Source organism: Labilibaculum filiforme, assembly GCF_002843315.1.
Classification (GTDB): domain Bacteria; phylum Bacteroidota; class Bacteroidia; order Bacteroidales; family Marinifilaceae; genus Labilibaculum; species Labilibaculum filiforme.
Map to the genome: position 1 here is coordinate 1 of NZ_MVDD01000015.1, position 100,104 is coordinate 100,104.

60 protein-coding genes are annotated in these 100,104 nt (G+C 36.8%); 37 read left to right on the plus strand and 23 right to left on the minus strand.

Annotated elements, in window-relative coordinates:
* Positions 1-237 precede the first annotated feature (237 nt).
* From BZG02_RS16045 to BZG02_RS16105, 13 genes are all read right to left on the minus strand, one after another.
* The gene (locus BZG02_RS16045; protein ID WP_101262560.1) at positions 238-1,089 is read right to left on the minus strand and encodes a DUF2806 domain-containing protein; all 852 of its coding nucleotides are present in this window, start codon (positions 1,087-1,089) and stop codon (positions 238-240) included.
* A gap of 210 nt (positions 1,090-1,299) precedes the next feature.
* Complete coding sequence (locus BZG02_RS16050) at positions 1,300-2,400, minus strand: hypothetical protein (RefSeq protein ID WP_101262562.1); 1,101 nt, start codon at positions 2,398-2,400, stop codon at positions 1,300-1,302.
* A 398-nt stretch (positions 2,401-2,798) separates the two neighbouring features.
* On the minus strand, positions 2,799-3,458 hold the full coding sequence (locus BZG02_RS16055; protein WP_101262564.1) for a PQLLE family protein: 660 nt from the start codon (positions 3,456-3,458) through the stop codon (positions 2,799-2,801).
* 304 nt (positions 3,459-3,762) lie between these two features.
* Positions 3,763-3,969: a GDCCVxC domain-containing (seleno)protein gene (locus BZG02_RS16060; protein WP_101262566.1), complete on the minus strand. Its 207-nt coding sequence runs from the start codon at positions 3,967-3,969 to the stop codon at positions 3,763-3,765.
* 2 nt (positions 3,970-3,971) lie between these two features.
* Entirely contained in the window at positions 3,972-4,769 is a 798-nt protein-coding gene (locus BZG02_RS16065; RefSeq protein ID WP_101262568.1) for a cation efflux transmembrane domain-containing protein, read from the minus strand.
* The gene (locus tag BZG02_RS16070) at positions 4,763-5,656 is read right to left on the minus strand and encodes a cation diffusion facilitator family transporter (RefSeq protein ID WP_101262570.1); all 894 of its coding nucleotides are present in this window, start codon (positions 5,654-5,656) and stop codon (positions 4,763-4,765) included. Before BZG02_RS16070 ends, BZG02_RS16065 begins: the two co-directional genes overlap by 7 nt.
* A gap of 116 nt (positions 5,657-5,772) precedes the next feature.
* A complete protein-coding gene (locus BZG02_RS16075; protein WP_245868117.1) occupies positions 5,773-6,123 on the minus strand; it encodes a P-II family nitrogen regulator in 351 nt (116 codons plus the stop codon).
* Positions 6,113-7,408, minus strand: a complete 1,296-nt coding sequence (locus BZG02_RS16080; RefSeq protein ID WP_101262572.1) for an efflux RND transporter periplasmic adaptor subunit — start codon at positions 7,406-7,408, stop codon at positions 6,113-6,115. The genes BZG02_RS16075 and BZG02_RS16080 overlap by 11 nt, the downstream gene beginning before the upstream one ends.
* A 17-nt stretch (positions 7,409-7,425) precedes the next feature.
* Entirely contained in the window at positions 7,426-11,766 is a 4,341-nt protein-coding gene (locus BZG02_RS16085; RefSeq protein ID WP_101262574.1) for a CusA/CzcA family heavy metal efflux RND transporter, read from the minus strand.
* A gap of 36 nt (positions 11,767-11,802) precedes the next feature.
* A complete protein-coding gene (locus BZG02_RS16090) occupies positions 11,803-12,273 on the minus strand; it encodes a hypothetical protein (RefSeq protein WP_101262576.1) in 471 nt (156 codons plus the stop codon).
* 69 nt (positions 12,274-12,342) lie between these two features.
* Positions 12,343-12,741, minus strand: coding sequence for a DUF6769 family protein (locus BZG02_RS16095; protein ID WP_101262578.1), 399 nt, complete (start codon positions 12,739-12,741; stop codon positions 12,343-12,345).
* A 77-nt stretch (positions 12,742-12,818) separates the two neighbouring features.
* The gene (locus tag BZG02_RS16100; protein ID WP_101262580.1) at positions 12,819-13,232 is read right to left on the minus strand and encodes a Fur family transcriptional regulator; all 414 of its coding nucleotides are present in this window, start codon (positions 13,230-13,232) and stop codon (positions 12,819-12,821) included.
* Positions 13,233-13,866: 634 nt separating this feature from the next.
* Positions 13,867-14,595, minus strand: coding sequence for a DUF6261 family protein (locus tag BZG02_RS16105; protein WP_101262582.1), 729 nt, complete (start codon positions 14,593-14,595; stop codon positions 13,867-13,869).
* 1,409 nt (positions 14,596-16,004) lie between these two features.
* Between BZG02_RS16105 and BZG02_RS16115 the strand changes: the two genes are divergently transcribed.
* The 5 genes from BZG02_RS16115 (at position 16,005) to BZG02_RS16135 (ending at position 26,532) form a co-directional block, all read left to right on the plus strand.
* Complete coding sequence (locus BZG02_RS16115) at positions 16,005-17,612, plus strand: DUF6377 domain-containing protein (RefSeq protein WP_101262586.1); 1,608 nt, start codon at positions 16,005-16,007, stop codon at positions 17,610-17,612.
* 599 nt (positions 17,613-18,211) lie between these two features.
* Positions 18,212-20,320, plus strand: a complete 2,109-nt coding sequence (locus BZG02_RS16120; RefSeq protein WP_218972269.1) for a glycoside hydrolase family 97 protein — start codon at positions 18,212-18,214, stop codon at positions 20,318-20,320.
* A gap of 660 nt (positions 20,321-20,980) precedes the next feature.
* Positions 20,981-24,256, plus strand: coding sequence for a S41 family peptidase (locus tag BZG02_RS16125; RefSeq protein WP_218972270.1), 3,276 nt, complete (start codon positions 20,981-20,983; stop codon positions 24,254-24,256).
* Between the two features lie 247 nt (positions 24,257-24,503).
* Positions 24,504-25,100 (plus strand): hypothetical protein, encoded by a 597-nt coding sequence (locus tag BZG02_RS16130; RefSeq protein ID WP_218972271.1) that lies wholly within the window; start codon positions 24,504-24,506, stop codon positions 25,098-25,100.
* 13 nt (positions 25,101-25,113) lie between these two features.
* The gene (locus BZG02_RS16135; protein ID WP_101262592.1) at positions 25,114-26,532 is read left to right on the plus strand and encodes a flotillin family protein; all 1,419 of its coding nucleotides are present in this window, start codon (positions 25,114-25,116) and stop codon (positions 26,530-26,532) included.
* 286 nt (positions 26,533-26,818) lie between these two features.
* Here the strand turns inward: BZG02_RS16135 and BZG02_RS16140 are convergent, their stop codons facing one another.
* The 5 genes from BZG02_RS16140 to BZG02_RS16160 form a co-directional block, all read right to left on the minus strand.
* Complete coding sequence (locus BZG02_RS16140) at positions 26,819-28,201, minus strand: aminopeptidase P family protein (protein WP_101262594.1); 1,383 nt, start codon at positions 28,199-28,201, stop codon at positions 26,819-26,821.
* 399 nt (positions 28,202-28,600) lie between these two features.
* Positions 28,601-29,206: a LysO family transporter gene (locus BZG02_RS16145; RefSeq protein WP_101262596.1), complete on the minus strand. Its 606-nt coding sequence runs from the start codon at positions 29,204-29,206 to the stop codon at positions 28,601-28,603.
* A 63-nt stretch (positions 29,207-29,269) separates the two neighbouring features.
* The gene (locus tag BZG02_RS16150; protein ID WP_218972272.1) at positions 29,270-29,557 is read right to left on the minus strand and encodes a LysO family transporter; all 288 of its coding nucleotides are present in this window, start codon (positions 29,555-29,557) and stop codon (positions 29,270-29,272) included.
* 185 nt (positions 29,558-29,742) lie between these two features.
* A complete protein-coding gene (locus BZG02_RS16155; RefSeq protein ID WP_101262597.1) occupies positions 29,743-30,753 on the minus strand; it encodes an aldose epimerase family protein in 1,011 nt (336 codons plus the stop codon).
* Positions 30,754-30,918: 165 nt separating this feature from the next.
* Complete coding sequence (locus tag BZG02_RS16160) at positions 30,919-31,191, minus strand: DUF493 family protein (protein ID WP_101262600.1); 273 nt, start codon at positions 31,189-31,191, stop codon at positions 30,919-30,921.
* Between the two features lie 263 nt (positions 31,192-31,454).
* Here BZG02_RS16160 and BZG02_RS16165 point away from each other — a divergent pair, with 263 nt between their 5' ends.
* From BZG02_RS16165 to BZG02_RS16175, 3 genes are all read left to right on the plus strand, one after another.
* Positions 31,455-32,576: an efflux RND transporter periplasmic adaptor subunit gene (locus BZG02_RS16165; RefSeq protein WP_101262602.1), complete on the plus strand. Its 1,122-nt coding sequence runs from the start codon at positions 31,455-31,457 to the stop codon at positions 32,574-32,576.
* A gap of 6 nt (positions 32,577-32,582) precedes the next feature.
* Positions 32,583-35,747 (plus strand): efflux RND transporter permease subunit, encoded by a 3,165-nt coding sequence (locus BZG02_RS16170; protein WP_218972273.1) that lies wholly within the window; start codon positions 32,583-32,585, stop codon positions 35,745-35,747.
* Positions 35,748-35,822: 75 nt separating this feature from the next.
* A complete protein-coding gene (locus BZG02_RS16175; protein WP_101262606.1) occupies positions 35,823-37,112 on the plus strand; it encodes a TolC family protein in 1,290 nt (429 codons plus the stop codon).
* Positions 37,113-37,190: 78 nt separating this feature from the next.
* Here the strand turns inward: BZG02_RS16175 and BZG02_RS16180 are convergent, their stop codons facing one another.
* Positions 37,191-37,652: a PaaI family thioesterase gene (locus BZG02_RS16180; RefSeq protein WP_101262608.1), complete on the minus strand. Its 462-nt coding sequence runs from the start codon at positions 37,650-37,652 to the stop codon at positions 37,191-37,193.
* 149 nt (positions 37,653-37,801) lie between these two features.
* Between BZG02_RS16180 and BZG02_RS16185 the strand changes: the two genes are divergently transcribed.
* The 24 genes from BZG02_RS16185 to BZG02_RS16300 all read left to right on the plus strand — a co-directional run bounded on the left by BZG02_RS16185 (position 37,802) and on the right by BZG02_RS16300 (position 85,639).
* Positions 37,802-41,926: a hybrid sensor histidine kinase/response regulator transcription factor gene (locus BZG02_RS16185; protein WP_101262611.1), complete on the plus strand. Its 4,125-nt coding sequence runs from the start codon at positions 37,802-37,804 to the stop codon at positions 41,924-41,926.
* 420 nt (positions 41,927-42,346) lie between these two features.
* Positions 42,347-44,170, plus strand: coding sequence for an alpha-1,3-galactosidase-related protein (locus BZG02_RS16190; RefSeq protein ID WP_101262613.1), 1,824 nt, complete (start codon positions 42,347-42,349; stop codon positions 44,168-44,170).
* A gap of 31 nt (positions 44,171-44,201) precedes the next feature.
* The gene (locus tag BZG02_RS16195; RefSeq protein ID WP_101262615.1) at positions 44,202-45,785 is read left to right on the plus strand and encodes a sulfatase family protein; all 1,584 of its coding nucleotides are present in this window, start codon (positions 44,202-44,204) and stop codon (positions 45,783-45,785) included.
* An 85-nt stretch (positions 45,786-45,870) separates the two neighbouring features.
* Positions 45,871-46,938 (plus strand): glycoside hydrolase family protein, encoded by a 1,068-nt coding sequence (locus tag BZG02_RS16200; protein WP_101262619.1) that lies wholly within the window; start codon positions 45,871-45,873, stop codon positions 46,936-46,938.
* A 13-nt stretch (positions 46,939-46,951) separates the two neighbouring features.
* A complete protein-coding gene (locus tag BZG02_RS16205; RefSeq protein WP_101262621.1) occupies positions 46,952-47,845 on the plus strand; it encodes a sialate O-acetylesterase in 894 nt (297 codons plus the stop codon).
* 23 nt (positions 47,846-47,868) lie between these two features.
* Complete coding sequence (locus BZG02_RS16210) at positions 47,869-50,523, plus strand: sugar-binding domain-containing protein (protein WP_101262623.1); 2,655 nt, start codon at positions 47,869-47,871, stop codon at positions 50,521-50,523.
* A gap of 43 nt (positions 50,524-50,566) precedes the next feature.
* Complete coding sequence (locus tag BZG02_RS16215) at positions 50,567-52,024, plus strand: twin-arginine translocation signal domain-containing protein (protein ID WP_101262625.1); 1,458 nt, start codon at positions 50,567-50,569, stop codon at positions 52,022-52,024.
* A 21-nt stretch (positions 52,025-52,045) separates the two neighbouring features.
* On the plus strand, positions 52,046-54,481 hold the full coding sequence (locus BZG02_RS16220; RefSeq protein WP_101262627.1) for a glycoside hydrolase family 2 TIM barrel-domain containing protein: 2,436 nt from the start codon (positions 52,046-52,048) through the stop codon (positions 54,479-54,481).
* A gap of 27 nt (positions 54,482-54,508) precedes the next feature.
* A complete protein-coding gene (locus BZG02_RS16225) occupies positions 54,509-56,062 on the plus strand; it encodes a sulfatase (protein WP_101262630.1) in 1,554 nt (517 codons plus the stop codon).
* Between the two features lie 24 nt (positions 56,063-56,086).
* Positions 56,087-58,579: a glycoside hydrolase family 2 TIM barrel-domain containing protein gene (locus BZG02_RS16230; RefSeq protein WP_101262633.1), complete on the plus strand. Its 2,493-nt coding sequence runs from the start codon at positions 56,087-56,089 to the stop codon at positions 58,577-58,579.
* 172 nt (positions 58,580-58,751) lie between these two features.
* The gene (locus BZG02_RS16235) at positions 58,752-60,272 is read left to right on the plus strand and encodes a sulfatase family protein (RefSeq protein ID WP_101262635.1); all 1,521 of its coding nucleotides are present in this window, start codon (positions 58,752-58,754) and stop codon (positions 60,270-60,272) included.
* Positions 60,273-60,623: 351 nt separating this feature from the next.
* Positions 60,624-63,656 carry a glycoside hydrolase family 2 TIM barrel-domain containing protein gene (locus BZG02_RS16240; RefSeq protein ID WP_101262638.1) on the plus strand — a complete coding sequence of 1,011 codons (3,033 nt, stop codon included), beginning with the start codon at positions 60,624-60,626 and terminating at the stop codon, positions 63,654-63,656.
* A gap of 150 nt (positions 63,657-63,806) precedes the next feature.
* A complete protein-coding gene (locus BZG02_RS16245; protein WP_101262641.1) occupies positions 63,807-65,729 on the plus strand; it encodes an FAD-dependent oxidoreductase in 1,923 nt (640 codons plus the stop codon).
* 59 nt (positions 65,730-65,788) lie between these two features.
* On the plus strand, positions 65,789-66,859 hold the full coding sequence (locus tag BZG02_RS16250; RefSeq protein ID WP_143470498.1) for a hypothetical protein: 1,071 nt from the start codon (positions 65,789-65,791) through the stop codon (positions 66,857-66,859).
* 181 nt (positions 66,860-67,040) lie between these two features.
* The gene (locus BZG02_RS16255; RefSeq protein WP_101262646.1) at positions 67,041-68,387 is read left to right on the plus strand and encodes a sulfatase; all 1,347 of its coding nucleotides are present in this window, start codon (positions 67,041-67,043) and stop codon (positions 68,385-68,387) included.
* Between the two features lie 15 nt (positions 68,388-68,402).
* Positions 68,403-69,878 carry a sulfatase family protein gene (locus BZG02_RS16260; protein WP_101262648.1) on the plus strand — a complete coding sequence of 492 codons (1,476 nt, stop codon included), beginning with the start codon at positions 68,403-68,405 and terminating at the stop codon, positions 69,876-69,878.
* Between the two features lie 23 nt (positions 69,879-69,901).
* Positions 69,902-72,238: a glycoside hydrolase family 2 TIM barrel-domain containing protein gene (locus BZG02_RS16265; protein ID WP_101262651.1), complete on the plus strand. Its 2,337-nt coding sequence runs from the start codon at positions 69,902-69,904 to the stop codon at positions 72,236-72,238.
* A 719-nt stretch (positions 72,239-72,957) separates the two neighbouring features.
* Positions 72,958-74,847, plus strand: coding sequence for a right-handed parallel beta-helix repeat-containing protein (locus BZG02_RS16270; RefSeq protein ID WP_101262654.1), 1,890 nt, complete (start codon positions 72,958-72,960; stop codon positions 74,845-74,847).
* Positions 74,848-75,119: 272 nt separating this feature from the next.
* Entirely contained in the window at positions 75,120-78,209 is a 3,090-nt protein-coding gene (locus BZG02_RS16275) for a SusC/RagA family TonB-linked outer membrane protein (RefSeq protein WP_180335754.1), read from the plus strand.
* A gap of 15 nt (positions 78,210-78,224) precedes the next feature.
* Positions 78,225-80,024 (plus strand): RagB/SusD family nutrient uptake outer membrane protein, encoded by a 1,800-nt coding sequence (locus tag BZG02_RS16280; protein ID WP_101262659.1) that lies wholly within the window; start codon positions 78,225-78,227, stop codon positions 80,022-80,024.
* 17 nt (positions 80,025-80,041) lie between these two features.
* Positions 80,042-80,527, plus strand: coding sequence for a DUF5018-related domain-containing protein (locus tag BZG02_RS16285; RefSeq protein ID WP_218972274.1), 486 nt, complete (start codon positions 80,042-80,044; stop codon positions 80,525-80,527).
* Positions 80,528-81,077: 550 nt separating this feature from the next.
* Positions 81,078-82,628: a sulfatase family protein gene (locus BZG02_RS16290; protein ID WP_101262663.1), complete on the plus strand. Its 1,551-nt coding sequence runs from the start codon at positions 81,078-81,080 to the stop codon at positions 82,626-82,628.
* Positions 82,629-82,660: 32 nt separating this feature from the next.
* The gene (locus BZG02_RS16295; RefSeq protein ID WP_101262700.1) at positions 82,661-84,109 is read left to right on the plus strand and encodes an arylsulfatase; all 1,449 of its coding nucleotides are present in this window, start codon (positions 82,661-82,663) and stop codon (positions 84,107-84,109) included.
* Positions 84,110-84,220: 111 nt separating this feature from the next.
* A complete protein-coding gene (locus BZG02_RS16300; protein ID WP_101262665.1) occupies positions 84,221-85,639 on the plus strand; it encodes an arylsulfatase in 1,419 nt (472 codons plus the stop codon).
* 81 nt (positions 85,640-85,720) lie between these two features.
* Here the strand turns inward: BZG02_RS16300 and BZG02_RS16305 are convergent, their stop codons facing one another.
* Positions 85,721-88,495: an outer membrane beta-barrel protein gene (locus BZG02_RS16305; protein ID WP_101262667.1), complete on the minus strand. Its 2,775-nt coding sequence runs from the start codon at positions 88,493-88,495 to the stop codon at positions 85,721-85,723.
* 261 nt (positions 88,496-88,756) lie between these two features.
* Between BZG02_RS16305 and BZG02_RS21225 the strand changes: the two genes are divergently transcribed.
* Positions 88,757-88,879, plus strand: coding sequence for a hypothetical protein (locus BZG02_RS21225; protein ID WP_281253703.1), 123 nt, complete (start codon positions 88,757-88,759; stop codon positions 88,877-88,879).
* Between the two features lie 108 nt (positions 88,880-88,987).
* Here BZG02_RS21225 and BZG02_RS16315 read toward each other — a convergent pair whose 3' ends face one another.
* Positions 88,988-90,541 carry a helix-turn-helix domain-containing protein gene (locus BZG02_RS16315; RefSeq protein ID WP_101262673.1) on the minus strand — a complete coding sequence of 518 codons (1,554 nt, stop codon included), beginning with the start codon at positions 90,539-90,541 and terminating at the stop codon, positions 88,988-88,990.
* 259 nt (positions 90,542-90,800) lie between these two features.
* Here BZG02_RS16315 and BZG02_RS16320 point away from each other — a divergent pair, with 259 nt between their 5' ends.
* From BZG02_RS16320 to BZG02_RS16330, 3 genes are all read left to right on the plus strand, one after another.
* Positions 90,801-92,810 carry a beta-L-arabinofuranosidase domain-containing protein gene (locus BZG02_RS16320; protein ID WP_180335755.1) on the plus strand — a complete coding sequence of 670 codons (2,010 nt, stop codon included), beginning with the start codon at positions 90,801-90,803 and terminating at the stop codon, positions 92,808-92,810.
* 100 nt (positions 92,811-92,910) lie between these two features.
* Positions 92,911-94,404, plus strand: a complete 1,494-nt coding sequence (locus tag BZG02_RS16325; protein WP_180335756.1) for an alpha-L-fucosidase — start codon at positions 92,911-92,913, stop codon at positions 94,402-94,404.
* 791 nt (positions 94,405-95,195) lie between these two features.
* Positions 95,196-97,196, plus strand: a complete 2,001-nt coding sequence (locus tag BZG02_RS16330; protein ID WP_101262680.1) for a fructose-1,6-bisphosphatase — start codon at positions 95,196-95,198, stop codon at positions 97,194-97,196.
* 126 nt (positions 97,197-97,322) lie between these two features.
* On the opposite strand, the gene BZG02_RS16335 is transcribed toward BZG02_RS16330, so the two are convergent.
* Entirely contained in the window at positions 97,323-97,793 is a 471-nt protein-coding gene (locus BZG02_RS16335; protein ID WP_218972275.1) for a PPC domain-containing DNA-binding protein, read from the minus strand.
* 662 nt (positions 97,794-98,455) lie between these two features.
* Between BZG02_RS16335 and gloA the strand changes: the two genes are divergently transcribed.
* Complete coding sequence (gloA, locus tag BZG02_RS16340) at positions 98,456-98,845, plus strand: lactoylglutathione lyase (RefSeq protein ID WP_101262683.1); 390 nt, start codon at positions 98,456-98,458, stop codon at positions 98,843-98,845.
* A 483-nt stretch (positions 98,846-99,328) separates the two neighbouring features.
* Here gloA and BZG02_RS16345 read toward each other — a convergent pair whose 3' ends face one another.
* The gene (locus BZG02_RS16345; RefSeq protein WP_143470500.1) at positions 99,329-99,703 is read right to left on the minus strand and encodes a hypothetical protein; all 375 of its coding nucleotides are present in this window, start codon (positions 99,701-99,703) and stop codon (positions 99,329-99,331) included.
* Between the last annotated feature and the right edge of the window lie 401 nt (positions 99,704-100,104).

Sequence of the window (100,104 nt, forward strand, 5' to 3'; positions counted from 1 at the left end):
CCATTGTCAACTATTCTAAATCTAAAACACAAAAAAAGCTGTAGACGGATCTACAACTTTCTATTATTCTTTGAAATTACTGCATTTAAAAATCTTTCCATATTAAATTCCCTTTCTAAAAAGGTTTTCACTTACACCATTCCCCATAAGAGTAAGAATTCTGTCACCGGTTACGTCAACCCACCGTTCATGTTGGGCAGTTCCTGCCACACGAACGCTTAGTTGTTAGAGCACGTTTTAGTTTAAGATTTTAAAGACAAATTGTTCTTTTTGTTTAGCTTCTATGAATTTGTTGATATATTCATAATTTTTATCTGTATTAATTGTCTGCATTAATTCCGTACCTGATGGAGTAAACAATACTTGGTCAAATTTATATTCTTTAGTATTTTCTTTGTTGCACAAAATAACCTTACTCCCAAAATTAATTATTACTCCACTTAAATGTTCAATGTATCCATATGTTACATTTAACGTATCGCTATCATAGATAAGGCCTGCCGCTCTTAATTTTAAAAGACTAGTATAGTTTATGCCATAATTGTCAAACGCATTATCCGAACTCATTTTAAGTATTCTACCATCATTAAGGGCAATTTTACACGCTAATTCAAACAAGTGGGCTTCATTTTTTGAGAGATTGCTTATTACTTCTAAAGTTCTAAAGCTTATTTTTCCTGGTTTGGTAACTTCTTCCGCTAAAATCTTACCCCACACTTCTTGCATTTCTTCATTTGTTACATCTTGAGCCTTGCTAAAGAATCGAGTTCTCCAATCCTCATCTACAGGTTCTTCAGAAACCGTTTCTCCAAGGTGTTTTGTTGATTTTTCAACAATACTTTCGAGGTTAATTTGTCTATTAATCTCTCTGTGAGCAAATCTTTCACGAGCTCGCTCAATGATTTCGAATTCAGCATCAGATTTGAGAATTAATCCCTTTGCTTTTGCTTCTTCTAATTTTTCTAATCTATAGGCTTCCGCATCAGCTTTTTTCCGAATTCTTTTTGGTTCATAAAGTATTCCAATTCCCTTACTTACTGTATCAATAAGTTTTTCAATTGGTTTTCCAGAAAATTTAACTACTGCCATAGAATTGATTTTAATGTGCTCTAACGGCTCGCATATGAGTAGTGCGGGATTTAACCCACAACTGCCTCAAATAACTAAGTAGCCAAAACTACGATTTTACAGTTAACTTTCAAATTTTAATTAGCTCGTCAAATCGTAGATTTGGCGGGGCTCAAATACCGCACAAATGCCTATAAATGCTACGCTCCCCGCATTACTTATGATGCATTGTTAGCTTGCGTAATTACTACTTAAAGCTTGTTCAATACTATCTAAATATGTTATCATTTTTCCAATAGGTTCAAGTTGAGAATTTACCCCAGCCCTTAAATTGCTACTTTCAATCAATATCGTTTTATAAAAGTCTCCTGCTTGTTTTGAAAGATTTAACAATTCAATTGAAATATCATTGTCTCTATACTTTGCAAGTAATTCACTTTTTAAAGGTCTAATAATTTTATCTACATCATACTTTAAATCAATCTTATCAGGCAATGTTTCTGGAGAATGATAGTCAATTAAAAGTTGATTGATAAAGGTGTAAATCGCTTCTGTAGTTTTATTCTCTCGACGACTAGATTCAATGAAATTTGAACAAATATTCATAATTTCTCCCTTAAGTTGCAGAAATTTATTCGATAAAGGTGTTATTACCTCGCTATTATTAGTGTGGTAATCATCATCAATATTTTCAAATACTTCAAGAAGAAAGTCAATTGAAGAGTAGAATTTAATATATGACTTCTTTTCTAAGTTTAGTGTTTTAAAAGTTGTGAAAACATAAGTAGTATCAAAGCTTTGAGCTCTTTTCAATAAATTCAAACTTACTCGATTATATTTCCCATGTGTATATGGTTTTTCTGTAATTGAAGTTACTAATGCATTTAACAATTCAACTTGTTTTTTAGAGTTTGCTGTTATATTCTTTAGCAAAGTAAAAACTTCTTCTCCGAAATCGATGTACTTCAATTTTTCTTTGTTCTTTTCATTTTTACGTCCTCTCCAAAATATAAATATCGCAATTCCACCACTAATGATAGCTCCAAGAATAGCTCCAATTATTGAGCATAAATCACATCCTTCTTCTTTAGTTTCAATTTCCTTATAGTGATTATCTAGCTCAAATTTCACAGAATGTTTCAGGGTATCATTGCTTAATAAAATAGAATGCTCAATATCTTCTAAAGAATTGATAATTTCTTTTTGATTGTCAATCTGTTTTTGAAGTTTTGCATTTGTTGCAACACAGCATTCATACTCCGCACTCATCTGAACATCTGCGAATAGTGATATTGATGTTAATAGAAAAATAATTAATGTAAGTTTTCTCATAGTTGTAGAATGTTCATTTTTATGCAAGCTAACGGTTGGTGTATGAAGCGTTGGGCATTTCGAAGCACTTTACTGTCAAACCGCTACAAAGTTTATTAAATGTAACGCCCTTGAAATTAGCACTATCCGCCCAATGATTTATACACTTTGTTAGCAACTGGGCGTTGATTCTTCCAGTCTGTTTTTCAGTCATTTAAGGTTTCTTTAATTGTCTTTTCAATCTGCACAAAACTGTCAACGGAGCGCAAATTTATTTTGTTTTTTTGTGGGAGGGCAACCTTAAAACCGCCCTTAAAGGCGGTTACTTGGGCTGGCTTTGTAAGCTCTTTGGCAAGCTTTGGTCGTGCGGCGGCTCGCGGGGCTTGCCAATGTGCTTACAAATAGGGTGGGCTTTTCCATCAGCTTCTCACTGTTTTACCCAATGCTTCTAATAACTGCGGATTATCCTCTAAACCAATCTTTGCTACTGCATAGAATTCACTCATCCAATCATCTATCTTTGCAAATGCAGCATCTTTTATTTTTGTTGCGTCTTGCGATTCCCCTTTTTCTTTAAGATAAATTGCTCTTGCCACTTCTAATTCAGATATTATGGTGTTTGCTGCTGTCAAGTCGTCAACTGATATTTTTAAACGAGCTAATTTACCTTGAATAGCAGAATCGGCAGATGCAACACTATAAAATTTCTTTGCAGCTTCTAACCATTTGATATAAGTCCGTGGCATTACGCCTGAAATGGCTAATTTGTCTGCGGTTAACGAATCGTTACGGAATACAACTTTTGCTTTCTTTCGGTGGGTGTTGAATGTGTCTTCTAATTGCTCCTTTTTACTTGAAAAATCCGCGTAAGCGGCAGATGTTTCATCGTCTTCGGTTTTGTTTGCATCGTATGCAGTCCTGGTTTTTGTAAGCAATGCTTTACCTTCTGCGATAACTGCCGAATCGTAGCCTAAATCTGCCATAATTGCAGAAATTTCAGGTTGGGTTTCCGCATTTTCCAAAGCTACCCGGTACAATTCCAATGTTGCTGTGTCTGTAAGTTTTGTTCGTGATGCCATAATTTAATTTTTAAAGGTTTATAATTAATTACATTTGGTTTTTTCGCTTTTACAATTTTGTTTTTCAGTATTACAATTGTGTTTTCCCCACTCACATTTTATCTTTTCGGATTTGGAATTAAATTTTTCGAACGTACCGCAATATTTTGCATTCTTAACAGTCTATTTTTCCTCACAACAGTTATATTTTCCAAACTTACATCTGCTATTTTTCAACTTGCTACTGTATTTGTAAAACTAAATGTTAAATATAACGAAAATACTTTTTGTCAGAACCCCGTTGTACGTCCATTTTATTAAAAAATCAGCAACAACTTTCATTCTTTTGTATCGAAGGGCATTTCACCGAACCATAAGAACAATAAATGCAACAATCACCCTGCTTTGGTTTTAAAACTGTATGGCAATTTTCACATTCATAGAAAAACTGACAAGAATCTTCAGGCATGGTTTCTTCAATTTGATGTCCGCATTTAGGACAAGTAATTGTAGATTTTAATTCTACTTTCATAATTATTTCCCCAATTTTAAAATCCTTAATGCTCCCTGAACCACAATTAAAAATACGATTGAACCAACAATTAGGTCAGGGTATTTTGATTGTGTTAGCAACACTAAAATACCTGCTAAAATTACACCTCCATTAATAATAACATCATTGGATGTAAAAATCATGCTGGCTTTCATGTGGGCTTCATTGCTTTTTGATTTTTGAAGTAGAACCAGGCAGATTGCATTTGCAATAAGGGCTAATATTGAAACACCAATCATTATTCGGTAATCCGGCATGGCTTCTGAGCCAAGAAATCGCCTGATAACTTCAATTAACCCTAATAGTGCAAGAGATAATTGGAAGTATCCACTTAAACGAGCAACTTTCTTTTTTCGGGTTACCGTTGAACCAACAGCCCACAGGCTTAATCCATAAACGAATGAATCTGCAAGCATATCTAAAGAGTCTGCAACAAGCCCCATTGATTTAGAAAATAACCCGGTGGTCATTTCTATTACAAAGAAGACAAAGTTGATTATCAGTACTGACCAAAGTAATTTCGATTGAACACCGGAACTTTCTAATACAACTTCACTCTCTTTTATTGTTGAAGTATTTGAAAGTTTTGCGCCTAAGTTAAGTTCCTCTAATTGACTTGTTATCTTTTGATTTTCTGCTGAATGATATATAGTTAAATTTCTGTTTTCAATATCAAAGTCAAGCCTTTTAATTTCTGGAAGTCCATCTAACTTCATTCGTATTAGGTTTTCTTCTGATGGACAATCCATTTTCGATATGTGGTATTCTGATTTTAACATTCCTTGCAATTTAATTGAATATCTTCTTTTTCTATTTGTAAAGTCAAATGGTTTATGTTGTATTTCTTTGACAAAATATCCTGAATATCCTTTAATAGTTGGTCTGGATTAGAGTTGGGTGCAATCAAATGAGCAGATAAGGCATTTTCTGTGGTACTCATTGCCCATATATGTATATCATGCAAGCCTTCAACTCCATTCTGGTTAAGTATCGTACTTTTCACTTCATCTAATTCTATATTCTTGGGTACAGCATCAAGGGCAAGCCTTATCGATTCAATAAATAGTTTCCATGTACTCCACATAATCACGAGTATTATAATAAAACTCATAATCGGGTCAATCCAATTCAGTCCGGTTTTTACAATCAATAGTCCTGAAATTACTACGCCTAATGATACACCGGCATCGGCTGCCATATGAAGAAATGCTCCTTTTATGTTTAAATCATCTTTCTGTCCTTTTAGAAACATAAGGGCGGTAATTGTATTAATCAATACACCAATTCCAGCTACAATCATAACCTGAGCACCTGCAACTGGTTCAGGGTTTTTAAACTGACCTATTGCATCCCAGGCAATTGCAATTACAGCTCCAAAGAGCAAAAAGGCATTTAGCACTGAAATTAATATGGTTGTTTTTTTGAAGCCGTAAGTAAACCTGCCTTTTGGTTTTTTTGTAGCTAACCAAATGGCAAACCATGCAAAAATCAGACTAAGGACATCGCTTGCATTATGTCCGGCATCCGCTAAAAGAGCGGATGAATTAGCGATTAAGCCATAAAATACTTCTACAAGTACAAAGAGTATATTTAAGCTTACACCAATGCTAAAAGCTTTGTTGTAATTGGATTTATGTGAGTGTGTATGACTATGATTATGTGCCATAAATCAGTATTTTAAATTAACCATCTTTTTGTTTTATTCCTATAAATATAAAATTTCATAGCTCAAAGTATTAAAATACAGGTTGCCAAATTACAGGCAACCTGTATTATATAGAATTAATCTTCGACTGTTAATCCAGTTTTTACCCGATAAGCCTGTTCAACGTCGGAAACATATATTATTCCATCACCGTGATGCAATGTCCTCCCGCAATCTGAAATGATGCTGACAATAGAATCTACATCTTCTTCGAATACTACCATCTCAATTTTTGCAACAGGACTGTCCGTAACAGAAAATTTCTGCGAAACAGATGCGTATTCATCCTGAAATTTTCCGATTCCTTCCGCCAACGAAATTGTTGCATTCTCAAAGCCTTTTTCTTTAAGTTGTTGAACAATTTCATTCACTTTGTTTGGTCGTATAAATGCTTTTATTTCTTTCATGATAATAATTTTAATGGTCATGTTCAGTTTCTTCTTTGCCCATGTCCGACAGTAAATAATATGCTGCGTTCATTACAATTTGAGTATTTTCCGGTAATGGGTCAATCAATTTTATTTCGGTATAACCTTCATCTTTAAGACCAGTCATAACCTCTACCATGCGGAAAGTCATTTCATCGTTTTCTTCATTTAATTCGTTCGCATGTTCATCGTGGTTATGACCTTCATCGTTATCATTGTCATGATTTTCCACCTCTTCATGACTTTCATCCCCGTCATCGTGTCCATCATGGTCGTGTTCTGCCATCGATTCATTGTCTAATACAAAAATGAATGACTTGGTTCCTTCAGTAACAATTGCATCGTTGGGCAAAGAACGCGTATAGTTTTCATCTGTATGAATATGCCCGGAAATGTACATTCCTGAGATTAAACCCGTAATTTTTTCATTTATTTTTGCATGTATATGAACCGCCCTTGAATCAGTCTCAAATTCTTTCCCAATTGCAAATATTGTTGCCGTTAATTCTTCTTCATGTCGGTTTGAAACGGTAAAATGTATTTTTTGCCCTTCCTTAATTAAATGGACGTCTTTTTCGTAAATCATAAAATCGGCATGAATTGCACTGTTGTCGGTAATTTCAAGTAATATGTCTTTTGCATCAACGTAAGTTCCAACTTTTATGTTTATGTCATTTATGAAACCATTAATTGGTGACTTAATACTTATTGTATTTGAAATCTCACCTTCTTTAACTTTATCAGGTGAAAGATTCAACAACTGCAATCGTGATTTTAAACCTTCATATTTAGCCTTAATTGTATTGTATTCAGATTTTGTTTGCTGATAATCCCTACCAGCTCCCACATTATTCTCGAAAAGCTCTTTTTGGCGTGCATACTCTTTTTCGATAAATTCGAGTTTGCTGGATATTTCAGCAAAGCCCTCCTGTAAAGAGATATAATCGGGATGTTCGAGCACTGCCAGTAATTGACCTTTTTTTACCCTATCGCCATGAAAAACATTAATTGTTTTTACATTGCCACCAATAATGGCTGTAACTTCGGCACTGCCTGACGGGGGGACTTCCAGTTGACCATTTGACTTTACAAGCGTTGTTAGATTACGCATTTGAAAAGACCCCAATTTTAAATTTAGGGCTTCACGTTGCCTGGCATTTAAAACTACTGCCCCTTCAACACCATGCTCTTCCTGTTCCTCACCTTCATGGCTATCTTTTTTTTCTGAATTACACGATAACATTGTAGCCACCATGATAAATGCTAAAAATATTTTTGTCTTCATTTTATATAATTTTTCGGTTATTTACCTGTTAAATATTTCAATTGGGCAGACAATTGAAAATACTCTGCCTGCTGGTTTAAAAATTCTTGTTTTGTGTTGATTGCTGTAGCCATGTTTTGAATAAATTGAACATAGTCAATACTTCCGAGCCGATATGCCAGGTTGGATGCCTGTATTTGTTCATCTGCCAATGGCAACGCTTCTTTTATGTAGTAGTCGATAACCTGTTGCAAGGTAAGGTAACGGCTAATTTGCTGATTGTACCCGGCTTTTATTTCCAGTTCTTTTTGCTCGTATTGCCGATTGACAATTTGGAAGTCAATTTTTGAAGCTTTGGTTTTTCCCGATTGTGAAAAGAATGCCAACGGGACAGAGATACCTGCTTCCCAACCATAAAACCCGGAATTGCCGTCAACCGACTGCCATTTATAACCCAGGTCTAACTTTGGAAGGAAATTGGCTTTTTCCGCTTTCCATACCGATTCTGCCACATCAATCCCGGTTGAATAATAATTCAGCAGCGGGCTTTCGCTCAATGTATCAATTTCGGAAACGATATTGAAAGCATACTGCCCCAAACCCTGTATGTTAACATCTACTGCAACCGGGTATAATAGGTATTGATTCAGAATTTGCAAGCTTGCCAAATAGTTGCTTTCAGCTTTCTTTAAATTAACCTGCAATTCTTTGTATTTAGCCGAAGCGGAAAGGTATTCGATTTTAGAAGTAGCCTGTGTTTTGTACCTCAATTCCGCAGCTTTCTGAAAGTCGGCGTACAAGGTGTCGAGTTCTTTATAAAGCTGCCATTGCTGTTTGGCATGAACCGCATTGTACCAGGCGATACTAACATCACGGGTTAACGAATATTCGGTAAGGTTCTGCCCCGAAATAGCTTGTTGGGTGCGTGCATTTGCTAACTTGCTTTTTGCCGGAATGCCAAAAACATCGATATCCGACTGACCAATCCCAATTCTGTTTTGAATACCGGGCGTACCGTTTCCCACTTCTTCTTTACCCGTGTAAACAGAGGTTGTACCCAATTGGTAAGCCGTTGCTTTTAAAGCTTCCTGTTTGTCAACTTCCAATTGGGCTGCTTTAATTGAAGGATAATTTTCTTTTGCCCTTTCAATGACTTGTGGCAATGTTAGTGAAGAATCCTGCGCATTGGCATTTCCTGAAATCCCCAGACCTACCATTATAAAAAGGACAGAAAATACACCCATTGCCGGTTTAGGCAACTTTATTTTTTTAGCCCCCGATTCAACAAATTTATAGAGAATGGGCAGCACAATAAGGGTTAGCAAAGTTGATGTAAGCATACCCCCAATTACAACTGTAGCCAAAGGTCGTTGAACTTCGGCACCTGCAGAAGCCGATACAGCCATAGGTAAAAACCCTAAAATATCGGTAGATGCTGTTAGCAGTATAGGACGGATACGCCTGATAGAACCTTTAATAATTATATCATTGATATGGAGTTTCCCTTCTGCCTTGAGTTCATTAAAACCCGATATGAGGACTAACCCGTTTAACACCGCCACACCAAACAATACAATAAATCCCACTCCGGCAGAAATACTGAATGGCATATCTCTCAAAAATAATGAGAATACACCACCTACAGCGGCAAATGGTACAGCTACATAAATCATGAGGGTTTGTTTAAACGATTTAACCGCAAAAAATACCAACATGAAAATTAATGCCAAAGCGAGTGGAACTACCAGAGACAATCTTTTAGAAGCTCTTTCGAGGTTTTCGAATGCTCCCCCATACCGAATATAATAACCCGTAGGTAGTTCCAGTTTTTCATCTAAAGTTGTTTGAATTTCCTCTACGAGCGACTTAATATCCCTGCCTTCAACATTAATCCCCACATAGGTACGCCTGTTGGTATTGTCACGACTAATTTGCATCGGTCCTGGCTGATAACTAATTTCAGCAACTTCTTTTAAGGGTATTTGATTACCATCGGGAAGATTAACAAACAGGTTTCGCAAATCGTCAATACTTGTTCGATGTTCTTCGTCCAAGCGTACCACAAGGTCGAACATCCGCTCACCTTCGTATATACTTCCGGCAACGCCACCACTAAAAGCAGTTTCAACGATGGTATTTAGTTCTTTAATATTCAAGTTGTACCGACCAAGCTTATTCCTATCGTAATTAACCGTAATCTGAGGCAATCCTCTTGTTGCTTCAGCTTTTACACCTGCAATACCATCAATTCCAGAAATTAACCCGGCAATTTCTTCTGCTTTGTCAGCCAGCATTTCCAAATCATCGCCATATAGTTTAACGGCAACATCCTGACGAATACCAGTTAGCAATTCATTGAAGCGCATTTCAACAGGCTGGCTAAATTCATAATTGATTCCGGGCAATACGCTTACTTTTTCTCTCACCTTATCAATTAATTCAGCTTTTGATTCAGCTTTTGTCCACTGGTCTTGTGGGGTTAATATCACAAAAATATCAGCAATATCAATTGGCATCGGGTCCATGGGTAAATCTGCCACCCCAATTCTGCTTTGAATACTTTCTATTTCATCGGGAAAATTCTCCAATATAATTTGTTCCAATCTTGTGGAAGTTTTTGTAACCTCAGTTAACGAAGTACCCGGCTTTAAAAATGCCTGAAAAGCAAAATCGCCTTCATCAAGTTTGGGAATAAATTCAGCCCCCATTCGTGTAAAAAGAAAACCGCCGGAGACTAACAGCACAAAAGCAATTGTGATTACAATCCAACTTCTTTTAAGCGACCATCCGATTACCGGGGTATATATCTTTTCAAGTTTTCCAATTAATTTATCCCCCCATGATTTTTTATCTGTTTTAGGTGGTTGAAGAAATAAGGCTGCCATCATTGGAATATAGGTGAGACACAATACTACCACGCCCAATACTGCAAAACCAAATGTCATTGCCATAGGGATGAACATTTTACCTTCGACACCTTGTAAGGCTAATACGGGAATAAAAACAATCAAAATTATGAGCTGACCAAAAAATGCTGAGTTCATCATTTTGCTTGCCGAATTATAGGCAATTTCGTTTCGTTTCGCCTGGTCGAGTTTTGTTCCGATAAGGTTTTTGCGATGGAGGTAAAATATCATGGCTTCAACAATAATTACTGCTCCATCTACCAATATCCCGAAATCGAGCGCCCCCAAACTCATCAGGTTAGCCCACACCCCAAACAGGTTCATCATTATAAATGCAAAAAGTAATGCCAATGGAATGGTTGATGCCACAATTAAACCGCCCCTTAAATTTCCCAGGAATATTACAAGTACAAATATTACAATTAAAGCACCCAGCGAAAGGTTTTCGGCAACCGTTGAGGTTGTACTTTTAATGAGTTTACTTCGGTCAAGAAAAGGTTTTATTACAACGCCTTCGGGAAGTGATTTTTGGATTAAGCCTATCCTTTCTTTTACATCTTTAATCACATCATTCGAGTTTTCCCCTTTTAACATCATTACAATTCCACCAACTGCTTCTCCTTTTCCATTTTTTGTAAAAGCACCATAACGGACAAAACTACCGTATTTAACTTCTGCCACATCCCTCATAAAAACAGGTTGTCCATCGATGTTTGCAACTAAAGTATTTTTAATATCATCAATCGACCTCATTAATCCTTCGCCCCTGATAAAATTGGCTTGAAAGTTTTTCTCGATATATGCTCCACCGGTATTCTGATTGTTGTCCTCAAGGGTTTCAAAAACATCGGAAATTGTTAATCCCATGCTCCGAAGTTTATCCGGGTTAATAGCAACTTCGTATTGTTTTCCCCTACCACCAAAAGAGTTTACCTCAACAACACCGGGTAGCATTGCCATTTGCCTTTTTACAATCCATTCCTGCATGGTACGGAGTTCCATATCATCGTAAATGGTATCAAAACCCGGTTGTACTTCAAGCGTATATTGATAGATTTCGCCTAATCCTGTGCTGATAGGTGCCATAAAAGGTTGTCCAAAACCTTCAGGGATTTTTTCTTTTACCTCTGCTAAGGCTTCACTTACCAATTGCCGGGGTAAATAAGTTCCGGCACTTTCTTTAAAAACGATAGTTACAACAGAAAGCCCGAACCTCGATACACTTCGTATTTCAGTCACATCAGGGAGGTTTGCCACGGCTAATTCTACCTGATAGGTTACAAACTGTTCAATATCTTCTGTACCCAAATTAGGGGCAGTAGTAATTACCAAAACCTGATTATTTGTTATGTCGGGCATGGCATCAAGTGGCACTTTGGTCATGGAATATATTCCGCCAATAATCAGTCCGATTGTCATCAGCCCGATAAGTGCCTTATTCTTTATTGAAAAGGATATTATACTATTTATCATTGTATAAATATTTTTTTAGTTATTAATTTGCTCTTGTTATTTATTTTTCGTTTCATAATATTTATTGAAATTTTCTTTGTTTTTGAAATAGACCACGTCCTGTTTATTCCTTGTTTTAAGTCCGATAATTGCGTCAGCTTTATTTATTGAATCTCCCGAAAATGCATCAGTTACTATTGCCACTTCTTTAAAATGCTTTACTAAATGATTGAAACATTGCTGGCTACAGAAATAGTAAATTTTGTCATCGAAAACCGCTTTGGTGCTTTCATGGATTTGGAGGTTATCCCCATTCATGCATATCCAATATGCAGGCACTTCTTGTTTAAACCAGGCAATTTTTCGCCAGGCAAATCTTGAGTCGCACCAGTAGGTATAAAAAACAAGAACAGACAATACGCCAATGAAAAGGATGCCGAAACTAATCAGCATAGCCCTGTTAAATTTTTTTTCGTCAAGCTTTTGCTTTTCAAGAAGCTGCTGCTTGCTTAACCTCTTTTTTTTCATATTAAAAAGATTAAGTGATTAATACTGTCGATAAAATGCTTTACCGGAATTAAAAAAATCGAAAGGAAACTAAACAGTAGCGGGAGGTGCCCTTAATGAACGGCTTGTAAGGAATTTTTGCTTTTGCAGCGTCGAGATAAAAAAACAGGTTTTAGATGGGTCTTCAACCCTAACTGTTAATTCAGGATTTGACTCAACACAAAAAAGGTCGAAATGAAAATTTGATTCAGATGGAGTATTAACAACTAAATCGTTTGCTTTTTCGGAAATAATAAGATTAAATGCATGACAATGCGTATCCGGGTTTTCATTGTGTTTATCCGGGTTGGTGTTCTCACATTCTAAGTTTTCCTGATGGGCTTCTATTGAATCGAAATGATGGTGGTGGGGAATAACAGCATGGGCAAAAATAATTATCCCTGCAACGAGGATAAGAAATTTGCTTGTATGTTTTCCTTTTAAAATCAATCTATAAGCTATTTAAAATGTTTTTCAATATTATAACGACAAATGTACGATAAAGTTTTTGCAACTGAGTTGCAAAGTTATTTTTTACAATTTGAACAAATTCCTTTAACTACCATATTTACACTTTCGAGGGAAAATCTATTGGGAAGGTTAATTGTAGGAACAGGAATGTCGTTTAAACAAAACGTTTGATTACATTTTGTGCAAAGGAAATGGACATGCAGGTCTTCCGGGGCGCACTTGCAATTATCCTGACAAAGCGCATATCTTAAAGAACCCGAACCATCTTCAATCGAATGAATCAGTTTATTTTCCTGAAATGTTTTTAGCGTTCGATACAAAGTTGCCTTATCCGCTTTTTCAAATTTTTGTTCTAATTCAGGTAAACTAATAGCCGTTTTTTGTTCTGTCAGAACTTGTAAAACCAACTGTCGCATTGCGGTTGGTTTGATATTTTTCAAGTTGAGTTTGTTGTCTATTTCCTTTTTCATTTTACTAATTTCAATAATCTCGGTTTGTTCAAAGCTCAAATGTAACAATTAAGCACCGGTGCGTAGGCAGAATTGCAGCTCTTTTACAAGCCTTTGGTTTGGGTGTTGGCTTGTGGGGTCTTGGAAATGTGCTGCAATGTGGGTCAGGGTTTCCCTTCTTCTTTTTGCGGGGGGAGAAAAAACAAAATAAATTCCTCCAAGTTTGCACCGAACTTTTATAATTGCATGTCTTTTTTCGCCTTGTTGCTAACGTTTGTGAATGTGTAGGTACATTTATATTTCTTTTATCAATCTTAAAATATACACTTATTCATCTCATAGAGTGGTGTAAGTGTATGTCTCTATAGAGATATCATCAGTAAAAGTTTTACTAAAGTAATAAAGCAAAACGATGATTCAACCTGTCAAACCTGCCAACTTGTAGGGATGTGAGTAATTGCACAAAAAAAGCTTTTCTATTCTGGAAAAGGGCAAAGAGGAGAGCCATTTTATCTATTGCAGTTCGGCTTTAGCCAACTGAAATTAAAATATTCCGAGTGCTTGGCTTTAGCATCATCTTGCTTCTACAATCTCCTGTTAGCGAAGGGATCATAAAAAAAGGGCTTCACATCGTGCGAAACCCTTAGCTGTAGTTTTAAACCAATTCGGTATCTACTTCGTTTGTTTTTCTACGACGCTTAACTAATTGGTTACTCTTGTCGATAAGTTCGGCAATTGTTTTGGCGGTAGCCTCATAAACGGCAGGGTTTACCTTTGCCATGGTGTTCATGTAGCCCATTAAAACATCATTAATTGTTGCGATGCCTTCTTTCTTCAATTGACTTGCCGAAGCCAAATCTTTCTTCACGCTCTCGCCTTCGGCTTGTTGCAAGGCCAAATTTTCAAAATCTTTTTGCGCCATATCCAAATTTGCAATTGTTTCGGGCACACCTTGTAATTTTGCAATAGCAGCAGCAACATCGGGTTTGCTTAAGTCGTTAAGTAAGGAATCTATCGCTGCCGATTCTTCTGCATAGTCCTCTTTTTGTATGCTCAAACCATACTGTTCCAATACATTGTATACTACCAAAGCGGCATTTTGCACTTCAACAATAGGAATATGCACATAGCCTTCTACCAACTTAAACAAGGCTTTAATTTCCGTATCGCGCACATGGTCTTTCTCTGCCATTTGAGAGTAAGCCGTTAGTCGCCTCAAAGCCTCGGTGAGAGCGGTGTTTGTTGATTTTACTTTTGTAATAATAGGAGTTAAATAAATGTCCGAACTCCAATCGTTTTTCGCAAATGCTTTTAGAATAAGGTTTAATAATGCACTAAGGTCGCCATTGCGACTAACGGTAATAATTTTTTTAATTTTTGTCATCACGTTTCATTTAAATTTGAGATTTGTATTAAAATTGTTGTTTTCGGATATTGTTTTTTTTTCAATTAACGTTTTTTGCTTTCACTAAATAGTTACGCGTCAAAAACTCAAGTTTTCGGCCTTTCACTAAATAGTTACGGGTCAAAAACTCAAGTTTTCGGGCTTTCACTAAATAGTTACGGGTCAAAAACTCAAGTTTTCGAGCTTTCACTAAATAGTTACGGAGCAAAAACTCAAGTTTTCGGGCTTTCACTAAATAGTTACGGAACAAAAACTCAAGTTTTCGGGCTTTTGCTATATGTTCATTGATCAAAACTAATACTATTCCCTGTCTGCTGGCGTAATTGCTTATCAAAATATAGATATTACTAGCATATATGTGTCTTACAGATACCGATTTAAGTTCATTTTTATAATAATACCATCAAATATACAATTTTTTTTAACTGAACAAAAAATAGTAAAAAATAGTGTGACTGTGTCTTCTATGATCAATAGTTAATTGTGATTTGCCGATTTCTTTACTGTTACTCATATTCAAGTTTCGGCTACCGTACTATTTTGAATTGTGTGGTTATAAAGTGTATCAAGGAACGCGATACAATTGCGCATCAGCAGGGTCTGAAACACGAGAAATAAACAGCCTGATTTTCTGTTTCCATCGGTAAATTCTTTCTGATTTTTTATCTATTGCAGTTTGGCTTTAGCCAACTAAAATTAGAATATTCCTAAAGTTCTGCTTTAGTATCATTTTCTTTTGGGATATTTTTAGCCGTATATCGAGCGGGTGAGTGCGACAAAATTGGACTCTAAAAACTGGTAAATGTGTCATAAATTCAGTCATAATGGCGTTATTTTGTTAATTAGTTTCTTTTTTATAGTCTGGTGTGTTTTTTGTGGGCTTTTTATCGAGCGGTCCAGCTATAATATATAACCGAACTCGACTCATATATCTATTTAATTAATTAAAATTTGAGAAATTATGGGAGCAGCAGGAAACAAAAAACCGAAAAAGAAACATCACGGTAAAAATGTACCCGCTTATGAGCAGAAAGGTGAAAAAGAGGATACTAATTATTTTAAAAAGAAAAAATAATTATTTGCCTTGATGGACAGGTTTAATGCAAAATGGCGGAATAAATTTTAGCCAATAGTAGTAAACCGAAAAAGCTGTTTTCAATTCGTTGAAGACAGCTTTTTTTATTGCGTTAATTGTAGTAGTACAGTTCCTGCTTTATGGCTTTACCTCCTGGAATTATTTGCTTGCTTTCCAGCAAAAAGATGGAGGGAAACGGTAGGGGTTTTATCAATTAGAAAAAACAAGAAGTGCAACGGACAATTGCTTTTTTGTTGCAGAAAATATTAATCTTACTTTTACTTCTTGTTCTTAAAACCTATATGTTGTAAGCATGCACAGAAGTTTCATTTTAATCATTTTTGTTTTAGTAAGTCTGAATTCTTTTAGTCAGAAAGACTCTTTGGCTTTTCAATTTGCGGCGGCGAATCGGTATTTGGAAGCAAAAGACAGCATTGATCAGGTAAAAAAGAACAGAATAGCTTTGCTCACCGATTCTCTGAAACATTCTAATTTTGAAAATCGCGAAAGCGAGGAGTATAACTTGTTGGTTAAACTCACCAAAGAATACGAGTATTTTGTGTACGATTCGGCTTTTCAGTATGGCAATTTGGCACTGAAAGTGGCTTACGACTTAAAAGATGCATCCAGTATCGCAGCAGCGAAAACAAACCTTTCCCTAATTCTTTTACTTCGTGGTTTGTACAAGGAAACCATAGACAGCATTCAAACGATCGATCCGTTGCTTTTGGAGCCCAAAAAGCGCGTTGAATTTTATTCGGTAGCCTACCGTGCCTATTACGATTTATCCAATTCCCGTTGGGGATATTATGCGCCTAAATACCGTGAGAAGGGAGATTTTTACGTGCAGAAAATTGTGGAGCAGGGCGATGCAAATTCCTTCGAATACCAACTTGCTCTTGCCTTAAAAAGTCAGAATAACAATGCCAATTACGAAGTGCGAAAGTATTGCACAGGCTTGTTGAGTAGAAAAGATTTAAGTGCACACCAAGCTGCCATTACGAATTGCATTTTGGGCATTTCGTATTTAAAATTGCAGGAAAAAGAGAAAGCCAGGTATCATCTATTAAAAGCCACTGTCGACGATATTAAATCAACTACTAAGGAAACCCTTGCTGCTAAGGTGTTGGCCGAACTTCTTTTTTACGATGGCGATTTAGAGAAAGCAAATCGATTTATTTCCGAAGCTCAAAAAGACGCTGTTTTTTATGGGAGTAATGCGCGGCAATTAGAAATTTCCTTTATTCGTCCGAATATCGAAGCGGCAGTTTTAAGCAAAGTGGAGAAGGAGAAGAAAATTATTTCTACTATTTCTATTATTGTATCGCTTTTGGCTTTTCTCTTAATTTTATTTTCATTCATTATTTACCGTCAGGTGAAGGAGGTAAAAAGAGCTCGGAAAGAAATTTTGGAGAGCAACAGAAATTTGCTCCAATTGAACGAGATGCTTCGCGAACTAAGTAAAATTAAGGAGGAGTACGTTGGTTACTACTTTAATTTCAGTTCTCAGTTTATCGAAAAGCTCGATGGCATGAAAAAAGCCATTGCCCGTCAGTTAATCACCAAACAATACGATGCCATCGAGCAGGAATTGAAAAAGTACAACGCGAAAAAAGAACGCGAGAATTTGTTTGAAGATTTCGATCGTATTTTCCTGAAACTATTTCCCGATTTTGTGAATAGCTTCAATTTGTTGTTCGAAGAAAAAGATCGAATTGTATTCAAAGATACGGCATGTTTGAATACCGATTTACGAATATTTGCTCTGATTCGTTTGGGGGTGAACGACAACGAGAAAATTGCCGGCATCCTCAACTTTTCGGTGAACACCATCTACACCTATAAAACCAAAATCCGAAATCGCTCTAGTTATCCAAACGAAGTTTTCGATGAGAAAATCATGGCGATCAAGTCCGTTTGATTTATCATTATTTTATGACAAGACTATAGATCTTAATAATTTTAAGAGGTACTATTAAATTAGGGGATTCAATTTTGTATGCTTAATTACTATTACCTCACCCTAGCCCTCTCCTCAAGGAGAGGGAAATTCTAATCTTCACAACGAATGAACTCCTCTTCTCCTTCAGGAGAAGGGGTTGGGGGATGAGGTTTCTCTTAAAATAAATTCAAGTCAAATAGGATAATCAATTCTCGTTTGCGTCGGAATAGCAAAAGGTAGATCGTCGAAGGTTGAAAGGGGCAGAATGATAATGAAATATAACATTTTAGACATTCTCAATAAAATTCATATGCGGGAGACTCTCCTAATGATAAAGTCGGTTTGTTTCATTAGTTCATCTTTATATCATCTATATTTTCCAAAGAACTTAAACTGCCTAACTATCACTAAATAAAAGAACTGACTGTGTGGAAAGTTAAAAACCGTCTATATTTTCAATTAGTATTTAGTTATTGAAACTATTCTCGGCTTACTTTGATAATTATTCGGAACTTGTAGAAAATAACTATAGTTCGAATTTGATTGGTATTAATCTTAAGCTTCAAACAACTATGAAAATGAAATCAACACTGTGTTTTATTGTTGGTATTGCAATGATATTTGCATCCTGCAGCAATAGTAATATAGTCACCAATGTAGAATCGCCCGACGGAAATATTAGTCTTCAATTTAGTATGGCCGATGAACAAGCTGCCTACCAGGTGCTGTTCCATGGTAAAAATGTAATTGAGCCTTCCACTTTAGGTTTCGATTTCAAAAACATGCCATCTATCGAAAAAGGATGGAAAATTGCAAGTACGCAATTAACATCGAGCAATTCAACTTGGGAAATGCCTTGGGGCGAAAAACGGGTAGTAGTCGATAATTTCAATCAGTTGATGGTGAATTTGGAGGAAGTAAAAGCTCCTAATCGTAAAATGAATCTGGTATTTAAAGTGTATAACGATGGTTTGGGTTTTCGTTATGAGTTTCCAGAGCAGGAAGCAATGCAAGAGGTCATTATTACCGATGAAAATACACAATTCAAATTAACCGGCGATCATAAAGTGTGGTGGATTCCTGGCGATTGGGATATTTACGAACACTTATATCATACAACATCATTTACAGGAATTGATGCAACAGCATTGCGCTCTAACGACAATCTGGCTCAAACTTATATTCCTGAGAATGCGGTGAACACTCCGGTGACCATGAAAACTGCCGAAGGCGTATATATAAGTTTCCACGAGGCAAACCTGACTGATTATTCGGGAATGACCTTGAAGGTGAACAAAGAGAAATTGATGCTGGAAAGTGAATTGGTTGGTTCGGATATTACGGGTTACAAAGTAAAAAGAGCGCTTCCTTTTACTACGCCGTGGAGAACCATTCAAATTTCCGAGACTGCAGGAGGTTTAATTGAATCCGACCTGATCGTAAATTTGAACGAGCCAAATAAAATTGGATCTGTAGATTATTTTAAGCCAATGAAATATGTTGGTATTTGGTGGGATATGCATTTGGGAACCAGAACATGGGATTATGGAGCTTCTCAGGATATGAATACGGCAACAGGTCTGAAGCCACATGGTAAACATGGCGCAACTACCAAATATGCGAAGGAATTGATCGATTTTGCTTCGGAAAACCAGATTGGTGGTATTTTGGTAGAAGGTTGGAATACAGGCTGGGAGCATTGGATTGGTTTTGAAGATCGCGAAGGTGTTTTCGATTTTGTGACTCCTTATAAGGACTATGATTTGAAAGAGGTGGTTCGTTACGGAAAAGAAAAAGGCGTTGAGTTGATTATGCATCACGAAACTTCGGCTGCTCCACGTACTTACAACCAGCAAATGGATACTGCCTACCAGTTAATGCAGTCATTAGGTATTCATTCGGTTAAAACCGGATATGTTGGGAAAATTATCCCGAAAGGGGAATATCATCACGGACAATGGATGGTGAACAATTACCGCAGAGCTGTTGAAACTGGTGCAAAATACCAAGTCGCGGTGAATGCTCACGAACCAATTAAAGCAACTGGCTTGCGACGAACCTATCCGAATATAATTGCTCGTGAAGGCTTACGCGGACAGGAATTTAATGCTTGGGCAAGCGATGGAGGAAATCCTCCCGAGCACCTTCCAATTGTTGCTTTTACAAGAATGCTGGCAGGTCCGATTGATTATACACCTGGTATTTTCAATATTAAACTAAAACCACACAAACCAAACAATCAGGTGAATACTACTTTGGCACAACAGTTGGCTTTGTATGTGGTAATTAATAGTCCCATTCAAATGGTTCCCGATTTAATCGAGAACTACAAAGGGAACGATGCCTTTCAGTTTATTCGCGATGTAGCCGTTACCTGGGAAACCAGCAAGGTGTTGAACGGAGAAATTGGCGATTTTGTGACCATTGCCCGTAAAGACCGTAATTCCGAAAATTGGTTTGTAGGTTCCATTACCGACGAAAATGCTCGGGGCATGGAAATAAAATTAGATTTTCTGACCGAAGGGAAGAAATACAAAGCAACACTCTATTTGGATGGAGAAAACGCACATTGGGATCAAAATCCTACGGCATTTAAGATCCTCGAAATGGAAGTAGATCATACTTCAAGCTTGCAATATCATTTAGCAGAAGGTGGCGGCGCCGCTATTAGTTTAGTAGAATTATAAGACTTAGAATTTTTATTAACTCACCCTTTCTAATTCTTTAGACACAAATATTTTTTGAGTTTAATAGAAAGCTAGAAGGAGAAGAGGCACCGTTTAATTTCGGAATTCTCCCTTTTTAGGGGAGATGGCGACAGCCAGAGGGGTGTTTTTATTAACTCACCCTTTCTGATTAATCATTATCAGGATAATTAAATTTACGATGTCTCGGAATCCGCATCAGAAAAAAGAACGTTAAGGAAATTATGGAAATATAGCGTAAAGAAACCCAGCTTGTTTGAGGAACGTTAGACTTGAAGAATGAAAGGCTAAAAGGACGAGTTCTGGGTTTTAGCGGAATGGAATAATTTGTAGTGTTTTTTCTGCGCGGTGGGCTTTTGCTTACTTTTTGCCAGAAAAAAGTAAGAACCCATCCGGTTTAAGGATGAGAAATAGTACAGGAGTAGTCATTTAAAATAATGACTAGTTACTATTATTCACATAGTTTCAAATTATTATTGTAGTAAAGTGGCATTCCTTTTTTTAGGAATGTCACTTTTTTTGTAGCTTCACAAAAAGTTTTTAAGGAAATTAATGGATATGCTACTTAAAACCAATACTTTCTATGAAAAGGAAGAATTAGTTTTACACCAATACTATTTACACACTAACTTATAAATTGAAATGTTGAAAAGCCATTTTAAAATTATTGCAATTTGTCTTGTCCTGTTTGGGATGATTCAAACTGCTCATGCCGAGAAGGATGTTCGTTTAATGAGATATCCTGACATCAATAAAAATTTAATTGCCTTTGTGTATGCCGGCGATATCTGGACAGTAGCTTCCGATGGTGGCGATGCTAAAAGATTAACCTCTCATAAAGGAATGGAATTGTTTCCAAAAATCTCTCCCGATGGAAACTGGATTGCATTTTCAGCAGAATATTCGGGGAGCCGACAAGTATATGTAATGCCTTCGACAGGAGGAACACCAAAACAGTTAACTTACTACAATTCGGTTGCTATGATGCCACCTCGTGGTGGATTCGATAATGCAATTCTAGACTGGAATCCAGATAGCAAATCGATATTGGTTCGTATGAATCGTACTGCTTTTGGGGAACGAAATGGAACCTATTATCAGGTAAGTATCGATGGCGGATTAGAGCAAGCTTTACAAATTCCTGAGGGCGGATTTGGCGTGTTCTCTCCAGATGCTAAAAAGATGTGTTTTGCTCCAATTAGTCGCGAGTTTCGTACATGGAAGCGTTACAAAGGTGGTCGTGCCGCCGATTTATGGATTTACGATCTGGAAAAGGACCAATCGGAACGAATCACCAAATTTGTGGGCTCCGATCAAATTCCTTCTTGGTATAAAAATGCAATCTATTTTGCGTCCGATCGCGATTTAAAGTTGAATATCTATAAATATGATCTTGAGAGTAAGGAGATTACTCAAATTACGCATCACAAAACTTTTGATGTGATGTGGCCATCAGGCGAAAATGGGCAAATTGCTTATGAGAATGGCGGTCAGCTTTTTAAATTAAATCTGGAAACAGGAAAAGAGGAACGCGTTGTTGTAAATATCAACTTCGATAATCCGAATATTTTACCTTACTATAAAAACGTAAAAGATTTTATTCAGGCAGTAGCCGTTTCTCCATCAGGAAAACGTGCATTGTTTGATGCTCGTGGCGATATTTTTTCAGTTCCTGCCAAGAACGGACCAAGCATCAACCTAACACAAACTCAAGGAGTTCGCGAAACAGCTCCAAGCTGGTCACCTAACGGAAAATATATTTCCTACTACTCCGATGCTACTGGTGAATACGAAATTTATCTTTTAGAGAATAAAAAAGGAGCAAAAGCGAAGCAAATAACTTTTGGTTCTTCGTCTTGGATGTACGATGCCAAGTGGTCGCCAGATAGCAAGTACATGCTATTTTTCGATCGAACTTTGAAACTGAAATGTCTGAACGTAGAAAATGGCGAAATCAAAATTGTTGATGTGGCCAGTAGAAACGAAATTACCGATTTCTCTATTTCACCCGATTCACAATGGGTTAGCTATGTGAAAGATAGCAATAATGATCAGGGAGCGGTTTGGGTTTATAATATCAACACCGAGAAAAATTACCAATTAACCGACAATACATTCGGCGATTCAGCACCTGTATTTTCTAAAGATGGAAACTTCATCTTCTTTTTGTCAAACCGCGATTTTAATCTCGATTTTTCAAGCTTCGAATTCGATTATTTATACAACAATGCCACTCGAATTTTTGCAATGTCTTTAAAGGCCGATGGTCCAAAATTGTTTGCTTTAAAGAACGATGTGGAAGAGGTGAAAGAAGAAAAGCCTGTTGTTGATGAAAAGAAAAAAGGGAAAAAAGAAGAAGTAAAACCAGAAGAGAAACTGAAAGTAGAAATTGATTTCGAAGGAATCACGAATCGAATAGCAGTTTTTCCATTAAACTCTGGTGATTACGATGATTTGGAAGCTGTGGATGGAGGAATTTTGTACACAAGCAACGGAGCGTTACATCATTATACCATCGAAAAAGAGAAGGACGAGGTGATTTTAGATCGAATTTCGGGTTATTCATTAACTGGGAATGGCGATAAATTTATTTATTGGGCTGGTTCTACCTACGGAATTGCTGATTTGTCAGCTGGTCAGTCGGCCGATGCAGGCAAACTCCAATTGGATGATCTGGACATGAAGATTGATCCTAAAAAAGAATGGAATCAGATTTATACCGACGGATGGCGTATTTTTCGAGATTACTATTACGTAGCAAATATGCATGGTGTAGATTGGGCACAGATTAAAGCGAACTACAATTTATTGATGCCATATGTTAGTCATCGTGCCGATTTGGATTACATTTTGGGAGAGATCATCTCGGAAACCAACACCGGACATGCCTATGTAAATTATGGCGATTTCGAAAAAGTGAAAGCCGTTGAAACAGGTTTGTTGGGCGCAAAACTTGCAAGCGATGCAAAAACAGGGAAGTATATCATCTCTAAAATTTATCAGGGAGAAAACTGGACTGCGAATCGTCGCTCGCCTTTAACCGAGCAAGGAGTAAATGTAAAAGAAGGAGATTACCTGTTAAGTATCAATGGTCACGATTTAAGTACTGATGTGAACCCTTATCTTTATCTGGAAAATCAGGTAGGGAAAATGGTAGAAATCACCGTAAATAGTACGCCAGGTTTCGACGGCGCAAAAACCTATACCATAAAGCCAATTGACAGTGAATTGGAATTGATGTATCTGAATTGGGTGAACGAGCGTCGCGAGATGGTTACTAAATTATCCGATGGGAAAATTGGCTACATTCACGTACCAAACACAGCCGTAGAAGGGAACAGAGAATTGCACCGAGGCATGTATGCTTATCACGATAAACAAGCCTTAATTATTGATGATCGTTACAATGGCGGCGGATTTATTCCCGATCATATGGCAGATCTTTTAGATCGAAACGTATTGTCGTATTGGCACCGAAGAGGTTTAGAGCCTAACCAGACTCCTGCCGTTGCTCACGATGGACCAAAAGCCATGCTGATCAATTCATATTCTTCATCGGGTGGTGATGCTTTTCCATACTATTTCAAGAAGAAAGGTCTGGGAAAATTGATCGGAACTCGTACTTGGGGAGGATTAGTTGGTATGTCGGGCAATGCCGGTTTGGTGGATGGCGGTTATATCGCAGTTCCTCGTTTTGGTATTTTCGACGAAAATCAGAAATGGATTATCGAAGGAATTGGAGTGTATCCGGATGTTGAAGTGTACGACGAACCACATTTGGTTGCCAAAGGAATTGATCCTTGTATACAAAAAGCAGTAGAAATGCTGCTGAAAGAATTGGAGACTAAATCTGATGTTAAAATGGTAGCTCCAGCCGATCCAAACCGTTCTAATTGGATCGAAGAGGATGTGAAATAGCACTGGAATAGAACGTAAGAAATAGAAGGAGCATCATTTGGTGCTCCTTTTTTTATGCTGGCATTTTTGCGAGCAAGTTTTTTATCCCTAAAAAGTGGAATTGGAGGAGGGTTTACTGTTTTTTTCATCCTATAAAAATTGATTTAAAACATGTGAAAATTCGAATACAACAAAAAAGAATAATTCCATTGAGCATAATTGAGAATAGGTCGATATTTATTGTTATTTTCATCCTAAATAAAAAAAAATGATAATTATGATACTATCTATTTCTAATTGGTGGAGCGACATGAATCTGGTGGAACAGGTATTCTGGGGTATCGCCATTCTTTTTTCTTTTTTCTTCATTATCCAGATGATTTTAACATTTTTTGGTGGTGATGTGGATGACATAGATGTTGAAGGCGATGCTGATGCTGCAATTGATAGTGATGGAGGCATCGATTTTCAGTTTCTTAGTTTGAAAAACTTGATTGCTTTTTTTACCATTTTTGGATGGACGGGCATCATTTGTTTAAATTCTGGAATGGGACCTGGTATTTCTGCCTTAATAGCTACCATAGCTGGTTTAATTATGATGGTAATTATGGCATCTATTATGTACTTTATGGGCAAATTGGTTGAAGATGGCACCTTAAAAATGAAAAACGCCATTGGTAAATCGGGTAGCGTTTACCTCCCAATTCCATCCAACCGAAAAGGGATGGGAAAGGTACAGATTCAGGTTCAGGGACTTAAAATTTTGGATGCGGTAACCGATCAGGATTCTGAAATTCCAACTGGCGCTATAGTTACAGTTGTTGAAATAATAAATAATCAAATTTTACTTGTAAAAATCAATTAAATAGTAAACCATTATGGGAGAATATGTAGTTTTTCTATTTGCCGCAGCGGCAATATTTATTTTCACTTTAATTGTCTCGTTTTTTAAGAGATACAAAAGGTGTCCATCCGATCGAGTATTGGTTGTGTATGGTAAGGTTGGTAAAGGAGTGGATACTGAATCGCGGTCAGCGAAGTGTATTCATGGTGGGGCCGCATTTATTTGGCCAATTATTCAAGATTACGCTTTTTTGGATTTAACACCACTTTCTATAGAGATCAATCTAAAGAGTGCTTTAAGTAAGCAAAATATTCGTGTGGATGTACCTTCTCGTTTTACCGTTGGAGTTTCAACCGAAGGTGGCATTATGACTAATGCTGCTGAGCGATTATTAGGATTATCTCAGGCAGATATTAGTAATTTGGCGAAAGATATTATTTTCGGTCAGTTACGTTTGGTAGTTGCTACCATGGATATCGAGGAAATTAACAGCAATCGTGATAAATTCCTTGCTGCGGTATCCAACAACGTGGAGGCCGAATTGAAAAAGATTGGTCTGAAACTAATCAATGTGAACGTTACGGATATTAACGACGAATCGGGATATATTGAAGCATTAGGTAAGGAAGCTGCAGCAAAAGCGATCAATGATGCTAAAAAGAGTGTTGCAGAGAAAAATCGTGATGGTTCTATCGGAGAGGCAAACGCTCATCAGGCACAACGTGTACAAGTTGCTGCTGCTGATGCATCGGCTGTTGAAGGAGAGAATACGGCAAAAATTACAATTGCTAATTCTGATGCTCGAAGAAGAGAGCGTGAAGCAGAAGCAGAACGTTTGGCATCGGCAGCCGAGAAAGTAACTCAGGCTCGTGCTTTAGAGGAAGCTTATGCTGCAGAACAATTAGCTGAAAATGCTCGTGCAACTCGTGATAAAGCAACACAGACAGCTAACGTTGTGGTGCCTGCTGAAATTGACAAACAGAAAATTGAGATTGCAGCGGAAGCAATAGCGGAACAAACTCGTCGTCATGCGAAAGGGGAAGCGGATGCTATTTTCATGAAAATGGAAGCAGAAGGTAAAGGTATTTATGAAATTTTGAGCAAACAAGCACAAGGTTTCGATAAACTTGTTCACGCTGCAGGTAGCGATGCTAAAGATGCAGTAATGTTAATGATTGCTGATAAACTACCAGAGTTGGTTAAAACTCAAGTGGACGCAATTAAGAACATTAAGATCGATAAAGTTACTGTTTGGGAAAATGGAAACGGAAAAGATGGGAAAACATCAACCGCTAACTTTATGCAAGGAATGATGGGATCTATTCCTCCGATGGAAGAATTGTTCAAAATGGCTGGAATGGAATTGCCAAACTACCTTGGTAAAAAAGTAGAAGAAGGCGAAACTGTTGAATTCGACGAGGTGCCAGATACCAAAACAAAAGACAAGAAGTAAATTGATTTCTTTCTAATATAGAAAAGGAGCGCCAATGGTGCTCCTTTTTTTTGTTCCCCTATAGAAAGTCTATAACATAGGTTGTTAATACTTTGAACGAATGGGGTAGGTGTCCAAAAAAATTAATTTCCTTGCCATTTTGGTTCCGAATTCGCGGTGTTAAAGAATCCTTATCTTTGAATTAAAGGTATCTAGTCCCAATAGCCATCCAAATCGTTCCATATGACGTTTTTACAGGAGACCTTATTTTTCGTTTATCCTCATTTTTTATAAGTGTATTTCTTTATTACGATCTTTGTTTTTCCACCTCGGCAATACTTTTTGGGATTGGTTTTCCCAGCAATCGTGCACCATCTTTAGTGATTAAGAAATCTTCTTCGTTGCGACAACCTCCAAAATTTTTATATTGTTCCACTTTATCGTAATTAATAAATTCCTCGAATCGGTTTTCTGCTTTCCAAAGGTCTATTAATTCAGGAATAAAATAAATTCCAGGTTCAATTGTTAGTACAAAGCCAGCTTCTAATTTTCTACCCAAGCGTAATGATTTTAATCCGAACTGAGTACTTTTTGCCTTGCCATTGTATCCAACACATACTTCGCCTAAATTTTCCATATCATGAACATCCATTCCCATCATATGACCGGTTCCACATTGAAAAAACAGTGCGTGAGCTCCTTGTCGGATTGCATCATCAAGATTCCCTTTCATAAAACCCATTTGCTTCATTCCTTCGGCAATAGCACGGCAAGCAGTTAGGTGAACATCTTTAAAGGTAATGCCAGGTTTTAATTGGCCGATTGCTGCATTGTGCGCATTCAAGGCAATTTGATATATTTCTTTCTGACGTGTACTAAATGTTTTATCTACAGGAAAAGTACTCGACATATCTCCGGCATAATGCATTCCATTTTCAGCACCACAATCCAGTAAAAGCATATCGCCGCTTTTTAATGTGTTTCCATGGTAATGATTATGAAGAGTTTGTCCGTTAATGGTTGCAATTACCGGAAAGGAAAGTTGGCCACCGCCAGCAATTGCAACTTGCTGAACAGCGGCTGCAATTTCCGATTCCTTCATTCCTGGTCTGGCCATACGCATAGCAGTAAGATGCATTTCTCCGGTAATATTAACAGCTTCTTCTATTTGAATAACTTCCTCATCAGACTTGTAGTTTCGTTGATTAACGACTGCCTGTATAAATGGTAAGGATGCATTTTTAGACGCAATTTTAGGATGCACTTGAAGCAAATCAAGTAATTTAATTTGATGTTCGGGACGGTAGGGAGGCAAGTGGTGAATTCGTCGAGATTTGATTGCTGCTTTATCGAGATAATTTTTTAGTTCCGACATGGGAGCGGTTTCATAAATTCCTACCGCTTCGCTTTTTTCCTTAATTGTTGGTTGTGTACCCATCCAAACAATATGGTCGATAGTTAATTCATCACCAAAAATAATTTCTCGATTTTCATCGATATCAATAATAGCATTTAGCCCGGCATAATCCGAACCAAAAAAATAAAGAAAAGTACTATCCTGCCGGTAATGATAGGTATTGTCGGCGTAATTCATTCCACATTCATCGTTGCCTAAAAAAAGGAGGATGCCGGATTTAACTTCTGCTTTAAGCTTATTTCTTCTGTTACTATAGGTTTCTTTTGAGAACATGTTTACGCGTTTTGGAATTGGTTTGATCGTGCCGAGAATCAATTTGTTTCGTACACAATTAGCAATTGTTTTAAAGGAAGTAACTTATTTTTCTAGCCGATGCAAGGCATAATTAATCGCAACTGGATACAAGAATCCTACGAAAGAATATTTTCTGTTGAATGGTTTTGAATAAAATAAGTTGGTAGGGGAAAATGGAAGACACTAACAAATCCAACATTCGTACAGCCCTTTGTACGAACAATTGTATAGAAGTATGAATTTGTTATAGTAAAACATGTAAAAATTGTTTGTTCGGTGAGAAGTAAAAATAGGAAAAAGAGAGGAGATATTTCACGTTTGTTCCTTAAAAGGAGTTTAAACTACGATGAATATATTTATCCGCCGAAAGGCTTATACTTAAAGAAATTCAAGTATAACTGGAACAATAATAGGAACTAATACAGTAAGTACGATACCACTGAATACAGCAATAATCGCGTATTCTTTTCCTGAGTAGCGCACAATTATTGGCATGGTTGTATCCATAGCAGTAGCTCCACCCGCTGCTATTCCTGCAAGTTTGCCAAAATACTTTACAAATAATGGCGTAGCTAAAAGGGTTACTATTTCGCGAATAATATTCGAAAGTAAAGCAATAACACCTAGTGTTTCGCTATGAAATTCGGTTATCATTACGCTCGATAAACTGTAGTAACCAAAGCCGGCACCTACGGCCATTGCTTCGCCAATACTAATATTGGAAAGTAAAGCTGAAAAAGCAGAAACACCAAGAAGTGATCCTACAATTACTGATAAGGGAACAAGTACAATTTTGATGTTTACCTCGCGAACCACTTTCCATGCGTTGCGATCGGTTCCAATACCAATTCCTACTAAAAGCATCAATAAATAAAGAGCATATATGCTAAAATCTCCTTCTAAAAGGGATGAGGGTAAAAAACGTGTAAGACCAAGAATTAGTCCCAATATAAAGAAGCCAAGAATGATAAAACTGCCTTTCATAGAAGATATGCTTAGTGAATTTAGATAGGTGAAATGAGTGGGGAATTGGTTGTTAATCTGCTATTAAGCTTTGGTTTTAAAGAAGAATTTGTAGGTGAGCCAAGCACAAATTAAAGAACCCAAAATGGCTCCAGTAGAAAGAACTAAGGCTTGAATTCCTATAGAATGAAGATTGTTTATTATTTTATTATTGGTTCCAACACCTATTCCTAAAAGAAAAAGCAAAAGGAAGATTGAAAAGGAGGTTAAGGTACCTACGATTTTAATAATTTTTGGTTTGTTACCAATTAGGAGACCAATTCCGATTCCTAAAACCATAATGGCTAAAACAATAAGGATATCTGTAAGCATAGTGATTGCAATTTTTTTGAATACAAGTTTTCAAATCCAAAGTTTCGCAATAATAGGTTTTTCTTTTTGATTATAAAATTGTAAAAGCAGATACTTTTTATTCTAAATAGCTATTCAGTATTTTAAAGCCAATGCTTCGGATAAAATAAAAGGCTGGATCTTTCGAAACAGCCTTTGAGATTTTATTAGAAAATAAGTTTATAGTTGGTCTGATGTTGATAGATCTCACCAGGTTTTAACCAGCCATGTTTAAAGTTTTTATGGTTGGGAGCATCAGGATAACCTTGAGCTTCCAAAGCAACTCCAGAGAATGGACCAAATTTTCCAGCCGTAATGTATTTTCCGGTGTAAACCTGTAATCCTGGAAATGTAGTTGCAACTTCCATTCTTACAATACCATCTTTATCGGAAAGTTCAGCAACTTTTCTAGGAGTTTCTGTTGATTCTCCAAAAGCATAACAATCGTCGTAGTTTTCGATATCTTCAATATCTCTTTCAATGGTTTTTTTAGTTTGAAAGTCGAAAAGAGTTTTGCTGATATTGTATAATTTTCCACTGGGAATTAATAGGTCATTAGTTTCTAAAATATAAGCTGTGTTAACCTGAAGCTTGTGGTTAAGAATACTTTCGAAATTGTTGGATAAATTAAAGTAGGAGTGTTGAGTTAAATTGATTGGAGTAGTTTTATCGGTTACTGCTTTGTAATGTATTTGTAACTCATTCTCATCGGTAAGTTTATAAATTACCTCGGTATTTAAATTACCAGGAAAGTTTTCTTCTCCATCAACACTCAGGTAAGTTAATTTTAAATCCTTGTTATTAATAATTTCGGCAGTCCATACTTTCCTGTCGAATCCAATATTTCCACCATGCAAATGATGTTCACCATGATTGCAAGGAAGCTGGATTTCCTTATCATCAAGACAAACAAGTCCTTTATTAATTCGATTTCCATAACGGCCAATTAAAGCCCCAAAATAGGGGTAGTTACTAAGATAGTTGTCGTTAGTATATTCCTCTAAACTATCAAACCCAAGAACAATTTCTCGAATTTCTTTGGCTAAAGGAAGTGTAAGCGAGGTAAGAATTCCTCCGTAATTTGTAATTTTTGCTGTAAGTCCATTTTTATTTCGGAGGGTGTATAATTGTACTTTTTCTCCATCACGTGTCAACCCAAAATCAATTACATCTATCATTTAAAAAATTGTTAGTTTATTCAGAAGTCTGAAAGTAAAACAAAATATCCATTTTCTATTTCAGAAGATAAATATTTCACATATTTTTTGCTTAAAAGTTAATTAGGATCGCTAATCTACCGCTAGGGAAAAAGTTTTTGTTTCTAAAAGGATGTATTCTTAAAATTAAAGCATCATCACTCCTTCAATGCTTTGGGCTTTGATATAGATATCTATAACAGCATCTGCCGATTCCATTGTTTTTTTTACGGTAATTCCAATGAATTTTAAGTCTTTCGAAGTTTTATAGGAGAATTGTGTCTCCGATGGGAAAAGTGCTTTTATTGCATTTACTTTTTCATCCGAATTAGGGATGATAAATTTAAACATATATAAAGAAGGCCATGAAAAGGACTCCATTAATTGATATCTAAGCTTGTTGTATTTCTCTTGTTCCATTTTTGTAGTCAAATAAATTTGGAATTCAAAAGTCGTAATTTTTTTTGAATTCGTTGTCCTTCCTAAGTCAGATGTTTGATGAACTGCTTATAAAACCTGCTACTTGTATTATTTAGAGTTGAAATGAGCAGGTTTATCGAAAAGCTTCTGGAAATTAAAAAAAGGTTTAAGACTTTCTTATAAATGCTTATCTTTATGCATTATAAATAAAAATGATTAACAATAAGTACCACTAAAACGATAACTACACAAACACAATATAAATGAATCGAAAAATCATCATCGTACTGCTAGTTCTTGCAACACTGGCAATTTCTTTTTTTGCCATGAAAGGCTTAACGAATTTAAAAGAATCTCCGAAAAAGAATTTGGATAAAAAAAAGTTGCCGATTGTTCGGGTAGAGAAAGTTAATTATCATGAATTATCTTCTCCTATTCTTGAAAAAGGCAGGTTGGCTTCTAATTTGGAAGTGAATCTTAGTTCCGAAGTTGCGGGTAGAATTATAGAGACTGGAGTTCCTTTAAAAGTGGGGCAGAAGTTTAAAAAAGGACAATTGTTGATTCGTATTTACGAGGAGGATGCAAAAATGGATTTGCGGGCCGAAAAAAGTCGGTTCCTGAATAAGTTAGCGGAGAACTTACCAGATATAAAAGTGGATTACGCAAGTAATTTTGAGGTTTGGATGAAGTTCTTTAATGCGATTAACTTAGAAGAAAGCATTCCCGAATTGCCAAAAGTGAAGTCCGATCAGGAAAAAGTATTTATGGCAAGTAGAAATATTTTGGGAGATTATTATGCCATTAAAAGTGCCGAAGTGAAATTGGCAAAGAGGAGAATATACGCTCCATTTGATGGTTCCTATGTGGAAGTTAATACACAAATAGGATCGGTAGCCGGAATGGGATCTAAACTTGCTGGTATCATTGAGTCTAACAATTTAGAGCTTCAGGTGCCAATTGAGGCGAAAGAAATTTCCTGGTTGCATTTAAACGAAAAGGTAGATATTTTGGATGCTGATGGCGCGCTTATCTTTACTGGTAAATTGGTTCGAAAATCGGATTTTGTAGATCAGGGAACACAATCTATTTCTGTTTTTGTAAAGTTGGAGAAAACGAGTGGTCAGGAATTGTATCAGGGACAGTTTTTAACTGCACGATTCAATGGAAAAGTAATTTCCAATGTAATGGAGATTCCCAGGAATGCAGTTTTTAGCTCTAATAAAGTATTTGTTGTAGAAGGTGATATCCTAAAAGAGAAAAAAATCAATGTGATCAGAAGAAATGAGAACACTTTGGTTTTTAATGGATTGAAGGAGGGAGCCGTTTTAGTGGTAGAACCTCCTGTGAAAGCTACAGAAAACATGCAGGTACAAATTAAGAAATAGTATATAATGAGAAATATAATATCACAATTTGTAAGATATCCGTTTTACGGAAAAATGATTATCGCTTTGCTTGCAATAGCAGGTTCAGTTTCATTAGTTTATATGAAAAAATCATTTTTCCCTGAAACTGAATCTAAAATTATTACCGTCTCGATGGTATATCCTGGTGCTTCGCCTAAAGAGGTGGAAGAAGGAATAACTTCTCGAGTAGAGGATGCGGTTCGTGGAATTGTTGGAATAAAGGAAATGAATTCCGTTTCATCGGAGGGATTTTCCAGATTAACCATTACCACCACCGGCGATTACGATTTGGATGAAACATTAGCCGATGTAAAAAACTCGGTAGATGGAATTCCTACTTTTCCAACAGGGGCCGAAAAGGCGGTGATTGCAAAACAAAGAGCTACAACACCGGCTACACGTATGGTGGTTACGGGAAATACCGATTTAATTAGCTTAAAAAAATATGCCGATATCATTTACGACGATTTAATGCGTTCGAAGGTGATGTCGCAGATCTCTCTTTCTGGTTTTCCACAATTAGAATTATCGGTGGAGGTAAAAGAGGATAATTTACGTCGTTACAATCTTACTTTTAGTGAAATATCTGCAGCCATAGCCAATAATAATATCGATATTTCGGGTGGTGCAATTAAAAATGAAGTGGAGGAAATTCTTATTCGTTCGCGAAATCGTTCGGTTAATCCAGATGAGATTGGCGAAATTATTTTGAAAGCGAATCCCGATGGAAGTTACATTCGAATTCGTGATGTGGCCGACACTCATTTTCAGTTTCAGGACGTTCCCAATTCCACTTATGTGAATAAAAATCCAGCCATATCCATTATGGTGAATAAGTTGAACGAAGAAGATTTGGATGAAATATCGGTATTCTGTAACCAATATGCCAAAGAGTTTAATCAGAAGTACAACGATGCCAGTTTAGAGGTTAGTTTCGATTTCGTCGATTTATTGCAATCACGATTAGATCTTTTGTATAAAAATGGAGGATATGGTCTATTGTTGGTAGTTATAGGTTTGGCACTTTTCTTAAGTTTCCGCTTGTCGCTTTGGGTGGCATGGGGAATTCCAGCTTCCTTTTTAGGGATGTTTATTATCGCTAATTTGATGGGCGTTACCATTAATATGATTTCCCTTTTCGGGATGATATTAATTATTGGTATTCTGGTAGATGATGGAATTGTGATTGGAGAGAATATTTACTCTCATTTCGAGAGCGGAAAAAGCCCTCGAAGAGCGGCTATCGATGGAACGATGGAAGTTGTTCCTGCAGTGCTTACCTCGGTTACCACTACTATGGTTGCTTTCTCGCCACTATTATTGGTGACCGGAAATATGGAGTTTTTGTACGAGATGGCATTTGTGGTAGTGGCCTGTTTAAGTATGTCTCTTTTCGAAAGTTTGTTTGTATTACCAAGTCACGTTGGAAACGAAAAAGTACTGACTCGAAACCGAAAAAATAATTGGTTTAATCGTTTTAGAGGGAACATTGAAAAAGGAATTATTTACATCCGCGACAATGTGTATTCCGGAACTTTAGATCGAGCAGTTCGCTGGAGATGGTACATCGTTTTTATTCCGGTGGCTTTATTGTTAATTACTATTGGTTTGTTTCGTGGAGGATTTATTCAAAGTACATTTTTTCCGAATGTGGCTTTCGATACCTTTGCCATGAATATTGCTTATAAACCGGGCAGTAATAAAGATATTACCATTGCGAAACTAAAAAAGTTCGAAAATGCTGTTTGGGAGGTGAATGATGAATTGATGGAAGAGTTTCAGGATACTGCAGCTTTTATCAAGTACACTAGTCTTTCATCGGGAAATGCATTTGGAGGACAGGAAGTTGGTCCACATGCAGGTAATTTATCGGTTACTTTGCGGGATATGGAAGGAGCGCCGGTATCCAGTTTTGATATCTCGGACAGAGTAAAAGAGAAATTGGGAGATGTTTCGGATCTGGAGAAATTCACGATTGGAGCTAATAACCGTTGGGGAGCGCCGGTTTCGATAAGTTTATTGGGGAACGATTTGGACGAACTGAATCAGGCCAATGATTATTTTCAGGGGGAACTAAGAAAAATGGCCTCCTTATATAATATCAACGATAATAACCCATTGGGTAGTCGGGAAGTAAGGTTGAAATTAAAAGACAAAGCTTATTATCTGGGAATGAATTTAAATTCCATTACGGCTCAGATCCGTCAGGGATTTTTCGGAGGACAAGCCCAGCGCTTGCAGGAAGGAAAAGATGAAATTAAGGTTTGGGTTCGATATCCGAGAAGCGATCGTGTTTTTATTGGACAAATGGAAGATATGAGAATTCGTACTTTACAAGGAGAATTTCCATTGTCGGAATTAATCGATTACGAAATTTTACGAGGACCAGTTAGCATACAGCGTTACAATGGATCAAGAGAAATTCGTGTTGATGCCGAAATTATTGACCCAAGCGAACCTGTTCCTCCAATTTTGGATTATATTAAAACTACTATTTTACCAGATTTGGAATCAAAATTTCCAACGGTTCGTCCTGAATTTCAAGGTCAGGCAAAAAGATCTTCTGAAGATATTGCCGAATTGCAAATTTATTTTAGCATCGCATTTATGCTAATTGTTTTTATTGTAATGATTCACTTCCGAAGCTTTACACAAGGAATAATTGTGCTGTTAATGATTCCTTTGGGATGGTTGGGATCAGCCTGGGGACACGGAGTCGAAGGTTACCCAGTATCCATGTTAAGTGTGTGGGGAATGGTTGCGCTTTCGGGAGTAATTATAAACGATGCTGTGGTCTTCCTCTCCAAGTATAATTCGCTGATTGTAGAAGGACTGGAGCCAGAACTTGCTGTAAAAACCGCAGGAAAAGCCAGATTTAGAGCTATTATTTTAACTACAATTACAACCTCGGTTGGTTTGTATCCATTAATTTTAGAGAATTCATTTCAGGCACAATTTCTAATTCCAATGGCAATTGCGTTGGCATACGGAGTATTAATCGGCACGATGTTTATTCTGTTATTTTTCCCGGTTTTAATTTTAATCCTGAATGATATTAGAAGAATATCCAAGAGCATTTGGGAAGGGACAGAGGTTATGCCTCGTGATGTAGAGCCAAAGGTGAAGGAATCGAATGTGAGTTTGGATTAAAAAAAGTATCAATTAGCCTCCCTATTTCCAGAATGATTTTTGGACTTAGGGAGGATCAAATAAAGAACAAAACAAATGATCAGAAAAGTATCATTATTCATCGTTTTCATTCTGTGCGGCCAGTTTATTGGGCAGGCGCAGGAAGAATTAAGCTTGTCCAAAGCCATCGAGGTGGGATTGGAGAACAATTATCAGTTAAAGATTTACCGAAAGTCGGAAAAAATTTCAGAATTGAATAATACCTGGGGAAATGCAGGTTCTTATCCAAGTGTGCAGTTTAATTTGGGCTATCGAAATATAAAAGATTATAACGAAGATGCCGATTATACTCGAAACAGTTTAATACCATCTTTGGATGTAAACTGGACCCTATTTGATGGTTTTGCGGTGCAGATTCGAAAAGATAAGTTCGATGATTTGGCGCAATTATCGAAAGGGAATACAATAATTGCCATCGAAAATAAAATTGAATTAATTATTCTTGCCTACTACAAAGTTTTGTTAGAGAAGGAGAGCATGGAGGTGAATCAGAAAATCATGCAATTATCTTCCGATCGATACGAGAAGGTGAAAGTAGGTAAAGAGTTAGGAAGTTCGGTTACTTACGATGTTTTGCAAGCGCAAAATGCTTGGTTGCAGGATCGTTCCTCTTTTTTAATTCAGCAGGTGAATTTTAATAACGCAGTTCGCGATTTAAATTTCTTGCTGGGAGTAAAAGAGAGCAAAACATACGCTTTCGCGGATGAATTTTTACCAGTGAGTGATGAGTTTGAGATGGCGAACTTGCTCGATAAACTATTTTCGGGAAACAATACGCTTAAGAACAGATACATTCAGGAAATGTTGTTGAAAAGGGATGTTGATATGGCACGAAGCAATTTTTATCCTAATGTTTCCTTAGGCGCAGGAGTGCAGGGGAATTCTGTGCGATTGAAAATGGATGGTATTCCTACTTCAACAAGCGATTCGCATAATTTTTATGCCAATGTAAGTTTGAGTTTTATGATTTTTAATGGGAATTCGAACCGAAGAGCTATGCAAATTGCTAAAATTCAGGAAGAAATTGGGAAGATAGAAACTGAAGATGTAAAACATACTTTAACCAATTTATTAGCGCAGCAATTTGAATTATATCAAGTGCGCCGGGAATTGTATGAACTTGCCGAAGAAAATTTAGCGGCCGCAGAGCTTAATTTGACTATTTCGAAAGATAAATTTGAATCAGGAAGTATTAATTCCTTTAATTATCGCGATATCCAAATTACCTATCAGAATGTAGCATTAGCACGAGTAAATGCTATTTTTAATCTCATTCAATCGAGAACTGCATTGGTGCGGATTACTGGCGGAATACTAACCGAATAGAAGGAATATATAAATGTATATCAGCTAAAATGATATTGTATTTGGCCATCAGTTTTTTTTTCTGATGGCCTTTGTTTTTTATAATCCGAAATTATCGGGAACCAAAACAGAAACAACCTCGCCAACAACGCAAAGCACTCCGTTTGCAAAAAGTTCCGCTTCTACAATTACTTTTCGTGCTCCAATTTCCTTAATTTTTCCTTTAATTTCGATTTCGCCGCCAATGGGTGTTGGTTTTAAATATTTTACCTGCAAGGAGGCGGTAACGCATCGTGGAGCATTGCTTGCCGAAAGTTCAATGCCTTGATTTTTTGCCAGAGCCAAAGCCGCCGATCCAGTTCCGTGGCAATCTATCAGCGATGCCAATAAACCTCCATACACAAAGCCAGGAATAGCCGTATGATAGGCTTTAGGCACAAAGCGAGTGATTGTTTCCTCACCATTCCAAAAAGTCTTTATTTGATGCCCATGTTCATTTAATCTGCCACAACCATAACATTGTGCAAAATGATCTGGGTAGTAATCTTGAATTCCTTTCATTTCAGCTATTTTTATTTATTGTATGATTGTAATCAATCATACTTTACCGCTTTTGATTTAATTTTAATTGTTTGAGCGGTTTTTTTATTTTGGATTGTTTATTTTAGTCGTTTCAATACTAATTTACCTATTATTTTAAGTTGAATAGAATGCCTACTAAGATCTATATCCTTATAATATTACTAATTTTTACCTTGAATGAGTCGTTTGGAGTGGTTAAAAAACTCGAAAGCTCTCAACAGCTTACAATTTCGGAGGGATTAGCACATAACGGAGTTACCTGCATATTGGAAGATTCACGAGGGTATTTGTGGTTCGGAACTTATGAAGGTTTAAATAGATATGATGGATATGAATTAAAAGTATATAAAAATACCATTGATAAAGACCTACTAGCCAGTAATCGGGTAAGAGCTATTGCCGAGGATAGCAAAGGAAATTTATGGATTGGAACCGATGAGGGGATTACAATTTATAACTACTCCCAGGAAAGATTTCAACATATTTTCACCAATAAACTGTATAATAATAAAATGCGGGGACCAATTGTTCGAAGCATTCTTATTAATGAAGACAAAGGAGTAGTGCTTTGCGTAACCGAAGGCGATGGAATTCTTGTTTTTAAGGATGATAATTCTTTTTCCAAACAATATTTGCTGGCATCTAAGGATTTAGATCTTGAGTTTTATGATGCTATAGAACTCGATAAATCCAATTATCTTTTTGCGACATCAGGAGGTCCGGTTCATCTTAATTTAGAAAGCGGGAAGATGATTTTATGCCAAGAGCCCGGATACAACTTTAATAACTCCCTTACAAAAATTGATGACAATACCATTTTGCTGTGCTTAGATTTTGGTATTGCTATTTTAGAGTATCAAATCAGTAATAAAAAAATAACATTAAAATTAAAAGGTACTTATTTGCAGTCGGAATCATTTAAAACAGCTTCGATAGATCATTATAGAAATTTATGGTTAGGCACCTTGAATGATGGAATGATTCGTATTGAAAATGCAGATCTGATTAAGAATGGTAAGGCATTTAAACAATCTCGTTTTAACGCAGGAAAATCAACTTTACGTTCAAGTTGTTTCGCTCCCATAACTAAGAGTGGATGTTGGTATGGTACTTTTAATGAAGGAATTTTTCATTTTGATATGGAAGACAATCCTTTCGGGAAATTTAATATTGAAATGGGATACGAATTCGGTTTAACATCGAACCTTGTAACTCATTTTTCTGCTTTGGATAAGGATCGTGTTTTTATAACTGCAACACGAGGAGGAATAGCTCTATTTAATACTACTGAAAAAAAGTTTGAGCCTCTTCCTTTCCATTTATCCGATAATGATAAAGGAAATATAACCTCAGTTTTTGTTGATTCTAAAAAGAATATTTGGATGAAGATGATGAGCGAGGATGGAATTTACAGAGCTCGCAAGGGGAATCAAAAGGTTGAGAAAGTGGTTGGTAATACTATACCTGCTGGCATTGGATTGCGTTCTTTTTCTGAAGATAAAAAAGGAAATATTTGGATTGGATCAGCAGACAATGTGTATGAAATTTGCATGAATGCTAAGGGAGAAGTTCAGGAGGTGATTTTATTAAACGATCATCCTTTTTTTAAGAACAATAAACTTTCGTTGATTCGGTCGGTGTATGTCGATCCGGTTTACGATTTTATTTGGTTAGGAGCCGATTCGGATGGATTGTTTCGAGTGCATACCAAAGGAAATGGCGAACTAGAAGATTTAACAATTGATCAGTATTTGAATGATAAAAAGAACAAACTGTCTATTTCTGGAAATTTTGTGAGTTCTATTATTCGTTTGCCAAATAAGGATTTATGGATTGGAACCGAAGGCGGTGGAATTTGCAAGGTTTTAAATAGCGATAAAGAACCCGAATTTGTAGCATTCTCCGAGAAGAACGGCTTATCGAACAATGCGGTTAAAAATATCCTGTACGACGATGAATACAATTTGTGGATTACGACCAACATTGGATTGAATAAATTCGACACCAAGGATTTTAGATTTAGAAAGTTTAGTGAGGTAGATGGTTTGCCATTCGAAGATTTTTGGTTTGCCTCCTGTAAACTGCCTAATGGAATTATGATGCAGTCGGGTTTGGACGGTTTCTGTTATTACAATCCGGTTGACTTGCCGGATGTAGAAGATCTTCCAATTATTGAGTTTGGTGATTTAAAATTGTTTAATAAACTAATTCTGCCAGGCGATAGTGTAAATGGAAGGGTTCTTTTGAACGAACGATTAAACGAGCAGGAAAATATTGAGTTGAATTACAACGAAAATGTATTTTCGGTGGAGGTTAGATCTCTTCATTTTTCAACGCACGACAATCACTTTATAAAATATCAGCTACTACCAATTAACGACGAGTGGGTAGAAGTAACCTCCGATCAGCGAAATATTTACTATAGTGGTTTGCAAGCCGGTGATTATGAGTTAAATGTGATGGCTTCGAATTCTTTAAAACAATGGACCGAGCCACGAAAACTTAAAATAATTATTACACCCCCTTTTTGGGAAACTACCGTAGCTTATATTTCCTATATTTTACTATTGTTTCTCATCGTTTATTTGGTGATGTTTTATATTTTACGATTTCAATCCTTAAAGCATAACTTACAAATTGAGAAGTTAGAAAAAGACAATGTAAAAGAGGTAAACCTTGCTAAACTCCGCTTCTTTTCAAATATATCACATGAAATTAAAACGCCTATTACCTTAATTTCAGGACCAGTTGATTTATTGCTCGATCGGTTTAAGAACAATGCCGATGTAAAAGAGAAGTTGGAATTGGTACAACGACAATCGAAAAAGATTTCTAAGTTGGTCGATCAGGTTCATGATTTTCAAAAATCAGATGCCAATCAATTAAAAATTCATTATTCCACATTTGGATTTTCCTCTTTCTTAAAGGACTTGCTTTCCGATTTTGAGTTTATGGCAAAGAATTCGAATAAAAATTTAGAAGTAAAGACTAGTTGCTCCAGTATATTTGTGACGGTGGATAAGGATAAATTAGAGAAGATTTTAAATAATCTCTTGAATAATGCATTCAAATTTACCGAGTCGGGCAATACTATTCAGGTAGAATATAGCTGTGAGGATAGAAATTTACTAATAAAAGTATCGGATACCGGACGAGGAATTGCACAAGACGATTTGCCATTTATTTTCGATAGGTTTTATCAGTCGCAACACAAACATGGCGCATATACTGGAGGATCAGGAATAGGATTAGCATTTACCAAACGATTGGTGGAGATGCATTATGGATCTATTAAAGTAGAGAGTGAATTAAATTCGGGAACTACCTTTACTGTTTCTATGCCAATAGTAGAAGAGAATGCATCGGTTGATCTTCAAATTAAAGAAAAAGAAATTTTAGAAATAGAAAGGAAACACGATGAGATAGTTCCAGCTGTAAGTCAGACTAATCTTTCTGAAATAAAAGTAGGAGGAGACTTTTCGGATTCCTGCATTTTTCTGGCCGAGGATAACGATGATATGAGAGATTTCGTAGCATCTAGTTTGTCTAAGTTTTTTAAGGTAAAATCGTTTACCAATGGACGAGAATGCTTAAAAGCAATGGAAGAAGAGTGGCCCGATATTGTTATTAGCGATGTTTTAATGCCCGAATTAAATGGGTTAGAATTATGCCGATCCATAAAATCAGATATTAAAACGAGTCATATTCCGGTAATTTTATTAACAGCTTGTGCAACTATCGAGGATCAGATAAAAGGAATAAAAGAAGGTGCTGATGCCTACATTAAAAAGCCTTTTGACATGCAACATTTGGTTGCTAGAACCGAATTTTTATTGCAAAATAGGAAACAGTTACGCCAGAGGTTTCAAATTGATATTCCTTTAAGTCTTGATAAAAATAAAGACAAGGGAAATGATACTTTGTTTTTGGAGAAATTGTACCAATTAATGGCCGGCAATTTAGATAATCAGGATTTGGATTTGGACAGTTTTGCCAAAGAATTATTTTTAAATCGAACTCATTTTTACCAAAAAGTGAAAGCAATCACGAATCAAACTCCATTTGAACTTTTAAAATCGTATCGATTAAAAAAAGCTGCCGAATTTTTGGTGCAAAACCAATTATCCGTTAACGAAGTGTATTTGATGACTGGTTTTAAAAGTCGAACTCATTTTAGCAAATTGTTTAAGGAGAAGTATAATGTTACTCCAGGAAAATTTGCAGAGGAATCAAGCAAAAAATACTCCGAATAATAGAAAGTTTGTTATTTAACTCATATCTAATGGATTACTTCGTATTTTTGGCCAGGTAAATTCATTATTTACTTTCAGACACACGAAATAAATTATCAACTACATAACTAAGGGCATTTATAGTCTATTTTGATTTCAGAATATATTTAAATCTAAGGCCTTTTAAGTTATGATACTGTTTTTTGTGTGGATACTATAAAACGATTGCGTGTTCAAATAGCTTTTGAACTTGTTCTTTTGTCTTATTGTTTGCAAGTTAAGATAGCTCTCCTACGAACATATAATTTCATAATTTACAGGTTCTATAACCCGATCCTCAACTTAAAACAGCTTGATAAATCAAATTGTTAGTTTGTGCGAATCGGATGATTTAAAAGTAGGAACAGAAATCGATAATTATAGATAATTAGGGATAAAAGTATGAGTAATTGTAAAATGTTTAGGAGAAGTAGATTTTTAGCTTTCGTGTTGTTCGTAATTTGTTTTACCTCAATAGGTGCGAACGCTAAAGAAGTAATCGAGCTGAAGGCAACAGATCAGGATATGACCCCAATACTTAGAGAGGTTTTGGAGAATATTTCCGATTTGGAGGTTAAAATTGTATTTGAAAAAGGAACTTATCGCTTCAATCCCGATTATGCTACCGAAAAATACTGTTTCATTACCAATCACAATAATGGTTTAAAGAGAATTATTTTCCCAATGGAGGGCTTTAAATCTATTGAAATTGAAGGGAATGGTTCCGAATTTATTTTTCACGGACAAATTTTACCATTTCAGTTTAAAGCTTGTAAAAATGTTAGTGTTAAGAATCTAAGTATCGATTGGGATATGCCTTTCACCTTTCAGGGAGAAGTGATGGAATGTAATTCGGATGAAGAGTGGCGTGATATTAAACCATTCACAGATGGTTTCTCCTGGAAGTTAAGGAATGGACGACTGGAGTTTCCAAACATCGACGGCTTTAATTATAGTGAAATGGGAAGCACTCTTGCCTTTGATGTAAAGGAACAACGCATTGTTCATGGTGCATTTGATGTGTCTAGCGCACCAAGATGGATTGAGAAAAGAGAAGGTGGTATTTTGCGTTTTCATGAAAAATTGAACCATTACCCTCCGGTTGGATCTATTTTGCACTCAAAAGGAGCCAAAGAGGAAAATCGATATGCACCTGCTTTTCATGTAATCTCTTCCAACAATACGCTTATCGAGAATGTTGTTGTTCATAGCGCTTTAGGAATGGGATTTTTATTTGAACGTTCCGAAAATGCCATTTTAAAAAAGTGTGGAATTTATCTGCCCGAAGGCTCAAATAGAGTGGTAACCACCATTGCCGATGCAACTCATTTTTGCAACTGTAAAGGAGATATTTTAGTGGAAGATTGCCGATTCGAAAACATGTTAGATGATGGAACTAATGTTCATGGTACTTATGTGGAAGTTGATAAAGTGATTGATAATAAAATTGTTAGAGTAGCTTTGAAACACGGGCAACAAATGGGCTTTGAATTTGCAGGAAAAGATGATGTGATTTGGTTCATTCATAAGCCAAGTGTGCAAAAAGCTTCTGAGAATACAGTTGCTTCCGTTTCAATTGTAAACGATCAATACATCAATCTTACTTTTAAAAATGCTTTGCCCGAGAATCTTTCCCCAGGCGATTTATTGGAAAATAAGACTTGGAATCCGACATTTACGATGAGAGGATGTACCATTCGCGATCATCGTGCCAGAAATGTGGTTTTAAAAACACCTTTAAAAACGGTTATCGAGAACAATAATTTTTCATCCATGATGTCCTCCATTTTATTTCGTGGAGAATCGTACTATTGGTTCGAATCGGGAGCCGTAGAGGATGTTGTAATCCGAAATAATCATTTTGAATATTGTGCCTATAGTGGTTCCGAACATGCGGTAATGTATATCACTCCACGATTGGGCGAAGGATTTAATCAGCAGGAATGTTACGATCGTAACATTCGGTTCGAGAACAATACCATTACTAATTTCGACAATCGAATTGTTTGGGCCGATCGGGTAGATGGATTAGTTATTAAAGGAAATAAGATTACTAAAACCAATGATGCCAAAGCACTATTTCCGGATGCACCACTTTTCGATTTCGCAAATTGTCGTAATGTACAGGTGATCGATAATGATTATGATGGAAATCAAAAGAAAGCAATTGCTGCTGATGAAGCAACTAAAAAGAGTTTAATTGTTGAGAAAAATAAAGGATTTTAATAGAGTTCATTTCTAGAAAAAGAAAAGTATCATGAAGAAGTTATTGACTTTTGTATCAGGTATTGCCTTATTGGCCAGTGTCTCGTCCTGCGAACCAAAACAAGAGGAGGTGAAAAGGCCAAATATTCTTTTCGCTATTGCGGATGATGCCTCATGGAAACATTTTGGTGCCTATGGATGCGATTGGGTAAAAACACCCGCATTCGATAAGGTAGCCGAAAGTGGTTTGTTGTTTCAAAATGCATACACTCCCAATGCAAAATGTGCCCCTTCTCGTTCTATTATTTTAACTGGACGAAATAGTTGGCAATTGGAAGAAGCGGCGAATCATGTTCCTTATTTTCCTGCAAAATTTAAAACTTATGCCGAAGCTTTAGGCGAAAATGGATATTGGGTAGGAAGTGTAGCAAAAGGATGGGCTCCAGGCGAGCCAGGGTCGATTAATGGAAAGCCTAGAGAATTAACGGGTCCAAAATTCGATACTCATACAGCAACACCTCCTTCAAAAGCAATTTCAGATAATGATTATGCCAAGAATTTTGAAGCTTTTTTAGACGCTCGTCCTAAGGGAGAACCTTTCTGTTTTTGGTATGGTAGCACAGAACCACATCGCAGCTACGAATTCCGAACTGGAATCAGTAAAGGAGGTAAAGATATTGCCGAAATTGACGAAGTTCCTACTTTTTGGCCAGATGTAGATAGTGTTAGAACGGATATGCTCGATTATGCATTTGAAATAGAACATTTCGATTCTCATCTGCAAAAGATGCTGAAAAAACTCGAAGAAATTGGTGAGTTGGATAATACAATCGTAATTGTAACTGCTGATAACGGCATGCCTTTTCCACGAATTAAAGGACAAGTTTATGAGTATTCCAATCACTTGCCTTTAGCAGTGATGTGGCCAAAAGGAATAAAAAAACCAGGACGTGTTATTACCGATTTTGTGAACTTTACGGATTTTACTCCAACTTACTTGGAACTTGCAGGTTTAACAGCCGAAAGTGCGGGCATGCAAGCAAATTCGGGAAAAAGCTTGACGGATATTTTTTATTCCGAGAAAGACGGAGCGGTAAGTGCCGATCGAGATCATATTTTGGTTGGAAAAGAACGTCACGATGTTGGTCGACCAAATGATGAGGGATATCCAGTAAGAGGAATATTTAAAGGCGATTACTTGTACCTGCATAATTTTAAAACGGAAAGATGGCCTCAGGGCAATCCTGAATCAGGATATTTAAATTGTGATGGTAGTCCTACCAAAACATATATTTTAGATACTCGCCGTAAAAAAGGACAAATGGAATATTGGCAACTGAATTTTGGAAAAAGAGATTCCGAAGAGTTATACAATATTAAAAACGATCCTTATTGCATGCATAATTTAATCGGAGATGAGGATTTATCAGATGTAAAGGCAGCTATGCAAACTCAAATGGAGTCGGAGCTTAAAGAGCAGGCCGATCCACGTATTTTGGGAAATGGTGATATTTTTGATCACTATGAATATGCTGGTCCTGTGAAGAATTTTTATACCCGTTACATAAATGGCGAGGATATTCCGACCCATTGGGTGAATAAAAGTGATTTCGACACCTACTTAAAAGAGAAGTAATTTTGTTTGGAACAGAAAAAATAAAGCACGCTAATGAATGTATTGGCGTGTTTTGGTAGTGATGTAATTGATACATTTTAATAAAATGGAGCTGAAAACAGAGTTGATTATTGCAGTCGTTTTACAAGTATTGCTTTTGCAAGGATGTAAAAATGCAAACAATTCAAGTAATCAGACTGTTGTCGATTTGGTAGAAGCGAAATTAATCCTGAATTCCGGAATTGATCAAAATCATCCGGATACTGACTCCATTAAATATGGATTTGAAAGTGGCGATGTGAAAAAAGTGGGAGATCGCTTTCATATGCTTGTCAATGAGCGGTTTGCCGATTTGCCGACTGTTAATAATCGCTTTGCTTATTGGCAAAGTGCTGATAACAAGCAGTGGAAACGAAAAAGTACTTTATTACAATTCTCATATGATACTACGGGAGTAGTGCCCAATTCTTGTATTTACAGTCCGAAATGGGTGTATTCCAAGAAGGAAAATCTTTGGTGCTTGTTTTACATTCAATACAAATCTTCACCATCCCGAACAGATGCCTTCTATCTTCGATACGATGGAGAGGTGATGTGTTCTAAATCTCAAACGAAAGGAATGGATGGTATTGCTGGACCTTTTGATAAAGGGAAACTCGTTTTTAAGAAATCAAAAACTGCGAATTGGGAGGGATTGCAGGGAATTACAGGATTTTCGCCTTATCAGGTAGGAAATAAATGGTACGCTTTATACGGAAGTGCGAATACAGAAAATAAGCCTTGTACAAATTGGAGAATTGGAATTGCTACGACAGATAGCTTATCTGGTCAGTGGAATTCCACAGGTGAAAATTTACCATTAGAACTTCCAATAAGTGCTGAAGCTCCGCAAGTTTTAAAGCTTGAAGATTGTTATTTGGCTTTGGTCGATGAGATTGGAGGAAATGAGAATTTTAGCTTGTTGACGTCTAAAAACGGACTTGATTGGACCTATCATTCAGAGCTGAAATTTCTTGAAAAGGAACAGTGGAAATGGAAAGAGGTTCGTTCGCCAATTGGTTTTTTTGAAGATAAAGGAAGTTACTACACGTACTTTACGACTTACTATAAAAACACAGATTTTGCGCCACTAAGACAAATGAAGTTCAGTATAAAACCAATAAATCAGAAATAAAACTTACTCGATAATGAAACGAATCAGTCTACTTCTAATTGTATTTCAATTCGCGATATCACTGTCTTATGCCACTGCAAAGACAAGGTGCGAGAATGTTGTTCATGTGGTTTTACTTGCTGGGCAATCGAATATGGCAGGAGTTGGAAATTTCGATGAATTGGATGCCAGGGTAAAACAAAAAATTAAAGAGTTTGGGAAACGGGTTCATTTAAGTATCGATGGAGAAAGTCCAAAGCCACTATCTTTTGTTTTTTCGCAATATCAGAAAGACAAACGAGGTTTTGGAAATGTATTCGGGCCAGAGATATTTTTAGGCTTGACTTTAGCCGAACAAAATCCAACACGAGAATATCTTTTTATTAAAACCGCTCAAGGCGGTACTGCATTGTATGGTGCTTGGAATCCGGAGTGGACTGCAGAAAAAGCAATGGCGGTTGAGGCGAAAGGATTCAAGCGTGATTTGAAGCTCTATAGTCTGCATCAATCCCATATCAAGAAAAATCTGCAAAGGCTAAAACAAAAGGGGAAAGCATATCAAATTATTGGCATGTGCTGGATGCAAGGGGAGAATGATGCAGCAAAGGAAGTTAGCTCTCGTTTCTATAAAGAAAACCTGGAAAAGCTGATTAAAGGTTATCGTAGCGAGTTTAACGTGCCAGAGATGCCATTTGTGATTGGCCAAATTAATTCGAGTTATGGTCGTTTTCCTGAAGGTCCTGAAATGGTAAGAGGAGCAATGGTTAGTGTATCTGAGTCAGATGCAAATGTAAGTTGCATTAGAACATCTATTGATACCACTTGGAGCGATTACCCAAAAAACGACGATAATGTTCATTACAATACCGAAGGACAAACTCGTTTGGGAAGAGCATTTGCAAAAGAATTAATGGTTTTGTGTAAATAATTGTGAGATAAAAAGATACATCGATGAGTAATAGGAGAAATTTTATAAAAAAAGCGGGAGTCGGATTTATTTTAGTAATACTATTCATTACTGTTTCTGCAGAGAATTGCAAAAGCGAAAAATTTTCAACGGCTGGTTTTTATAATGTGGAAGGAAGTCCTCGTGAAGTTTATAATTTTAATCCTGGATGGCGATTCCATAAAGGAGATGTTAAGGGTGCAGAATTAGTGAATTTTGATGACAGCAAGTGGGAAGCCGCAAACCTGCCTCATGGCTTGGAGATATTGGGAGAGAATGGAAGCGGAGGTCGGAACTATCAGGGGAAGGCATGGTATCGTAAGCAGTTTGAGATTCAAAATAAAGAAGTTGAAGGGAGAACTTACCTCTATTTTGAAGCCATTATGGGTAAGTGTAAGATTTGGGTGAATGGAAACTTGTTAGTGGAACATTTTGGCGGTTATTTACCTATTGCAGTTGACCTTACTGATGTTATAAATCCAAAAGGGAAAAGCAATATTGTAGCTGTTCTGGCTGATAATAGTGATGATACGACGTATTTACCAGGTAAGAATCAAAGTGGACTTGATTTTGCTTATTTCGGTGGAATTTATCGGGATACCTATTTAATACAAACCGCTTCGGTGCATTTTAGCTTTCCAGAATTGAGTAAAACAGTAGCAGGTGCAGGCGTTTTTATTGCGACTTTGGATGTGAATGGGAATGATGCTAAAATGGAAGTGAGAACCGAATTGACCAACGAAAGTAAAAAAGCCGTTAATGCCACAGTAAAGATTGTTTTGGAGGATGAGGAGCTGCAACCCGTAAAGGAAGTGCTGCAAAATGTAAAGTTGAAGGCTCAAGCCAAGCAACAATTTTCAAATAAGTTGTCAGTAAATAATGTACACTTATGGCATCCCGATGATCCATATTTGCACTTTGTTCGTACCGAGATTATTATAAATGGAAAAATAGTTGACCAGATGCGCACGCGAGTTGGAATTCGTTTGTTCGAAATGAAAGGTGCCGAAGGTTTATTTATTAATAAAAAGTTCTACGACCAAAAGTTGATTGGAGCTAATCGTCATCAGGACTATAGTTATATTGGAAATGCATTGCCAAATTCCGGTCAATGGCGAGATGTGAAATTACTGCGAGAAGGTGGATGTCGAATTATTCGAGTGGGACATTATCCTCAAGATCCGGCATTCTATGATGCTTGTGATGAATTAGGAATGCTAACAACGACAGCGAATCCCGGTTGGCACTTTTTTAATTTTAAGAATCCTGTTTTTGAAGAACGATTGTATAATGACACTCGAGAATTGGTTCGAAGAGATCGAAATGTAGCTTCCATTTTAATGTGGGAAACCGCTTTAAATGAAACACCATCTCAGCCTGATCGTGCAATGAATAACATGCATAAAATTGCTCATGAAGAATATCCTTTTCCTGGAATGTACACCGTTACCGATCATCAGGAAGCAAAAAAAGGTGGCTTAGATATGTATTATCATGGCGATGATGAAAATGTGAATTCATTTAATCGTGAGTATGGAGATGGCTGGGAAGTTGATAATTGGCAATCTCAGAATGCAATGAGTCGTGTGAAAATGGAATGGGGAGAGAAAGCGATGCTTACCCAAGCCTTACGACAGGCAAAAGAATTGAACGATAGATATCCAACACCTAAAGTTCGTATTGGAGGTGCCAAGTGGGCAGGAATCGATCATCAAAGAGGCTATCATCCAGATCCATTTTGGGGAGGATTATTGAACGGGGTTCGTTTGCCCAAATATGCTTACTACGTGTATAAAAGTCAGTATAGTGCAGATTATAAGGTGAAGGGAATTAAAACTGGGCCAATGCTATTTAATACAAATGAATTAACTCAAACTTCGCCTAAAGATGTTGTGATTTTTAGCAATTGCGATGAAGTACGCTTGTACTGGTTAGGAGAATTGCTTGCAACACAAAAACCGTCTACCGAAAAAGCTTACGCAGATATGCCGCATCCTCCTTTTGTTTTTAAAAACGTGTTCGATTTTGAGGTGATAAAAAGCACGTGGCGGACAAAAACAAAAGAGATTGAAATGATTGCCGAAGGACTAATTGATGGAAAAGTTGTGATAAGAGATGTAAAAAATTATCCTGAGCAATCAGCTGGTTTACAACTGAGTATTGCAGATGAAGGAATGAATTTAACTGCCGATGGCTCTGATATTATTCCTGTTCGTGCTACGATTGTTGATCCTGATGGAATGAAAAAGGTGTTGGCTTCGGAGTATGTTTACTTTGAAGTAGATGGTCCGGCCGAAATTATCGGAGGGAAATTTAACATGGGAAATCCAGTGAAAACGGAAATGGGTATTGCCACCGTGTTGATTCGTGCATCAATTTATTCAGGAAAGATAAAGATAAGTGCATTTTCAAATGGATTAAAATCAGATTCGATAACTATTGAGTCTAAACCTTCCAGCTTAAAAAAACTCTTTGATGAGGATTATTTAAAAGCATCGATAAAACCCAGTTCAAATCAAACGGTAATTATTCAAAAAGATAGAGGAGATATGCCGATGGATGTAATTGAACTTCAGAAAGAACTAAAACAGCTTCGATTAGAAAAAGTTGGCAAAGAGCAGGAGATTATGGAGTTAAGAAGTCAATTGAAAGAGCATTAGTTCTTTTAGTATATGATAATTAGAATTGAAAAAAAATATTTCGATGAGTAATAGAAGAGATTTTATAAAAAAGGCGGGAATGGGATTTGCATTGGCAGGAATCTCAGGAAGCTCTATTGCACAGGTTGCAGGAACGGTATTAAACAATGAATCAACTACTGATTTTAATGTCGTGAATGGCATCGAAACAGTCGAGCTAAAAGTTACAAAACCTCTATTTTGTCCTTATTACAGCATATCAACACCTGCCGAAAAAGGTGGGGGAGCTCACTATTACAGAAATGATGCATTTAAGCACAATCCATTTACTGTGCCTGCCAGTGGTATGTCGGGTTCTCCAATTATTATGGATGCAAAAGGAAAGTTTGTTGGATTTATGACCACTTATGCTTACGAAAATTCTATTTTCAGTTTTGATGGTGCCGACACTTTAACCATAACAGTACCACGAGGTCAGGAGTTGTTTATTGACGAGAGTGGAATTGGAGATGATGCATGGAAAGCCTACAATTCCGAAATGATGCGCAGATTGGATATCAAGCCAATGACTGAGCATCCAAAATTTTGGGCGGATGTAGAGTATTGTACATGGGTAGAGCAGAAGTTTTTATCAACTAAGAAACTGGAACATTTTAATCTTTTAACTCATGATTTTATTGCGAATTATTTGGATAAAATTATTGAATTTGGATATCCAAAAGGGAAAATGACTTTAGATCATGGTTGGGGAACTTTTCCGGATGGAACAATCAATTCTGGCTTTGGTTCATGGGTGCCTGATCCAAATAAATTTCCTGATTTTAGGAAAACAATGGATATGATAACTGAAAAGGGCTTTACTCCGGGACTTTGGATCGGGTTTCCAAAAATTCATGCTGCAAGTACTATAGCAAAAAAAAATCCCAACATGCTTGGCAGTTGGGAAGTAAATAATGATTCATGTAAACAAGATGATATTCGTTGGCTAAATCCTAAAGCAGATATATTTGAATATGCATCGGAAACAATCGACCGTTTTTATAAAATGGGAGTTATGAAATTCAAAATTGATATGTCGTACAATACCAAATCGGACATGCTTCATATTCACAAAGAATTGTATAAAGCAGCTAAGTGTATTGATGAAAATATTGAAATGGAATTTCATGTACCGGATATTTTCTTTACTAAATTTACCGATGTAACCCGAACAAATGATGTATGGTTAAACGATAAGTTCGATTGGCAAGCCCGTGTAAAGACTCATTATAATGTGAGCTTAAAATCTGCTCCTGGTCGAGGCATTAACCTGGATCATATTGGAGGAAACGATACAGGAGCAATCACCGAAGCGAAATACCTGCAACATTTAGAAATGTATAAATCTAAGATTGGCTATCCATGTGTGTCCCTATTATCACATCATATTAGTCAGAAATGCGTTGATGAAACAGGAGATTATTTATGGGATTATGAAAGGGGAAGTAAAAAAATAATTTCTGATTTTCACAATGAAAAATAGTTTTCGACAAAGACATAATTTATGAAAAAATACTTAGTAGTAATAGCTTTAATTGGTTTATTCATTGGTTGTTCTGTTAGTAAAGAAGAGTTAGGGCGACAAGTTGTAGATCTTAAAAAAGGATGGAAATTTACCAAAGGAGAAGTGGAGAATGGGGAAACTGTTCAGTTGGATGATAGCCAATGGGAAACCGTTAATGTTCCTCACGATTGGGCTATTTATGGACCTTTCGATTCAAAAAACGATGCTCAAAGTAAGAAAGTTGTTGCAGATGGTGAAAAAAATAAGAAGCTACGATTGGGAAGAACAGCAGGTTTGCCGTATATGGGAATTGGTTGGTATCGAAAATCTTTTGAGCTAGCAGAGAATAATGCGGATAAAAAGTTAAATGTGGAATTCGATGGCGCCATGAGTCATGCCAAAGTCTATGTAAATGGCAATTTTGTTGGCGAATGGCCATATGGATATACGTCTTTTTCTTTCGATATTTCTGATTTTGTGAAAGTTGGGAAAAATGTACTCGCAGTGAGATTGCAGAATAAACCGCAAAGTTCACGATGGTATCCAGGTGCAGGTTTGTATCGGAATGTTCGTTTGCTTACTACCAATAAAGCACACGTTAAGCATTGGGGAACAAACATCACAACACCTCAGGTTTCTGAAAAAATGGCCGAAGTGAAAATAAAAACCACTCTTATTGGAAGCGATAAGTGTACGCTGTTAACCGAAATATATAATTCTAGTAACTTGTTGATTGCTAAGAAAGAATCAGAACCAATAGTTGGGAATGAATTAGAGTTGGAGCAAAGTCTGCCAGTAGAGAACCCGCAACTTTGGTCCATCGAAAGTCCGGTAATTTATACCGTATTATCAAAAGTGATTCGGGAAGGCGAGATATTGGATGTTTATGAATCAAGCTTTGGAATTCGGAGTTTTACATTTACAAGTGATGATGGTTTGCATTTAAATGGGAAACGACTTCAGGTTCAGGGGGTTTGTATGCATCACGATTTAGGTCCTTTGGGTGCGGCGGTTAATATTTCAGCATTGCACCGACAGTTGGTTATTTTAAAAGGAATGGGTTGTAATGCAATTCGAACTTCGCACAATTCTCCTACGCCCGAATTGTTGAGCATGTGCGATACCATGGGATTTTTAGTGATGGACGAAGCCTTTGATGAATGGAAAAAAGGGAAGAATAAGAATGGCTACACACATTTGTGGGATGATTGGGCCGAGAAAGATTTAATGGCCTTAATTCATCGCGATCGAAATCATCCATCGGTATTTATGTGGAGTGTAGGCAACGAAATATTAGAACAATTTACGGATGATGGCTGGAAAAGAGCAAAGTTTATAGTGGATATTGCTCATCGCGAAGATAATACGCGACCAGTTACTATTGGAATGAACCGAGAAGCACCGGCAGAAAATAATTTTGCGGTTCAGTTCGATCTAAAAGGATGGAACTATCATACGCATTTGTATCCTTGGTTAAAAGAGGAGCATCCCGATTGGTGCTTTATTGCCAGCGAAACACAATCGACCGTTTCGAGTCGTGGCTATTTCGATTTAGATGCTGTTCCTCGAAAGCATTATGAACGTGAGAATCTGCAATGTTCTGATTACGGATTGGATTATTGCAATTGGTCGAATACTCCCGACGTAGGTTTTGCTATGCTCGATGATAATCCGCATGTAGCGGGAGAGTTTGTGTGGACAGGTTTTGATTATTTAGGAGAACCATCACCTTATAATTTGCAGTGGCCAACTAAAAATTCCTATTTTGGAATTGTAGATTTGTGCGGATTTCCAAAAAGCATTTACTACCTATACAAAGCGCGTTGGACCAAGGAAAATGTATTGCATATATTGCCACATTGGAATTGGGATCAGTCTCAGGTAAAAACGGTACCTGTGCATGTATTTACCAATTTCAATTCAGCAGAATTATTTGTGAATGGCAAAAGTTATGGAGTAAGAACTAAAAATCCGAAAGAGGTTTATGAACGATATCGCCTAGTTTGGAAGGATGTAAACTATGAACCCGGCGAAGTAAAGCTTGTTGCTTTTGATGAGAATGGGAAACCAGCTATGGAGAATAGTATAAAAACAGCTTCGGAGCCATATGCTTTGCAATTGGTGAGTCAGTATTCTAAAATTAAAGCCGATGGAGAAAGTCTTTCTTTTGTAGAAGTAAATGTTGTCGATAAAGAGGGTAATTTTTGTCCGACAGCCAATTTGCCGATTCAATTTTCGGTGGAGGGAGCAGGAACTTTTCATGTTGCAGGGAATGGCAATTCAACCGATATTACTCCATTTCAAAGTCATGTAAGGAATTGTTTCAATGGAAAATGTTTGGTGATGCTTCAATCATCCGAAAAGGCAGGAACGATTTCTTTAACAGCTACTGCAGATCAATTGAAGTCTGCAAAATTAGAAGTTGTAACTAATTAGTGTTCTGTTCATTAAAGATGTTGATCAATGAAACGATACAAAATAAATAAATCGATGTGTAAAAAGATAGGTTCTAAATTTCCTCTTGTTTTACTTTTGTGTAGTACAATTATTAGTGCTGTTTCTTGTAGCGAAAGTGTACAAGAGAAGCCGAATATTATATTTATTTTGGCAGATGATTTGGGTTATGCCGATGTGGGATTTAATGGTTCAAAGTACTACGAAACGCCAGCATTGGATAATTTGGCCAAGCAGAGTTTGATCTTGGATCAATCGTATATGTATCCAACTTGTTCTCCTTCGCGAACAGCCATTTTCACAGGTCAGCAATCCTTTCGAACAGGGGTTTATACTGTGCCAGTACTAGAAAGTGGAACCGATCAGGAAAATATTTTTTCGCGCTGGACGGTAGGAAAAGATTTTCCAATTTATGCAGAACCTTTGGCTAAAGCCGGATATAAATCCATACATCTTGGAAAATGGCACATTGTAGGTCCTTATCCCGAAGAGGAATTAGCGAAAACTTTTCCACTTACCGAAAAATTGACACAACCAGAACCGGGAGATTACTCTTGGGTAGCAAAACACAAAACGGATGAAATTAAGCAGTTTTATCCCGAAGGACGAGGTTTCATGAAAAATGTTGGGGGTACTTTTCGAGGCGATCCAGCCTTTGAAGAAGGTGGATACAAAAGTGAAACAGGTGGTTACAGAGCTCCTTTTAGCAATCCGTTTATCGAAGCTAAAGCTGATGATGAATGGCTTACCGATCGATTGACTTCGGATGCTATTGAGTTTATGGATCAAAATAAAAAAGGACCATTTTTTGTCAATTTAGATTTTTATGCGGTACATCGTCCAATAAAGAGTCGTAATCCAGAATTATACGAAAAATACATCAACAAAGAAGGAGATACGATCACCGGCCAGGGAATTGGAAAATATAAAGAGATTATGGCTGGTTATGCCACAATGGTTGAATCGCTTGATCAAAATGTGCAACGTATAGTTGACTATTTGGATAAGAATGACTTACGGAAAAACACCATCATCATATTTTCTTCGGATAATGGGTACAATGGCCGACAAAGTAGCAACAATTTAATGCGAGGATCAAAAGGCTATATTTACGAAGGAGGAATTCGGGTGCCAGGTTTAATCAACTGGCCGGGCAAAGTCGTGGCAAGAAGAACATCCGAGCCAGTTACACTGCTCGATTATTTCCCAACATTTCTAAAATTGGCAGGAATAAATGATTTTAAAGGTCAGTTGGATGGAAATTCGATGACCGATTTGTTCGAAAAAGATTGCGATTTATTTGCTGACCGACCTTTGTTTTGGCAATTATCGAGTGTGTATAAACACGGAACTTGTTCTGTTATTCGAAAAAAACAGTACAAACTCATTCAGTTTTTAGCGACAGGCGAACTGGAATTGTACGATCTGCTTAAAGATCCAATGGAGTCATACAATTTGGCTTCTGAAAATCCAGATTTGGCGAATGAGTTGCTAAGTGAGTTGGTAGCTTGGCGGAAAGCGAATCAGGTTCCACTTCCTCCTAATTCTGTTGTTTCGAATTAGAGTATTTAAAAAAAATGATCAACAATGAAATGTAATAGTTTAAATCGAAGCTTTATTTTGCTTGTAATGGTTTTCTGTGCCTTAAATTTATTTGCACAAAAATCAGGAGGTGAACGTCATTCGTTTGGCTCACAATCAGTCATTATTAATGATAACTGGTTTTATCTTGAAAAAGACAGCGAACAAATTCCTACTGAGACTGATGAGTCTTACCAACAAATATCACTTCCGCATACTTGGAATGCACAGGATGTTTTAGAAACGAAAGATTATCGAAGAGCCGGTTCTTGGTATCGTAAATATTTAACTTTCTCAGAAAGTCAGTTAGATCAGCGTCAGTATTTAAAGTTTAATGCTGCGGGGCAACAAGCCAAAGTATATCTTAATGGAGAAGAACTCATTCATCATATTGGTGGTTACAGTGCTTTTACCTGCGAGTTAACGGATAAACTAAAGTCTGGTAAAAATAAAATAGACGTTTGGGTTTCCAATGCCGATAATCAGAATATTGCACCTCGCAGTGGTGATTTTAATTTCTATGGCGGATTGTACCGATCTGTTGAGTTAATTTCTTCCCAAAAACTCACTATCTCTAAAAAATATTTTGCCAGTTCCGGAGTACGTGTGTGGAGTGAAAAAGTAAGTGCTGATTTGGCAGATTTACACATTAGTGCAAGAGTTGATAACGGTACAAATAAAAGAAGCAAAATAGAGATTTTTGCCAGTGTTCTGGATAAAATGGGTCATGTTGTATCTTCAGGGAAATCAAAATATAAAGTTAGCCCTGGGAAAACCGAACTAGTGAATGTAGCAATGACTAATGTTGCACATCCTACTCTTTGGAGTCCAGAAAATCCGGAGCTTTATCAGGTGAAAATTGAAGTACATTGTAAAGGGCAATTACTTGATGAGGTGGTCGTAAATCACGGATTCAGATGGTATGAATTTACTGCTGATAAAGGATTCTTTTTAAATGGAAAACCATATAAATTGAAAGGATTGAATCGTCATCAGGACAATTACCGACAAGGAAATGCCGTGAGTTTAAATCATCATTTAGAGGACATTAAACTGATGAAAGAATTGGGTGTTAATTGGTTGCGTTTGGCTCATTATCAGCAAGATGATTATGTGCTTCAGTTGTGTGATGAAATGGGGATATTGGTTTGGGAGGAAATACCGTATGTGAACAATACATCTTTTGAACCTGAGTTTGAACAAAATCTTCAATCGATGATGAAAGATTTAATCAATCAGCATTTTAACCATTCTTCCATAATTTTGTGGGGAATGGGAAATGAAGTTTGGATGGGCGATAGAGGAGATGGTAAAGCTAATATTTACGATATTGTAAAGAATTTAAATGATTTAGTACACAGCGAAGACCCTGTTCGGAAAACTGTTTTTGTGAATGGTGATAACAACAGACCAATCGATTATAAAGTATATGAAATTCCTGATGTTTTTGGATACAATTTGTATCGTGGATGGTATGGAACGCATCACAATACTTTTACTGAGAGAGTGAACGAATTGCATGCAATGATGCCAAATAAACCGCTAATAATATCTGAGTTTGGTGCAGGTTCCGATGTTCGTGTGCATACAGAAAATCCACTTCGTCAAGATTTTAGTATTGAGTATCAGAATGAATTTTTGGAATCGCATCTGAACCAAATCGATAAAATGGATTGGTTGTGTGGAGTGAATTGGTGGTCCTTTGCCGATTTTGGTGCCGCTCATCGTGGAGATACAAAACCACATATTAACCAAAAAGGATTGGTAACTTTTGACAGACAGAAGAAAGATGTTTTTTATCTTCTAAAAGCGAAATGGAGTAAGGAAGCAGTTCTTTATTTGGAGACTCCTACCTGGCAAGAACGAGGTGGTGATGCCAATAAGCTATACCGTGTTTTTTCGAATATGAATGAAGTGGAATTGTTTCACAATGGGAAATCGTTAGGAAAACAAACAAAAGAATTTAAGTGGAATGTGCTTTTAACAAAAGGGGTAAATAGTCTGAAGGCAATAGGCCGAAGTGGTGAATTGTTGAAAGAACATGGATTTGAGCTTTCTTATGACAATACTATTTCGGAGTACGCAATAAAAGCAAGTTGTGAGTCGGAAGAGAATCCTGCTACTTATGTTCTTGATGGAAAACCTGAAACATATTGGAGTGCCAAAGGGGAGTGTTTTATTCAATTGGATTTGAAACGAATTCGCTTAGCCAATGGAGTGAAAATTCAATTTAGGAACCTCGATAAAACCTCTTATAAACTCAAGATTAAAGGTTCTGAAGATGGTGAAAATTGGAAGGATCTATTCTCTGGAGTAAGTAATAAAAATTCTCAAATAGAATCATTTATTTTTACAAAACAAGAGGAAATCCAATACCTTAAAATTGAAGGTTTTGGCAATAATGTAAATGACATGAACAGTTATTGTAAAATTGTTCCCATCCTTAGTTTTGAAAAACGGGAAAAGAATTTGTACGAAAAAGTGGGTTCTGGAGAGTAATTATCAGTACTAAAAAAAAGTCTCATTTATTTTCAACAGATGCTATTGTTTTGCTCATTGACTGCATGTTTCTGGACAAAAGAACTCAGAACGACATGTTATTTACTGCAAAATACGATTGCGGTAATCGCATTACTTTTCTTTGATACAAGGAATTTTAAATCTAAAACAAATGAAATCAATCGTTTCTAAGTTGGTATTCGTAAGCATTGTGCTAAGCATTTTTACTTCAGTAAATACCAATGCACAAGTTAAAAAGCCAAATATTCTTTGGATTATTGCCGAAGATTTAAACCCAAATATGGGTTGTTATGGAGATACAATAAATATAGGGCACACGCCTGTTATCGATAAAATGGCAACAGATGGTGTTCTATTTAAAAGAGCTTATGCTACAGCTCCGGTTTGTTCCGCTTGTCGTTCTGCTTTTATCACAGGTAAAATGCAAACTACAACAGGTACTCAGAATCATCGTTCAAGTCGTACGACCGATGGTGAAGTAGTTCCTGAAGAATTGAGGATCTACTTGCCAGACGGAATGAAAACAATGCCGGAATTAATGAAAGAAGCTGGTTATTTTACGTTTAATAGTGGTAAAGACGATTATAATTTCTTTTACGATAGAACCAAACTTTACGATGTAGGTAATGCAAAAGATTACCAACCAGGAATGAATGGCTGGCAAGGCAATCATGCAGAGCATAACTTGTCGTGGACCGAAGATGTGTGGGGAGCAAGACCCGATAAAAACCAGGCTTGGTTTGGTCAGATAGAAATTATGGGTGGAAAAAGAGATTACAAATATGTTCGTGAAGGAGAAGAGTTAGCTATTAATGATGTGCCTCTACCTCCGTATTTCCCGGATATACCTTCTCAGCGGGAAGCATGGACAGAGCATTACAATGCAGGAAGAGGTTCCGATGCTCGTATTGAGCTGATATTAAAGCAACTCGAGGTCGATGGAGAATTGGATAATACCATCGTATTCTTTTTCTCAGATCACGGAAGTCCTTCTTCCCTACGCCACAAACAATTTTGTTACGAAGGAGGATTGCAAGTGCCTTTAGTAGTTATTGGAAATCATCCATCAATTAAAGCCGGAACAGAAATCGACGATTTGGTATCGCTATTGGATGTAACAGCAACAACAATGGCTTTGGCAGGATTAGATGTGCCTGATTACATGGATGGACAGGATGTATTTGCAAAAGATTACCAGCCTGCAGAATATGTTTTTGGTGCTCGTGATCGTTGCGATTTTACGATTGATAGAATTAGAACTGTTCGTTCGGACAAGTACCGTTACATTCGAAATTTTTGGCCCGAACGCACAATGTTACAGCCTGGTTATAGAGATTTAAAGCCGATAGTTATGGATTTTAAACAAGCTTACGCAGATGGCAAATTAACTCCTTATCAGGAAGCTCATTGGTTTGGTGTTCGTCCAGAGGAGGAATTGTATGATATTGAAGCGGATCCAGATCAAATGAATAATTTGGCAACAGATTCCAAATACAAATCAGTACTAAAAAAGCATCGAAAAGTATTGAATAAATGGATGAAAGAAACGGATGATAAAGGGCAATACCCAGAAGATCCTGCTCAATTAGAAGCGACTTATGATCTTTGGAAAAATCGCCCTCAGTTTAAAAAAGCAAAGGTGAATCCAGAGTACGATCAATTTAAACTATAGTAATTTGTGTTAAAAAAATAGTTAGTTAATAGGTAGAAGAGCATTAAGGAGTATTTGTAAGAATACTTTTTAATGCTTTTTTTGTTTCTATAAAACAGTTTTTATTTCTTACTCGTTGGTAGATAATAAAATAGGAGAAAGCTGAAATTGCTTCTGTTTTGCCCGTAATTCGCTAATATTTACTCTTACACACATTCAATTAACTGTCAAAAACATCTTTTCAATCGTTTTCATCTAGTTTTGGATGGTAAGAAATCTGGATTTACATTTAACTAACAAGTGAATCAGTCCAAGTTGTTTTACGATATTAAATTGTAACTATTCGAATAGTAAATCAAGTTGATTATAAAGATGAAAAAATTAGTACTCCTTTTACTCATGGCAATAAGTATAAATTTATTGGCACATGAGCGAATAAATTTCAATTCGGATTGGAAGTTCAAATTAAACGACCAAACGAATGCCGAAATGCTAAGCTATAATGATGCCGATTGGCGAGTTCTTGATTTGCCACACGATTGGAGCATTGAGGGAGAATACGATCTAAATAATCCGATGGGAGGACAATGTGGTTATTTACCATCAGGAATTGGATGGTATCGTAAAACCATTGCCGTTCCTGCCAACTGGAAAGGAAAACAGGTAGAAATAGCTTTCGATGGAGTATTTATGAATAGCACAGTTTGGGCAAATGGCAGAAAATTAGGTGTTCGTCCGTATGGTTGGATTTCTTTTGCCTACGATATCAGTCAGGAAACCATGAGTTCCGACTCCATTACATTTGCTGTTCGTGTTGATAATGACAAGCAACCTTCTGCTCGTTGGTATACCGGAAGTGGAATTTTTGCCAATACTTGGATCGATGTAAAAGAGCAAGTACATGTTGCCAAGTCTGGTATTTTTATTCGAACCAAAGGTGCTCAATTTGAAATAGATACTGAAATAGAGAATCAATTGGATAAAAAAGCCAAACTGACTCTGCTTACTTCCATAAAGGATCCATCAGGCAAGGTGGTTGCAAGGATGAAAGATCAATTGAAAGTGGATGCTTTTGCTTCTCAAAACATAAAACAAACTGTTGAATTGGCTAGTCCTGAATTGTGGTCGTTAGAGAATCCATATTTATATACTGCAGTTAGTGAAATTACAGCAGGAAATACGGTTTTAGATCGTGTAGAAACTCGTTTTGGAGTTCGTGATATAGAGTGGAAGCCGGAAACCGGTATGTGGATCAATGGAAAGAATGTAAAATTGCAAGGAGTTTGTAATCATCAGGATGCAGGAGCTTTAGGATCTGCTGTTCCCGATAAAATATTGCGTTTTCGAATTCAACAGTTGAAAGATATGGGATGCAATGCCATTCGTACCGCTCACAATCCTCAAACACCTCAGTTTTACGATATGTGCGATGAAATGGGCATGCTGGTAATGGATGAGATTTTTGATGGATGGATGAAGAAAGCTGAAAATGATTATGGAGCTCATTCATTTGCAGAATGGTGGAATCGTGATTTGACCGATTGGATCAAGCGCGATCGTAACCATCCTTCGGTGGTGATTTACAGTGTTGGAAACGAAACACATGGCGAAATAGGAAAAGATTTGGTGGCTCGTTGTCACGAATTAGATTCTACCCGTCCGGTAACTTCGGGTCATTCGGGTTCCGAATACATGGATGTATTTGGAGTGAATGGAAGTAGCGAAAAAATGGGTTGGTTCGAAACCATGGAGAAAGATCGAGTGTTTATTGGAACAGAAAATACGCATACCTGGCAAGTTCGTGGTTTTTATCGAACAAAAACTTGGTATCGCGATGGGTATCCTAATAAGAGACAAAAAGCTTATTTCTATCCCGATTTAACGGAAAAAGAAGTGTTTTCTTTCGATTGGACCAATGCTTCGGGACGAACAAATTACAAGCAAATATTCAATTCGAGTTACGACAATGGGATGGTTCGTTTAACCTCTCGTCAGAACATAGAGCAGTTACGAGATATACCTTTTTATGCAGGTTCTTTTCGTTGGACTGGGCACGATTATATTGGTGAAGCAACTTATGTGCATGGAGGCTGGCCTTTTAAATCGTTTATGGGCGGAGCTATTGATATGGCTAATTTTGAGAAGGACTTGTATTACCTCTATCAAAGTCAGTGGACCACAAAACCAATGGTTCACATCTTGCCTCATTGGACCCATCCAACGCTTAAAGAAGGAACTGAAATACCGGTTTGGGTGTATTCCAATTGCGAGGAGGTGGAGCTGTTTTTGAATGGAAAATCATTAGGAAAACAAAAGCCAGGCGTAAGCTGGGATAAAATGCAATGCCAGTGGATGGTAGGTTGGACTCCCGGAGAATTGAAAGCAATTGCTTATAAGAATGGGAAATCAGTAGCCGAGAAAGTAATTAGAACGGCAACTCGTCCTGCTCAAATTGCACTATCGGTTGATGGAGAAGGTTTCAGTAATAAAACGAAAGATATCGTTCAGCTTCGGGTAACGACTACTGATGACAAAGGAGAGTTTTATCCTTACGGGGAAAATAGAACTTATTTTCAGGTGATTGGATCAGGAAAAATAAGAGCATTGGATAATGGCAGTCCGATAGATGTAGAAAAGCATTTTGAAGCAACAAATCGAATTGCCTTTTACGGATTAACTCGTGCGTATATCGAATCGACCGATGAAACCGGAAATATAGCAGTTCTGGCATCTTGTATTTTAGGAGAGAAAAAGCAAGTTACATCCAATAAAGTAAGTATTGATACGAAGATTTTAAACTTGCGAGGAGATGTGCCTAATACTAAAATTGAAGTTTTCTACACTGTGGATGGAAGTGTTCCTAGCACGAAATCGACCTTGTATAAAGAAGCTTTTGAAGTAGAATTGGTTACAAGTGTAAAAGCTTTGGTAGTAATGAATGGACAAGAAGTTCAGCTATTAGAAGAACGTTTTGCTACTGACGAAGGTTTTGTTTGGAATGCAAAAGCAGTTGCTACCAATCCAGGAGGCGATCAGGCCGAAGATGCTTCTTTTGATGGAGCAAATATTGATACTCAAGGAAGTAATTTTAATGGCAAAGGATACATCGATTTTGGCAGAAACAGTGGTGGATATGTAGAATGGTATCAGGAAAATGATGGAAGTCAAGGGGAGTTTCATTTGCAAATTAGATACAGTGCAAATGATAAAATTCGATCTGAATATAAGGTGCAACTTTCCATTAATGGAGAAAAACAGGAACTTATACTACCTGCATTATCCAATTACAGAAAAGATTGGGCAGTTTTCGAAGTGAAAGCACAATTGGGATCTGGTGCAAATACAATACGAGTTACGGCTCTGGAAGATGATGGATTGAGTATCGATGAATTATTGGTAAAGTAAGTGATCGAGGATTGATTTTAAGCGAATTAAATGAAATTGAAATATTATTCTATATAAGATGAAACGAGCCATGAGAATACTTCTCACACACGCAAGAATGATTAAGTCTGGTGAGTTCCATGTGGCAAATAAAAATCAAATTATAAACCCATGAAAAGAAGAGATTTTTTTGTAAAAGGAGCTCTGGGAGTGGTTGCTACCAGCTTACTTCCGGTGGTTGCAAATGCAACTCCTTCTAGCATAGATATTACCTTATCCGATCGATCGAAAGACAAGTGGTTGCAGGTTGGATCGGGAAAACAAGGAATTCCAAATAGAGAACAAATAGTAAATGCGGATGTGCTTGTGATTGGTGCTGGAATGGCTGGGATTTCGGCCGCCGTAGCCGCCGCTCGAAATGGAGCGAAAACAATATTGGTTCAAGATCGTCCTGTTTTAGGAGGAAATGCATCCAGCGAAATGCGAGTTACCGTTAACGGAGCGCCACAGGAAAGGGAAACAGGGATTATTGAAGAGATACTCATTGAAAATTGGGTGTATAACAAACAAGAATCTTATCCGGTTTGGGATCATGTTTTGTACAATTACATCACCCGTCAGCCTAACTTAGAGCTAATGTTGAATACGCAGGCCTTGGAAGCTATTATGGATGGCGATAAAATTAAGGCCGCAATTTGTTGGCAATCGACTTCAGAAACACGCTTTACTTTAAACGCAAAGCAATTTATTGATTGTTCGGGAGATGGACTGCTTGCAGCTACAGCAGGTGCCGAATATCGTACAGGTCGCGAGGGGAAAAAAGAGTTTGGGGAATCTTATGCTCCCGACCAAGCGGATGGATGGACTATGGGAGATTGTATCATGATGATTACAAAAGACATGGGACGCCCAATGCCATTTAAAGCTCCGGATTATGCTTTACCTTTCGATCACGAGACTGCTTTTAAAGACAAGCATCGCAGAATTAAGCAGGTAAAAGAAGGCTTTTGGTGGATTGAAGTAGCAAGTGAATACGATATTATTGCAGATCGAGAACAAAATCGGCATAAATTAATGGCTTATTTTTATGGGGTTTGGGACTATATTAAGAATTCAGGAGATTTTCCCGAGGCGGAGAATATTGCCTTAGATTGGGTTGGTTCTATTCCTGGTCGTCGGGAATCGCGTCGTTTTATGAGCGATTATATTTTAACACAGAACGATATTCTTAACGATCCTCATTTCGAAGATGCCATAGGTTTTGGAGGTTGGTCGTTGGATGAACACAATCCAGGAGGAATCGAAAATTTGAAGGAGCCAGCAAGTTATTTTCATCAGAAATCGGAAAAAGTGTACGAAGTGCCTTATGGCATTTTGTATTCAAAGAACATCGAAAATCTTTCTTTTGCCGGTCGAAATGCTAGTTTAACACATATTGCCTTATCTTCAACCCGAATTATTTCCACTTGTGCGCTAATGGGACAGGCAGTAGGAACTGGTGCAGCTATTTGTTTGCAGAAAGGTATTAATCCTAGAGAATTACGAAGCAAGTACATGAATGAATTGCAGGAACAATTGTTGCGCGATGATGTATTTATTCCAAATCGTCCTGCTAAAGATTCGAATGATTTGGCTAAGAGTGCAATGGCTATTATGGCATCGTCCACCCTTTCGGGAGATACTAAATTATTGGTAGATGGTGTTTCTCGCGATAGAGGCGAAGAAATTCACCATTGGGAAGCGGATGGTTTGGATGCGGAATTGCAATTGGAATGGAAAAAACCGGTGAAAATTTCGAAGGTGGAATTAAAAGGAGATACCAATGTGTTGCGAAGAATAATGATGCATAAAAATCCACAGAAGAACATTCAAAATGAGCAGATTTTGGATGTGCCACCAGAATTAATTAAAACAGCAAGTGTGGAAGCTCGAGTAAAAGGCCAATGGCTTGAAGTTGCCAAGATTGAAGAGAACATTACCCGATTAATGAAAACTAGTTTCGATCAGGTGAGCACTACTGCCATAAGAATAAAACTAAAGGAGACTTGGGGTGCTAAAAATGCCAAGTTGTTTGAAATACGTTGCTATTCATGATTTTTTTAAGATGTAGAAATATCGTCTTGTTTTGCTGTCTGTTGCTAACTTTTAATAAGTTGGCAGTAGCAGACATTCTTTTATCCTCTTCCAAAGAAAAGTTACATGAGGTAATTTACAAGCATCCTGCACAAAAGGATTCAAGTCAAATGCATCAAATTCTTTTCGAAACGGAGGCTAAAGAATTCTACATGGATGTTGCTTCGGTTTATTGTTTCGAGGATGTTTGTAAAATAGATACGATTCGAATTTATTGGAATAGGATTGGAAAGTACCAAAGGTTTGAATTACAGGCAGGTATTGCACTCGAAAAAGCCAATGGAGAACTGTTTACAGATCAGGATTATAAAAAATTGCATTTTATTTTAAATGAGGAGGATTCTCCGTTTAAAAATATTCGAATAGAGAGTATCATCAGCACGCAAGGAGCAGAGCATTCGGATGTGGATGGGTATTCAGGAGCAACAGCTATCGAATTAGACGAAAGTGTTTCTATTCAGGGAGCCGTTTTAACTTCCTATACACTTTGGCATTGGGCGAATGGAGATTTGGTAAAGCAAATTAGAAAGATTACTGGCGAGGCTACGAATGCTGACGATTTGCTGACTTATTTGAGAAATAGCGAGGCAGATTACAAACTTTTTGCGCTAGAACAGCTAATGGTTCGTAAGAATTTTGAAGCAAGACTAATCGAGGAAATAAAAGAGCAATATAAAGGCAATTGCCTACCTTTAAAAAGGAATATTATTTCCTATTTAGAGAGTGCGCCAAAGGAAATATACCAGAATGTGATGTTGGATTTATTCAAGTCCGAAGATTCAAAACAACGAATTACTTGTTTGCAGTCTTTACTACACACTAATTCGAATCTTTCTTCCGATGCTTATTCAAAGCTTTATCGGCAGTTAAATAATATGGAAACTTATCAGGAAGTAGATTTATTTTTAAGCCTTCTGGAAAAACAAAGTCAAGAGTTAGAGGCTCGAATAGCACCTTTATATTCATTGCTAGCCAATTCAAATATTTTAATCTCGCGAAGAGCTTTTTGGTTTTTAGAAAGAAAAAATGCTTCGAAAGAACAGCAAAAACTACTGAACGATTTTGCAAAAAAGAACAAGGACTATCTATAATCAAAACAGAACGAAATAACTGTGTTACTATGATTTTTGTATGGTATTTGAAATACAAATAATCAAAATACGCTTTTAATTTCCCGATTTTACGGATAAATACAAGAACTTAACTTGGAAAGACAAATTCACATTTTAAAAATATAATATTCGTACTTAGATAAATAATAAAATCAAAATAATGATAAAGCAGGTATTAATAGCATTTTTTGCATTGGCAAGTTTGCAAGGACTAGCACAGGAAAAACCGAATGTAGTGGTGTTTTTTATTGATGATTTAGGTTGGGCCGATGTTGGGTATCAAAACCAAGATTTTCAAACTCCTAATATTGATCAGTTAAAAAAAGAAGGGGTTAACTTCGACAGAGCTTATGTAGCCACGCCAACATGTAGCCCAAGTCGTGCATCGATACTAACAGGGAAAGAGGCTATTCGTTTGCAAATGCCTCGACACATTACCGAAGAAGATAAATTTGGGCGGAATACCGAAAAATATAACTACTGGAAGAATGATCCGGTTCAAATGCCTTCTATCAACTGGTTGCCACTCGAGGAAGTTACCTATGCCGAACGTTTAAAAGACTTGGGTTACTACAATATGTTTATTGGAAAATGGCATTTAGGTCACGAGGCGTATCATCCTACTCATCAGGGATTTGATGAGCAATACGGAACCAGTAATTTCGGACATCCTAAAAGTTATTATCAGCCTTTCTTTCAGGTGAATAATCCTTTAAAGGAGATATCGGATGATCAGTATTTAACGGATGTTTTAACCGATAAGGCGGAAGATTTTATTAAGAATTACGATAAAAAACAACCATTTAGTTTAAATGTTTGGCATTATGGAGTTCATGGTCCTCATGTAGGGAGAAAAGATTTAATTGACCAATACAAAGCCAAAGGTTGGGAAGATCGATATGCAGAATATGGGGCAATGGTTACTGCCATGGATGAATCTTTAGGGAGAATTCGTAAAGCATTAGAAGAAAAAGGAATTGCCGATAATACGGTGATATTATTTACATCCGATCAAGGAGGTTATTTCACAAATTTCCCATTACGGGGAAAAAAGAATGGTGGAAATACGCTTGGCGAAGGTGGCGCACGTGTGCCATTCGTTTTGTACTATCCTGGAGTAACAAAAGCCAATACGACCTGTCAAGTGCCAATTCAAACCATCGATGTTTATCCAACTTTAGTAGAAATTGCATCGGGTAAGCAATGTACCGATGAACAAATACAGGGAAAAAGCTTGATTCCACTCCTTAAAGGGGAGAAGTTTGAAGATCGTGATTTGTTCTTTTTTCGCTCTTACGAGGATCAGTATTGTTCGGTAATTTCTGGCGATTGGAAATTAATAAAATACCATAGTGGATTGTTGCAATTGTATAATGTGAAAGAGGATATGGGAGAGGTGAACAACCTTATTTTTGTGAAGACCGCAATTGCCAAAAAAATGGCGAAAAAATTAAGTGATTGGGAACAGGAAGCTGTGCCAAGTAAAGAATCGTACGATTGTAAATAAAAAAGGAATCAGATCATGAAAAAATATTTATTAGTGTGTGGATTATTTCTTGCGCTATTTACTGTGAAAGCACAAGAAAAACCGAATATTATTTGGTTAATGGCTGAGGATATGAGTTTGGATTTGGAATGTTATGGCATGCCAGCTGTAAAAACTCCAAATTTGAATAAAATGGCCGAACAAGGAGTGCGGTTCGATAATTGTTTTGTTACCAACTCAATTTGTTCGCCTAGTCGGTCGGCAATGATGGTTGGTACGCATCAGCTAAAAATAAATGCTCATAATCACCGAAGCAATCGGGATGTGCCTTTGAACGAAAACTTTAAGCCATTTACCTCCTTACTGAAAGATGCAGGTTACACCTGTGTATTGGGAAATCATGCGGTAATGAAACTAGGTCGTAAGATTGATGTCAACTTTAAGCACGAAGCGCTAGGAAATTGGGATGGTAAAACAGAATTTGGCTTATTCGATAAGTACGATAATTTCGAAAAAGAAGACCAACCATTTTTTGCTCAAATACAGTTAGTAGCAAGTCATCGTGGCGATTGGTGGAACGAGGTGCGAAACAATTCAGCTCATCCAGTAAATCCAGATTCGGTAGTGATGCCAGCTTTCATGGCCGATCATCCAGTTGTTCGATTGGATTGGGCAAAGTACTTGGATCAAGTTGAATTCTTGGACAATGAAATAGGTTTGATTTTTAAAGAGTTGGAAGAAAAAGGAATGGCTGAAAATACCATTGTGATTTTTATTGGTGATAATGGAAGGTGCAATATACGTGGAAAAGGGTATTTGCAGGACCCAGGTTTACGAATTCCTTTTATTGTATATTCTCCCATTAAATTGCCAGGGGCAAAAGTTAGAAAAGATGTTGTTGCTTCCATCGATATTACTGCAACAGTACTCGATTTTGCAGGAATTGAAATTCCTGATTACATGACTGGAAAACCAATTTTCGATAAAAAATTTAAGCGGGAATACACTTATGCCGCCAGAGATTTGTGGGACGAAATACAGGAAAAAATTCGTGCCATAACTTCTAATGAATGGAAGTACATCCGAAATGATAAACCAGAGATTCCTTATGATGCACATCAGGCCTATTTGGAATTTTACCGACCTGCAGTGCATATTATGCGAACTTTAAAGCAGGAGGGCAAATTAACACCGGCTCAGGAATTATTTTTTGCAGATTCAAAACCGAAGGAGGAATTGTACAATTTAAAGAATGACCCTCAGGAGTTAAATAATTTAGCAACGAATCCAAAGTATGCCAAAATTCTTGACAAAATGAGAAAAGAAACCCTGAAATACGACGAATTCTACACACCGGTAAGCGATGTTTTTGAACCAGAACATCCAGGAGCTGTTGATGTATTTGAGTGGTTGAAAAAAGAAAAACCCGAACAGTATCAAGAAATGTTGAATGGGGTAGAAATCGGATTGCATGAGTTAACCAACGAATACAAAAAATCAAAAAAGAAGTAATTTTTCGATCTAAATTTTGGGGAATGAAGCAAGCTGTATATTTAGTAGCCTTGTTATTTGCAATTCTGTTTTTCGAATCTTGTGGACAAACGAAAGAAACGAGAATCAAGATTAATAAGGATTGGAAGTTTAAATTGGCGGAGGAATCAAATGTATTGGATGAGCGTTTTCACTTGTCTAACTTTAATGATTCCGATTGGGAAGATGTTAGCTTACCACACACCGCACATATAGAACCATTGGTGGTGAACAACCAATGGCAGGGAACCTGTTGGTATCGAAAATCGTTTACTATTCCGAAATCCGAAGAGGATAAGAAGGTAATTATTGAGTTGGAAGCAGCTATGAATCATTCTAAAATTTGGATGAATGGTGTGTTAATGACGGTGCATCAGGGAGGGTATCTGCCAGTTGTTTTGGATGTGTCGAAGTACGTGAAAAAGGGAGAAGAAAATACGATTGCTATCCGCTTAAATAATACCGATAATCCAACAACCGGGCCAAAACCTTTAAGCAAATTAGATTTTAATATGTATGGAGGCTTGTACCGAAATGCTTGGTTGATTAGTAAAGATCAGGTGCATATTTCGCATCCTGTTTTGGCAAATAAAGTAGCTGGTGGAGGCGTGTTTATTACTTATCCGAAAGTATCGGAAAAGGAGTCTGTTCTTCAGGTGAAAACTCATGTGTTTAATGAATCGAGAGAAGATAAAAACATTCATTTGCAGCATTCTTTATTTTACGATGGCGAGTTGATTACAAAATTGAAGTCGAAATTGCAGTTGGTAAAATCGAAGGATGAGGAGGAGTTTGTAGATACGATTGTTTTGCCAAACGCGAAATTGTGGTCGCCAAAGCATCCAAATATGTATCAAATTAAAACTTGCCTTGTTGCTAACGATGAGGTGCTCGATCAGGAAGTAAACAAAATTGGAATCCGGGAGTTTACTTTTAAAGATAAGGAGCTGTATATCAATGGAGAAAAAACCTTTTTGAGAGGAGTAAATCGTCATCAGGAATATCCATTTATTGGTTATGCTTTATCCGATAATGCGCAGTATCGCGATGCAAAAAAAATTAAGGATGCTGGATTCGATTACGTTCGCTTATCGCATTATCCGCAGTCGCCGGCTTTTATGGATGCCTGTGATGAGTTAGGACTTGTAGTGATTGATGCGATTCTTGGATGGCAGTACTATTTAGATAATGATTTGTTCAGAGAATATTGTTATCGTTCCGCTACCGAATTAATCCGCAGAGATCGAAATCATCCTTGTGTGTTGGCTTGGGAGGTATCTTTAAATGAAACAGACATGCCTATTTTCTTTATGGAGGAATTGAATCGAATTGTTCACGAAGAATATCCGGGAACGAATACCTATTCCTGCGGATGGAAGAATGAGGTGTACGATATGTATTTGCAAGCGCGTCAGCATCGTTTAATGCACTTCGATTCCCTACAAACAAAACCTTATGTAGTTTCGGAATATGGCGATTGGGAATATTACTCGAGCAATGCAGGTTTAAATCAACATCAATTGTCGAAGCAAAAAAGGTTCGAAACCAGTAGCCGACAGCTTCGCGAATATGGAGAAGAAAGGTTATTGCAACAAGTAAAAAACATACAGGAAGCGCACAACGACAATTTTAATACAACAGCTTTCGCGGATGGATATTGGGTAATGTACGATTACAATCGTGGTTATCATGACGATTTGGAAGCTTCGGGGATCATGGATATTTTCCGTTTGCCTAAATTTAGCTACCGATTTTTCCAAAGCCAGAAAGATAGAGAGGAAGAACTTGTTTTGGAAATCGCCACTTACTGGAACGAGAAATCACCGTTAGCAGTGCAAGTATTTAGCAATTGTGAGCAGGTAAAATTATTTTTGAACGACAGTCTAATTGCAAGGCAAAATCCCGATGAAAATCAGATGTCGAATAACTTAGCTCATGCTCCATTTACTTTTACTATGAAGGCCTTTAAGCCGGGAACATTAAAAGCAGTAGGAATAGTAAAGGGCAAATCGGTAATAGAAAAAGAGGTTAAAACACCCGGAAAACCAGTACAATTAAAGTTGTGGTTGGATGAAAGTGGGAAAGCACCGCAAGCGGGTTGTAATGATGTTTTGTTCCTATACATTGCTGCTGTAGATAAGAATGGAACTGTGATTCCTGATTATTCTGAAATAGTGAATTTGACAACAGATAGTGATGTTACCACAGTGAATGTTGGAGAAATGAAAGCGGAAGCAGGTATTGCAACAGCAGTAATAAAAATTGGCGAAACCATAGGAGAGAAGTCGTTTACCGCAAATTCGGGAGAACTGAAAGGAAGCTTAACATTCAGCACCAATTAGAATAAGAAATGAAGCAGTAGATTTTAAAGAATAGATTAGTTGATAATGTCAAATAGATTGTTGCATTGGCTAGTATATAACGCAATAGTTCTGTTTGGCATTTATCTTTTTTAGGAATAATACCAATTTAATTTCAAAAGTATCTTTAAATAAAACGGAATAATTTTCTGCTATATCAATGCAAAAAAGGTAGAGATAGGCAAGCTTGCATCTATTTTAACGAAGATACAGCGGAATAGAAACATGTTACAAGATGTGTTTTGATGTTAATTTGGTATAAGCTGAGGCACTGCTCCAAACTAAAAAGGAATAGTGATAGCTGGATGCGATTCATTTCGAAAATTAAGAATACGATGCTTATCCTATGGGAATACACTTAAAGGTTTTGAATACCAAATTTTCCAGGTAAAGAATAAACGTTAAAATAGGAGTTTCGATTTGATGTATTTCCATTTTTCTTACCACTATTTTTATTCAGGCTTAGGTAGGTAGATATCTATTTTAGAGCACTCTAGAGTAGAATATTTATATCTGTGAGTAAATGTCTTGTAGCTCTCCGTAAAAGCTTTGAAATATACTCATAGATACATACTATTTACTCAAGCTTACCTTTCCTTTTGGTAAAAAATGAATTTTTGTAACCAGTCTGTTAACGATTGCGGAAGTGAAGTTGCAAGTGAATCGTTACGATCAGTTTAAAATTCAATTTTACCTATAGAATGAAAAGAAATCAAATTATTTATAGTATTCTCTCATTGTTTGTTGCGATACTTTGTGTGAGTTGGGTGAGTGGTTCCGAAAAGGGAACAAATGTGGTTTTTACTACCAGTATAAGCGAAGATGCAACGCCAGCAGTATTGGCCAGAATCATGCAGGCAGATGAAAATCCAATTTCTGAAATCAAATTCGAAAAAGGAACTTATCATTTTTATCCCGATAAGGGACTAGAAGAGTACTGTCATATTTCCAATCATTGCGATGTGATGGTGAGTACCGCTTTTCCGATTCACGATTTTAAAAATCTAACCATCGACGGACAAGGATCTACTTTTATTTTTCATGGAATCATGATTCCTTTTTTAATTGATAAGAGTAAAAATATTACGGTGAAAAATTTATCTGTGGATTGGCACGAGCCTTTTCATAGCGAAGGCGTAATTATTGCAAATGATGAGGCCAAGAATACTTTTGATATGCAGCTATCAGAAAAGTATCCGTACGAAATTCGAAATGGTCAAATTTATTTCATTAAAGAATACTACGAGCACAATTTAGGGCAAACAATTCTTTACGATCCGGCAAGAAAAGCCATCACCTTTGATACCGAAAGTTATACCAACCTAACTACTACAAAAAAATCGGAAGTACAGCGGTATCTCGATACTATTGATTACAAATATGAGGTGGATTTCCGCGGACCAGAATATAAAAATTTAGGTCGCGAGGATCGATTGTTAGTGGAGGAATTAAAGCCCGGAGTAGTTCGTATTCACAATCATGGCAAAAAAATTCCTCAGGTTGGAATGATATTAAGTGCCAAGGGAGAACAAGGATTCAATCGGGTTGCACCAGCATTCAGGGTGACTCATACTTATGGTTTTAATGCTAATGATGTAACTGTTTATCATGCCGGAGGAATGGGTTTAATTGCCGAGAACTCTGCCGATTTAATTCTAGATCATTTTAATGTAATTCCACCCGAAGGAAGAATGGTTTCTACTACCGCAGATGCCACTCACTTTGTAGGTTGTCGAGGAAAAGTGGTACTTCGCAATTGTGTGCTTACCAATCAGTTGGATGATGCTGCCAATATTCACGGCACCTACCAAAAAATTGTGGATGTATTGGACGATTATCGTATTGGTGTGCGAATGGGACATTCTCAGCAAAAAGGGTTTGTGATAGGAATTCCAAACGACACTTTAGGTTTGGTGCGTTTGAGCAATTCATTTTATCCTTATCAGCAGCTTACCATTAAAAGTTCAGAATATTTAAATGGAAGGTACCAAATCATTACACTGAACGAAAAATTACCGAAAGAAATTAAAGTTGGCGATTTAATTGAAAATCTATCTGCTTATCCTGAATTGTTAGTGGAAAATTGCATCATTAAGGGAAACCGAGCACGTGGTTTGTTGCTTTCTACGCCTAAAAAAACGGTGATAAAAAATAATTTTTTCAGTACTGAAATGGAAGCTCTGCTAATTCCAGTGGAAAGCGGTCATTGGTACGAATCGGGTAACGGTGCTAATATAACGATTACCGATAATGTGTTTCAAGATTGTAACCATAGTGGTTTAAACCGAGGAATTATTCGTTTCGAAACCGATGATGACAATGAAAATATTGCATTTCATAATATCGAAATCACCAATAACCAGTTCAATCAGTTCGACAATTTGATTCTAGAAGTTTCAAATACCGATCATCTAAAATTTATAGATAATACCATTACCAATTCAGGAACCTTTCCCATGCTATTTCCCGAAAATCCGGCGATAATAGTGGAATCCTCTAAGAATATTGTTTTTAAAAATAATACCTACTCCGGAAAAGCCAGGCAAATTCTGGTTTCCGATGAGTCGGTACCCAATTTAAAGTTTCACTAATTTAATCTCTAACTGTTTATGATTACAACGTTTTTTTTATCTAAAGAGCCTGATTCAGGTTAATTTTTGATGGTCATACTTCTTTCGGCAACCGAAAGAAAGTAGGAATCAATTCTGTTAAATTGATTCATTATTACTGATAATTTAAATTGCAAAAAATCCAAATTGAAGGAATCAAATTTTTATTAATGCAATTGTTTGCGTTAGATTTGAAGATCTGTTTTGGGAATTGCAGGAAAGTAATACCTAATCAAATGAAAAATATTAATAATATGATAGTATTAAAGAAAGTGTTAGGGCGATATCTGCTCTTAACCTTATTTGCTCTGCTATTTTGTGGCTTTGGAGCAAAAGCCCAAGAGCTTGCCATAACAGGAACAGTAGTAAGTGCCGAAGATGGCTTTGGAATTCCTGGTGTTAGTGTTATTATTAAAGGAACAACAACCGGAACTGTTACTGATATGGACGGTTTGTATTCTATAAAAGCAAACATGGGTGATGTACTTCATTTCAGTTTTATTGGAATGAACGAACAGGATGTTACCGTTGCAAAATCGGTAATTGATGTTACTCTTAATGCCGACGTAATTGGTCTTGAAGAGGTAATTGCCATTGGTTATGGTACAACAACAAAACGGAAAGCTGTAGGAGCCATTTCAACAATGAAAGCAGAGCAATTGGAAGCAACTCCTTTTGCAAATGTGGGAAATGCATTGCAAGGACAAGTTGTTGGTTTGGTAGTACAAAATAATGGTGGTGGTCCAGGTAGTTCCCCATCTATTTCCATCCGTGGTGGAGGAGAACCTCTTTACGTAATTGATGGAGTAATTACTTCTTCCGAAGATTTTAACGCATTAAACTCCGAAGATATCGAAACAATTAGTTTCCTTAAGGATGCATCTGCAACAGCAGTTTACGGATCCAGAGCGGGTAATGGTATTGTGTTGGTAACCTCAAAAAAAGGAACCGATGGGAAAATCAAAATCAATTATTCTTATAACTATCAGTTAAGCGAGCCAACTACACTTCCAGACATGTTAAATTCTTACGAGTATGCAAAGCTTCAAAATGCAGCCAATGCTTATGATGGAACCGATTTAACTTATAGCGATGCTCAATTGGAAGCCATTCGTACTCATTCCGATTTAGATACTTATCCGGACAATAACTGGCCCGATTTAACCTTGAAAGATTTTGCCACAGAACAACGTCATAATCTTTCCTTGACTGGAGGAGACAAAAGAACAAACTATTTTGTATCTCTTGGATATATCGATCAGGGAGGTATTTTAAAAGACGATGTGGTTAATTATGAGCGATACAATATTCGTAGTAATATGAACACCAAATTCGAAAAAATTGGTTTGGAAATAGGCGTGAATATTAATGCAAGTATCGAGAATTATAAGGAACCATCAGCTGGGATGTATAGCATTTGGAGAGCCGTGAATCAAAACACAAATCCATTGTATCGAGCATATAATTTAGATGGAACTTTAGCTGGTGGAGGTAATGGAGATCACCCAATAGCGATTTCAAGTAAAGACGCTGGTTATAAAAAAACCAGAGATAAATTTATTAATGCACAACTTAGTGCCAATTGGGCTGTTCCAAACGTGAAAGGGTTAAAGTTAGGTGTTATGGCTAACTATCGCGACGGAGATGGTTGGGGTAAATTGTGGGAGAAAAATGTTCCATTATACATGCAGGACGGTTCGGTACAGGCACAACCAACACCAGCTCTAACTGTTGATTCATATTACAGCGAGCGTTTGTATTTCGAAACAAGTGCGTCTTATGCCAATACTTTTGGAAAACATGGTGTTGAGGGTACATTAGTTTACAATCAAACCACCAGCAATTATGAAGAAATGTCTGCTTATCGCAGAGATTATTTGTCGAGTGCGGTAGATCAGCTTTTTGCAGGTCCGGTAGATGGTAAAGATAATAACGGAACCGAAAAAGAAGGCGCCAATGCAGGTTATGTATTTAGGGTGAAATACGATTACGATTACAAGTATATTTTCGAATTAAGTGGTCGTTACGATGGAAATGACAATTTTGCCAAAGGTGAAAAATGGGGATTTTTCCCAGCTACCTCTTTAGCTTGGAATATTTCGGAAGAAAACTTTATGGATGCGCTTAATGATAAAAACATTGTGAATACTTTGAAATTAAGAGCTTCTTATGGAGAAACTGGTGTAGACGAAAATGTGAATAGATTCGGATACATTCCAGTTTATAATCTGGAAACGAGTGCATACACAATTGGTAATTCATTGGTGAATGGATATTCCGAGGGTAATTTAGTTAATCCAGAAGAACTATCATGGTACACCAGAAAATCATTGAATTATGGACTCGATTTTTCTTCTTTAAACAATAAGTTAAGTGGTAGCTTTGAGTATTTCTTTTATAAAACTACTGGTTATTTACAAAGTCCTAAAGACACCTATTCTCAGCCATTAGGTAAGGATTTACCTCAAATTATTTCCAAATCGGAACAACGAAGAGCAGGATACGAATTATCGCTTCGTTACAAAGGAAAAGTGAACGATTTAAGCTACGAAGTAGGCGTAAACTATTCTTACTATAACCAACTTTGGAAGCGATTGGATACAGAATTAGAATCTACGCTAAAAAATCCGTACCTAAGAGAAACCAACAGAACCGATTATTGGGCTGGTGGAGCAGTTTACTTATCGGATGGATTGTATCAGAATAGCGATGAGTTCTTGAACTCAGCTCGTTTACCTGGTTCTACCCAAACACAGAGTGGTGATATTCGTTACCAGGATGTGAACGGCGATGGTAAAATTGACGAGCAGGATAAGCGATTGGTAGGATTGCCATCGAAACCTCATGCAAATTATGGCATCGATTTTAGTCTGAAATACAAAGGCTGGTCTATGAGCGGATTGTTCCAAGGAACAGGAGACCGTTACATTGCGTTTGACAATTTTATGGTGGTTGAGGCCAAACGACGTACTTACGATTATCAATTAGATTATTGGACTCCAGAAAATACAAATTCTTTGTTTCCAAGAGTTTCACATCTTGAGGGAGTGAATGGTGGTAATAATAGTAACGAAGATAACAGATCTGATTTTTACTTGAAAAATGCGAAATATTTTAGATTGAAAAATCTTCAGATTGGATACGATATGAAAAATAAGGTATTGGCTGATGTTTCCTGGATTTCGTCTTGTAAAATGTATATAAGCGGAACCAACTTATTTACCATCTCTGATGTGATGGATTATTTTGATCCAGAGCAAGCTGAAGCGTCCGAAACAGGTACTCAATCGTATGGATATCCAGTACAGCGTACTTATTCTTTTGGTATAAATGTTGGATTTTAATAAAAACTAGAAGCAATGAAGAAAATAGTAATATATATACTAATAGCAACCACAGGCATCCTCGGTTTTTCATGTAGTGATAGTTTGTTGGATACCAAACCACTCGATAAGTATACTGGTTTGGAAGTTTGGAATGATGTAAACTTAACTCAAGGATTTATTTACAATACGTATGCATCAGTGATTCCTGAGATGACAGTAAATCCTTTGGATCCGCAAGCTCGTTTTGGTGGCGTTGGTTGCGATGATTATACCGATAATGTACTGACACGTACTTCGAATAATATTGCACGTGATTTAATTGATAAATACTTTGATGCAGGTTGGGCTACCAATAATTCTTACTCTTGGTTTGGAAAAGCTCCACTAGGAAATAAAGCTCCAGTGAAAGAGAATTCTTTTGAGGTGATTCGCGATTGTAATTTAATTATCGAGGAGGTTACTGCTTCCGAAGGAATTAATGAGGTAGAAAAACCAGCTTTAATTGCACAGGGAAAAATGTTACGTGCTTTAATTTATTTCACCAAAGCTCGTTTATTTGGAAAATATGTAATTGTTGATAAGGTACTTACAACAGATGATGATTTAAAGTTGCCACGTACTTCTACCATCAAAGAAACTTACGATTTTATTATTAAAGACCTTCAGGAGGCAGCTGTTGATTTGCCAGCAGTTGGTGTTGCAGGTAAATTAACTAAAGGCGCTGCTTATGCCATGCTTGCCGAAGTTGCACTTCATGGTGCTGCTTATATCGAAACTGGCAAAGAGGACTATTATCAGATTTCTAAAAAGGCAAGTGAAGATTTATTTGATTTGGGATACGGTTTAGAGGATGATTACGAAGCATTGTTTAACGATTATGAGAAAGCTTCTGCTTCCAACGAAATTATTCTTGGATTGTTTAAGCACATCGATGCTACTTGGTATCAACAAACCTTAATGCAGGGAACGGTTCCAAATATGGAAGTTTCGGCAACAACAGGAACTCCTAAATTGAACGAATCTTTTTTAGGCTGGACCGAAATTTGGCCTAGTTGCGATCTTGTAGATGCTTATTTAATCGGAGATACAGATGGGCTTGCGAAAAAATGGGATGAAACTTCTTACTTTCAGGATTTTGAGACCAATGGAGGATATGTTTCTGAGGCGATTTACAATGAACACCGCGATGCACGATTTTATGCTTCTATTGTACAAGATTCATCCAGATTATTTTCCAATACAGTAACCACTCGTATTGGCGGTAATATGCACTATTCCGAAAGTACGAAAGGTACTAACCGTTCTACACCATCAGGATATTTTGTTAGAAAAGGCGTGTACGACGTGGACAATTTTAAAGCGGTAGTAAACACGAACTATCACCAAAGTATTACCCGTTTGGGTAGAGCATACCTAAATTATGCTGAGGTTTTATTGCGCTTAAATCAACCTGGCTTGGCAACAGACTATATCAACTACACAAGAACAACACACGGAAAACTACCGGCATTGGCAAGTGGTTTAAGTACTAGTGAGGTGTGGAATTGGTATAAGATTGAACGTAGAGTGGAGTTGTTTTTTGAGAACGATAGATATTGGTCATTGCTGCGTTGGGGAAAAGAAGATGGTGGAGGAGTTATTTCAGAAATGAATGATACCAAACATACTTTCTTCGAAATTTCTGCCGATGGAAAATCGTATGAAGTGAAAGACGTATTTTTAAGTGCAGGAAATCATGCCAAACGATTCTCTACAAAACGTTACTTATTTCCAGTTCCTCAAGCGGAGAGAGACTTAAATGAGAAGTTAGATCAAAACCCAGGTTGGGAATAATTAAAAATTAGATACTGATGAAAAAGATATTTAAATATATACCGGTTTTGTTTTTCATGTTGCTATTTACATCCTGTTTAAAATCAGGCTTGGATGATTTACCAGCTTACGAAGAAGCAAACATAGATAGTTTTAAGTTTGAGTACCGATGGGTGGTTAAAAATGGCGATAATGACCAGTTAAAGCTTTATCCGATGAATGTGGCAGCAACTATTGATACGATTGCGAATACTGTGGATTGTGTGATTACAGTTCCTAATCCAACCGATGTAGGTACAAAACCTAAGGATGATTTCCCAACGGCAATAAGAGAGCAGGTTACAGTAAACAATTTGGTTGGTTATTGTAGTATTTCTACTGCGGCAACTATGAAACCAGTAGGAGATGCTCCTGAATTGGGAGTAGTTGCTGATTATAGTGTAACACCAATACAGTACGAGATTACTGCGGCCAATGGTACCTCTAAAATATGGACAGTAACAATTTCCGATTTTATTAAGTAATTGGTTAGAATAGAATATTATGAGGTGAGTGAAGGGCTGGAACGTAAAGTTTTAGCCCTTACTTTTTTACAAATTTTATGGAACAAATAGCTAGTTTATTTTAAGCATAATTAAGATCGATTGTTATTTATTATTGATAAAAGTTGGGTTTGAGATTTAATAAACTAATGAATATTTCAAATAAAGATTTATCTGTTTACTGATTTTGCACTGTTAATAAAACAAATCTAAAACGCAGAAGTCCGTTCGGTTATAATTGAAAATGTCTGAAAGTCTGGTTTCATTATTTACGAATGTTTAATTCCTTAATAAAGCTTCCATTAGCATAAGATTTTATCTGTTTTGAACTGATGCAGACAATAAATTTATCGGTAGTAACAACGAGTTTTGTATAAACCAGCATCTTTGTTGTAAGCTGTGTTGCGATTTAAAAAATGACTTCGGATCCAATTATACTGGTTGGAATCTATTTTTTAGAAAGAATACCTGTTTACTTTTCTCGATAAACCGGGAATATCTATTTTGTAAAAAAACTAAAAATGATAAACGGATGAAAATAAAAAATTTAATTTGGTCGATTTTGGTGATCCCAAGTTTAATTAGTAGCTGTCAACCAGCTAAAAAAGCGGTTGAAGAGTCAGATACAAAACCCAATGTTGTGGTGATCTATTTGGATGATTTGGGCTACGGCGACTTAAGTTCTTACGGAGCTACCGAATTACAAACCCCAAATATTGATGCGCTTGCAGAAGGTGGAAATCGTTTTACCAATGCTTATGCATCTTCGGCAACTTGTACACCAAGTAGGTATGCACTTTTAACAGGTTCTTACCCATGGCGCAATAAGGAGGCAAAAATACTTCGAGGTAGTGCTCCCTTAATAATTGGTACCGATCAGCCAACACTTCCAAAAATGATGCAGGCAAACGGATACTACACAGGAGTAGTTGGTAAGTGGCATTTAGGTTTGGGTGCTGGCGATTTAGATTGGAACAAACACATAACTCCAGGTCCTAACGAAGTTGGATTCGATTATTCGTATGTTATGGCTGCGACTCAAGATCGTGTTCCTACTGTATTTATCGATAATGGAGATGTGGTTGGTCTGGATCCAAACGATCCTATCGAAGTAAACTACAACGAGAATTTTGAAGGGCAGCCAACCGGATTGGAGAATCCAGAGCTTTGCAGATTAAAATGGCATCATGGTCACAACGGCACTATTGTGAATGGGATTCCTAGAATCGGATTCATGAAAGGGGGAGAAAATGCGAAATGGGAGGATGAAACAATGTCTGGTCACTTTTTAGCATTGGCGCAAAAGTTTGTGAGAGATCATAAAGAAAAACCATTCTTTTTGTACTACGCCTTGCAACAACCTCATGTGCCTCGTACTCCAAATCCTGCTTTTGTTGGAAAATCGGGAATGGGTGCACGTGGCGATGTAATTTTGGAAGCAGACTGGACCATTGGAGAGTTTATGAAAACTATGAAGGAAGAAGGTTTATTGGAAAATACATTGATCGTTTTTTCAAGCGATAATGGTCCTGTATTGAATGATGGTTACAACGATGAGGCAGTAGAGAAATTAGGAAATCATAATCCTTCCGGGCCTTTACGAGGTGGAAAATATAGTCTGTTCGAAGCAGGAACACGAATTCCTTTTATCACCTATTGGAAAGGAAAAATTCAGCCACAAGAATCCGATGCTTTGCTTTGTCAGATGGATTTAATGGCTTCTATTGCTCAATTAATAGGAATCGAAGCACCAAAAACCGATAGTCAGAACCAATTAAGTGCTTTACTGGGCGAGAGCAAAATAGGTAGAGAAAACCTAATTATTGAAGCAACCTCGCGAACAGCAATCCGCCAAGGAGATTGGTTGATGATTCCGCCTTACAAAGCCAAAGCAGTAAACGAATTGGTGAATATCGAATTGGGAAATGCACCAGAATTTCAACTGTATAATTTAAAAGAGGATGAGGGAGAGCAAACTAATTTAGCAACAAGTAATCCTGAAAAATTGAAAGAAATGCTGGAGAGTTTTGAGACTTTACGTGGAAAAGATTACTCGAAAATTGAAAAAATAGAATTGAAATAAGTTTTTAGTAATCAATAAATCAGATGAATAAAATGAAAATCAGACTACTATTATCGGCTTTAGCCATAAGCGTTTCTTTCGTATCCTGCTCTGCAGGAAAAGAAAAAAAAGAGCAAGAAGTTAAAAAGCCTAATATCATATACATTTTGGCCGATGATTTAGGTTATGGTGATTTGAGTTGTTATGGACAAGAAAAATTTGAAACTCCAAACATCGATCAATTAGCCGGGCGAGGAATGAAATTTACGCAGCATTATTGCGGTTCTGCTGTTTGTGCTCCTTCTCGTTCTACTTTATTAACAGGAATGCATACTGGGCATACTCCTATTCGTGGGAATAAGGAGTTGGAAACCGAAGGACAAACAGCTATTCCTGCCAGCACACTAACCTTAGCCGAAGTGATGAAAACTGCTGGATATACAACAGGAATGTTCGGAAAATGGGGATTAGGCTTCACAGGGTCTGAAGGAGATCCTAACAAACAGGGTTTCGACGAGTTTTACGGTTACAATTGTCAGCGAATGGCTCATCGTTACTACCCACCTTACCTGTGGCACAATCAGGAAAAGGCGTATTTAGAAGGCAACGACTGGACCAATATGGTGACTTATGCTCCCGATAAAATTCAGGAAGCTGCCATTCAGTTTATTGAAGCGAATAAGGACAAGCCGTTTTTTGCTTACGTGCCTTTTACTTTGCCTCATGCCGAATTAATTTCTCCGGATGATTCTTTGGCTAAAATGTTCGAAGGAAAATTTGTCGAAGACAATGTTTACACGGCCGATGATTCTTATGCATCGGATTATGGACCGGCTATTGAAACTTATAAATATTGCCCGCAAAAAGCACCCTATGCTACTTTTGCTACAATGATTAGCCGCATGGATGCCTATGTAGGACAAATTGTTGCAAAACTCGAAGAATTAGGAATTGCCGAGAATACCATTGTGATGTTTGCAAGTGATAATGGGCCGCATACCGAAGGAGGAGCCAATCCTGAATTTTTTAATAGTGCAGGCGGATTGCGTGGTGTAAAACGCGATTTGTATGAAGGGGGAGTTCGTTCTCCATTTATTGTGGTGTGGCCAAATAAGATAAAAGCAGGTACGGTTTCCAATCATATCTCTGCATTTTGGGATGTGTTACCAACTTGTGCCGCTATTGCGGATGTAAAACCGACTTCTACTATCGATGGCATCTCTTTTTTACCAGAATTATTGGGAGAGGGAAATCAAAAGAAGCACGATTATTTGTATTGGGAGTTTGGTATTCAAGGTGGTCGTCAGGCAGTGCGAATGGGCGACTGGAAAGCTGTAGTTTACAATTTAAAAAAACAGGGCGAAATGCAGTTGTTTAATTTAGCCGATGATGTGGCAGAGACAAGCAATATTGCCGGTCAGCATCCTGATATCGTAGCTCAAATGAAAGGAATTATGGCAAAAGAACATGTAGATTCTGAGATTTTTCCATTGATGAATTAAGTTGGTTAGTACGTAAAATTTTACGAATTAAAAATAAAAAGGAAAGGTTTGGGCGGTTTTTAATCAAATCTCTGCAAACCTTTTTTTTGGATCTATAAATAAATCGATAAAATGAATAAGTTATTTTTTCTATTAATTACCATTTTTTGTGCCTGCACTTGCAACGCGAAAAAGGTACAGGAGAATCAGAAACCAAACATTGTTTACATTTTGGCCGATGACTTAGGTTATGGCGATTTGAGTTGTTATGGGCAGACTAAATTTGAAACTCCGAACATCGATAAATTAGCAGCACAGGGAATGAAGTTTTCGCAACATTACAGTGGTGCGGCTGTTTGTGCTCCTTCGCGTTCTACATTAATGACTGGTCTGCACACCGGACACAGCTCCATTAGAGGAAACAAAGAGCTCGATGAGGAAGGTCAGACACCAATGGAGGGCAGTGCTGTTACCATTGCTGAATTATTGAAAACAGTAGGTTATAAAACGGGTGCATTTGGAAAATGGGGATTAGGATTTCCAGGTTCGGAAGGGGATGCAAACAATCAGGGATTCGATGCGTTTTACGGTTACAATTGTCAGCGAATGGCACATCGTTACTATCCACCTTATCTTCGTCACAATCAGGATAAAGAATATTTGGAAGGCAACGACTGGACCCATACGGTGACTTATGCTCCCGATAAAATTCAGGATGCTACTCTGCAATTTATTGAGGATAATAAGGATACCTGTTTTTTTGCTTATGTGCCTTTGGTATTGCCTCATGCCGAATTAATATCGCCAAACGATTCTATTTTAAAGATGTTTGAAGGCAAATTCGACGAAATTCCTTACGAGGGACTGCCTGGTTCCGATTATGGTCCCGATATCATTAAAGATAAATATTGCACACAAAAAACACCCTATGCAGCTTTTGCAACCATGGTTACCCGAATGGATATTTATGTGGGACAAATTATGGCAAAACTCGAAGAATTAGGCATTGCGGATAATACCATCGTGATGTTTGCCAGCGATAATGGTCCACATGCTGCAGGAGGTGCAAATCCAGCATATTTTAATAGTGCAGCAGGTTTTCGTGGAATTAAACGCGACTTGTACGAAGGCGGAATACGATGTCCTTTTATTGCTGTTTGGCCAACAAAGATCAAGGCAGGTTCTACATCCGATCATGTTTCGGCTTTTTGGGATTTTTTACCTACTTGCGCAGCTATTGCCAATGTAAAAACTCCTGAAAATATCGATGGAATTTCATTTTTACCTGAATTACTAGGTCAGGATAATCAAAAACAGCACGATCATTTGTATTGGGAATTTGCGCACAAAAGTGGCCGTCAGGCAGTACGAATGGGCGACTGGAAAGCCGTTATTTACAACTTGCATAAGCAAGGTGAGTTGGAACTTTATAATTTGGCTGCCGATGTATCTGAATCCAATAATGTGGCCGATCAGCATCCTGATATTGTTGCTAAGATGAAAGAAATTATGGCAGAAGAACATGTCGATTCTGAACTTTTCCCTTTATAGATTTTGTTTTAATTAATAGCAAAAGGAGCAGTCGTGAGTGGTACGACTGCTCCTTTATTTTGTGCTATATTTTTCTGTTTTCTACATCATTCTATCGTAATAGCCAGGATAGTTTCTAAATCCTTCCCGGTCACGATTTCGGCTTTTTCCTTTTGCATTTCCATCCCTAAGTTTAAAAGTAAAAGTAAGCATGTAAAAATTGGTTAGCTTGTTACTGTAGTAATCCCAAGTATATAGTTCTGTTTCCATGTGAGATCTTTCATCGTTCTTACTAAATAAATCGTAAGCGGTAAAGGAAATCTCTCCTCGTTTACTTTTAAAAATTTTAGAGGACAAACCAAGGTTTACATGCCAAAAATTATCCTGGTTATCGGTCGAAAAATTGTTCTGATAGTTGTTGCTGGCATTGGTTCTAAAAATAAAATCTTTAAAAAAACTCCAATACATGTTCAACGAGGTGGTTTGCGAAATGTACTCCGAGCTATTCGAGCTACTGTTTTTAGAATTGGAATACTTACTGGAACTGGAAAAGGTGAAGTCGACCTTCTCGCTGATATTCGAACTAAGAATCATTCCATGCATTATATTCCAAGTATCGGTGTAGGATTTTTTGCTGTTCACCAATACTGGCGAATGAGAAAACGATCCCCGCGTATTAATATTCAGTTTCGATTTTAATTTCTTTATCGGCAAACTATAGCCAATCATGGTCGATAAATTGTATTGTCCATCTAAATTAACAGGTTGAGAAAATTGTCCACCCGCCGGCAGAAAATAGGAATCGTTGATGGTGGTATCATTCGCTGCTACAATAGTATTACGACCAACCGTATTGCTGGTGCTCGATAGTCGGGTGTTGATGGAAAGATGCGTGCCTTTTTCGATGTTCGAAGCGCTATACATACCCATTAGCATATGTGTTCGGGATTGCTCCAACTGCGAATTTCCGGTGCTTAGGTATAGTGGATTCGATAAATCAATTACTTCCTGCAAATCGTCTACCGAAGGAATATTAGTTTGCGAGTTGTAAAACACACGCAGGCGTTTGTTCTTGGCAAGACTATACGTATAGCGGGCATTTGGTTTTAGAGCGTAAAAATCCTTTTTAAATTCGCTCCTATTCGGAAAAGATTCCTCGCTTTGTAAGGAATTCATTTCAATGTCGCTGCCAATGGTAATCTGATGTTTTTCAGTCCGGTAATTATAGGCAAAACGACCGTTATTGGTTTGTGTTGTATTCTCGAACTGGTTGCTGGTTAATTCATCCAGTTCCGTGTGTAAATTCGTTTCCGGATCTAAATTATAACCATATTTATCCGAGTTTCGTTTTTGGTGCTCGTAGTTGTAAGCAAGGGTTAACGAGCCATTGGTGCCAATAGGCTCGGTATACGAAATTCCTGCTGCTAAATTGGTATTGGTATTTTTACCATCAGAAATTCGGTTGATACTCTGACTAACTTCATTGGTAGCATTCTGTGTTTCCGAAAGCTGTTTTCCTTCCAAATCGTTATTGTTGTAATCGATACTGGCCTGCAAGGAAAATGTTCGTCCTTCTTTATTTAGTCTTCTCGAAAATTTTAAACTCTGACTAATATCATAATCCTGATTTTCGGAAGTATTCAAATTGTTATTCGAATTAATTTGTTTCCCGTTCAACCAAGTGTCCGAAATAGATTTACTATTCGAACCTGCATCAGCACTTCTAATGTCGGTACTCAGTAAAAAGCGGTTTTTAGGATTGGAGTTCAACTTTACCCGTAGGTTCATGTTGTGATTGGTATTTTCACTTGCGGCAATGTCCTCACTATTTTGCAACTGTCCTTCCAATGCCTCCGAAGTGTAGTTTCTAATACTTTTACTTCTGTTTTCATATTTATTATTGCCAAATTCGTAGCTAAACTCCAGCTCGTTTTTATTCTTGCTCGCCGTAAGATTAATTCCAAGTGCATCATCCTGAATATCGTTGCCACTAATACTCGTTTGTCCGAATCTTCGGTTACTTAATCGCAAAGGAGCATTCACATTTCGGCTTCGCCCCGTAATGGTTACACTGTTATTATCCGAAATACTATTAATATTTCCATTAAATCCGTATTTACTTTCCTTTCCTACTCCTGTGGCAAGTTCTCCAAATAGCAGTCTTTTGCTGGTTTTGGTAGTCACAATATTTACCGATCGTTTCTCCTCTTTATCGGCAATGCCCGAGAATTTTGCATTATCGCTTTCGTATTTAAATACCTCAATGTTTTTAATTACATCAGTAGGAATAGTTTCCAAGGCCTGACTCATATTCTTGCCAAAGAATTTTTTCCCATCCACCAGTATTTCCGCAATCTGCAGTCCTTCGGTCATTAATTTCCCATCCATTTCGGTAAAACCAGGCATCTTTGCCAACAGTTCGCCCGCGGTAGCATCCGGATTTATTTTAAATGCCTGCGGATTAAATACCGTTGTGTCGCCTTTTTGCTGCGTAGGAGGTAAAGTTTCGGTGATATTTATTTCCTGAAGAAATTCATTGTTCTCAATCAGTTTTAGTATTCCTAAATCGATGTCCTGTTTTTCAATACTAATGCTTTTTTGAATGTTTTTGTAGCCAATAAACGAAACCTGAAGTTGATACTTTCCAGCTTCTGCATAAATACTAAAATCGCCTTTTTCGTTGGTAATTGTACCCAATCGATTAATACTATCGCTTTCGCTGATTAAAAGAATACTTGCACCAGGCAAAGTTTCCTGCTCTTGCGAATCCAGAATTCGTCCTTTAATCGCCACGTTTTTTTGTGCATAAGTCCCGGTTCCTAACAGTACAAGCAGTAGGAGGAGTGTAAATCGATACCTATTTTTCACTATTTTCATTTTGCTGTGTTTAAAAGTTGTTTATCCCCAATGGGAAAGTTGATAGATTCGTATTTTGTTTTTTGGCAAAACGATATTTTCTACAAGGAATTTCCTGTAGTAGATATGGTGTTGCAATTAAAAAAGTACCCGCTTAATTTTATTTGCCAGGTAGTCTTCTTAAATCTTATATCTCACGAATTATTGCCAATATATAGAGTAGACAATAAAAAAAGGACAATGGGTGAATGATAATTTGTTAACGATTGTTAAGATTCTTTAATGCCTATTTTTAAGATTGATTTGGAAGAGGATTCGATTTTTAGAAGTATTCGATATGTTGCCGATGGGCGGGGAAGTTTTGCCGGTTTATTGCGAAAACAGGCCAATGGGAAGCATATGTAAGCCTATTATTTGTATTTTTAGGCCAATGGGCGGGGGTAGCATGCCTCGGGACTAACATTTATAGGTGTTTCAGGAAATAGGTTTTAGGGTTTTTTGTTCGCAGTTCCGTTAAAGACTACCAATATGACTAGTTAAGCTGGAATTAGAAGTCAATCCCAGTTTTTTTCTTATTCGGTAGCGTGAAGTATGAACGCTACGCAATGATATATTGAGTATTTTCGACATTTCGTGACTGTTGAAATTCAATTTTATAAGTGCACAGTGTTTAAGTTCTGTAGATGTTAAATCAGGATATTTTTGGCACAACACTTCATAAAATTGGGTATTTACTTCGGTAAATCGTTGGTTAAATTCGTGCCATGCATCATTATTGATTTGTGAATATTGGTTAAGGTATTCTTTGTGTTGTTTCGGGGATTTTATTTTAAGTGTTGCGTCTAAGAAATGAACGGCTTCCTCCATTTTCACCATTTTTAGAGCGTAACTTGTTAATTCTTTGTTTTTAACTTCTAATACAGCTTTGTTTTTCTCTATTTCGTGATTATTGATGAGGGTAAGTCTTTTAAATTTATTGCGTTGGTAAAAAAGTACATATATGCCAATGGCTATTAGTAGTGTTATGCCAAACAGGCTAAGTAAATTCGAGAGATCTTTATTTTTTTGTTTAATTACAGATTCTTGTTTCGATATAATTGCTTTATTTTCTTCAAGTTTTGTTTTGTATTTATTCTTTATTTCAAAAAGTCGTTGGTTGTGTTTACTTGTGGCTCCAAATAGTTTGTCGTTGCTTGTTTTTGAGGCTTTTAGATTGGTTATTGCTTCGTATAAGTCTCCTTTAATAATGTTTAGCTCAGCTATTTTTTGTTGCAAGTCAGATTTTAGTTCTGTATGTACTTTGCTATTTTCAATTATTTCTAAACTTCGTTGATAATAGAATAGAGCACTATCGTATTGGTATTTTTCTTTTTTTAGGTCGCCAGTAAAATAAAGATTTACAGCGGTGTATGGTGCATTATTTTCCTCAAGAATTATTCTGGAATGCTTCAGTTGTTTTTCCGCTTTCGACAACTTGCCAAGCTGTAAATTACAGTAAGCTTGGTCGGTTAAAACATAGGGTAGTTCTTGGGAATTTTGATGAACTGTATAACAGGAGTCAAGATATATTAGTGCTTTTTGGTATTCCTTTCTATCTCGCAAAAATGTAGCAATACTAAAGTAGTTGGATACCATTTGATCCTTAATGTAACTGCTGGTTACAGCATTTTTTTTAGAAACTCTTAGTGCTTTTTGTAAATAAGATATGGCCAATGAATCTTTATTATAAATATCGTACAATATGCCAATGTCTCTATATATCTCTACTAAATATTCCTTGTAATTTTTTTGTTCGGCTAGTATTTGAGCTTCCCAAAGATGATCAAAGGCAATATCATAATTTCCACTATAGCGATTAATATCACTTTGGTCAATTAGCCATTTTACTCTTGTAACACTATCATTAGCTAAAACTTTTTCTTTGGGTTTGGTTTTTAGTTTTAAATAGGAGCTTGAATAAGAACTGGATTTATTTTCAGTTTTCTGCGCAAAGATTCCATGTTCTCCATTTAGAATAAGCAGGAAAACGATTAATGCAATGTTTGATTTGAGGCTAAAAATATTCATTTTACAAATATACAATAATATAGAGTATCGAGGTGTAGTGATTATAAGTTTTGTAGTTGCAGTAGGATTGTTAAGTGTCAGGCTATCAGTGTGTGTTTGAATTTAATGTAGTGTGTTGATGTGTTTTTGAATCATCAAAATAATCTCTTGTACAGTTTCTGAGTCATTTATTATTGCTTGTTTTTATCGAAATTAAAGAATTTAGTGCTGATAAAATTTAAGGGTGAAACAACTAATGTATAATTCAATAATTGCAAGCATGAAACATTTATTTTTAAAGCTAGGAGTGCTAACAATGCTTATGGTTTTGCTATTTTCAAGGCCAATTTTTTCACAGAGTATATCTCGTACAGATTTACCATCTAGTCAGTTTATTGCTCAAGGATGGGTGCAGGAGTTTCTGCATCGACAAGAGCTTGGCTTAACAGGGCATCCCGAAGAAAGTGGCTGGCCGTTTAATACTAAATTATGGACTGAAGAGATGGATGTGAAAGATGATGAGTTTCAATATTGGCGATCACCATGGTGGCCATACGAGCATACCGGCTATTATTTAGATGGAGCATTGCGAACTGCATATGCTATTAATTCTACTTTTTTAATGGATAAGGTAGATGCAAATATCAACTATGTTTTAAGTCATGCAGATGCAGAGGGCAGATTGCACGCGGGAACTATTGGTGTGGAACACGAATGGTGGCCTATGGTTGTTTTTATGCGCTTGTTATTTGAAAAGTATGATGCTACAAAGAATCCTGAATTACTAAAAGTCATCGAAAAGCATTATAAAGTAACTTATCGTTTAGAGGAAAGTTTCCGGGTTCCAAAAACATCAGGTTTTTATGTGAGATCGGTTCTTCATGTAGAGCACTTGTGCGAACTGTATCGAATTACAGGAGATGATTTTTACTTAAATGTTGCAGAAAAATTGTATGCAGGTTTTCAGAAACAGGCCGAGACCATGGGTGTTGAAAATCAAATGTTTCAGTTTTCGGCAAAAGGAATGGCGGAAGAAATAAAATCAACAGGGCATGGGGTAACCTACCACGAGTTTTTGAAACTACCAGCCATTTTATTTAAATATACTGGAAAAGAAGAATATAAAAAGGCGATTTATGGGGCTGTAAATCAGTTGGAAACGAATCACGAATTAGCCGATGGTTTGGCTAGTTGTTCTGAGCCCTTTGCAGGAAAAGGACCCGAAAAAGCTCATGAATTGTGTAATACCATAGATTATAACTGGTCTTTAGGTTTTGCTTTGTTGGCAACGCGAGATGTTTATTTTGCTGATAAAATGGAAAAGAATTTGTACAATGCAGGATTTTCTGCTGTAACCAGTGATTTTAAAGCACATCAGTATTTTTCTGCACCCAATTTGGTGATGAGTACGGGAATGTCAAGCGAATTTGATGACGAATGCGATTGGGGATTTGGTTCAAAAGGTCGTTTAAGTTATAAACCAGGGCACGATACGCAATGCTGTTCGGGAAATGTTCATAGAATGTTTCCAACATTTATTAGCAGAGCTTGCATGACAGCAGGAAATAGAGTAGATCTGGTGTTTTACCTGCCATCAACAATTAATATTCCACTTGAAAAAGGACTTTTTAGTTTTACACAAAAAACGAATTATCCGTTCGAGCACAAAGTGGATCTTGAAGTCAATTCGGCACCATCTCAAAAAGTTGATTTCGGATTTCGTATACCATCCTGGTCCGATTCTTATTGTATTTCATTAAATGGAGAAAAAATACATGAAGGAACTGAAAAAGCTATTTTTAAAAGCATCAGTCGAAAATTTAAAAGAGGAGATCATATTAAAATTACATTTTCAACAAGCCCGAAGATAGACGATAGAGGGAATGGTGTAGCTGTAAATTATGGGCCTTTGGTTTTTTCTCAGCCTATTAAAGCTAAAACCAGATTGATAACAAGTGATTTTGCTAAAAAATGCAGTGCCGAATTTCCTGCTTATGAAATTTATCCATTGGAACTGCACGATTGGGCAGTAGCTTTATCGAAAAATATTACACCGTCGGATTTAGAAGTAGTGAGAACCGGCAATAAGGGGTATCCATGGGATTATGGAAATTCGCCAATAAAGCTGAAAGTAGTAGCCAAAACGGTTACAAATTGGGAGTTAATTCGATGGCAATCGCTTTCCCCATTTCCAAATAAGATTGAAACGGACAAGGATATAAAATTGGAGTTGGAACCTATGGGAGGAACCTTGTTACGAATATCAGAGTTTCCAAAAGGGAATTTTTAATTTGAAAAATTCACTGTAAACATGCTTGTGCGGTGCAAATTGTATGTAATTGGCTCGTAAAATTTCAGCGATGAGTAGATTTGTTTTTAGTTTTTATAAAATGATACAGAAAAGAAAATTTGTGAAATTATATCTGTTAGGAATCGTATTTTTCCTATTGATGAAGGTAGGAATGACTCAAGAATATCAAGAAACATGGGAGTCTTTGTCTGAGCATACGAAAGTGCCCGAATGGTTTAAGGATGCCAAGATGGGAATCTATTTTCATTGGGGAGTGTATACGGTTCCTGCTTATGGCGGTGAATGGTATTCTCGTTGGATGTATCAATATAAGGAATCTGGCTGGGGATCAGGCTGGAAAGAATATCATGAAAATAAATATGGTACGGATTTCAATTATCACGATTTTATTCCTGCTTTTACTGGAGAGTATTTTGATGCTAAAGAGTGGGTAAAACTTTTTAAAAGTGCAGGTGCTAAATTTGCAGGGCCAGTTGCTCAACATCACGATGGTTTTGCCATGTGGGATAGCCAAATAAATCCATGGAACGCTAAAGCTAAAGGTCCACATAAGGATATAGTGGGTGAGATGCTGAGAGCTTTAGAAGAGGAGAACATGAAAACCATAACAACACTTCATCATGCCTTTACTTATCAGTCAGAAAATGCACCGAGTTATTTTAACCTAAATCATAAAAATTTAGCAAGCATTACGGATACATCTTTGATGCAATTTTATGGCAAGCTCGCTTTGGAAGAGGGGCGGGAATTTTGGTTGAATTTAACAAACGAACTTGTTGATAAATATTCTCCAGACTTAATTTGGTTCGATTCAGATTTGAATAGAATGCCTGTATCCTATCTTAAAAAAATGACGGCACATTTCTTTAATGCTTCGAAAAATTCAGGGAAAGAAACCGCGATAATTTGCAAGCAAAAGGATCTGCCTGAAAATATACGGATTTATGATATTGAGCGTGGTGGAATGAAGGAGACGCCCGAAGATTATTGGATGACTGATATTACGATTAGTGAAAACGGTTTTGGTTGGGGTTATATTGAAGGACAGAAGTATAAATCAGTAGAACTGATTGTGAGAAATATGATTGATGTTTGGAGTAAAAAAGGGGTTGTTTTGCTTAATGTTTCTCCAACAGCAAAAGGGATTATAAACAAAGAACAGCGAGAGATATTAAAGCAGATAGGTTGGTGGTTAAAAATTCACAACGAGGCCGTTTATACTACTAGAACGCATAGTATTTATGGTTATGGCATTGCAGAAGTTCAAGATGGAAGTCATGGAGGACAAGCATCGACTATAAATTATTCGTCTAAGGATATTCGTTTTACTTTATCAAAAGATGGAAAATCATTGTATGCTTTTCTTTTGGGAAAGCCCAATGCCGATACAACAATCAAACTTGAGCACATATGGGCGAAGAATAATTCGGCTGTGAAAAAGGTGACACTTATTGAAAATTGTAGAGAAATGGAATTCAAATATTTTCAAAAAGAACAAATGTTGGAGGTCAAAGTGCCCAAGGATATTGTTTTTAACAATTACGCATCTGTGTTTAAAATAGAGTTTGATTAAACTCAGTTAAATTGTTGTTTTAGCTTTTTAAAAATGATTGGTCTAAAGTGACTTAGGTTAAATTGTTTGTTTTAGAAACAGAATGATTAATAGTAGTTTAGAACTTCAGAAATCTCATTTTTGTTGGGTGAAAAATAAGTTGCAAAAAATTGTTCTAAACTTTTGGTTATAATAGATGTTTTGGCTGATTTATAAGCTCCTTGCATATGGCATATGTGCTTTATTTTTCTTAGAGTTCTACTCGTCTGCGAATATCTTTATGCCTTTTTATTGGATGATCACATTCATTTTTTATCTCTTTCAGCTTTTTCTCAAAAGCTTTGTTGACCTGTTAATAATTAGCTGAAAGGTACAGTGTGGAATGGTGTTTTACTATGTTTTAGGTTCTGCTCGATCCTACTTAAGTATTCTTCTATAAAATTAGTAAATAGTGTATTTCAAAATTATGAAAAACGCGCAGGCATGCAATATCTGCGTGTAAAAAGAGATAAAATTTTTGATCGGATTTTGCACTTTCTTAAAGAGGACTACTATTTTTTAATAGAAGAGTTGTAACAGTTTTCGAAAGTTTTCAAAATTGATAAATGGTTCAATTTGTCAATTGGTGTGAGATACCTTGTTTTTTTTTGGAAGCCACCTAATGTCTTTCTAACTTAAGGGCTTGCTTTATGGAGCATCTGCTTGGAATCAAATTCTAGTTTTTTCTTAGTTACAATAATGGGAAAAGCTTGTTTTAACTCACTAACGAAGAGCATTTGGAGGTCATTTTAAACGAATAGATACATAAATATATGGTACCCAACTACGAGAAAGATCAATTGTTAAAAAACAATTACAGTGACGATGAATTACGATTTCTTAATTTGCTTGCCGAAAAATTTCCAACCGTTCAGGCGGCTTGTACCGAAATTATCAACCTCGAGTCCATATTAAATCTGCCCAAAGGAACAGAGCATTTTCTTACGGATATTCATGGCGAATACGAGACTTTTAGTCACGTGTTAAGAAATGCATCTGGAATGGTGCGAAAGAAGATTGATATTGTATACGGCGATACGCTTAGCGAGAAAGAGAAAACTCAGTTGGCAATATTAATCTACTATCCCGAGGAGAAACTAAAACTAATAACTAACGAACAGGAGGATTTAAACAAGTGGTTCGGAATTACACTTCGTCGTTTAATCGAGGTGGCTCGTGTTTCTGCTGATAAGTACACCCAATCAAAAGTGCGAAAGGCAATGCCTCCCGATTTTGCCTATGTAATTGATGAGCTGCTAAATGAGCCAACTGCAAAAAAAGAAAAGTATTTCGATTGCATTATTCAATCCATTATTGATGTAGACCGAGCCAATCAATTTATTGTGGCAATCAGTAAATTTATACAGCGTTTACTGATCGATCGATTGCATATTATTGGCGATATTTACGATCGGGGACCATTTGCAGATAAGGTGATGGATGTAATTCACGATCATTATTCGGTCGATATTCAATGGGGAAACCATGATATTGTATGGATGGCGGCGGCAACCGGAATTCGTGCCAGCATTGCTGCAGTAATCCGTTTAAGTGCCCGATACAACAATTTGGATACATTGGAAGATGCTTATGGAATTAATCTGATGCCACTAGCTACCTTTGCAATGAAAGCTTACAAAGGCGATCCATGCGAAGCTTTTATTCCTAAAAATACTCCTGCCGAAAATATTGGTTCTACTCAAATAAAACTGACGAGTAAAATGCACAAAGCCATTATGGTGATTGAAATGAAATTGGCAGGAGAAATCATACAACGAAATCCAGAAATGGAGATGGAAAATAGATTGTTGCTGGATAAAATTAATTTCGAGAAAGGAACCGTTACCATCGATGGGCGAGAGCTGGAATTGAACGATACCTTATTTCCTACCATTGATCCAAAACATCCGTATCGACTAACAAAGGAGGAGAAAGACCTGGCCGAAAAGCTTCGTTATTCATTTTTGTATTGCGAAAAACTGCAACGGCACATTAAAACATTGTTTTCAAAAGGGGGAACTTACCTTTCTTATAATTCAAATTTACTTTTTCATGGTTGTATTCCGCTCGACGAAAATGGGGATTTTAAAGCGCTTATTTTACAGGGAGAGAGCTACAAGGGAAAAGCACTTTGCGATCAGTTCGATTTGATTTGTCGTCGTGCCTACTTTAATCGGGAACATCCCGAAAGAACCAGCAAAGACAGGGATTACATGTGGTATCTTTGGAGTGGAGCATACTCTCCGCTTTTCGGAAAAAAGAAGATGGCCACTTTCGAGCGTTATTTTTTGAGCGATAAGGAAGCACAACAGGAGGAAAGCAATACCTACTATAAATTGCGAGACGATAAGGAGGCCTGTTGTCGTATTTTAGAGGAGTTTGGACTCGACCCTGAAGTTGCCCACATTGTTAATGGTCATGTGCCTGTAAAAGTGGCAAAGGGAGAAAGTCCGGTGAAAGCCGAGGGAAAACTTTTTGTGATTGATGGTGGAATGTCGAAACCTTACCAAAAAGTAACCGGTATTGCTGGTTATACCTTAATTTATGATTCTTATAGTTTAATTCTTGCAGAACATACCTCTTTCGAATCAAAACGAAGAGCCATACTCGATGAGGTTGATATCGTCTCCACACGAAGCATGATTGAGCATGCTACCAAACGTATTCGTGTTGGCGATACTTATATCGGCAAAAACCTGCGACAGCAAATTCAAGATTTGAACCGACTATTGGAAGCTTACCGGAAAGGGATTGTGAAAATTAAAAGAGTGTAGGCTCTGGAAAATGGAAATTTCAGCTCCCGCAGATTTTTGTCTGCGGGAAAAGAGTTCCAGATTTGTAATCCGTTTTGTATTTTATAATCATTGGAAATGATGCTTTTGCAGAAGAACAATTACAATTTAATTCTCCACCACCTTCAACTCATAATAAGTAGTTTCTGGATCAATCTCACGAGTAAAATGGATGTCTTTATTGTTGAGAAGTACAATTTCTGCAGTTGTGTAAATAATATTGCCATCTACCAAATGCCCACCAATGGTGTTGCCTGTGCTATCCGATACCGAAATATGAATGTGATTATTTGCTCCATTGTCGGCAAAAGTTCCGGTAAGCGAAACAATTTCGAAATGACCTTTTAAATGCAGCAACCTTTGTTGATTTGCCAGACGAATTGTTAATTCTCTTAAGCTACCAACGCAGGTAGAAATGGATGCCGATTGCAATTGTTTCGTACTAACGAATTGTGCCATTTCTTGTTTTAAATCCATTCCTGGTTTTAATCGTAGGCCGTAGCTTTCCACATTATTTTTTTGGCAAGAAAGCAAACCAATAAACATGGCAAGAATAAGGCAGGGTTTCAATTTTAACATCGGTGATTTTTTAGTGAGATGTAAAATTAGAAATTATAAAACTTTTAGAGGCGATAAAAGAAGTAAAGTTTTATGTCGCATTCCTATGCTTCTCCTAGTATATTTTTCCAGCGACTTTATTGGCTTTTAAGTTTTTGTTAAAAATAAGCTATTGAAAGAATAGCATAATTTATAACTTAGGGATATTTCTTCGTGATATCAGGAAAACTCAGTTGTTTTTGTTTCCCTTTTTAATTTCACGAAGGAGTAATAATATTTTTGTATAAAAAGATAATTTGGAGGAGAAAGAGCTATGAAACGTCCATGACAAAGGTGTTTTGACACACAGGGAAATGATTATCCCAACATGGTAAGTTCCATATGGCAACTAAAAATCAAATAATAATCATATGAAACGTCCATGTACAAAGCTTTCTACACACAGGGAGATGATTATATGGTAAGTTCCATATGACAAAAACATAAAGTAATAATCATATGAAACGTCCATGACAAAGGTGTTTTGACACACAGGGAAATGATTATCCCAACATGGTAAGTTCCATATGGCAACTAAAAATCAAATAATAATCATATGAAACGTCCATGTATAAAGCTTTCTGCACACAGGGAGATGATTATATGGTAAGTTCCATATGACAAAAACATAAAGTAATAATCATATGAAATACAAATTAGAACACGCATGTATTCGAGTAATGGATTTAGACAAGTCGTTGGAATTCTACAAAAAAGCATTGTCTTTAGAGGAAGTAAGAAGACTGGATTATCCTGATTATAAGTTTACCCTGGTGTATTTGAGCGATGAAGATAAAAATTTTGAAATAGAATTAACACATAATTATAATCCCGAGAAACCTTACGAGATGGGAAATGGATTCAGCCATTTTGCATTAACCGTGAGTGACTTGGAAAGTTCTTATGAATTTCATAAAAATATGGGGCTCGAAATTACAGCGCTTAAAGGGCTGCCCGGTGAAAAACCTAAATATTATTTCATTACCGATCCTGACGGATATAAGATGGAAATTATTAGAGGGGATGAGCTTTAAGTGAGAGGTGTTAAACATTTTTATTTCAGATGCTCTTAAAAATAAAACACCAAATGATTTTTTAAATTGTGGGAGTAGTAATTTTAGTTCTTAGGCGGAAATAGAAGTCTTTCGAATGGGCATGAATGAGTTTCTCTTTCACCGTTTTGTAGTAGCCATTTCAGGTCGTTTTTTTGTCTTGTTTTTATACTTTTAAAGCTACAAAAAGCATCTTAAACCGCAATATTTAAGTAAATATAAGGCAAAATAAAAGCGACTGTATGGCGTGCAATCGCTTAATAATCAGTAATCTTACATTGTCGGGGCGAGAAGATTCGAACTTCCGACCCCACGCCCCCCAGACACAACCACTCTATCGTTAATTGTCTGTAAGCCAGTGGTTATGAGAGGGTGGGGGTTTGGATTTGCAAGTTTTTTGCAAGTTTTTGCTTGCGATATCTTTTCTAAACTAGGCGTGTTGACTAATTTAAAGATCATTTTTTCTTAATGTTTTATGCGTTCGTAGAAGACCTCATGTAAGAATGAGTTTATTGCTTTTTTAAAATCTAATAAGAGTTGTTTATCTGCTATTTCAAATGTAAAAGAATTCTCTCTTTCCTTATAATTTAAGTTTGCTATAGATTTAAAAATTGTTATCAGATTTGAATTTTTATTATCAATTGTGTTCACAGGAGAGTGTACTAATTGATTTCTAAGTTTATTATATTTTTTAATTAATTCCCATTCATCCTCAACAGTATTAAGATCAATAAGAAGAACCTTTGTGATGTAGTTGTAATATTTAATTACTCCATTACCATTTAGATCATTTAATTTTAAAATGTTTTCCTTTTCTGCAAGTTTACATAGTTGATTCATTTTTTTCTCCAAAAAAGAATACAAAGAGATGAATATAGAGTTATAATATAATTGATGAGTGTGGAACTTTATTTCGTGATCTTCAAAATCATGTTGCATATCAATTTCCTCGTAAGATGCTTCCTCAAGAAATTTATCGTATTTGATTAGTTTTTCTTTAACTTCTGTTTTTATTTCTTGTTCGGTAATTGATATATATTCATCAAAAGAATATAATTGAAAGTCAACTTCAACAACGTATTGAAATTTATTTTTACCAAAAACTGATCTTTGCCTATAGTACCCTCGTTTTGTTGGACCAAGATTTCTGTTTTCTAAGTTGAATTTAAGCTGCCATATTATAGATTATAAACGGCTTCTTCCTATCGATGCCTTGATGATCTCTGTTATGATATCTATCA

Excerpts from the sequence above, each read along its gene's own strand:
- BZG02_RS16235 (WP_101262635.1), top strand. The coding sequence starts at position 58,752 with ATGAAATCAATCGTTTCTAAGTTGGTATTCGTAAGCATTGTGCTAAGC.
- BZG02_RS16075 (WP_245868117.1), bottom strand. The coding sequence starts at position 6,123 with ATGACCATTAAAATTATTATCATGAAAGAAATAAAAGCATTTATACGA.
- BZG02_RS16315 (WP_101262673.1), bottom strand. The coding sequence starts at position 90,541 with ATGAATATTTTTAGCCTCAAATCAAACATTGCATTAATCGTTTTCCTG.
- BZG02_RS16270 (WP_101262654.1), top strand. The coding sequence starts at position 72,958 with ATGAAAAGAAATCAAATTATTTATAGTATTCTCTCATTGTTTGTTGCG.
- BZG02_RS16045 (WP_101262560.1), bottom strand. The coding sequence starts at position 1,089 with ATGGCAGTAGTTAAATTTTCTGGAAAACCAATTGAAAAACTTATTGAT.
- BZG02_RS16060 (WP_101262566.1), bottom strand. The coding sequence starts at position 3,969 with ATGAAAGTAGAATTAAAATCTACAATTACTTGTCCTAAATGCGGACAT.
- BZG02_RS16215 (WP_101262625.1), top strand. The coding sequence starts at position 50,567 with ATGAGTAATAGAAGAGATTTTATAAAAAAGGCGGGAATGGGATTTGCA.
- BZG02_RS16335 (WP_218972275.1), bottom strand. The coding sequence starts at position 97,793 with ATGTTAAAATTGAAACCCTGCCTTATTCTTGCCATGTTTATTGGTTTG.
- BZG02_RS16225 (WP_101262630.1), top strand. The coding sequence starts at position 54,509 with ATGAAACGATACAAAATAAATAAATCGATGTGTAAAAAGATAGGTTCT.
- BZG02_RS16055 (WP_101262564.1), bottom strand. The coding sequence starts at position 3,458 with ATGGCATCACGAACAAAACTTACAGACACAGCAACATTGGAATTGTAC.
- BZG02_RS16260 (WP_101262648.1), top strand. The coding sequence starts at position 68,403 with ATGAAAAAATATTTATTAGTGTGTGGATTATTTCTTGCGCTATTTACT.
- BZG02_RS16195 (WP_101262615.1), top strand. The coding sequence starts at position 44,202 with ATGAAGAAGTTATTGACTTTTGTATCAGGTATTGCCTTATTGGCCAGT.
- BZG02_RS16295 (WP_101262700.1), top strand. The coding sequence starts at position 82,661 with ATGAAAATCAGACTACTATTATCGGCTTTAGCCATAAGCGTTTCTTTC.
- BZG02_RS16285 (WP_218972274.1), top strand. The coding sequence starts at position 80,042 with ATGAAAAAGATATTTAAATATATACCGGTTTTGTTTTTCATGTTGCTA.
- BZG02_RS16165 (WP_101262602.1), top strand. The coding sequence starts at position 31,455 with ATGAATCGAAAAATCATCATCGTACTGCTAGTTCTTGCAACACTGGCA.
- BZG02_RS16100 (WP_101262580.1), bottom strand. The coding sequence starts at position 13,232 with ATGAAAAAGGAAATAGACAACAAACTCAACTTGAAAAATATCAAACCA.
- BZG02_RS16150 (WP_218972272.1), bottom strand. The coding sequence starts at position 29,557 with ATGCTTACAGATATCCTTATTGTTTTAGCCATTATGGTTTTAGGAATC.
- BZG02_RS16170 (WP_218972273.1), top strand. The coding sequence starts at position 32,583 with ATGAGAAATATAATATCACAATTTGTAAGATATCCGTTTTACGGAAAA.
- BZG02_RS16330 (WP_101262680.1), top strand. The coding sequence starts at position 95,196 with ATGGTACCCAACTACGAGAAAGATCAATTGTTAAAAAACAATTACAGT.
- BZG02_RS16140 (WP_101262594.1), bottom strand. The coding sequence starts at position 28,201 with ATGTTCTCAAAAGAAACCTATAGTAACAGAAGAAATAAGCTTAAAGCA.
- BZG02_RS16070 (WP_101262570.1), bottom strand. The coding sequence starts at position 5,656 with ATGGCACATAATCATAGTCATACACACTCACATAAATCCAATTACAAC.
- BZG02_RS16105 (WP_101262582.1), bottom strand. The coding sequence starts at position 14,595 with ATGACAAAAATTAAAAAAATTATTACCGTTAGTCGCAATGGCGACCTT.
- BZG02_RS16125 (WP_218972270.1), top strand. The coding sequence starts at position 20,981 with ATGTTGAAAAGCCATTTTAAAATTATTGCAATTTGTCTTGTCCTGTTT.
- BZG02_RS16255 (WP_101262646.1), top strand. The coding sequence starts at position 67,041 with ATGATAAAGCAGGTATTAATAGCATTTTTTGCATTGGCAAGTTTGCAA.
- BZG02_RS16090 (WP_101262576.1), bottom strand. The coding sequence starts at position 12,273 with ATGAAAAAAAAGAGGTTAAGCAAGCAGCAGCTTCTTGAAAAGCAAAAG.
- BZG02_RS16200 (WP_101262619.1), top strand. The coding sequence starts at position 45,871 with ATGGAGCTGAAAACAGAGTTGATTATTGCAGTCGTTTTACAAGTATTG.
- BZG02_RS16115 (WP_101262586.1), top strand. The coding sequence starts at position 16,005 with ATGCACAGAAGTTTCATTTTAATCATTTTTGTTTTAGTAAGTCTGAAT.
- BZG02_RS16185 (WP_101262611.1), top strand. The coding sequence starts at position 37,802 with ATGCCTACTAAGATCTATATCCTTATAATATTACTAATTTTTACCTTG.
- BZG02_RS16180 (WP_101262608.1), bottom strand. The coding sequence starts at position 37,652 with ATGAAAGGAATTCAAGATTACTACCCAGATCATTTTGCACAATGTTAT.
- BZG02_RS16160 (WP_101262600.1), bottom strand. The coding sequence starts at position 31,191 with ATGGAACAAGAGAAATACAACAAGCTTAGATATCAATTAATGGAGTCC.
- BZG02_RS16135 (WP_101262592.1), top strand. The coding sequence starts at position 25,114 with ATGGGAGAATATGTAGTTTTTCTATTTGCCGCAGCGGCAATATTTATT.
- BZG02_RS16240 (WP_101262638.1), top strand. The coding sequence starts at position 60,624 with ATGAAAAAATTAGTACTCCTTTTACTCATGGCAATAAGTATAAATTTA.
- BZG02_RS16280 (WP_101262659.1), top strand. The coding sequence starts at position 78,225 with ATGAAGAAAATAGTAATATATATACTAATAGCAACCACAGGCATCCTC.
- BZG02_RS16265 (WP_101262651.1), top strand. The coding sequence starts at position 69,902 with ATGAAGCAAGCTGTATATTTAGTAGCCTTGTTATTTGCAATTCTGTTT.
- BZG02_RS16145 (WP_101262596.1), bottom strand. The coding sequence starts at position 29,206 with ATGAAAGGCAGTTTTATCATTCTTGGCTTCTTTATATTGGGACTAATT.
- gloA (WP_101262683.1), top strand. The coding sequence starts at position 98,456 with ATGAAATACAAATTAGAACACGCATGTATTCGAGTAATGGATTTAGAC.
- BZG02_RS16345 (WP_143470500.1), bottom strand. The coding sequence starts at position 99,703 with ATGAATCAACTATGTAAACTTGCAGAAAAGGAAAACATTTTAAAATTA.
- BZG02_RS16320 (WP_180335755.1), top strand. The coding sequence starts at position 90,801 with ATGAAACATTTATTTTTAAAGCTAGGAGTGCTAACAATGCTTATGGTT.
- BZG02_RS16190 (WP_101262613.1), top strand. The coding sequence starts at position 42,347 with ATGAGTAATTGTAAAATGTTTAGGAGAAGTAGATTTTTAGCTTTCGTG.
- BZG02_RS16120 (WP_218972269.1), top strand. The coding sequence starts at position 18,212 with ATGAAATCAACACTGTGTTTTATTGTTGGTATTGCAATGATATTTGCA.
- BZG02_RS16325 (WP_180335756.1), top strand. The coding sequence starts at position 92,911 with ATGATACAGAAAAGAAAATTTGTGAAATTATATCTGTTAGGAATCGTA.
- BZG02_RS16245 (WP_101262641.1), top strand. The coding sequence starts at position 63,807 with ATGAAAAGAAGAGATTTTTTTGTAAAAGGAGCTCTGGGAGTGGTTGCT.
- BZG02_RS21225 (WP_281253703.1), top strand. The coding sequence starts at position 88,757 with ATGCCTATTTTTAAGATTGATTTGGAAGAGGATTCGATTTTTAGAAGT.
- BZG02_RS16050 (WP_101262562.1), bottom strand. The coding sequence starts at position 2,400 with ATGAGAAAACTTACATTAATTATTTTTCTATTAACATCAATATCACTA.
- BZG02_RS16155 (WP_101262597.1), bottom strand. The coding sequence starts at position 30,753 with ATGATAGATGTAATTGATTTTGGGTTGACACGTGATGGAGAAAAAGTA.
- BZG02_RS16305 (WP_101262667.1), bottom strand. The coding sequence starts at position 88,495 with ATGAAAATAGTGAAAAATAGGTATCGATTTACACTCCTCCTACTGCTT.
- BZG02_RS16175 (WP_101262606.1), top strand. The coding sequence starts at position 35,823 with ATGATCAGAAAAGTATCATTATTCATCGTTTTCATTCTGTGCGGCCAG.
- BZG02_RS16210 (WP_101262623.1), top strand. The coding sequence starts at position 47,869 with ATGAGTAATAGGAGAAATTTTATAAAAAAAGCGGGAGTCGGATTTATT.
- BZG02_RS16230 (WP_101262633.1), top strand. The coding sequence starts at position 56,087 with ATGAAATGTAATAGTTTAAATCGAAGCTTTATTTTGCTTGTAATGGTT.
- BZG02_RS16205 (WP_101262621.1), top strand. The coding sequence starts at position 46,952 with ATGAAACGAATCAGTCTACTTCTAATTGTATTTCAATTCGCGATATCA.
- BZG02_RS16085 (WP_101262574.1), bottom strand. The coding sequence starts at position 11,766 with ATGATAAATAGTATAATATCCTTTTCAATAAAGAATAAGGCACTTATC.
- BZG02_RS16300 (WP_101262665.1), top strand. The coding sequence starts at position 84,221 with ATGAATAAGTTATTTTTTCTATTAATTACCATTTTTTGTGCCTGCACT.
- BZG02_RS16275 (WP_180335754.1), top strand. The coding sequence starts at position 75,120 with ATGATAGTATTAAAGAAAGTGTTAGGGCGATATCTGCTCTTAACCTTA.
- BZG02_RS16080 (WP_101262572.1), bottom strand. The coding sequence starts at position 7,408 with ATGAAGACAAAAATATTTTTAGCATTTATCATGGTGGCTACAATGTTA.
- BZG02_RS16130 (WP_218972271.1), top strand. The coding sequence starts at position 24,504 with ATGATAATTATGATACTATCTATTTCTAATTGGTGGAGCGACATGAAT.
- BZG02_RS16065 (WP_101262568.1), bottom strand. The coding sequence starts at position 4,769 with ATGTTAAAATCAGAATACCACATATCGAAAATGGATTGTCCATCAGAA.
- BZG02_RS16290 (WP_101262663.1), top strand. The coding sequence starts at position 81,078 with ATGAAAATAAAAAATTTAATTTGGTCGATTTTGGTGATCCCAAGTTTA.
- BZG02_RS16220 (WP_101262627.1), top strand. The coding sequence starts at position 52,046 with ATGAAAAAATACTTAGTAGTAATAGCTTTAATTGGTTTATTCATTGGT.